This window comes from Halomonas sp. BLK-85 (assembly GCF_044792155.1).
Classification (GTDB): domain Bacteria; phylum Pseudomonadota; class Gammaproteobacteria; order Pseudomonadales; family Halomonadaceae; genus Vreelandella.
Map to the genome: position 1 here is coordinate 1,555,716 of NZ_CP087731.1, position 115,343 is coordinate 1,671,058.

110 protein-coding genes and 1 tRNA gene (2 of these 111 cut by a window edge) are annotated in these 115,343 nt (G+C 54.6%); 61 read left to right on the plus strand and 50 right to left on the minus strand.

Annotation, left to right across the window (positions count from 1 at the left end; translation table 11 throughout):
- The 9 genes from LL947_RS06980 to LL947_RS07020 form a co-directional block, all read left to right on the plus strand.
- Positions 1-485, plus strand: partial view of a hypothetical protein gene (locus LL947_RS06980; RefSeq protein ID WP_499834343.1) — the 3' portion only. Its footprint begins 340 nt before the window's first position; the window shows 485 of its 825 coding nt (coding positions 341-825); its start codon lies off the left edge, out of view; the stop codon is at positions 483-485.
- An 89-nt stretch (positions 486-574) separates the two neighbouring features.
- Positions 575-2,404: an autotransporter assembly complex protein TamA gene (gene tamA / locus LL947_RS06985; RefSeq protein WP_499834344.1), complete on the plus strand. Its 1,830-nt coding sequence runs from the start codon at positions 575-577 to the stop codon at positions 2,402-2,404.
- 9 nt (positions 2,405-2,413) lie between these two features.
- Positions 2,414-6,418, plus strand: coding sequence for an autotransporter assembly complex protein TamB (tamB, locus tag LL947_RS06990; protein ID WP_499834345.1), 4,005 nt, complete (start codon positions 2,414-2,416; stop codon positions 6,416-6,418).
- A 6-nt stretch (positions 6,419-6,424) separates the two neighbouring features.
- Entirely contained in the window at positions 6,425-7,036 is a 612-nt protein-coding gene (gene msrA, locus LL947_RS06995; protein ID WP_499834346.1) for a peptide-methionine (S)-S-oxide reductase MsrA, read from the plus strand.
- Between the two features lie 33 nt (positions 7,037-7,069).
- Positions 7,070-7,597 carry a c-type cytochrome gene (locus LL947_RS07000; protein WP_499834347.1) on the plus strand — a complete coding sequence of 176 codons (528 nt, stop codon included), beginning with the start codon at positions 7,070-7,072 and terminating at the stop codon, positions 7,595-7,597.
- A 7-nt stretch (positions 7,598-7,604) separates the two neighbouring features.
- Entirely contained in the window at positions 7,605-7,781 is a 177-nt protein-coding gene (locus tag LL947_RS07005) for a hypothetical protein (protein WP_499834348.1), read from the plus strand.
- A 78-nt stretch (positions 7,782-7,859) separates the two neighbouring features.
- A complete protein-coding gene (gorA, locus tag LL947_RS07010) occupies positions 7,860-9,254 on the plus strand; it encodes a glutathione-disulfide reductase (RefSeq protein WP_404413244.1) in 1,395 nt (464 codons plus the stop codon).
- 211 nt (positions 9,255-9,465) lie between these two features.
- Positions 9,466-10,062 (plus strand): diaminobutyrate acetyltransferase, encoded by a 597-nt coding sequence (gene ectA, locus LL947_RS07015; RefSeq protein WP_290822848.1) that lies wholly within the window; start codon positions 9,466-9,468, stop codon positions 10,060-10,062.
- Positions 10,063-10,112: 50 nt separating this feature from the next.
- Positions 10,113-10,508: an ectoine synthase gene (locus LL947_RS07020; protein WP_290822849.1), complete on the plus strand. Its 396-nt coding sequence runs from the start codon at positions 10,113-10,115 to the stop codon at positions 10,506-10,508.
- 57 nt (positions 10,509-10,565) lie between these two features.
- On the opposite strand, the gene LL947_RS07025 is transcribed toward LL947_RS07020, so the two are convergent.
- On the minus strand, positions 10,566-11,108 hold the full coding sequence (locus tag LL947_RS07025) for a DUF3833 domain-containing protein (protein ID WP_290822850.1): 543 nt from the start codon (positions 11,106-11,108) through the stop codon (positions 10,566-10,568).
- 268 nt (positions 11,109-11,376) lie between these two features.
- Between LL947_RS07025 and LL947_RS07030 the strand changes: the two genes are divergently transcribed.
- Genes LL947_RS07030 through yidD form a run of 6 tightly spaced genes read left to right on the plus strand, consistent with a single transcriptional unit; the run spans position 11,377 to position 16,175 of the window.
- Positions 11,377-12,270, plus strand: coding sequence for an ATP-dependent zinc protease family protein (locus tag LL947_RS07030; protein ID WP_499834349.1), 894 nt, complete (start codon positions 11,377-11,379; stop codon positions 12,268-12,270).
- A gap of 41 nt (positions 12,271-12,311) precedes the next feature.
- A complete protein-coding gene (locus LL947_RS07035; RefSeq protein WP_499834350.1) occupies positions 12,312-13,832 on the plus strand; it encodes an inactive transglutaminase family protein in 1,521 nt (506 codons plus the stop codon).
- Positions 13,829-14,842 (plus strand): alpha-L-glutamate ligase-like protein, encoded by a 1,014-nt coding sequence (locus LL947_RS07040; protein WP_404413247.1) that lies wholly within the window; start codon positions 13,829-13,831, stop codon positions 14,840-14,842. The genes LL947_RS07035 and LL947_RS07040 overlap by 4 nt, the downstream gene beginning before the upstream one ends.
- A 43-nt stretch (positions 14,843-14,885) precedes the next feature.
- Positions 14,886-15,332 (plus strand): Fur family transcriptional regulator, encoded by a 447-nt coding sequence (locus LL947_RS07045; protein ID WP_499834351.1) that lies wholly within the window; start codon positions 14,886-14,888, stop codon positions 15,330-15,332.
- A 59-nt stretch (positions 15,333-15,391) separates the two neighbouring features.
- Positions 15,392-15,835, plus strand: coding sequence for a phosphoribosyl-AMP cyclohydrolase (gene hisI, locus LL947_RS07050; RefSeq protein ID WP_499834352.1), 444 nt, complete (start codon positions 15,392-15,394; stop codon positions 15,833-15,835).
- Positions 15,822-16,175, plus strand: coding sequence for a membrane protein insertion efficiency factor YidD (gene yidD, locus LL947_RS07055; RefSeq protein ID WP_404413248.1), 354 nt, complete (start codon positions 15,822-15,824; stop codon positions 16,173-16,175). The genes hisI and yidD overlap by 14 nt, the downstream gene beginning before the upstream one ends.
- Here yidD and LL947_RS07060 read toward each other — a convergent pair.
- Positions 16,172-16,582, minus strand: coding sequence for a SufE family protein (locus LL947_RS07060; RefSeq protein ID WP_290822858.1), 411 nt, complete (start codon positions 16,580-16,582; stop codon positions 16,172-16,174). The two genes, yidD and LL947_RS07060, sit on opposite strands and share 4 nt — an antisense overlap.
- Before the next feature lie 66 nt (positions 16,583-16,648).
- On the minus strand, positions 16,649-17,743 hold the full coding sequence (locus LL947_RS07065; protein ID WP_499834383.1) for a tyrosine-type recombinase/integrase: 1,095 nt from the start codon (positions 17,741-17,743) through the stop codon (positions 16,649-16,651).
- A 304-nt stretch (positions 17,744-18,047) separates the two neighbouring features.
- Between LL947_RS07065 and LL947_RS07070 the strand changes: the two genes are divergently transcribed.
- Positions 18,048-19,133, plus strand: a complete 1,086-nt coding sequence (locus LL947_RS07070; protein ID WP_499832780.1) for a DNA-binding protein — start codon at positions 18,048-18,050, stop codon at positions 19,131-19,133.
- Between the two features lie 87 nt (positions 19,134-19,220).
- Here the strand turns inward: LL947_RS07070 and nfuA are convergent, their stop codons facing one another.
- Complete coding sequence (gene nfuA / locus LL947_RS07075; protein ID WP_290822860.1) at positions 19,221-19,829, minus strand: Fe-S biogenesis protein NfuA; 609 nt, start codon at positions 19,827-19,829, stop codon at positions 19,221-19,223.
- Between the two features lie 227 nt (positions 19,830-20,056).
- Here nfuA and metH point away from each other — a divergent pair, with 227 nt between their 5' ends.
- From metH to LL947_RS07090, 3 genes are all read left to right on the plus strand, one after another.
- Positions 20,057-23,773: a methionine synthase gene (metH, locus tag LL947_RS07080; protein WP_499832781.1), complete on the plus strand. Its 3,717-nt coding sequence runs from the start codon at positions 20,057-20,059 to the stop codon at positions 23,771-23,773.
- 190 nt (positions 23,774-23,963) lie between these two features.
- Positions 23,964-25,619 (plus strand): nitrite/sulfite reductase, encoded by a 1,656-nt coding sequence (locus LL947_RS07085; protein ID WP_290822863.1) that lies wholly within the window; start codon positions 23,964-23,966, stop codon positions 25,617-25,619.
- Positions 25,609-26,190 carry a DUF934 domain-containing protein gene (locus LL947_RS07090; protein WP_499832782.1) on the plus strand — a complete coding sequence of 194 codons (582 nt, stop codon included), beginning with the start codon at positions 25,609-25,611 and terminating at the stop codon, positions 26,188-26,190. Before LL947_RS07085 ends, LL947_RS07090 begins: the two co-directional genes overlap by 11 nt.
- A 115-nt stretch (positions 26,191-26,305) precedes the next feature.
- Here the strand turns inward: LL947_RS07090 and smrA are convergent, their stop codons facing one another.
- Positions 26,306-26,896 carry a DNA endonuclease SmrA gene (gene smrA / locus LL947_RS07095; RefSeq protein WP_290821050.1) on the minus strand — a complete coding sequence of 197 codons (591 nt, stop codon included), beginning with the start codon at positions 26,894-26,896 and terminating at the stop codon, positions 26,306-26,308.
- Positions 26,897-27,028: 132 nt separating this feature from the next.
- On the opposite strand from smrA, the gene LL947_RS07100 reads away from it, so the two are divergent.
- From LL947_RS07100 to LL947_RS07110, 3 genes are read left to right on the plus strand one after another with little or no spacing between them, the layout of a single operon-like run.
- On the plus strand, positions 27,029-27,568 hold the full coding sequence (locus LL947_RS07100) for a gamma-glutamylcyclotransferase family protein (RefSeq protein WP_290821049.1): 540 nt from the start codon (positions 27,029-27,031) through the stop codon (positions 27,566-27,568).
- Entirely contained in the window at positions 27,522-28,142 is a 621-nt protein-coding gene (gene wrbA / locus LL947_RS07105; RefSeq protein ID WP_499832783.1) for an NAD(P)H:quinone oxidoreductase, read from the plus strand. Before LL947_RS07100 ends, wrbA begins: the two co-directional genes overlap by 47 nt.
- Positions 28,142-28,537, plus strand: a complete 396-nt coding sequence (locus tag LL947_RS07110) for a DUF2069 domain-containing protein (protein WP_290821046.1) — start codon at positions 28,142-28,144, stop codon at positions 28,535-28,537. Before wrbA ends, LL947_RS07110 begins: the two co-directional genes overlap by 1 nt.
- An 82-nt stretch (positions 28,538-28,619) precedes the next feature.
- On the opposite strand, the gene LL947_RS07115 is transcribed toward LL947_RS07110, so the two are convergent.
- Entirely contained in the window at positions 28,620-29,294 is a 675-nt protein-coding gene (locus tag LL947_RS07115; RefSeq protein WP_499832784.1) for a cytochrome b/b6 domain-containing protein, read from the minus strand.
- Between the two features lie 115 nt (positions 29,295-29,409).
- On the opposite strand from LL947_RS07115, the gene LL947_RS07120 reads away from it, so the two are divergent.
- The 3 genes from LL947_RS07120 (at position 29,410) to pdxH (ending at position 31,165) form a co-directional block, all read left to right on the plus strand.
- Complete coding sequence (locus LL947_RS07120) at positions 29,410-30,105, plus strand: AzlC family ABC transporter permease (protein ID WP_499832785.1); 696 nt, start codon at positions 29,410-29,412, stop codon at positions 30,103-30,105.
- A complete protein-coding gene (locus LL947_RS07125) occupies positions 30,099-30,452 on the plus strand; it encodes a branched-chain amino acid transporter permease (protein WP_499832786.1) in 354 nt (117 codons plus the stop codon). Before LL947_RS07120 ends, LL947_RS07125 begins: the two co-directional genes overlap by 7 nt.
- Positions 30,453-30,520: 68 nt before the next feature.
- On the plus strand, positions 30,521-31,165 hold the full coding sequence (gene pdxH, locus LL947_RS07130) for a pyridoxamine 5'-phosphate oxidase (protein ID WP_290821039.1): 645 nt from the start codon (positions 30,521-30,523) through the stop codon (positions 31,163-31,165).
- Positions 31,166-31,238: 73 nt separating this feature from the next.
- Here the strand turns inward: pdxH and LL947_RS07135 are convergent, their stop codons facing one another.
- Positions 31,239-33,986 (minus strand): bifunctional acetate--CoA ligase family protein/GNAT family N-acetyltransferase, encoded by a 2,748-nt coding sequence (locus tag LL947_RS07135; RefSeq protein WP_499832787.1) that lies wholly within the window; start codon positions 33,984-33,986, stop codon positions 31,239-31,241.
- A 216-nt stretch (positions 33,987-34,202) separates the two neighbouring features.
- Between LL947_RS07135 and LL947_RS07140 the strand changes: the two genes are divergently transcribed.
- Positions 34,203-35,150: a histone deacetylase family protein gene (locus LL947_RS07140; RefSeq protein ID WP_290821036.1), complete on the plus strand. Its 948-nt coding sequence runs from the start codon at positions 34,203-34,205 to the stop codon at positions 35,148-35,150.
- Between the two features lie 80 nt (positions 35,151-35,230).
- Here the strand turns inward: LL947_RS07140 and tusB are convergent, their stop codons facing one another.
- The 4 genes from tusB to LL947_RS07160 all read right to left on the minus strand — a co-directional run bounded on the left by tusB (position 35,231) and on the right by LL947_RS07160 (position 37,217).
- The gene (gene tusB / locus LL947_RS07145) at positions 35,231-35,533 is read right to left on the minus strand and encodes a sulfurtransferase complex subunit TusB (protein WP_404413259.1); all 303 of its coding nucleotides are present in this window, start codon (positions 35,531-35,533) and stop codon (positions 35,231-35,233) included.
- Between the two features lie 13 nt (positions 35,534-35,546).
- Complete coding sequence (locus LL947_RS07150) at positions 35,547-35,924, minus strand: DsrE family protein (RefSeq protein WP_404413260.1); 378 nt, start codon at positions 35,922-35,924, stop codon at positions 35,547-35,549.
- Between the two features lie 134 nt (positions 35,925-36,058).
- Entirely contained in the window at positions 36,059-36,451 is a 393-nt protein-coding gene (tusD, locus tag LL947_RS07155; RefSeq protein WP_404413261.1) for a sulfurtransferase complex subunit TusD, read from the minus strand.
- An 85-nt stretch (positions 36,452-36,536) separates the two neighbouring features.
- Positions 36,537-37,217, minus strand: coding sequence for a Bax inhibitor-1/YccA family protein (locus LL947_RS07160; RefSeq protein ID WP_404417919.1), 681 nt, complete (start codon positions 37,215-37,217; stop codon positions 36,537-36,539).
- A 214-nt stretch (positions 37,218-37,431) separates the two neighbouring features.
- Between LL947_RS07160 and LL947_RS07165 the strand changes: the two genes are divergently transcribed.
- The 13 genes from LL947_RS07165 to LL947_RS07225 all read left to right on the plus strand — a co-directional run bounded on the left by LL947_RS07165 (position 37,432) and on the right by LL947_RS07225 (position 46,515).
- On the plus strand, positions 37,432-38,211 hold the full coding sequence (locus LL947_RS07165; protein WP_499832788.1) for a dienelactone hydrolase family protein: 780 nt from the start codon (positions 37,432-37,434) through the stop codon (positions 38,209-38,211).
- An 84-nt stretch (positions 38,212-38,295) separates the two neighbouring features.
- Positions 38,296-38,386, plus strand: a tRNA-Ser gene (locus tag LL947_RS07170).
- Positions 38,387-38,548: 162 nt separating this feature from the next.
- A complete protein-coding gene (locus tag LL947_RS07175) occupies positions 38,549-39,832 on the plus strand; it encodes a tyrosine-type recombinase/integrase (RefSeq protein ID WP_499832789.1) in 1,284 nt (427 codons plus the stop codon).
- Entirely contained in the window at positions 39,825-40,625 is an 801-nt protein-coding gene (locus LL947_RS07180; protein ID WP_499832790.1) for a hypothetical protein, read from the plus strand. Before LL947_RS07175 ends, LL947_RS07180 begins: the two co-directional genes overlap by 8 nt.
- A gap of 83 nt (positions 40,626-40,708) precedes the next feature.
- Complete coding sequence (locus tag LL947_RS07185) at positions 40,709-40,927, plus strand: helix-turn-helix transcriptional regulator (protein WP_499832791.1); 219 nt, start codon at positions 40,709-40,711, stop codon at positions 40,925-40,927.
- Between the two features lie 278 nt (positions 40,928-41,205).
- Positions 41,206-41,412 (plus strand): hypothetical protein, encoded by a 207-nt coding sequence (locus LL947_RS07190; protein WP_499832792.1) that lies wholly within the window; start codon positions 41,206-41,208, stop codon positions 41,410-41,412.
- Positions 41,409-41,657, plus strand: a complete 249-nt coding sequence (locus tag LL947_RS07195) for a hypothetical protein (RefSeq protein ID WP_499832793.1) — start codon at positions 41,409-41,411, stop codon at positions 41,655-41,657. Before LL947_RS07190 ends, LL947_RS07195 begins: the two co-directional genes overlap by 4 nt.
- A complete protein-coding gene (locus tag LL947_RS07200; RefSeq protein WP_499832794.1) occupies positions 41,654-42,073 on the plus strand; it encodes a hypothetical protein in 420 nt (139 codons plus the stop codon). The genes LL947_RS07195 and LL947_RS07200 overlap by 4 nt, the downstream gene beginning before the upstream one ends.
- Positions 42,060-43,007 carry a toprim domain-containing protein gene (locus LL947_RS07205; protein WP_499832795.1) on the plus strand — a complete coding sequence of 316 codons (948 nt, stop codon included), beginning with the start codon at positions 42,060-42,062 and terminating at the stop codon, positions 43,005-43,007. Before LL947_RS07200 ends, LL947_RS07205 begins: the two co-directional genes overlap by 14 nt.
- Positions 43,004-44,977: a DUF927 domain-containing protein gene (locus tag LL947_RS07210; protein WP_499832796.1), complete on the plus strand. Its 1,974-nt coding sequence runs from the start codon at positions 43,004-43,006 to the stop codon at positions 44,975-44,977. The genes LL947_RS07205 and LL947_RS07210 overlap by 4 nt, the downstream gene beginning before the upstream one ends.
- A complete protein-coding gene (locus tag LL947_RS07215; protein WP_499832797.1) occupies positions 44,974-45,465 on the plus strand; it encodes a hypothetical protein in 492 nt (163 codons plus the stop codon). The genes LL947_RS07210 and LL947_RS07215 overlap by 4 nt, the downstream gene beginning before the upstream one ends.
- A complete protein-coding gene (locus LL947_RS07220; RefSeq protein ID WP_499832798.1) occupies positions 45,452-46,024 on the plus strand; it encodes an ERF family protein in 573 nt (190 codons plus the stop codon). Before LL947_RS07215 ends, LL947_RS07220 begins: the two co-directional genes overlap by 14 nt.
- A gap of 14 nt (positions 46,025-46,038) precedes the next feature.
- Positions 46,039-46,515, plus strand: a complete 477-nt coding sequence (locus LL947_RS07225) for a hypothetical protein (RefSeq protein ID WP_499832799.1) — start codon at positions 46,039-46,041, stop codon at positions 46,513-46,515.
- A gap of 147 nt (positions 46,516-46,662) precedes the next feature.
- Here the strand turns inward: LL947_RS07225 and LL947_RS07230 are convergent, their stop codons facing one another.
- The 3 genes from LL947_RS07230 to LL947_RS07240 form a co-directional block, all read right to left on the minus strand.
- A complete protein-coding gene (locus LL947_RS07230; RefSeq protein ID WP_499832800.1) occupies positions 46,663-46,800 on the minus strand; it encodes a hypothetical protein in 138 nt (45 codons plus the stop codon).
- Between the two features lie 1,173 nt (positions 46,801-47,973).
- Positions 47,974-48,843, minus strand: coding sequence for an ectoine/hydroxyectoine ABC transporter substrate-binding protein EhuB (gene ehuB / locus LL947_RS07235; protein WP_499832801.1), 870 nt, complete (start codon positions 48,841-48,843; stop codon positions 47,974-47,976).
- A gap of 327 nt (positions 48,844-49,170) precedes the next feature.
- Positions 49,171-50,064: an alpha/beta hydrolase gene (locus LL947_RS07240; protein ID WP_499832802.1), complete on the minus strand. Its 894-nt coding sequence runs from the start codon at positions 50,062-50,064 to the stop codon at positions 49,171-49,173.
- Positions 50,065-50,254: 190 nt separating this feature from the next.
- Here LL947_RS07240 and LL947_RS07245 point away from each other — a divergent pair, with 190 nt between their 5' ends.
- Positions 50,255-51,274, plus strand: a complete 1,020-nt coding sequence (locus LL947_RS07245; RefSeq protein ID WP_404413265.1) for an acyltransferase family protein — start codon at positions 50,255-50,257, stop codon at positions 51,272-51,274.
- A 79-nt stretch (positions 51,275-51,353) separates the two neighbouring features.
- Here the strand turns inward: LL947_RS07245 and LL947_RS07250 are convergent, their stop codons facing one another.
- Positions 51,354-53,060, minus strand: coding sequence for a potassium/proton antiporter (locus LL947_RS07250; protein ID WP_499832803.1), 1,707 nt, complete (start codon positions 53,058-53,060; stop codon positions 51,354-51,356).
- 416 nt (positions 53,061-53,476) lie between these two features.
- Between LL947_RS07250 and LL947_RS07255 the strand changes: the two genes are divergently transcribed.
- Complete coding sequence (locus LL947_RS07255; RefSeq protein WP_499832804.1) at positions 53,477-54,424, plus strand: ABC transporter substrate-binding protein; 948 nt, start codon at positions 53,477-53,479, stop codon at positions 54,422-54,424.
- A gap of 28 nt (positions 54,425-54,452) precedes the next feature.
- Complete coding sequence (locus tag LL947_RS07260; protein WP_499832805.1) at positions 54,453-55,838, plus strand: 3'-5' exonuclease family protein; 1,386 nt, start codon at positions 54,453-54,455, stop codon at positions 55,836-55,838.
- Positions 55,839-55,873: 35 nt separating this feature from the next.
- Here LL947_RS07260 and LL947_RS07265 read toward each other — a convergent pair whose 3' ends face one another.
- The 3 genes from LL947_RS07265 to LL947_RS07275 form a co-directional block, all read right to left on the minus strand.
- Positions 55,874-56,707 (minus strand): alpha/beta fold hydrolase, encoded by an 834-nt coding sequence (locus LL947_RS07265; RefSeq protein WP_499832806.1) that lies wholly within the window; start codon positions 56,705-56,707, stop codon positions 55,874-55,876.
- 73 nt (positions 56,708-56,780) lie between these two features.
- The gene (locus LL947_RS07270; RefSeq protein WP_290821014.1) at positions 56,781-57,452 is read right to left on the minus strand and encodes a 7-cyano-7-deazaguanine/7-aminomethyl-7-deazaguanine transporter; all 672 of its coding nucleotides are present in this window, start codon (positions 57,450-57,452) and stop codon (positions 56,781-56,783) included.
- A 170-nt stretch (positions 57,453-57,622) separates the two neighbouring features.
- Positions 57,623-59,548: a propionyl-CoA synthetase gene (locus LL947_RS07275; RefSeq protein ID WP_499832807.1), complete on the minus strand. Its 1,926-nt coding sequence runs from the start codon at positions 59,546-59,548 to the stop codon at positions 57,623-57,625.
- Between the two features lie 473 nt (positions 59,549-60,021).
- Between LL947_RS07275 and LL947_RS07280 the strand changes: the two genes are divergently transcribed.
- A complete protein-coding gene (locus LL947_RS07280) occupies positions 60,022-60,342 on the plus strand; it encodes an ArsR/SmtB family transcription factor (RefSeq protein WP_404413272.1) in 321 nt (106 codons plus the stop codon).
- A gap of 117 nt (positions 60,343-60,459) precedes the next feature.
- On the opposite strand, the gene sohB is transcribed toward LL947_RS07280, so the two are convergent.
- Positions 60,460-61,503 (minus strand): protease SohB, encoded by a 1,044-nt coding sequence (gene sohB / locus LL947_RS07285; RefSeq protein ID WP_499832808.1) that lies wholly within the window; start codon positions 61,501-61,503, stop codon positions 60,460-60,462.
- 117 nt (positions 61,504-61,620) lie between these two features.
- On the opposite strand from sohB, the gene LL947_RS07290 reads away from it, so the two are divergent.
- Positions 61,621-61,932, plus strand: a complete 312-nt coding sequence (locus tag LL947_RS07290; protein ID WP_290821010.1) for an SCP2 sterol-binding domain-containing protein — start codon at positions 61,621-61,623, stop codon at positions 61,930-61,932.
- Between the two features lie 29 nt (positions 61,933-61,961).
- Here LL947_RS07290 and nudC read toward each other — a convergent pair whose 3' ends face one another.
- From nudC to LL947_RS07310, 4 genes are read right to left on the minus strand one after another with little or no spacing between them, the layout of a single operon-like run.
- Positions 61,962-62,741 carry an NAD(+) diphosphatase gene (gene nudC, locus LL947_RS07295; RefSeq protein WP_290821008.1) on the minus strand — a complete coding sequence of 260 codons (780 nt, stop codon included), beginning with the start codon at positions 62,739-62,741 and terminating at the stop codon, positions 61,962-61,964.
- Positions 62,742-62,744: 3 nt separating this feature from the next.
- Positions 62,745-63,467, minus strand: coding sequence for a DNA polymerase III subunit epsilon (gene dnaQ / locus LL947_RS07300; protein WP_499834384.1), 723 nt, complete (start codon positions 63,465-63,467; stop codon positions 62,745-62,747).
- Positions 63,468-63,512: 45 nt separating this feature from the next.
- Positions 63,513-63,983: a ribonuclease HI gene (rnhA, locus tag LL947_RS07305; RefSeq protein WP_290821006.1), complete on the minus strand. Its 471-nt coding sequence runs from the start codon at positions 63,981-63,983 to the stop codon at positions 63,513-63,515.
- Complete coding sequence (locus tag LL947_RS07310; RefSeq protein WP_499832809.1) at positions 63,980-64,879, minus strand: methyltransferase domain-containing protein; 900 nt, start codon at positions 64,877-64,879, stop codon at positions 63,980-63,982. Before LL947_RS07310 ends, rnhA begins: the two co-directional genes overlap by 4 nt.
- 63 nt (positions 64,880-64,942) lie before the next feature.
- Between LL947_RS07310 and gloB the strand changes: the two genes are divergently transcribed.
- From gloB to LL947_RS07340, 6 genes are all read left to right on the plus strand, one after another.
- The gene (gloB, locus tag LL947_RS07315) at positions 64,943-65,710 is read left to right on the plus strand and encodes a hydroxyacylglutathione hydrolase (protein WP_499832810.1); all 768 of its coding nucleotides are present in this window, start codon (positions 64,943-64,945) and stop codon (positions 65,708-65,710) included.
- A 76-nt stretch (positions 65,711-65,786) separates the two neighbouring features.
- The gene (locus tag LL947_RS07320; protein ID WP_499832811.1) at positions 65,787-66,995 is read left to right on the plus strand and encodes a transglycosylase SLT domain-containing protein; all 1,209 of its coding nucleotides are present in this window, start codon (positions 65,787-65,789) and stop codon (positions 66,993-66,995) included.
- 105 nt (positions 66,996-67,100) lie between these two features.
- Entirely contained in the window at positions 67,101-68,999 is a 1,899-nt protein-coding gene (locus tag LL947_RS07325) for an extracellular solute-binding protein (RefSeq protein WP_499832812.1), read from the plus strand.
- Between the two features lie 101 nt (positions 69,000-69,100).
- A complete protein-coding gene (locus tag LL947_RS07330; RefSeq protein ID WP_290820997.1) occupies positions 69,101-70,174 on the plus strand; it encodes a microcin C ABC transporter permease YejB in 1,074 nt (357 codons plus the stop codon).
- A 2-nt stretch (positions 70,175-70,176) separates the two neighbouring features.
- Entirely contained in the window at positions 70,177-71,220 is a 1,044-nt protein-coding gene (locus LL947_RS07335) for an ABC transporter permease (protein ID WP_499832813.1), read from the plus strand.
- Positions 71,213-72,829: an ABC transporter ATP-binding protein gene (locus LL947_RS07340; protein ID WP_499832814.1), complete on the plus strand. Its 1,617-nt coding sequence runs from the start codon at positions 71,213-71,215 to the stop codon at positions 72,827-72,829. The genes LL947_RS07335 and LL947_RS07340 overlap by 8 nt, the downstream gene beginning before the upstream one ends.
- A gap of 46 nt (positions 72,830-72,875) precedes the next feature.
- Here the strand turns inward: LL947_RS07340 and LL947_RS07345 are convergent, their stop codons facing one another.
- The gene (locus tag LL947_RS07345; RefSeq protein ID WP_290820991.1) at positions 72,876-73,580 is read right to left on the minus strand and encodes a pseudouridine synthase; all 705 of its coding nucleotides are present in this window, start codon (positions 73,578-73,580) and stop codon (positions 72,876-72,878) included.
- Between the two features lie 49 nt (positions 73,581-73,629).
- Positions 73,630-74,433 carry an amidohydrolase gene (locus LL947_RS07350; protein WP_290820989.1) on the minus strand — a complete coding sequence of 268 codons (804 nt, stop codon included), beginning with the start codon at positions 74,431-74,433 and terminating at the stop codon, positions 73,630-73,632.
- 92 nt (positions 74,434-74,525) lie between these two features.
- Here LL947_RS07350 and rarD point away from each other — a divergent pair, with 92 nt between their 5' ends.
- Entirely contained in the window at positions 74,526-75,446 is a 921-nt protein-coding gene (gene rarD, locus LL947_RS07355) for an EamA family transporter RarD (RefSeq protein WP_499832815.1), read from the plus strand.
- A 58-nt stretch (positions 75,447-75,504) separates the two neighbouring features.
- On the opposite strand, the gene LL947_RS07360 is transcribed toward rarD, so the two are convergent.
- The gene (locus LL947_RS07360; protein ID WP_290820985.1) at positions 75,505-76,776 is read right to left on the minus strand and encodes an O-acetylhomoserine aminocarboxypropyltransferase/cysteine synthase family protein; all 1,272 of its coding nucleotides are present in this window, start codon (positions 76,774-76,776) and stop codon (positions 75,505-75,507) included.
- 128 nt (positions 76,777-76,904) lie between these two features.
- Here LL947_RS07360 and LL947_RS07365 point away from each other — a divergent pair, with 128 nt between their 5' ends.
- The 5 genes from LL947_RS07365 to LL947_RS07385 are packed head-to-tail and all read left to right on the plus strand — an operon-like array spanning position 76,905 to position 82,134.
- Complete coding sequence (locus LL947_RS07365; RefSeq protein WP_499832816.1) at positions 76,905-78,611, plus strand: SulP family inorganic anion transporter; 1,707 nt, start codon at positions 76,905-76,907, stop codon at positions 78,609-78,611.
- 32 nt (positions 78,612-78,643) lie between these two features.
- Complete coding sequence (locus LL947_RS07370; RefSeq protein WP_290820981.1) at positions 78,644-79,786, plus strand: MlaE family ABC transporter permease; 1,143 nt, start codon at positions 78,644-78,646, stop codon at positions 79,784-79,786.
- 25 nt (positions 79,787-79,811) lie between these two features.
- Complete coding sequence (locus LL947_RS07375; RefSeq protein ID WP_499832817.1) at positions 79,812-80,588, plus strand: ABC transporter ATP-binding protein; 777 nt, start codon at positions 79,812-79,814, stop codon at positions 80,586-80,588.
- The gene (locus tag LL947_RS07380; protein WP_290820977.1) at positions 80,588-81,550 is read left to right on the plus strand and encodes an MlaD family protein; all 963 of its coding nucleotides are present in this window, start codon (positions 80,588-80,590) and stop codon (positions 81,548-81,550) included. The genes LL947_RS07375 and LL947_RS07380 overlap by 1 nt, the downstream gene beginning before the upstream one ends.
- Entirely contained in the window at positions 81,547-82,134 is a 588-nt protein-coding gene (locus LL947_RS07385; RefSeq protein ID WP_290820975.1) for an ABC-type transport auxiliary lipoprotein family protein, read from the plus strand. Before LL947_RS07380 ends, LL947_RS07385 begins: the two co-directional genes overlap by 4 nt.
- Before the next feature lie 5 nt (positions 82,135-82,139).
- Here LL947_RS07385 and LL947_RS07390 read toward each other — a convergent pair whose 3' ends face one another.
- The 12 genes from LL947_RS07390 to LL947_RS07445 all read right to left on the minus strand — a co-directional run bounded on the left by LL947_RS07390 (position 82,140) and on the right by LL947_RS07445 (position 96,764).
- Entirely contained in the window at positions 82,140-82,709 is a 570-nt protein-coding gene (locus tag LL947_RS07390; RefSeq protein ID WP_499832818.1) for a DUF4864 domain-containing protein, read from the minus strand.
- 91 nt (positions 82,710-82,800) lie between these two features.
- Entirely contained in the window at positions 82,801-84,660 is a 1,860-nt protein-coding gene (locus LL947_RS07395) for a protein kinase domain-containing protein (protein ID WP_404413289.1), read from the minus strand.
- Between the two features lie 12 nt (positions 84,661-84,672).
- Positions 84,673-85,926 (minus strand): 2-oxo acid dehydrogenase subunit E2, encoded by a 1,254-nt coding sequence (locus tag LL947_RS07400; protein ID WP_499832819.1) that lies wholly within the window; start codon positions 85,924-85,926, stop codon positions 84,673-84,675.
- Between the two features lie 30 nt (positions 85,927-85,956).
- Positions 85,957-86,934 carry an alpha-ketoacid dehydrogenase subunit beta gene (locus tag LL947_RS07405; RefSeq protein ID WP_290820968.1) on the minus strand — a complete coding sequence of 326 codons (978 nt, stop codon included), beginning with the start codon at positions 86,932-86,934 and terminating at the stop codon, positions 85,957-85,959.
- A gap of 1 nt (position 86,935) precedes the next feature.
- Positions 86,936-88,135 carry a thiamine pyrophosphate-dependent dehydrogenase E1 component subunit alpha gene (locus LL947_RS07410; protein WP_499832820.1) on the minus strand — a complete coding sequence of 400 codons (1,200 nt, stop codon included), beginning with the start codon at positions 88,133-88,135 and terminating at the stop codon, positions 86,936-86,938.
- Between the two features lie 248 nt (positions 88,136-88,383).
- Positions 88,384-89,508, minus strand: a complete 1,125-nt coding sequence (locus tag LL947_RS07415; protein ID WP_499832821.1) for an RNA-guided endonuclease InsQ/TnpB family protein — start codon at positions 89,506-89,508, stop codon at positions 88,384-88,386.
- A gap of 88 nt (positions 89,509-89,596) precedes the next feature.
- Positions 89,597-90,358, minus strand: a complete 762-nt coding sequence (locus LL947_RS07420) for an ABC transporter permease (protein ID WP_499832822.1) — start codon at positions 90,356-90,358, stop codon at positions 89,597-89,599.
- On the minus strand, positions 90,351-91,313 hold the full coding sequence (locus LL947_RS07425) for an ABC transporter ATP-binding protein (RefSeq protein WP_404413292.1): 963 nt from the start codon (positions 91,311-91,313) through the stop codon (positions 90,351-90,353). Before LL947_RS07425 ends, LL947_RS07420 begins: the two co-directional genes overlap by 8 nt.
- Positions 91,306-92,514, minus strand: coding sequence for an ABC transporter permease (locus LL947_RS07430; protein ID WP_499832823.1), 1,209 nt, complete (start codon positions 92,512-92,514; stop codon positions 91,306-91,308). The genes LL947_RS07425 and LL947_RS07430 overlap by 8 nt, the downstream gene beginning before the upstream one ends.
- A gap of 44 nt (positions 92,515-92,558) precedes the next feature.
- Entirely contained in the window at positions 92,559-93,416 is an 858-nt protein-coding gene (gene osmF, locus LL947_RS07435; protein ID WP_499834385.1) for a glycine betaine ABC transporter substrate-binding protein OsmF, read from the minus strand.
- Between the two features lie 244 nt (positions 93,417-93,660).
- Entirely contained in the window at positions 93,661-95,061 is a 1,401-nt protein-coding gene (gene cysS / locus LL947_RS07440) for a cysteine--tRNA ligase (protein WP_499832824.1), read from the minus strand.
- A 23-nt stretch (positions 95,062-95,084) separates the two neighbouring features.
- Positions 95,085-96,764, minus strand: coding sequence for a glutamine--tRNA ligase/YqeY domain fusion protein (locus LL947_RS07445; protein ID WP_290821052.1), 1,680 nt, complete (start codon positions 96,762-96,764; stop codon positions 95,085-95,087).
- A gap of 127 nt (positions 96,765-96,891) precedes the next feature.
- On the opposite strand from LL947_RS07445, the gene LL947_RS07450 reads away from it, so the two are divergent.
- Together LL947_RS07450 and LL947_RS07455 are read left to right on the plus strand one after the other, a co-directional pair.
- Positions 96,892-97,389 (plus strand): peptidylprolyl isomerase, encoded by a 498-nt coding sequence (locus LL947_RS07450; protein WP_290820958.1) that lies wholly within the window; start codon positions 96,892-96,894, stop codon positions 97,387-97,389.
- A gap of 53 nt (positions 97,390-97,442) precedes the next feature.
- A complete protein-coding gene (locus LL947_RS07455) occupies positions 97,443-98,210 on the plus strand; it encodes a UDP-2,3-diacylglucosamine diphosphatase (RefSeq protein ID WP_290820956.1) in 768 nt (255 codons plus the stop codon).
- Positions 98,211-98,285: 75 nt separating this feature from the next.
- On the opposite strand, the gene LL947_RS07460 is transcribed toward LL947_RS07455, so the two are convergent.
- The 8 genes from LL947_RS07460 to LL947_RS07495 form a co-directional block, all read right to left on the minus strand.
- Positions 98,286-100,100, minus strand: coding sequence for a SurA N-terminal domain-containing protein (locus LL947_RS07460; RefSeq protein ID WP_499832825.1), 1,815 nt, complete (start codon positions 100,098-100,100; stop codon positions 98,286-98,288).
- Positions 100,101-100,264: 164 nt separating this feature from the next.
- Positions 100,265-100,537 (minus strand): nucleoid-associated protein HU-beta, encoded by a 273-nt coding sequence (gene hupB / locus LL947_RS07465; protein WP_171701524.1) that lies wholly within the window; start codon positions 100,535-100,537, stop codon positions 100,265-100,267.
- A gap of 271 nt (positions 100,538-100,808) precedes the next feature.
- Complete coding sequence (lon, locus tag LL947_RS07470; protein ID WP_290820951.1) at positions 100,809-103,214, minus strand: endopeptidase La; 2,406 nt, start codon at positions 103,212-103,214, stop codon at positions 100,809-100,811.
- Positions 103,215-103,470: 256 nt separating this feature from the next.
- On the minus strand, positions 103,471-104,751 hold the full coding sequence (gene clpX / locus LL947_RS07475) for an ATP-dependent Clp protease ATP-binding subunit ClpX (protein ID WP_290820949.1): 1,281 nt from the start codon (positions 104,749-104,751) through the stop codon (positions 103,471-103,473).
- 92 nt (positions 104,752-104,843) lie between these two features.
- Entirely contained in the window at positions 104,844-105,461 is a 618-nt protein-coding gene (clpP, locus tag LL947_RS07480; protein WP_290820947.1) for an ATP-dependent Clp endopeptidase proteolytic subunit ClpP, read from the minus strand.
- A gap of 134 nt (positions 105,462-105,595) precedes the next feature.
- Positions 105,596-106,942, minus strand: a complete 1,347-nt coding sequence (tig, locus tag LL947_RS07485) for a trigger factor (RefSeq protein WP_290820945.1) — start codon at positions 106,940-106,942, stop codon at positions 105,596-105,598.
- Positions 106,943-107,318: 376 nt separating this feature from the next.
- A complete protein-coding gene (locus LL947_RS07490) occupies positions 107,319-107,687 on the minus strand; it encodes a hypothetical protein (RefSeq protein ID WP_404413298.1) in 369 nt (122 codons plus the stop codon).
- Positions 107,687-108,154: a flavodoxin gene (locus LL947_RS07495; RefSeq protein WP_290820942.1), complete on the minus strand. Its 468-nt coding sequence runs from the start codon at positions 108,152-108,154 to the stop codon at positions 107,687-107,689. Before LL947_RS07495 ends, LL947_RS07490 begins: the two co-directional genes overlap by 1 nt.
- A 231-nt stretch (positions 108,155-108,385) precedes the next feature.
- On the opposite strand from LL947_RS07495, the gene LL947_RS07500 reads away from it, so the two are divergent.
- The 3 genes from LL947_RS07500 (at position 108,386) to LL947_RS07510 (ending at position 111,154) form a co-directional block, all read left to right on the plus strand.
- On the plus strand, positions 108,386-108,595 hold the full coding sequence (locus LL947_RS07500) for a DUF2788 domain-containing protein (protein ID WP_290820940.1): 210 nt from the start codon (positions 108,386-108,388) through the stop codon (positions 108,593-108,595).
- A gap of 179 nt (positions 108,596-108,774) precedes the next feature.
- Positions 108,775-109,773, plus strand: a complete 999-nt coding sequence (locus LL947_RS07505) for an aldo/keto reductase (RefSeq protein WP_404413299.1) — start codon at positions 108,775-108,777, stop codon at positions 109,771-109,773.
- 148 nt (positions 109,774-109,921) lie between these two features.
- Entirely contained in the window at positions 109,922-111,154 is a 1,233-nt protein-coding gene (locus tag LL947_RS07510; protein WP_290820936.1) for a DUF3422 domain-containing protein, read from the plus strand.
- Between the two features lie 130 nt (positions 111,155-111,284).
- On the opposite strand, the gene LL947_RS07515 is transcribed toward LL947_RS07510, so the two are convergent.
- From LL947_RS07515 to LL947_RS07530, 4 genes are all read right to left on the minus strand, one after another.
- The gene (locus LL947_RS07515) at positions 111,285-112,718 is read right to left on the minus strand and encodes an O-antigen ligase family protein (RefSeq protein ID WP_499832826.1); all 1,434 of its coding nucleotides are present in this window, start codon (positions 112,716-112,718) and stop codon (positions 111,285-111,287) included.
- Between the two features lie 94 nt (positions 112,719-112,812).
- Positions 112,813-113,634, minus strand: coding sequence for an inositol monophosphatase family protein (locus tag LL947_RS07520; RefSeq protein WP_499832827.1), 822 nt, complete (start codon positions 113,632-113,634; stop codon positions 112,813-112,815).
- 67 nt (positions 113,635-113,701) lie between these two features.
- The gene (locus LL947_RS07525; RefSeq protein ID WP_499832828.1) at positions 113,702-114,853 is read right to left on the minus strand and encodes a pilus assembly PilX family protein; all 1,152 of its coding nucleotides are present in this window, start codon (positions 114,851-114,853) and stop codon (positions 113,702-113,704) included.
- Between the two features lie 81 nt (positions 114,854-114,934).
- Positions 114,935-115,343: the 3' portion of a PilW family protein gene (locus LL947_RS07530; RefSeq protein WP_499832829.1), read on the minus strand. 173 nt of this gene lie beyond the right edge of the window; 409 of the gene's 582 nt are visible here — the last part of the coding sequence; its start codon lies beyond the right edge, outside the window; its stop codon occupies positions 114,935-114,937.

The following is a 115,343-nucleotide window of genomic DNA, read 5'->3' on the forward strand; positions in this document are numbered from 1 at the left end:
GTGAACTGTTTGGCCTGATACCTGCCAGCCAGGATATGGTCTCGACGGATGCGATTGATGAGCTGATCGAACAGATCGATTCACAGCAGGCAGCGGCCGCTGAACGTGACCGCCAACTATCAGCACTTGAGTCTTCCCTGGAAACACTTGAGCAGACCAGCAGCCGCGCCCGGAGTGATTTGGCCGATGGCCTTACCAGCCTGAACAGGCAGCTTGAACGCCAGGAAACTGTGTTGCTGGAAGACATGGAAACGCTGAGAGCAGAACAACAGGCACTACAAGGTCGTGCACAGGATCTGGATGATGCCATTGACGAAGCGCTGGTTGACAATAGTGCCGATATCGTCAGTCGTGCTGAAATGACGACGCAGATTGCCGTTGCACAACAGACCTGGCAGGAGGAAATGAATGCCCTGGAAAGCGATCTACGCCAGATCAGACAAGCGCAACTGGCCTTCAGCGCTCAGTTGGAAATGCTCAGATGAGCGCCGCCCGGGCCATGTAGCTAGGAAACCAATCCATGGATAACTGTTGCCGAGGAAAGGCGATCAAGCAATTCCGGATAGTCAGTGGGATGTCGCTGCTATTTATATCTTCCTCATTGCTGGCATTTGACGTTCAGATCGACGGAGTTGAGGGAGAGGTCAGCGACAATATCAGTGCCTACACCAGGGCAATCAAGGCGAGTGAGTTTACCGAGGCGCGCCTGGAGGGTGAAATTCGCCGACGTGTGGCCGAGGCCATGCGGCCCTTTGGGTATTACGAGCCTGATATCGACTTGACACTGGAAAGTGGCAATGACGGCGTTTCCATATCGGTTGATCCAGGCCAGCCGGTCACTATAGACGTCTTGTCATTACAGCTTGATGGCGACGCCAGTGAAGATCCGCCCTTTATCAGCGCTGTTGACAACTTTCCTCTTGAACAGGGGGATGTATTGCGTCATAGCCCTTGGGACAGCCTGGTCAGCCGACTGTCAACTCTGGCTCTGGAGCGGGGTTACTTCAACTGGCGGTTTGCCGATAGACGTATGGAAGTTCGGCCTTACCTGAACAGCGCGCGCCTGTATATGCACTTTGATAGTGGGCAGCGTTACCGCTTTGGTGATATCCATATAAAGGGAAGCCACATAGAGCCGGAGCGCCTTGAAAACATGCGTCCCTTTGAGTTGGATGCGCCGTATCTGGCCGAATCAATCGCTGAGTACAATCAACGCCTGTCAGAAACCGGCTGGTTCAACGCGGTTTCAGTGCGACCGAGGTTAACCGATCCGGCAGAACTGATGGCGATGACGCCTGATGAACACTCTGCATCCCTGTGGTGGCAGGAAGCCACCGGGCGGCAAATGCCCGACACCGACAGCACGACGATAAATGCCAATATCAGTGTGGACGCCGTGCGCAGCGCTTTGAGGCTCAGTCCCTCGGACAGGGTCTCGATGCCGATTGATATCAGCGTACAACCCGCTGATCGTCACAATTTCGAGATCGGGGTAGGGTTTGCCAGTGACGTGGGGCCGCGGATGAGCTTTTCCTGGCAGCAACCCTGGGTTAATCGCTTTGGTCACGGGCTTGATAATGATCTGTATGTCTCGGCACCTGAACAGCGGCTCTCCGGTGAGTACACCATTCCACTGGATGACCCGCTCAAAGACAGCTATGAATTGCAATACGGTATCAAGCATGAGGACGATAATGATACGCGCTCATTGGAAGGCTCCCTGCAGATCGCCAGACGCTGGAAGTTTGATAATGACTGGGAACAGACCATCTATCTACGCACGACTTACGAGGATTTTACTCAGGGGGGTGAATCCGACAAGGTCTGGCTGCTTTACCCCGGCGTTCAATGGACACGCACGCGTACCCGAGAACAGCGCTTTCCCGTCTGGGGTGATCGCCAGAGACTGTCGATTGACTACTCGGATACATTCTACGGATCAGATGCCCGCTTCCTGAGGGTGGACGGTGAGACCCAATGGATCCGTATGATCGGTAACGACAACCGTTTTATCGGCGGTGTGGGGCTTGGCGCTATTGAAACAGACGATTTTGACCGCATTCCTCCTTCGCTTCGCTTTTTTGCCGGGGGTGACCGTAGCGTCCGCGGGTACTCCTATGAAAGCCTTTCCCCTCTCAATGAGGAAGGGCGCCTGCGCGGAGGCCAGCAGCGGCTGACCGCCAGCCTCGAATACCAGCGTAGGGTCAAAAACAGTTGGTGGAGTGCGGCGTTTGTCGATACCGGCGACGCTTTTGACGATTGGGGCCCTGATAACCTCAAGACAGGCGCCGGGCTCGGCGTTCGCTGGATATCGCCGGTCGGCCCCATTCGTCTTGATGTCGCCCATCCGTTTGATCACGAAGACGACTGGAGACTGCATTTCTCTATCGGGCCTGAGTTCTAGGAGTTACCTGTGTCCCAAGATAAACAAACCGTGGTCAAACGGCATTATTTCTCAGTCCGAAAACGCCTGTGGCTACTGGCCTGGAGCTTGATACGTCTGATCATCGTATTGCCTATCTGGACGATATCCCTGTTATGTGTCGTTCTCGGTTGGGCATTGTCTCCGTGGGGAACCAACGTGCTGCTGGACCAGGCGGAACAGCGACACTGGATTCAGCTGGACGATCATCAGGGTAGCCTGCTTGAGCGCCTCAAGCTTGAAGGCCTTAGCCTTGACCTGGCAGGCGTTTCCCTCTCATTCGATGAGTTTGAACTGGCCTGGGCAGAGGATTGCGTACTTTCCGGCCGTTTGTGCATTGATACGCTGAGATTGATCAATGCTGATATTCGCCTGCCGGCTGGCGGTGACACACCTGAAAAGGAACAGCAGGACTCGGCGCCGATGCAAGAAATACGCTTGCCTTTCCCGGTTGAACTGCGTGAGCTGGTGGTGGAAAACATGGATGTGCGCCTCGGCGATGGCACTCGAATCCGCTGGGAGAGTTTTACTTCTGCTATCAGTGCAGAAGAAAACCTGATCCGTATTGCGCCCACCCACCTTGAGCGTCCTCAGGTCTATTTGCCCCCAGGTCCGGGCGTCTTGTTGGCAGCTTCAGAGGATGCGCCGCTTTCCAGTGAGGCGATTGATGCCGCCATTGAGTTGCAGGGCCCGCTTGAACCTGTCAATCAGGCTTCAGCTGCAGAAGTCATCGCCAATCGCGAGCCGATTGAGTTACCCGTTATCAGCCTGCCCATCAATCTTGAACTGCCTGAATTCAGCCTGAATGAATTGACACTTTCCGGCGTTACAGAGTACACCGTCAACAGCCTGCAACTGGACCTTACCGCCAGAGGGCGTCAGATCAACCTGAACCAGCTTGACGTCAGAACCCCGGATGCTTCCATGCAGTTGACGGCTGATGTGGCACTGGAAGGAAACTACCCGCTGAATGCTCAGCTTGATGGGCAACTTTTTCTACCGGAGATCATGCCGGAACTGGCCGGTGAAGAAATTTCCCTGCGTCTGGATGGCAATCTGAATGACTTGAACGCAACGCTAGACGCCCGGGGGCCAGTGTCAGCGAACCTGACCGCCAACCTGGATGCTCTGGCGCCGACCCTGCCTTTCCGGATAACGCTGGACAGCGACGAATTGCGCTGGCCGTTAACATCCGCGTCCATCGCTGAGGACAGTGAATCAGCGGATGAACCTTATGTGATTGACGGATTGGCGTTAACAGCCGAAGGTGATCTCGAAGACTACCGGCTGGATCTTCAGCTTGATGCCCAGGGCCCACAGGTGCCGCCCAGCCGGTTGTCATTGAACGGCCAGGGGAATCTGGGCATGTTTAACTGGGCTCCCTTGTCACTGACCGTTGATGACAGCCAGATATCCAGTAGAGGAAATGTCACCTGGCAAGACGGACTAGGCGTTGAAGCGATTGTTGAGCTGTCCAATCTTAACCCCAATGATCTTGCACCCTCGGTGGAAGGACGCCTGGATGGGCGCATGGATGTCTCCGTACGCCAGCAGGGTGAGCTTTGGACGGTTTCACTGCCGCAGCTTGAAGTCAACGGCGAGCTACAGGACTATCCACTTACTCTTGAGGCTGCGCTGACCGCAGACAGTTCGCTTGACGTCAATCTTCAGCAGCTGGAATTTGCTCAGGGTGACAACCGGCTCAATGCCAGCGGTCAGATACGTCCGGATAACATGGAGCTGGACGCCAGCATTGATATGCGTGGCCTGCAAACCCTGGCCCCCGGATTACAGGGCGGCCTGACGGGGCAGGTTCAGGCGCGGGGCAGCCTGGAGCAGCCGCAACTTACCGCCAATCTTGAAGGCCAGGGGCTGCGGTTTGGCGAAAATCGTCTGGATACTTTGCAGCTGGATGCGGATATCACTGGCATGGAAGACCCGCAGTTAGATGTCCGCCTGGCAGTAGATGATGCTGTTGCAGGTGGTCAAACATTTGAAAGTATCCTGCTTTCACTGGATGGCAGGCTTTCTGAGCATAACCTGACGCTGGATGTGCTCGGTGGCGCAGATAATGCACTGCTTGACAGTGTCACCCTGGCGCTTGATGGTCAGTTGGATCAGCCAGGCGAGCGCTACCAGGCCAAGCTGTCACCTTTTGAGGTTGTATCAGCATTCGGCACCATAGGCCTTGAAGCCCCTTTGGATCTGGGTTACCGCCTGGATAGTGGAGAAGCCCGTCTGTCCACATTCTGCTTGCGTCGCGAAGAAGGGGGCATAATCTGCTCCGACGAGTCCATCAACGCCTCTGCTGAGGCCGGTCAGGCTGTTCTGTCTGTCAGCGAAGTGCCCATGCAGGTGCTTGCTCCCTTTTTACCTGATGGCTGGTCGCTACAGGGTGATACCACGGCCGATATGACGGCTTCCTGGCAGCAGGGCGGTGCTCGCTGGCAGGCGGATCTGGGGCTCGACAGCAGTCTGGAAATTACCGCACTGAATGATTTTGGCCAGCCAGTGACTCTGCCGCGCCTGCGCCTTGAAACCGGCATAGAAGCTAACCCACAACAGGTGGATGCCAATGCCACGCTTGCGCTGGGTGATGCCGGGGATATCAATCTTGACCTGGCGATAACAGACCCAATGGGCGCCGCCGGTCTCGGCGGTGAGCTGAGTGTCGCCGGCGTTCGTCTGAACCCCTACCGCGACATGGTTGTTGGGCTTGATACCCTGGAAGGGCAGCTCGATGGCACTGTCAGTATCAGCGGTACCTTGGTACAGCCTGATCTTCAGGGGCAGTTAAGTCTCGAGCAGCTTCAGGTCGCCGGCCCCGATCTGCCAATAGTGGTTCCCGATGGTGAAGTTACCGTGGCGTTCGACGGGGCCTCTGGCCAAATTGATGGTTTTGTGGATGCCGAACGCGGACGCCTGAATATTCAGGGCGATGCCGTTTGGCCAGGAGATGATGACTGGGGGATCAGCATTGACCTGGAGGCAACCGAGAATCCACTATTGGTGGCATTACCACAGTTTGGCCGCCTGGAAGCCGCACCTGATATACGCATCCGCGTCGTTCCTGAGCGCTTGCAGGTACGTGGCGATGTCAATATTCCCTGGGCGCGTCTTGAAGCAGGTGAATTGCCCTCTTCGGTGACGGGGCCTAGCAGCGATGAGATCATCATCACCGAGCGCGATGATCAGGAAGCGGAACAGCGGGCGGGTGGGCCGAGTGCTGCAGAAAGTCTCGAGGAGGGGGGAATGGCCATGGATGTCCAGGTCAGCATCAACCTTGGTGAAGACATGCAGCTGTCTGCGTATGGGCTGAACTCGAACCTTCAGGGCACGCTTGAAGTGGACCAGAATAGTGGAGGGCTGCAGCTGTTTGGCGATGTTAACCTGGCCGATGGCCGTTTCAAATCCTTTGGACAGGATCTGCTTATCCGGCGTGGCGCCATTATTTTCAGCGGGCCGCCGGGGGCACCATCGCTTGATTTTGAAGCAATCCGTAATCCTGAGGTTACCCAGGATGATGTGGTGGTGGGTGTCAGGGTGACCGGACTGGCTGATTCCCCCAACCTGACCATTTTTTCCAACCCGGCCATGAATGAAACCCGTGCGCTTTCCTATCTGTTGCGCGGCAGGGCGCCCGATGAATCCGGAAGCGGATTTAACAGTGCCATGACCACGGCACTGATCAGCATGTCGCTAGGCCGTACTGGTGGCGCAGTAGGATCTATCGGTGAGACATTTGGTATTGATGACCTGCGTCTGGATACCGCAGGCGCCGGCGAGGATAGTCAGGTAGCGTTGAGTGGTCAGCTGACCGACGACATCAGCGTCAGCTATGGCGTCGGTATCTTTACCCCGATAGCAGAACTTACCCTGCGCTATACCTTATGGCGTGACCTGTATCTGCAGGCTGTTTCAGGTGCCAATCAGGCGGTTGACCTGATTTACCAATTCAGCCGCAGTGGTAACCCTTCAACGTTTCAAGCGAGGTAAGACATCATGCGTTTTTTTGATCGTGTTCCAACCGGGCGAGACACGCCGATACCCACCAGTGAGTATCATGCCATCAGCGGAGAAGCGCTGAAGCCGGCGCACCGCGAAGGCTACGCCACGCTGGTGGTTGGCATGGGGTGTTTCTGGGGCGTCGAACGCCTCTTCTGGTCAGTTCCCGGGGTTCTGGTCACGGCGGCAGGCTACGCAGGCGGCAAGACGCCCAATCCCAGCTATGAAGAAGTCTGTACGGGTCAGACCGAACACGCGGAAGTGGTCCTGATCATTTATGATACCGCTGAAGTCAGTCTGGAATCGCTGTTAACCATTTTCTGGGAAAACCATGACCCCACGCAGCTGAACCGCCAAGGGAACGACAGGGGTACCCAATACCGTTCAGCTATCTACACCACCAATCAACAACAGCTTGAAACAGCCCGGCACAGCGCCGAAATTTTTCAGCAACAGCTGGATCAGGCCGGACGAGGAACGATCACTACGGAGATAAAGCCGCTGGATACGTTTTATTATGCCGAAGCCTATCACCAGCAGTACCTACACAAGAATCCGGGTGGTTACTGTGGTCTGAAAGGCACCGGTGTCAGCTGCCAACTGGTGTGAGGACATTATTTCTGACGAGGACATACGATCATAATGAGAAGCTTATGCATATTACCCGGGCATATCAGTCTTTTTGCCTGTACAGCGGTCGCAGCGGCTCTCTTACTGGGTACAGTATCATCCCAGGCCAGCGAGAATGATCCCTGGGCGTCTCCGCCGAGCAGCGCTGAAAGTACTTCCTTTGCAGATCAACGTGAGGCCGTCATCTGGCGTCAGGATACATTCGACGAATCCAAGAGCCTGTTGCGCCAACTACGATTTGATATCGTTAATCAGCGCGATCTGTCTGCCGCTGAGCCGCGTATTGATTCCCTCAGGCAAATGCTCAGTGCGGATAACATGCTCCCGGCGTTCATTGAAGGCAGTCATGGTTCAGGGTCTGATGCCAGACCGGAAATCTGGGAGGAGTGGGATCGCTACCGATCGGGCTTTGATCAACTGGATACCGACATAGCCACTCTCCAAGAGGCAGTCAGCAATGAGGATTTGAAGGCTGCCGCCAAGGGTCTCTCAGTTGTCGGAGAAAGTTGTAAAAGCTGCCACCGTGGTTATCGTTACTGATCAATTCATGGCGGCTATCAAGGCCGCCACCTTGATCAATCGCCAGCGTCGAGGCCGTCAACTCGATGAAGGGTCGCCACCTGGCAGAGATCATCTATTCACCCTGATACCTGTATTTCCGGCCATGCATGACGATTTGTGGACCTCGCTGCCAGAGGTTCGAGATCAACCGCGCGCCTCATAGAACCTGCCGTGTCACGGGCATATTTAATGATCAGGAAATACCCTTTAACCTATTGATATTGAATGAAAGGAGCACGGAATGACGGATAAAACCGCTTATGAATACGACCTCTTTGTCATTGGCGCCGGATCAGGCGGCGTGCGCGCAGCCAGAATGGCGGCGGCTGAAGGTGCCAAGGTCGGGATAGCGGAAAACCGTTATCTGGGAGGAACCTGCGTCAATGTGGGATGCGTACCCAAAAAACTCTATTCCTATGCTGCGCACTTTCACGACAGCTTCGACGATGCGGCTGGCTTTGGCTGGCAATTACCTGGCCCGGCTACGTTTGATTGGGCAACCCTGCGAGAGAACAAGAAAGGTGAAATCAAGCGCCTGAACGGTATCTATCACCGCTTGCTCGAAGGTGCCGACGTATCGCTTTACAATGCGCATGCCAGCGTCATGGATGCGCATACCGTCGTCCTGCATAACGACGAAGGTGAGCATCAGGTCACCGCACAGCGGATTCTGGTGGCCACCGGCGGCTGGCCCTGGCTGCCGGATTTCCCGGGTAGCGAACATATGCTCAGCTCCAACCAGATTTTTGATCTGGAACATTTCCCCAAACGCTTTCTGACCCTTGGCGGTGGTTATATTTCGGTCGAATTTGCCAGCATTTTCAATGGCCTTGGTAGTGATACCCACCTTATCTATCGCGGCGATCTTTTCCTGCGTGGCTTTGATCAGGAAGTACGTGAATTTACCCGCGATGAGATGGCGCGTAAGGGAGTAAACCTGCACTTTAACGTCAATATTGCCCAGATCGATAAAGTAACAGGTGATAACAACCGCGATGAATACCGGGTGACATTGACTGACGGCCAGGTAATGCACGTGGATGCGGTTCTGGCGGCCACCGGCCGGCATGCCAATATTGAAGGGTTAGGGCTGGATACATTGGGCATACGCTTGGACGAGCAGGGCAAGGTGCCTGTCAATGAGCGTTTTGAGACCAGTATCCCTTCCATCCTGGCCCTTGGCGATCTGATTGCAGGGCCAGAACTGACCCCTATCGCACTGGCTGAAGCCATGCACCTGGTGGATGTTCATTTTCGTGATGTTGATGCGAGCCCGATGGATTACGCCAACATTCCCACCGCCGTGTTCTGTCACCCCAATATAGGAACTGTCGGGCTGTCTGAAGAAGAGGCCAGAGAAAAAGGCAATATTCGTGTTTACCAGGCCGATTTTCGCGCGATGAAACATACTTTGTCAGGCAGCCAGGAACGTACCCTGATGAAGCTGATTGTGGATGATGCTACCGACGTGGTGCTTGGCGCGCATATGGTAGGGGACGAGGCGGGAGAAGTTATTCAGGGCATAGCCATCGCCGTCCGGGCAGGGCTCACCAAGGCTGACTTCGACCGTACAGTGGGCATTCATCCAACCGGCGCTGAAGAATTTGTCACCATGCGCAACGTCACCCGCTACTAACCGGTGAAAAGCCGAGAGTATAATTTTTTATTATAGTACGGCCGGTCATGATCGCCCCAGATTTGCTGTTATCATAATTTAAAGTTATAGTAACGATAAATTGTTTTTAAACAATCTATTCATAAGATACTCGTTTCTTAAAGTACTTTTCGAACAATGTACGTATTGAACAGCGTACCACTTGATTAAATCGCAAAAGCGAAGCTTAACCATGACAACGCCAACACCACCCTTTACGCCCTCTGCCGACCTGGTTCGTCCTACCGTTGCGGATGCCGTGGTAGGGCATGCAGAGACCCCTTTATTCATACGCAAACCGAATGCTGAAGACGGCTGGGGGGTATACGAACTCATCAAGTCCTGTCCACCGCTGGATGTCAACTCAGCCTATGCCTATCTGCTGTTGGCAACACAGTTTCGTGATACCTGTGCTGTGGCTATCAATGAAGAACATGAGGTCGTCGGCTTTGTATCCGGGTATGTCAAGGATAATGCGCCGGATACGTATTTCCTGTGGCAAGTAGCCGTGGGGGAGAAGGCGCGTGGAACGGGCTTGGCCCGTCGTCTGGTTGAAGCCATTATGACACGCCCCGAACTTCAGGAAGTCCATCATCTTGAAACGACCATCACCCCGGATAACCAGGCCTCATGGGGTTTGTTTCGCCGGCTTGCAGCCCGGTGGCAAGCACCGCTGAACAGTCGAGAATATTTTTCCACCGAACAGCTCGGCGGAGAACATGATCCTGAGAATCTGGTCAGGATTGGTCCTTTCCAGACAGGCACTATCGCTGGTTATCAGGGTGATTGACGTACTATTCTATTGACGCTAGCAGTGGCTAAACGAATAAGGAAACTATTATGATCGTCCGCAATATTGAAGAAGCGCGCCAGACAGACCGCCTAGTCAAGGCAGAAAATGGCAACTGGGACAGCACTCGCCTGGTACTCGCCGCAGATGGTGGTGATTTTTCTTTTCATATCACGCGTATCTACGAAGGTACAGAAACGCATATTCACTACAAGCATCATTTTGAATCGGTATATTGCATTGAAGGGGAAGGGGAAGTTGAAACCCTGGCCGATGGCAAGATCTGGCCAATCAAGCCTGGCGATATCTATGTCCTTGATCAGCATGACGCGCATCTCCTGCGTGCCCATAAGACGATGCATCTGGCTTGTGTATTCACACCCCCCATTACGGGGACTGAAGTCCATCGGGAAGATGGCTCTTATGCGCCTGCTGATGAGGAATAAGGCATAGCCGTATGATAAAACAGCCCGCCAAAGACACCTGTTGGCGGGCTGATTTGTTTAGCGCTGTTCAAATACCAGCGTGATTTCGCCGAGTGTTAAACCAAATTTACGCATTGCCGTACGGTTAATCAGTTTTCCATCGGGTTGCAGGTACATCCAGTCATCCATGGTGAACGTCAAGGTCCGGCCACTGACTTCTATATCCAATGGGTAACGCATGTGAAAAGCATTGCCGTATTGTCTGGCTTCAACGTTGCCTTCCACATCGTTGGCCGAGCCATTCCAGGTGTGCTCGTCAATACGTTCAAATGTCCATACCCGTCGGTCTGTTTCACCGTTGGCAAAGACAAAGGCTTCATCCAGCACCAGGGTGTCACCCTCGTAAGTCCCTTCAATATCCACGGTAAACTGGCGCTGAATTTCGCCACTGTAGTCCTGTACGATTCCCCAGGCCCGGGTTTCACCTTCAAAGTATTCGGCAATATCCAGCGTGGGCGTGGTGTCTGCATACTGTTCGATATCAACGCTGGTACAACCGGTTAAAAGCAGGATTGCCAGCGATAGCACGCTCCAACGCCAAAAACGATCTAACAGGGCCATGGGAGATTCTCCTGAGGACAGCCAAGGGGTAAATATCACAAAACCATACACTGTACAGGAGTTGTCGAGCAACGCCTTGTCAAAATTACAGAACCAATGGACGACCCTAGAGTTCGCATAATATATATTATGTTAAATATGTTGATTGATGATATCACTTGTTCACAATGTCGTCTGCACGGTGTTGGACAAGCTTGCCATCGACTCCTTATCATGCCTCATTCGTTGATCAAGGGATTTATCTGCTATGCGCAACGGTTGTTCATGGATGGCCATCTCGCCCACCCCCCTTAACAAAAACCTCTCCAGGCTACTTATGGTCACCCTGCTAGCGACCCAGTTGACCGGGTGTGCCGCTCTGCGATCAGACCAACCGCAGGATTCCGCTCTCCAGCCGCTAGGCAGAGAGGCGTTCAATCAGCGCATTGATGAACTGGCTTTATCCCTTGAATCGCAGTGTGATACTTCGCCGCTATTAGACAGCCAGCAGCGTCAGGCGCAGCGCATGACGGCCGATGTGCGTGAAATTGGCAGCTTGTTAAGAAAACTCAACGATAATGTAGACAACCTGACGCTGGCCGCCCCTCAAATCGTCCCGACGGGCACTCAACAACCCGTGGCGGCCGAATTATGCAGTCAGGAGAATTCGCCCAGCGGAAACAAGACCCTCGTCGGTCGCAGTGAGTGGATTGGTTTACCTCATCTAGGTACATCTCTCAAGGCGCGTATTGATTCCGGGGCCAATACGGCATCGCTTTCTGCAACGGAAATTACCCCCTTTGAACGTGACGGTGAAGACTGGGTGCGCTTTAAATTGGCACTTAATGACAACGACGAGGTCTTAGAAAGTGCCCAAAAGGAAGCGTTCGAAGCCCCGGTTGAACGCCGGGTCAAGGTGCTACAGGCAACAGGTGAAGATTCACGCCCGGTTATTTCACTATTGGTGATCCTGGGGCCGATTCGTCAGCATGCTGAATTTACCCTGAATGATCGTACCCATCTCAATTTCCCTGTATTGCTGGGTAGGCGTTTTTTGCTGGATATCGCGCTTATCGATGTGGCTGAAAGCTATCTGCATGAGCGGCCAGAGTTTTCTGGCGGCACCCCTTCAGATCAAACGGTCAATGCCCCTTCATCAGACATGGATACGAATGATGACTGACCACTCATCGTACTGAGTGGCTACCTAACCAAGGAAGCACGATGTCACGACTGCCCTTCTATTTTATTGTCGGGATTTTATTGGTGGCTGGTATCGCCATGAGCGTTCAGCGCCACCTGCAGTTTGAAATTCCCTGGTTGCCTGGAAAGCAGCAAGAAGTCTGGGAAGTTGAAGCCATGATCAATTTCAGCGCCCAGGATGCACCGGTGGAAGTCAATTTTGCCCTGCCTTCCCATCAGGAAGGGTTTCGGATACTGACTGAAAATACGGCATCATCGGGGTATGGTCTGGCATACCAGTCAAATGAGCGGGGTCGCCGTGCCCAATGGTCTATTCGTCATGCCAGTGGTTCACAGCAGTTGTATTACTCAGCGCAGATACTGGTGTCACCTGAGGCTCGTGCGCCGGAGCAACGACCACCGGACCTACCCTCGGTAACCGCCTGGGAACGTCCCTATGATACGGCTGCCCAAGAGGTTATCGAACGCGCTTGGACGCGCAGTGCCAATAATGCCTCCTTTACGCGCGCGCTGATTCGCGATGTCAATGGCGAACACCAAGGTGAAAACGCCAGGCTGTTGCTGACCCAGTTTGAACCTGGCGAGCTTATCGTGAGACTGCTCGGACAGGCCGACGTAAAAGCGCGGTCCATCAGTGGCCTTTTGCTTGAAGACGGCCGACGTCGGCAGACATTGACCCAATGGATCCAGGTCTACAGCGAAAACGACAAGCAATGGTGGTTATTTGACCCGGAAACCGGTGAGCAGGGAAAGCCGGACAATCTGTTACTTTGGGAAACTGGCGGGCAGGCTGTACTGGAGGTACTGGGCGGAACAAACTCGCGGGTCACCTTCTCAATGTTGACCCATTCCCAGCCGGCTTCTGCGGCGGTACGCAACCACCTCTCTGACGATACCCTGCTCAACTTTTCAATCCATAGCCTACCGCTTGAGGAACAGGCACTTTTCCAGACAATCCTGTTGATTCCGATTGGTGCGCTGGTCGTCGTTTTCCTGCGTGTGCTGGTAGGCATCAAGACATCCGGTACCTTCATGCCTGTGCTGATTGCCCTGGCGTTTATCCAGACCACCCTTTTAACCGGTTTGATCGGGTTTTTGCTGATCGTTGCAGTGGGTCTTGTCATTCGTAATTATCTGTCCTATCTCAACCTGCTGTTGGTTGCCCGGGTGTCTGCGGTGATAATAACGGTGATTGCGATTATTTCGATCTTCTCGGTCGTTGCCTATCGGATGGGGCTTAATGCGGGGCTTACGATTACCTTTTTTCCGATGATTATCCTTGCCTGGACGATAGAGCGCATGTCGATCCTGTGGGAAGAGGAAGGTCCCAAGCAGGTATTGATTCAGGGTGGCGGCAGCCTGATTACCGCCGTGTTGGCTTTTCTGGCGATGAACAATCCTGTTGTGCGCCATATCACTTTTAATTTCCTGGGCATTCAACTGATCCTGATGGCGCTGATTCTGCTATTGGGAAACTATACCGGTTACCGCCTGCTTGAACTGCGCCGTTTCAAACCCATCACCGATGACGAACCGTCATGAAGGGGTTTCTGAATCAACTGACCCCAGCGTGGACATCGCCGTCGCGCCTGCGTGATAAAGGCATAATCGGTATGAACAGGCGAAATATCCGCTATATCGGCCGCTATAACAATCGTCGTCTCTATCCGCTGGTGGATGACAAACTCAAGACCAAGCTGCTGGCGCAATCGCACGGTGTCACCTCACCGGTATTGATTGGTACGGTGGAGACCCAGTTTGGCATCAAGCAGTTGAGAGCTACCTTACAGGGGCACCGCGGCTTTGTGGTCAAACCGGCCAAGGGTAGCGGAGGCAAAGGCATTCTGGTGATTGAGCAATCTGATGGTCAGGCCTATATCAAACCAAGCGGCGCCCGGCTGTCGCTGGTCGATATAGAGCGTCACGTTTCAAATATTCTTTCTGGCCTCTACTCGCTGGGTGGGTCACCGGATGTTGCCGTTATCGAAACCTTGATCAATTTTGATAAAAGCCTGCTGGCCTACACCTACGAAGGTGTGCCGGATATTCGCGTGATCATTTTCAAAGGCTATCCGGTCATGGCCATGATGCGCCTGTCAACTGCTGCGTCAGATGGCAAGGCCAACCTGCACCAGGGAGCAGTGGGAGTCGGGCTGGATATTGCCAGTGGCCATGCATTGCGCGGTGTTCAGTTCGACCGCCCTTGTCAGCGTCACCCGGATACGGATCATGATCTGGCCGAGCTTAAAGTGCCGCATTGGCAAACCCTGCTCAACCTGGCTGCCAGCTGCTATGAAATGACAGGCCTGGGTTACCTGGGCACCGACATGGTACTTGACCGGGACCACGGCCCCATGCTGCTGGAACTGAATGCGCGTCCGGGGCTGGCGATCCAGATGACCAACGGGGAAGGTTTACGGCCGCGCCTGGACCTGATCGAACGTCAACCGGAGGGCTTGGCGCCCCGGGCCAGAGTCGCCTTTGCCCAGCATCACTTTGCACGGCACAGCGAACTGGTAAGCAGCGCTGACAGTACGGATGTAAACACGTAAACTGAAGGTGTTCCCTATTATCGCTACCCAGTAGAGCCTCTGCATGCCCCAGACCACTGCCTTGATCCAGCAAGCTGCAAACCAGTGTCAGTCACGTGGCGTTCGTTTCACGCCTATTCGTCGTAAAGTGCTGGAATTGATCGCTCACAGCGGTGGCGGTTTGAAAGCCTATGATCTGCTTGATCAGCTCTCGACCGAGCATGCGGCAGCCCGTCCGCCGACGGTCTACCGTGCGCTGGATTTTCTGATAGAACAGGGCCTGGTGCATCGCATAGAATCGCAGAATGCTTACGTGGCCTGCGCCTGCCCTGAACATGCGCATGGTTTTCAGCTTTTGATCTGCCGTATTTGCGGCTATGTGGAAGAGCTGCATCTTGACGATATTGGGGCACAGCTGGCGGCCAAAGCGAACGATAAGGGCTTCAAGGTAGAGCGTCAGACCATTGAATTGCAGGGCCTTTGTGCGCGTTGCCAGTCAACGGCCGTGTAACATAACCCTGTATCGACAACCTCGTACTTCCATTATCATCGTTATTTCTAGAGAGCCTTATGTCGACTCTGTTCAAGCAGCTAGAGCCAGCCGAACCTGCGATTGACCTGCCTGACCTGAATACCCTGCTGGATGCCATCAAGTTCAACGAGCAAGGCCTGATTCCCGCCATTGCCCAGCAGTTTGATAGTGGTGAAGTGTTGATGATGGCCTGGATGAACCGTGAAGCGCTGAATGAAACTCTGCGTACCGGGCGGGTTTGCTATTATTCCAGGTCACGCGGGACGTTATGGCGTAAAGGGGAATATTCCGGTCAGCAGCAGCGCTTGAAGTCAGCGGCGCTGGACTGTGACGGGGATACCCTGCTGGTCAAGGTGGATCAGACCGGACCGGCTTGCCACTCGGGCCGACGCAGCTGTTTCTATATTGAGCTTACTGAAAACAGGATAGATATCAATACTCAGCCGCTTATCGACCCCGCTGAACTGTATGGCAAGGGTTAAGTTCTCACTACCGGGCGTATGCCGCGCAGTCATCAAGGGCCTCAAGCGAGCTCTTGTGCTACTCCTGGTGGGGCTGATCCGCCTTTACCAACTGGTGATCAGCCCGCTGCTTGGGCCGCGCTGTCGGTTCTGGCCGAGCTGCTCGTCCTACAGCATAGAGGCACTACAGGTGCATGGCCCACTCAAGGGCGGATGGATGGCAATCCGGCGTATCCTCAAATGCCACCCGGGTAACCCCGGCGGAATGGACCCTGTGCCCGGTGGGCGCAGCGAACAGCTCTGCCAGGACGATGATTGCACGCCTGACTCTCAAAAGGTGTCAGACAATAAAACGCCTTAGTTCGTCTGTTTGGCCACGCTGTAGATGCGCTCTAGCATGGCATTCAGGCCGTTACTGCGCGTCGGCGAGAGATGCTTGTCGAGTCCGAGGTCTGCCATGAAGTGCGGTGGCGTACTCTGAATGTCCTCCGCTGAGCGCTCATTATAGATGCGCAGCAATACGGCAATCAGCCCGGCAACAATTGCAGCATCAGAAGTTGCCTTGAACGTCAGCTTGTCGCCCTGCTGCTCATGGATCATCCAGACATTGGATTGACAGCCCTGAATCTTGTTTTCCTCTGTCTTTAATGTGTCTGGAAACTCAGGCAACTGTTTACCCATGTCGATAATGTATTGATAACGGTCCATCCAGTTATCAAATATCTCGAACTCTTCAACCAGCTCTTGCTGGGCTTGCTCAGTACTCATGTTATTTCCTTAAGGTGTGTCAGGTCGATGCTTTATAAGCTTGACAGAATTATAACGCGTAACGCCCTACTCAGGCGATGATGACTGCAAACGGTGACGCTGCTGTTCAAGGTGCCACTGCTCATCTTCGCTGTGTAAATAACGGGACGTGGTCTCCAGCCGCGCATGACGGGCACTTTCAGCCAGATAACGCAGACTGACGCCGGCCTGGGCCTGGTGGGTAATCGACGTATGACGAAGCCAATGAGGGGTGGCATGGCGTAAGGCCTCTGTCTGCGCTGCGTCACCACCCTGCTGTTCCAGTGCGTCTGCCGCTTGCTGGAAGGTGGCGCGGATCAGGCGATAAAGCTGATTATCGCTGATACGACGTTGACCATTCAGCGAACGCAACAAGGGGGTGTCTTCCTGGAATAGCGGCTCGGGCGTCAACCCCAGAACCTTTCTCCATTGCGCCAGTTGGCGCATGAAATCATCCGGAACCGGCACCTTGGCAACCTTGTCGCCCTTACCGGTCACCTCCCACCACCAGCGCCCTTCTCTTTGCTGGATATCTCCCATGTGTGCCGCCGCCATTTCGCTGATGCGTGGGGCCAGCATATAAGCAAAGGCGAAGATAATCCGGCGGCGTGCCTGCTCGAATTGAGCACGTGGGTGGCTGTCTGTCTCCCGCTGCAGCCATTCCCATAGCCAATCCCACAGGCTTTTTTCCAGGTATCGCTCGATTCGGGGCGTCTGATTGTTCAGGCGACGGGATTTATCGCGCATCAGTCTGAACGGGTTGTGCGTCACCCAGCCAGCTTCCACCAACCAACTGAACATACCTTGCAGGATTACCAGGCTCTGGCGGCGGCTGGAAGCTGACAAAGGGCCGCGAAAAGGACGCCAATCCGGGTGCTGCCTGGGTTTTGAAGGCCCGACCCATATCCTTCTGGGCTGGGGGTCCGCCAGAAAGGCTTCAAACGCCTGAAGTACTGCACGATCAACCGCGTTAAGGCTCAGCTGTTGCTGGGCAAGCCATAACAGCAAACGTTCCGCTTCGCGCTGATAGGTACGCCAGGTTTGCGGGCTGGCGGTGTATTCGCTTAGCCAGTGAGTAACAGCGTCAGCATCGCTGTGGGCGTTGATACGCAACGACGGGTGACGGTGCGGCTTTCCAGGCAGCCATTCGGTACGTAAAGCATTGTTTTCTAGTCCACTAACAGTACCTAGAGATTCCAGCCCTGTATCCACGCCCTGCCCCTTTGAATGCCTATGTATCCAAGACCTGAAGGTCTTATCACAACACCTTGCTGACAGTGCCATTACTGTTGACTAAATTCAAGATAATAAGAGTAATCTTGAATTTATTCTCGCATCATAAATATTATTACATAATACGTAAAATGTAATTTACATTACTTTAAGCCCATCACTGACAAAAATCCGCTATAATCGCGGCTAAACACAGCTGCCACAGGAGCAAACCATGGCCCGCAATGGCATTCAGTACAGCGATGTACAACAGGCAATTGATGAACTTCTGACCCGCGGCGACACGCCCAGTGTGCAGCGTATTCGCGATGTATTGGGTACCGGCAGCTTTACGACCATCAGCGAGCATTTCCGCCATTGGCGCCTGGAACGTGAGCAGAACAAGGATGTTCCCCCACCCAAAGGGGTGCCGGAAGTTGTCGTGACCGCCGCTTCTGAGCTTTGGCGTCAGGCACAGGAAGCCGCCCACCAGGGACTTCTGCATTACCGGGAAGAAGCTGACAGGAAAGTGGCTGATGCACATCAGGCCGTCGAACTGGAAAAGCAGAAAGCAGCGCATGCAGAACAGCGTGAAAAGGCCTTAACGGCGCATTTACGCCATATCGAGGAACAACTGAACCAGACCACCACGGCGCAGGCGCAAACCCAGGCGCATGCCCAACATTGGGAAGCAGAATCACAGCGGCATGCCAGAGCGCATGATCAGGCGGTGGAACAGCTCAAGAACGTACGCCAGCAACTGCAGCACAGCGCAAATCGTTATCAGGAGGAGATGCACCAACAAAAGCAGCGCCTTGAAGGGCAGCTCAAGCAGGAGCAGCAGCGCAATGAAACTACCGAAGCCAAATTGATGGGGTTGCTGGACAAGACCCGCCAGGAGCGCACCAGTGAGCAGAAAGCGCTGAATAAGAAGTTGCATCAGCAGGAGGAGCAGATTGAAAAGTTGCAGCATTCTCTGAAAGAAGAACAGCACGCACGTCAGGCGCTAGCGTCCAGGCTGGCACTAACAGAAGGGTCGCTGGAAGAAAAGTCTCAAAGAAATGAGCAACTACAACACCAGCAAGCACAACAGCATGCGCAACTGGAATCAACCCGGCAGGAACTGGCGCGTTGTCAGCAGCAATATACTGAGGCGCTCAAACAGCAGGATAACCAGTGGCAGAAGGAAATTATCGACAGCGTACAGGCGCTACAGCGCCAGGTGTCTACACTGCCCACCCGCCTGAATGATGACGGCAAGCCGCAGGGTGCTCAGATATCAGCCGCCCAGAAAAACACTGGTGAACCATCAGGGTCATAAAAAAAAGGCGCCCGGCTTTCAACAGCAGGCGCCTGATTTCGACTGGATTTGAGCTACCCGCTCAACCTATAGCGGCTGGCGTGACACCTATCGATAATAGGCGTTGGTAGTATCTGTATGGTCGGTCACATCGCGTATACCTGCCAATTCAGGTATGCGTTCCATCAGCGTTTTTTCCACGCCATCTTTCAGGGTCAGATCAACTGCGGCGCAACCTTGGCAACCGCCGCCAAAAGCCAGAACAGCGACCTTATCGTCAGTCAGTTCAATCAGCTTGATTTCACCACCGTGGGCAGCAAGTCCCGGATTGATTTCGCTGTAGAGGGTATAGTTGATGCGATCCTCCATCGGGCTATCAGCGTTGACCTTCGGCATTTTGGCATTGGGGGCCTTGATGGTCAGTTGGCCGCCCATGCGGTCTGCGTTAAAATCAACAACGGCTTCTTCAAGGAATGCCAGGCTGTTCTTGTCCAGAAAAACATTAATTTTCTCGAGTTCAAGCATTTCGTCGGTGGGCTCTTCTTCCCCCGGACGACAGTAGGCCAGGCAGGTTTCTGCATAGGGTGTGCCTGGCTGAGTAATAAAGATGCGCACGGCAATGCCGTCAACGTTCTGTTTTTCCAGCAGTTCAGCAAGATATTCCTGTGCGCTGTCGGTGATTTCAATACCTTGGAGTTCTGTTTCAGTCGTGCTCATGGGAATATATTCCTCTCGTGGCGGTGGCGAAAACCACTTTCACATCCTGTTTTCATCTATGGTAAGCAAAACTCACCGCCGACACAATCCCGACCGTTTTAGTAGGCTTTATATTTTGTATACTGTGTCAGGCACTTTGCTCTGGTAATATCATCTTTATTCTTTTACAGACTATTAAAATTTCACCATCCTTTTGATGAGGGTGATGATGGAGACTTTTTCCTGCCATGTCTGCTAGTGACTTGACTGCGACTTTAAATGAACGTCTTTCCCAACGTATTCTGATCCTGGATGGCGGCATGGGCACCATGCTGCAGAATGCTGAACTGAGTGAAGCGGAGTTCCGAGGTGAACGTTTCAAGGATTGGCCTTCTGATCTGAAAGGCAACAATGATCTGCTGGCGCTTACCTGCCCGGATGTGGTGTCACGCATTCATCGTGCCTATCTGGAGGCCGGTGCAGACATTATCGAGACCAATACCTTCAACAGTACGCGCTTGTCTCAATCGGATTATGGCATGGAAGATCTGGTGGTTGAGATCAATCGTGAATCTGCCCGCCTTGCCCGGGATGTCTGTGATGCCGTGGCTCAGGAAACCGGTCAGCCACGCTACGTGGCCGGCGTTCTGGGGCCAACGTCGCGCACTGCCTCACTGTCACCGGATGTTAACGACCCGGCAAAGCGCAATGTGACTTTTAATGAGCTGCGTGCAAATTATCATGAAGCCGCCACAGCTCTGATTGAAGGTGGGGCTGATCTGATTCTGATTGAAACCATTTTCGATACCCTGAACGCCAAGGCGGCCATCTACGCTCTTGAAGAGCTGTTTGATCAACGTGGTGAGCGCCTGCCGGTAATGATCTCCGGCACGATTACCGATGCGTCGGGCCGTACGCTTTCCGGGCAGACCACAGAGGCCTTCTGGAATTCAGTCAGGCATGCCCGACCGCTGTCTATCGGTCTCAACTGCGCGCTCGGGGCCGAAGAGTTGCGTCCTTATCTGGAAGAGCTGGCAACCAAGGCTGATACCTTCGTTTCGGCCCACCCCAATGCCGGTTTGCCTAACGAATTCGGTGAGTATGACCAGACGCCGGAAGAAATGGCCAGCATTGTCGGCGAATTTGCCGGCAGTGGCCTGGTGAATATTATCGGCGGCTGCTGTGGTTCCACGCCGGAACATATCCAGGCGGTGGCTGAAGCGGTATCCGGCACCAAACCACGCCTGGTGCCCGAGCGCCCCGCGGCGTGCCGCTTGTCGGGCCTGGAGCCTTTCAGTATCGCGGCAGATTCCCTGTTTGTTAACGTGGGCGAGCGCACCAATGTGACCGGTTCAGCGCGCTTCAAGCGGCTGATCGTTGAAGAAGATTACACCACCGCTCTGGAAGTGGCGCTGGAACAGGTTGAAAACGGCGCCCAGGTAATTGATATCAACATGGACGAAGGGATGCTCGAATCCCAGGATGCCATGGTGCGTTTTCTGAACCTGATTGCCGGTGAGCCGGATATTGCCCGAGTGCCCATCATGATCGACTCTTCCAAGTGGGAGATTATCGAAGCGGGTCTGCAATGTGTTCAGGGCAAGGCAGTAGTCAATTCGATTTCCCTCAAGGAAGGTGAGGCTGCGTTTCGCGAACAGGCCAGCAAATGCCGCCGCTATGGCGCCGCTATCGTGGTGATGGCTTTTGATGAACAGGGCCAGGCAGATACGTTCGCACGCAAGACTGAAATCTGTGAACGTGCCTATCGCGTGCTGGTCGATGATATCGGCTTCCCGCCGGAAGACATCATTTTTGACCCCAATATCTTTGCCATTGCCACCGGTATTGAAGAGCATAACAACTACGCTGTTGATTTCATCGAAGCAACTCGGTGGATTCGTGAGCATCTGCCCCACGCCATGGTGTCTGGCGGCGTCTCCAATGTGTCTTTCTCGTTCCGGGGCAATAATGCCGTTCGCGAGGCGATACACTCGGTTTTTCTCTATCACGCCATTCGTGCCGGATTGTCGATGGGGATCGTCAACGCCGGCCAGTTGGCGGTCTATGATGATCTTCCCGGTGAATTGCGCGACGCCGTTGAAGATGTGGTGCTTAACCGCCGCGACGACGGTACCGAGCGCCTGCTGGAGATTGCTGACCAGTTCAAGGGTGATGGAAGCGGTAGCGCCCGCAAGGAAGACCTGGAGTGGCGAGAGTGGCCCGTCAACAAGCGCATTGAACACGCCCTGGTCAAAGGCGTCACCGCCTATATCGAAGAGGATACCGAGGAGGCCAGAGCCCAGGCTGAACGCCCGATCGAGGTGATTGAAGGCCCGCTGATGGACGGCATGAATGTGGTCGGAGACCTGTTTGGTGACGGCAAGATGTTTTTGCCCCAGGTGGTCAAGTCCGCACGGGTCATGAAACAGGCGGTTGCCTACCTGATCCCTTATATCGAAGCGGAAAAGACCGAAGCCACCAAGGCCAAAGGCAAGATCGTCATGGCGACGGTCAAGGGCGACGTTCACGATATCGGCAAGAATATTGTCGGCGTTGTGTTGCAATGTAATAACTACGAGGTTATTGACCTGGGCGTTATGGTGCCTACCGAGAAAATCCTTCAGGCAGCCGAAGAGCATAACGCGGATATTATCGGCCTTTCCGGTCTGATTACTCCTTCCCTGGATGAAATGGTGCATGTTGCCAAGGAAATGCAGCGACGCAAGATGCGCTTACCGCTGCTGATTGGTGGTGCCACCACTTCCAAGGCGCACACTGCCGTCAAGATCGAACCGCAGTATGAGCATCCAGTGATCTATGTCACCGACGCCTCCCGCGCCGTTGGGGTTGCCGGGCGGTTGCTGACAGACTCTCTCAAACACAGCTATGTAGCCGAAATCCGCAGTGACTATGAAAAAGTGCGTGAACGCAATGCCAAGCGTCGCCCGAAAGCCGCAGATTTGAGTTACGAACAGGCCCGCAAGCGGCGTTTCCGCACAGACTGGACGGCCTACAGCCCACCGGTCCCGAGTTTTACCGGGATCAAGGTTTTTGATGAATACGACCTTGCAGAGTTGGTCGAACGGATTGACTGGACGCCGTTTTTCATGAGCTGGCAGTTGGCTGGGAAATATCCGAAGATTCTCGATGATAACGTTGTAGGGGAAGCTGCGCGAAGCCTGTTCAGTGATGCCCAGGCCATGCTCAAGAAGCTGATCGATGAAAACCTTATCAAGGTTCAGGGTGTAGTAGGCTTCTGGCCAGCCAACAGCGTTGACGATGACGTGATTGAAGTTTATTGCGACGAGAGCCGCCATGACGTCATCAAGCGCTTGCATCATATTCGTCAGCAGACCACCAAGGGCCGTGATGGCCTGTGCTACAGCCTGGCTGACTTTATTGCGCCAAAAGAGACTGGCACCGCGGACTGGATCGGTGGCTTTGCCGTCACAACCGGGCACGGCGTCCAGGCGCTAAGCAAGGCTTATGAAGCGGCCGGTGATGACTATAATGCCATCATGGTGCAGGCATTAACCGATCGCCTGGCGGAAGCCTTTGCCGAACGTCTGCATGAACGGGTTCGCAAGGAATTCTGGGGCTATGTGCCTGAAGAATCACTGGATAATGAAGCACTGATCGCCGAGAAATATCAGGGCATCCGCCCTGCTCCAGGCTACCCTGCCTGCCCGGATCATACCGAAAAGACGGCGCTTTTCGAGCTCCTTGATGCGCCCCGCCACACCGGCCTTGAGTTAACGGAAAACTTCGCCATGTGGCCAGCAGCGGCGGTATCCGGCTGGTATTTCTCCCACCCGCAATCGAAATATTTTTCAACCGGTAAGATAACCCGTGACCAGGTAGAGGTGCTGGCGCAACGCAAGGGTATGCCGCTTTCGGATCTGGAACGCTGGCTGGCGCCCGTGCTGTCCTATGAGCCTGCCGAAGAAACTGCCCCAGTGGTGTGATAGATCGTGACGCGTTCGGCATCACTCTGATAATCAATTAAGTAATAAAAAAATAATTATATATTACTTTGAAGCATATTTGACCCTTGTTAGAGTGTCATCAGACATGTTCGGCGTTGAGCGCTTTCTCAACGCCGAGTCAATGACACCTGCACAGCCTTAATGTGCATTCAGCAGGGTTCAGCCATTTATGTACCGTTACGATATTCACGACCAGACCCTGGTTGATGAACGCGTTGACCAATTCCGCGATCAGATGCAGCGCTACCGCTCCGGGCGTTTGGGAGAAGAAGAATTTCGCCCACTGCGCCTGCAAAACGGCCTGTATATCCAAAAACATGCCCCTATGCTGCGGATCGCTATCCCTTATGGCATGTTGGCGGGTTACCAACTGCGTGCCCTGGCGGCAATCACTCGGCGCTATGACCGTGGCTACGGTCATTTTACCACCCGCCAGAACCTGCAACTGAATTGGCCTGCACTGGAAGACATTCCCGATATCCTGGCGGATCTGGCCAAGGTACAGATGCATGCCATTCAGACCAGCGGCAACTGTATCCGCAATACCACCAGCGACCAGTTTGCAGGAATTGCCGGCGATGAAGTGGAAGACCCACGCCCCTGGTGTGAACTGATTCGTCAGTGGTCAACACTGCATCCGGAATTTGCCTATCTGCCGCGCAAGTTCAAGATTGCGGTCAGTGGCGCGGCCGAAGACCGCGCCGCCATTCAGATACACGATATCGGCCTGCGTTTCTGGCGCAATGCCGAAGGCGAACTGCGCATCAAGGTACTGGCTGGCGGCGGCATGGGGCGTACCCCCATGATTGGCGATGTGGTACGGGAAGACTTGCCCTGGCAGCATCTGTTGACCTACCTGGAGGCCTGTGTACGCGTTTACAACCAGTTTGGCCGGCGTGATAACAAGTTCAAGGCGCGCATCAAGATTCTGGTCAAGGCGCTCGGCATTGAGGAATTTCGACGCAGGGCCGACGAAGAGTGGATGCATCTCAAAGATGGGCCCCAGACCCTCAATCAGCCAACCGTTGACGCAGCCAAGGCACATTTTCCTGAGCCGGAAAGGCGCACCGTTGCTGAAAGCGCTGTGCAGGAATATGAAAAGCTGCGCAGCGAAAACCGCGCGTTTGCCCGCTTTGTGACCAATAACGTCACCGAGCACAAGGTGCCCGGCTACAAAGCGGTGACCCTCTCACTCAAGCGTCGTGAGCATGCTCCGGGAGACGTGACGGCAGACCAGATGGACGCCGTGGCGACTTTGGCCGACCGTTACAGTTTTGGTGAAGTGCGAGTGACCCACGAACAGAACCTGGTACTGTCTGATGTTCCGGTGGATGAGCTAGAAGCTCTCTGGCAGGAGCTTGACGCCCTGGGTATGGCCAACCCCACGGTAGGCACCCTCAACGATATCATCTGCTGCCCCGGCGGTGACTATTGTGGCCTGGCGAATGCTGTCTCCATCCCTATCGCTCAGGCACTGCAGGAGCGTTTCGAGAACCTCGACTATCTCTATGATCTCGGCCCGCTGGATCTGAATATTTCAGGCTGTATGAACGCCTGTGGTCATCATCATGTCGGCCATATCGGCATTCTCGGGGTGGATAAAAAAGGCGAGGAGTATTACCAGATTTCAATTGGCGGTAATTCAACTGACGACGCCTCGCTGGGCAAGATTCTCGGCCCGTCCTTCTTTCGCGAAGACGTGCCAGATGTGGTGGAGAAGGTACTGGATGTCTATGTTGCCGAGCGCCATGACGACGAGCGCTTTCTTGATACCTACCGCCGCATTGGCCTGAAACCTTTCAAGGAGCATGTTTATGCCCGGTAACCCTTCAGCCGCCTTGGCATCGCCAACAGATGAGACAGACATCGTTCCGATATGTGCCGATCACCTGATCGTTAACGGTGAGCTTGCCAAAGCCAATGCCTGGTGTGTTTCCTATGATGAAGCCACGTTGCCTGCGCAACGCCCTGCTTTCGTTCCCTTGGCCTTATGGCAAGGTCACAGAGCAGACGAACAGGTGGCACCCTTATTGGTCAGTGACACCCTTCTCAGCCCGGAAACGGCTGCCGAGCTTGGCCGCGCCAGCGCTATTGCAATTGATTTCCCCACTTTTACTGATGGGCGTGGCTATACGCTGGCGCGCCTGCTGCGTGAGCGGTTCGGCTACCAGGGCGAAATTCGCGCCGTTGGCGATGTTCTGGTCGATCAGCTGGACTATATGCGCCGCTGCGGATTCAGCGCTATGGCGCTCCGCCACGATCAAGATCCTGAAGACGCATTACGCGCTATTAATGCCATCAGCGTGCGCTACCAACCAGACGTTGAGCTGCGTCAGGCCCTGTTTGAAAGGCGCCAGACGCAGCCTGACGAGCGGGAAATCCTGGCGTGCAGCTAAGAAGGTACAAATAGCTATTTCAGGAAGCAGGGGCAAATACCGGTGTCAGGCGACAGGGCAGTTGAGACTGCCCTGTTGTTCTTGACGGTACTTCTCAATAGCTGACACCCCGCTTTCATCCTCGCCGTTTCTGCTGGCGTTCACGGTTATTGGCCTTGGCACGTTCGCTTTTGCGCAGCATCACCCAGGTGGCGCCCAACCCGCCGTCCGAGGATTGCGCGGAGGTATAGGCCTGCACCTCCTCAAATTGCTGGAGCCATTTCGCCAGGTAAGAGCGAAGCACATTGGCCGGGCTATCCATTTCCCGCCCACGTCCATGCACAATCATCACTGAGCGTAGATCATGGCTGTAGGCATCCTGAATAAAGGGGAAGAGTAAACGGCGACTCTCTGCCAAAGGGCGGCGAATCAGGTGCAACTGAGCCTGGACGGGATACCCCCCCTGCCTGAGCTTGTCGACCACAGCTTGTTGAACACCTTCGCGCAGAAACTCCACGGGATCATGAGGAGGCAGGAGGTCGACAAAGTCATCGGAAAGGAAGTTGCGTTCATCCAGCACAGCCTGTGCCGCTTCACGCCGGGCTCGCTGGGCTTCTGTTGCCTGCGAACGCTTTTTACCAGTATCGGCCAGGTTGGTGCGGCCAAGTGGCTGCACGTCCCCAATTAAAGCCTTGAAATCCATGTCATCACGCATAGGCTGATTCATATTGAATTCCTCCGGCGGGTGGAGACCTCATGCTAACAAAAACTTTCCTGGATAAGTAAGGAAAGTATTGGCACTTGCCGTTAGCCCTGAGAATTTGCCCGTTTCATGGACCCTACGGGAGCAGCCTGGATAATGTTGAATAACGCAAAGCGTAGAAAGCGATGGTTTGTGATCCCCCTGCTGGGGCTTGTAGGCGTATTGGGCTGGTTGTGGCTGACCATGTTAAGCCCATGGTTTTATGAACGCCCTGATGATGTGGCTGATATTGAGCAGCGAACGCACCATGTATTTGTTTACGGTACTCTGACCCATGCCCCTGTCCGTTGGCTGGTCATGAGAGCTAATGGCCAACCCAGGTCGGCACGCTTGGAAAACTACCGTAAAAACGGCCTGGATCTATCCTTTGATGAAGATGCCCATGTTGACGGGTTGCGTCTTACAGTGACACCTGAACAACTGAGACGGTTGGATCGTTACGAGCGACTGGGCGTGCGCTATACCCGCCAGGAAATTACCCTGAAAGATGGGTCTCGCGCCTGGGTTTACCGACGCCTGGCTGATTCTGCTACCATACCGATTGAGTTGGATGATCCAGCGCCCCTAATCGTCGGAGACTATTGCCCGTATGAGTGCCCCCCTTCCCTATGTTCTAGTACTCTATTACTCACGTAGCGGCGCGACGGCCAGTATGGCGCGCTATATTGCCGAAGGTATTGAAAGCACCGGTGGTATCCAGGCACGTCTACGCTGTGTACCCTCGGTTTCGACGACCTGCGAAGCCGTTGAACCGGATATTCCCGAAGAAGGTGCCATCTATGCAGAGCTGGATGACCTGCGTCACTGTGCCGGACTGGCATTGGGTAGCCCAACCCGTTTTGGCAATATGGCGGCACCCCTGAAGTATTTTCTGGATACCACCACTAACCTTTGGATAAACGGCACCCTGATCAACAAGCCGGCATGCGCATTTACCTCTACGTCAAGTTTACATGGCGGCCAGGAAAGTACACTGCTTACCATGCTGGTTCCGCTGCTTCATCACGGCATGGTATATGCAGGCTTACCCTACAGCGAAGTTGAGTTGCTCAGCACCACTACAGGCGGGACACCTTATGGGGCGACGCATGTGGCCGGCGCCCGCAGCGACCGTCAGATAGATGAACATGAACGCCGGCTCTGCCATGCCCAAGGAAAACGCATTGCCAAGCTGGCACTGGCTTTGAACACCCTGCAGGAGACAAACTGATGCGCGAATGGCTGGATGAACTGGAAGAGCAGTATGGTCTTGACCGTTTGACCTATTGGTCGCGTCAACTGGTGCTGGCCAGCTTTGTAACACTGTTGCTGTTGACCGTTTATCGAGGCTTTCTGCTTCAGGGAGATACCTTCAACTGGCGCCCTATCGTAGCCTTTGTGCTCCCGCTGATCTTGTTTCTGCCCACCATTATCGGCCGCCGTCCGCGTGGGCATGCCTGGCTGTCCTTCGTCAGCCTGCTCTATTTCACTCAGGGCGTGATGGTCGCGACCTTGCCCAGCCAGGCCTTTCGTGGGGTCGCAGAAGCACTGGTATCGCTGGCGCTGTTTGTTGGCTGTATGGGTTATGCCCGCTTTCGCAGTCATCAGCTACAACAGACTCATTAGGGCCTGTTGATGTTTCATCGCGAACCGCGTTGCTGCGCCAAAGAGCGTCAGGCGGCCGGCTGATGAAAAATCCAACAGACTCTCATTGCAGCCAAAAGAAAACGCCCATTCCTATGCCGGCCAAAATGGCCACAAGAGCGCTTATAATGGGTAATCTGATTGAAACATTGATGGCATCAGCGGGCGTTTGGGTAAAGGTCTTGACGCCCGTAAACATCGCCTTTACCAGTCTTTCGCCTAAAGCCGCATGAACAGCGATAGCAACCAGATGCAATCCAATCAGAACCATCAGAAATTGGGCATTTAATGCGTGCCAACTTACCAATGCATTACTGAAGGCGTTACCCAGGCTGCCATAGAGCGGCCCCGAGAAAAAAATATCATCACTTAAAAATAGCCCGCTGACCGCCTGAAAGGTAAGTGACAGCATCAGAATCAACACCGCCCATCCACCAAGAGGGTTATGACCGGCATAAGGTGTTGGCTGGCGCCTGATAAGACTTTGCGCATAACTTGCAGAAGCTTTGGGTGAAGTCAGAAATGCACGAAAGCGAGCATAATGAGTGCCAAAAAATGCCCAAATCCAACGAAACGTCAGCAAACCCAGTACCACATAACCTGCCTGGGCATGAATTTCAATCGGAAAAAGAAACGGTGCGCCATCGGTTTTCAGGGTATAGAAGGAAAGCAGGACGGCGACGACTAACGCCCAGTGAAAAATACGCACCAGCACATCCCACACATGAACAGCTTGCATTTTCCAGACCCTTTGAATAGCAACATAAGTGACTCTATCTTCGCATTTCTAAAGCTTTTCTCATAGAATGCAGTTCCTTTTATTGTTGTCAAAGCTATCCGTTCAGGAGCCAGATGTGATCAGTGCTGCATGGCGTCATGCCGGCCATCAAACCTTGCCCGTCATGTTTGGTTATCTGCCGCTAGGAGCTGCCTTTGGCATCCTGGCCATTGAGGTTGGCATCAGCGGATATGCAGCCCTGGCAATGTCCGTATTCATTTATGCTGGAGCGGGGCAATTTCTGGCTCTGGCGCTGTTAGCTGCAGGGGCAGGCCTGACAGAAGTTGCAGTGGCGACCCTGATGCTGAACTCACGTCATGTTTTCTATGGCCTGTCTCTGCTCAAGCGTTTTCAGGGCGCCGGTCTGAAAAAGCCTTATCTTATATTTGCGCTGACCGATGAAACCTATTCTTTATTGACCAGCCAACCTGCCGAAAACGAGCCGTCACATGCGCTGGATTTTCGCATCAGCCTGCTTAACCAGTCCTGGTGGGTACTTGGCTCCTTGATGGGGGTCGGCCTGGGCAGCGCGGCATTATTTGATAGCCAGGGAATTGAGTTTGCCCTGACGGCCCTGTTCATTGTGTTGACCCTGGAACAGGCGTGTCGTTTGCGTCAGTCACGACCCTTTGTCATTGCCTTGTTTACGGGGATCGGTGCCCTTTTGCTACTGCCAGACCGCCACTTGCTTTTAGGTGCAATTGCCTGCGCCTGTCTGCTGCTTCTGGCTGACTATTTCCGGTTTGCCAGCCATAGGAGAACTCAATGCTGAATGATCCTGTGTGGCAACTTATTGTTGTTTGCGCATTAGCGACGTTTGCCACGCGTGTCCTGCCTTTTGTGGCGCTTTACAGACAGGCAGACCATCCGTTGATAATCCATCTGGGCCGCTACCTTCCCCCAGCCGTAATGCTGATTCTGGTTATCTATGCCTTGCGTGATCTGCGTCCATTGACGCCGGATCAGACGCTCAGTTTTGATGCCAATGGGCTACCTCTTTTAATTGCAAGCCTGACCGTGGCAGCCTTGCATCTCTGGCGACGCAACGCCTTGCTTTCCATTGGGTTAGGTACCGCCAGTTACATGCTGATGGTTCAGCTGAGTGGTACCAACTTATAACTCAAAGAGCGCTTGAGGTTTTTCTTTTGAGCGGCGAACATAAGTAAAACACTCCAAGGAGTTACCTGATGAAACGTGAAATCGCCGATATTAGGCGCGACTATGAAGGTGGACAGTTCGACGAAGCGCATACTCCGGATGAGCCTATTTCGCTGTTTGATGAGTGGTTCACCCTCGCGATCGAGAATGATGCACAAGACGGTAATGCCATGACCCTGTCAACGGTCGACAATCAGGGACGCCCGCATGCCCGCGTTGTGCTGCTAAAAGATTTTGATGAAAGCGGCATGGTGTTCTTCACCAACTACCACAGCCATAAAGGCAATGAGCTTAATGCCGTGCCTTTTGCCGCCTTGACGTTCTGGTGGCCCTCTCTTTCTCGCCAGGTGCGCATTGAAGGACGCGTTGAACAGGTTTCCGCCGATGAATCAGATGAGTATTTTGATAGTCGCCCGCGTGGTAGCCAACTGGGTGCCTGGGTTGCTACCCAGAGTGTTGTGATTCCGGGCAGAAACTGGATCGAAGAACGCCAGCATCGTTTTGAACAGGCCTATGAAGGTCAGGAAATCCCTCGCCCAATTCATTGGGGAGGCTATCGGGTAATTCCGGATATGCTGGAATTCTGGCAAGGCCAGCCCAGCCGATTGCATGACCGGATTCGCTACGAGCGTCGCGATGGTGGCAGGTGGCACCGTTTCAGGCTTGCCCCCTGATTTCGATAACGCATGAATAGAAACTTTCAGGGCGGCCTTTACATTGGCCGCCTCTTGATTTCGCAGGGTAGTATCAATCGGGCTGGCTTTCCAGACGGTGGCGCTGCCATTCACTCTCCGGCTCATTAAGCAGCATGGTTGCGTCAATGACTTGCTCATCCATGTTGTAACGAACCTTGAACCCCAGATGCTTCATCAGGGCTCGCATCGGATGGTTATCGGCCATTATCTTGCCGATCATTTCCAGGGTGCCAATATTACGGCAGTAATCAATCATCTTGTTCATCAAGAGGCTGCCAATCCCCAACCCCTGCAGGTCATCGCGAATAATCACCGAGAACTCGGTGCGAATGTTATCCGGATCATTCCACACCCTCACTACGCCAAGCATCTCCTTGCTACCATCCTCAAGCTGATGTTCCGCAATAAACGCCATCTGACGGTCGTAGTTGATATGTGACAGCATGGAAAGGTCACGATTGGTAAGAGCAGATTTATTATGAAAATACCGAAAACGTATGCTTTCCTCGGACAACTGACGATGGAAAGTGGTAATCAGCGGCGCATCTTCTGCGCGAATTGGGCGCACCTCCACTTGCCAGCCATTTTTAAGCGTTACCCACTCACGCAACTCTTCTGGGTAAGGCATGATAGCAAAGCGCGCTGGCGTACCCAGGTCGATGGCAAAATCCACGGCAATCATCCCATCACGATTTAGCAGCAAGGGATTGATCTCCAAACCGCAGAGCTCAGTGAGGTCTGACGCCATTTGTGACAGCTTGACCAGCAGCTGACAAAGGCGATGAATATCACGCTGCGGATCAGCAGAGTGCTCTCGTAGCAATGAGGCTGCATGGGTCCGCCCGACGACATCTGCGGCCAGGCTCATGTTCAACGGCGGTAAAGCCACCTGACGGTCTGCCAGAATATTGACCTTGTAACCACCAATACCAAAAACGATCAAGGGGCCAAACACCGGATCGCGGGTAATGCCGGCACAGACCTGCATGGAATGCTTACCCCGCTGCATCGGCTGAAGGCAATATTCGCGAATCTGATACTGGGGAAACTTTTCGTTGACCTTTTCGCCTAGTCGTTCGACCCCGTCGGCTACCTCTTGAGGTTTTTCCAGATCCTGAAGCAGACCGGCTGACACTTTGTGCGGATGTTTGCGGTAGCGATAAGGACGACAGTTTCCTTCATGAACTACCTTGAGTGCCTTGGGACCCTCCAGTTTGCTGGCTGCGTCGAGCGCTTCCTCTCGGTTATGAACATAGATACTGGGGGCAGCAGGAATACCGTAAGCCTCGAGCACTTTGGCAGCTTCTGAATGAAAGAGGGTCTGGCGCCCTTCTTCCTTGGCTTTCTTGATCAGGGTACGGCAGTCAGCGCGGATTTCCGCGCTGGTCGAAAATGGCAGGCTCGGCGGAATCTCCTGCAACAGCAACTGCACACGCTGGTAATCCACCATATGCATGAAAGCCTTGACGGCTTTCTCAGGTGAAGTATACGTGGGAATACCTGCAATATTGCATTCGTGGCGGGCGTTCAATGCTTCCTTTAACCCCATCCAGCTAGTCAGCAGGTTGCGTCGGAACTTCTTTCGGTTCGCTGCAAGTGCCTGGGCTGTTTCGAGAGAGGGGGCCAGACGTGTTGGCGCATGAACGACCAGCACCGCATCTACGTTAGCGTCTGCTGCCACAACTTCCAGGGCATCCACAAAACGCTGGGGGGTGGCATTTCCCCCCAGATCAACGGGATTTTCCCCCGGCTTGGTGATATCCACGTGCCTTTCGTGTAACAGGTGCTGAGTATCTACGCTGAATTTCGCCAATTTACCGCCAGCACTGATCAATTTATCAATCGCCAGCATGGCCGGGCCCAAGCCATTGGAGACAACGGCCAGGCGGTCGCCTTTTAGTGGTTTCATGCGTGACAGGGTTTCCAACGCATCAATGAGTTCGTCGGAATCATTGACGCGTACGACACCGGCGCGGGCAAAAGCGGCATCAAACACCCTGTCGCGATTGGTAATGCCAGGGGTAGGCGGCATGCCGGAAATATCTGATTCTATCGTTCTTCCACTCTTGATAGCCACGACCAGGCGATTGCGGGAGGCATCCCTTAATGCGGTCATGAAGTGCTGAGCATCGTTGACGCGCTCAAGATGTAAAAGAATAGCCTGGGCAGGCGAAAACTGATTCACGTAGTCAATCAGATCTGGAAGCAGAACATCCACACTATCCCCGACGGTAATCAAGTGTGAAAATCCAACATCACGACCGGCTGCCCAGTCAATCATGCCGTTGGCCAACATGCCTGACTGGCCGATATAAGCAACCTTGCCCGCTTTCACCGGGTGGCTGGCATAGGACGCATTGAGTTTCTTACCCGGCACGATGACGCCCATGCACTCTGGCCCTAACAGGCGTATGCCTGATATTCGCGCGGCCTTGAGCATGCGCTCGCGGATGGAACCTTTACTCCCCTTTTCCTGATCAAGATAAGCCCCACCAGAGAGAACAACCGCTGCCTTGACACCAAATTCACCCAGTTGGCGAATCAGTTTCGGAACGCCTTCAATAGGGGAACATACGACGGCTAGATCTGGAATTTCCGGTAAATCATCGACGTGGCGAACACAGTCTTCTCCATGTACCTGAACATAACCGCGCAGATTTACTGCCCATATCTTGCCTTTGAAACCACCCTCCTGAATGTTGCGGAGAACTAAACCACCCAGCGATTCAGATTTTTCAGAAGCTCCAAAGACAGCGAGTGTGCGCGGCTCGAAGAAGTGATGTAAAAAGCGTGTACTCACGTGTGACTCTCCCGCTGCAATACGTGCTGTTAGCGTAGGGTCTGTTAGCGTTGCCTCACGGCCGCAACAGAGGCCCTTTTGGTTAGAGCAAGGCGTACATTAACGTTAATATACTTTACCAGTCTGCAGGATTAATTGACCAATTACGACTTATTGACACTGTCCTATCACACTCGGTGGCGATTAAGGTGAAGCTTGCCATCCTGGAGCATTTGAATGATCACTGCCTATCTGACCCACCCCCACTGCTCACTTCACCACATGGGGCCTGAGCACCCGGAAAATCCTCAACGCCTTGAGGCTATCAGTGCGCGTCTTGCCCTCTCTGGCCTGCTGCAACAGACCATGCAAGGTGATGCCAAGGAAGCCACCGATGAAGACCTCGCGCGTGTCCACCCGATGCGTCATCTCAAGGCATTGGAAAAATGTGTTCCAGAGCAAGGTATAGTGACCCTGGATAGTGACACCATGATGAACCCTGACAGTCTGAAAGCTGCAAGAATGTCGGCAGGATCCGTCGTCAGGGGAGTCGATCAGGTGTTCAGGCGTCAGGCAGATAATGTGTTCTGCGCTGTCAGGCCGCCAGGCCACCATGCCGAAGCCTCTGACGCCATGGGCTTCTGCTTTTATAACAACGTCGCGGTGGGGGCCGCTTATGCCAGGGAAAAATATGGCGCCCGCAGAATTGCGATCCTGGATTTCGATGTACATCAGTGCAACGGTACCATTGATATTTTCAAGGATGATCCGGATGTATTAGTCTGTAGCAGCTTTCAATACCCCTTTTACCCCTGGCGCTATTTGCGTAGCGAATGGCAAAATATTGTTAACACACCCTTGGAAGTGGGCACTGACAGTAAAGAGTTCAGACGGATCATTGAAAGCCACTGGTTACCTGCCCTACATGCTTTTAAACCGGAGTTGGTGATGCTTTCATCTGGGTTTGATGCTCATCGTGAAGACCCAATGGCTGACGTATGCCTGGAAGATGAAGACTTTTACTGGATTACTCACATGGCGATGGAGATAGCAACTCTTTATGCCAATAACAGGGTTGTTTCTGTGCTAGAGGGTGGCTATAACCCCGATACCCTGGCGCGTGGTGTTGAAGCGCATATGAAAGCGCTATTAGGCATGCCATTCAGTGACACCCCTTCGGTTTAGGAATTATTCACTCAAAAATCCTGTCAATTCCTTTTAACCAGTTTAAGCATCTTTGCAAAAGATAGATAACGGTATAAATTTCATGGCCATGTAACCACTCGATTATGCTTTGCTGTCAATACTACAAAGTCACGCATACCTATAACCTGAAATCCGTTCAAACAACCGTTGTCGATCTTGTCTGCCAGGCCTCTTGATAGCAGGTCTTCATACAGGACAGATGTCTGACACATCAATGATTGCCACTTTTCGTCAGCAGTTGTGGTCAATGCGGCCGTCACCGCTTCCTCAATCAGTAATAAATGATCCTCTGGCGTCATCGCTGAAAGCTCTTGAAACCCGGCGTGATGGAAAGCGTGCTGGTTTAAAATGTACAGCGTCATCTATAAATCACCGTTAAAATGTCAGAACATGACCGGCGTTGGCAAGATATGCCCTCACCTTTGCATCATCAATCACGGAAACGTCCACCATCAGATCGTTCTGGTCTATGCCGAGGCTTATCAAATCACTCTTCGGCACCAGCAATTCGTTAATACCGTACATTCCCACTGTATCCAATACAGCTGAGGTGCTCAGCGGTTGACCCACTGCATCATGTTGATTCGGGATTAACCCGAATATGCCCTGCCCCATGAACAGAAGTTTAACTTCCTGACCAAAAACCGCGCTTACCAGGGCAAGGTCAAGGCCTTCCGCTAGCCAGCGTCCACAGTGTGGCGAATGGCGTAGCACTATTAATGTAGTGGGCAACAAAGAAGCGTGAGTTTCCACAGCCACTCCCGGTGTTGTTGAGGTTTTATTGAGAACTGCGTTGCTTGTGTATCACTAATTGTGAACCACCCCACCAATCCCATCACGCCTTGTTATGAACCCAAGAGGCTTCAGTCGCAGCGGTAAGGAAAGCCCTAAGGCGCAAAGCTGATAAAACGCTCACAGCGGTTTTGCAAGTCAACCAGTTGGCCAATGCCGGTTAATTCAAACGGCGGAGCCACATTGTGCCAGTCAAGTTGCTGACGTCTTGCTTCCTTTATGTTGATAAGACCACGCTGCATGGCAGCTGACACACAGACATCGAGGCTGACACCATGATTTACGCTCAGTTCGCACCACTGTTTATAAAGCGCCTCATGCGGCGGCATTTCGCCGAGATGAGTGGACGCATTAAAGACACCATCGTGATGAAAGAAAATGCCTTCCAGTTGATGCCCTTCCTTGAAAAGTGCGTCGACAAAACGAAGCGCTGAATGTGGCGCCTGACTACTAAAAGGTGCACCAAGCACCAGCAATCCATATCGCATGCACATCTACCTATTAACAAACAGGCCCCATCGAAAGATGGAGCCTGAGGATGTCTGACTGTATTGATAATGCACTAATGCATGTTTAATCGCTGTTCATAACACCCAGCAAGGATAGCAGGCTTATAAACAGGTTGTAGATTGATACGTAAAGCGTGATCGTTGCCAGGATGTAATTGGTTTCGCCGGCACGGTGAACAATTTCACTGGTCTGGTAGAGAATCACAGCGGATGAGAACAAGACAAAGCCTGCAGAAACCATCAAGGAGAGTGCGGCAATGTTAAACACCAGCCCAACAACCATCGCCAATATCAGTACGATGGCACCGGCCAGCAGGAAGTTGCCAAGGAAGCTGAAATCCTTTTTGGAAATCAGAGCGACTGCAGACAGACCAATAAAAGTGGCGCCCGTCATCGCAAAGGCGGTCATTATAAGGGAAGCCCCATTGGGTAGCGCTAGATAGGCGGACAGGATTGGCCCAAGGGTAAACCCCATAAAACCGGTAAACGCAAATGTAGATAAAAGGCCTATGGCCGAATTTGCCGTTTTATGGACCAGGAACATCAGTCCGTAGGCGCCGATGAAGAACACAAAAATATTCATGCGTTCCACACCCATTGCCATCGCTGCGCCAGCGGTGACCGCGGAAAACAACAAGGTCATCGCCAATAATGCGTAGGTATTACGCAACACTTTGTTGGTGCTAACGCCGGTCGTCTGGCCTGTTACAGCAGACGGTGAAGTACGCGCATCATTGTAAGCCATGTAACTTGCTCCATAAGGTTTCAATTACTCACAATAGACAAGGATGCCGCCGTCTGGTTCCCAACGCAAGCATTGTCTTTCATCCGGTTTCCACGCAGAGTGCCATCAGAAAACATGCAGTATGGTGAACTATCTCCTACATTACGGGTGATTTTGGCTATTTTTGTTCTACATGGACAACGGAGCCCCCACGACCAACCCGGAGGATTATACAATGACAGTGCCTTATTCTCGCTTCAGGCTTTCTCATATCACCCTTGGCTGCGTAATGGCATTGGCGGCACTCCCTGCGCTTGCCTTTTCACCCGCTGGTCAAGACATAGACTATCAGACAGGTGACGAAGAGTTTGAAGGCTACTATGTGGCGGCAAATGGTGATAGCAAAGGGTCTGTGCTGATTGTGCATGATTGGGATGGCCTTGATGACTACGAACGCCAGCGTGCTGATATGCTTGCCAAGCAAGGCTTCGATGCCTTTGCGGTTGATCTTTATGGAACAGGCAACCGGCCTCAGTCACTGGAGAATAAGCAGGCTGCTACCCAACGCCTTTACGAAGACCGAGAACGTATGCGCAGTTTGACTCAGGCCGGCATGGAGGCAGCCCTGTCAGAAGGAATGAACAGCAGCAGCGTGATTCTAGGCTATTGCTTTGGTGGTACAGTTGCTCTGGAGATGGCGCGCGCCAACAGCCTTGATAACATAGCAGGCTATGCCAGCTTTCATGGCGGGCTGGATACACCAGAAGGCCAATCCTATGATGCTGACATAGCGCCGATATTTATTGCCCACGGCGGAGGCGACCAGATTGTGAGCCTTGAGGACGTTGCAACAGTATCTGCCACACTTGAAGAAGCCAACGTCAACTACGAAGTAGGCATCTACTCGGGCGCCCCTCACGCCTTCAGCGTTTTTGGCAGTGACCGCTATGAAGAGCAGGCTGACCAACGATCTTGGGCCACTTTCAGCGCCTGGCTGGAGTTACGCACGGACTGATTATCTATCCGTGTAAAAATGAAGAGGTTATTGATCAACAGCATTGACTTCAAAGGAAAAGCTGGTAATATACGCAGCCAAGTCGGAGGGATGGCAGAGCGGTTGAATGCACCGGTCTTGAAAACCGGCAAGGGTTAATAGCCCTTCCAGGGTTCGAATCCCTGTCCCTCCGCCAAAACACCCCGAGAAAGCCCGCCACGAGCGGGCTTTTTTGTGCCCATACTCCTGAAAATCAATAACTTACGTTCGCACGGCGTTTTATCGGGTTGCACGGCATCGCACACAAGCGCAAAATCTATGTTGGGTGGGATGTTGGGTAAGGAGTAAGGAACCCGTTATGCCAAGACAAACAAAGCCGTTAACCGCACTGGAAGTAAAGCGCCTCACACAACGCGGGCTTCATGCCGCTGGTGAAGTGCCTGGGCTTTACCTTCAGGTTGCCAAGAATGGTACCCGGTCATGGGTGCTACGTTACACCACCGGGGAAACCCGCTTATCTGCTACCGGCAAGCCGTTCAAGGTTCGCCGTGATATGGGCCTGGGGAGTTACCCCGCTGTTACCCTGGCACAGGCCCGCGATAAGGCCCGCACTATCCGTGACAAGCTGGATGCAGGCATTGACCCCATTACAGAACGAAAAGCCGCTGGGCAGTCTCGCCGGGCTGCTGAGTTGGCGCGTATGACCTTCACGGATGCCGCCGCCGCTGTTATCAAGCTGAAGCAGGCAGAAAGCGGCAACCTCAAACACGGCAAACAGTGGCAAGCCACCCTTGAAACCTACGCCTTCCCTACCCTGGGCAAGATGGCGGTCTCTGATATTGACCTGGTACACGTCAAGCAAGTGCTGGTGCCGATCTGGGAAACCAAGACGGAAACAGCAACCCGCGTTCGCCAGCGTATTGAAGCCGTACTGAACTGGGCAACGGTTCACGGGCACCGATCTGGCGATAACCCGGCACGATGGAAAGGCAACCTAGACACCGTGCTGCCTTCCCCCAGCAAGGTGGCCAAGGTCGAACATCATAGAGCGCTGCCAATAGATGCCTTGCCGGGCTTCTGGCTGGCGCTGGAGAAGCGCACAGGCGACGCGGCCAAGTGCCTGGCCTTCACGATCCTGACCGGCTGCCGCTCTGGCGAGGCCCGTGGCGCTCGCTGGGATGAAATCGACCTGGCCAACGGTACCTGGACAATCCCCGCTGACCGCATGAAGGCAGGCAAAGAACACCGGGTTCCGTTATCCGCGCCAGCACTGGCCTTGCTCAAGGCCCAACCCCAGACGAGAGAGCACGTCTTCCAAAGCCCACAAGGCAAGCTGCTATCTGATGCAGCCATGACGGCACTACTACGCCGGATGAAGGAAGACCACCGAACAACGGTTCATGGGTTCCGGTCAACATTCCGGGACTGGATGGCAGAGCGCACCGGCACCCCCCATGAAGTCGCTGAAGCCGCCCTGGCGCATACCATCAAGAACAGCGTAGAAGCCGCCTATCGTCGTGGCGATCTATACGCCAAGCGATCCCGCGTAATGGATCAATGGGCAACCTTCATCACCACCCCGAAACAGGGTGGCGCTGGTAACGTCGCACCGATCCGGGGAGAGGTGGCCAACAATGGATGATGAACTGAAGGCGATTCAAGACGACCTAGATGCAGTGCTGGAGCGGCTGGAGAAGTATTTGGGTGGAGATGATGAAAAGGAAATGAGGGAGTTTGCAGCAAGTGTTGTTTATAACCGTGCTCTATACCGTGGCCAAAAGGTTCAAAGGCTAACAGAAGAATATGAGCATTCTTTACTTAATGCATTTCTAAATACTGGATCATTTTTAGATACTGATAGTGCTGGCTGGGCAAGGCATAGACGTGTTTATTTTCCTGAAATTTTATGGAGTGACAAGAAGTGTGAGAAGCCATACACAATTGAAAAATGGCAAGAAAGAAAAGCAGAGTTTATGTATGCCATACAGGTTGTTATAGATGCTCATAATCAATATTTACCAGTGCCTAGGAGTGCAATCGAAACGCTTAAGCCTAGCATTACAAGGTACTTGGACTATGTGGATAGATACTTAGGCGAATGGGCCTTAGACTACAAAGACAAGATGCATGAAGAAAAGCAGGGGTATGTAAAAGATCCCTTTATGCATCCGAAAGGTGGTAAGACAAGCGTTAACCGTAAGCTACATAAGCAAATGGTTTTAGCTAGAGATGTATGGGTAATGCACGTTTCAGATACTCAAAAATACCCAATAGACGACACACTTTTCAGCATTGTTGGCGAGAAATACGGCTGTTCACCATCTACGGTTAACAAAGCTTACTATTCAGAACATGCAAAGAGAGCACGCTGGTGGTGGCATAAAAACCTCAAGGAAATCGAAAGAGCAAACAACCCCAGCGGGGAAGACGACTAGTAAGAAATATCCAAAAACTTACCATTACCCACCCTTAGCACCTCGCCATGCTTTACCCCGTCACCCACAAGACGAGGCAAATCATGGCAGCGAAAACGAAACCCCAGACCACCCCCAAGCCCGGCAATGAATTTCTAAGCGCTGAGCAGGTATCCCACCGTTATGGCGTACACCGCGCCAGCATTTACCGCTGGTCAAAAGACAGCACCTTTCCGGCACCTATCAAACTAGGCCCGAACGTTACCCGCTGGGCACTGGCAGACCTTGAAGCCTGGGAGCAATCCCAGAAGGAAGCGAGCTAATGTCTATGCTTGCCAATGCGACGCCCTGCGTTTACCCTTCAAGTGCTGGCGCAAAATCGCCAGACGACCTTGGCCGGTCGAACATCTTCAGGCGCATAAGCGCCCCTTCCATAGCTGGCGCTTTTTTTATGCCCGCTATGCGTTATGGCGGTTGTGCGTGGGACGCTTTCGAGCGTGCCGGTCTCCTGAAGTGCCGGTCGGCCAACCCGCGTACAGCCGCCCCCATCCGATGCTTGGCCGCATCCGGGGACGGCTCCTTAACTTCAGGAGTCCTACCCATGGCACAACTACGCCTCAATACCATCATTACACGCAGCCTCGAAAGCCGCGCCAGCGCCCACCGGGCAATGGCCAAGGCAGCACTGTTTGCTGACTCGAGCGCTCGCACCCGCCTAAAGCGTTACAACCACCACATCGAAAAAGCTGAAGCCCTCGAAACCCGCGCCCTCGAATCTGCCAAGCGCAGCGCTGGGGGTGTGGCATGAACTTAATGGCCCTTACCCACCAAGCCAACGCTGCCAAAGAAGCAACCACCGCAATCACTGGCCTGGCTAAGGTTCTTAGCGAGGACAAAGCCCGCCAAGATTGCGACGACTGCCCGCCGGTTCTCAATAACTACGAACACGGTTGCCTGCTGTTGGCGGTTGAACATCTTGCGCACTACGCCACCGGCCTCACAGAGTCGCTTGAAGATACCCTGACCGAATCCAGCAAAGGGGGTGCCAAGTGAAAACTATTGATCTGACACTTCACGCTGAAACCACCACCGAACTGGCTGAACAGTTATCGGCCATTTCCAACGACATCAGCACCCATGGCGGTAACGCGATCCCCGAGCCTGGCGAGGAAGCCACGGTGTTGGTGGCCAGTAAAGTCGTGGGTGCTATATCACGCCCTGGCATTGTCACGGATGCAGACCGCGCCAACCTCGCACGGGCTGCCCTGGCTGGGGACTGCCGGACACTGGATAGAGTCGCCACCGCTCAAATGGCCTTGATTAAGACGTTGCAATATCAGCGGCTGGACGACTTCACCCGCGATGGCCTGCTGATAGCCCTGGATGAACTGGCCGGTTCACTGGCTGAACGCGCTAACTTTCTGGAGGAAGAATACTTCACGCCGGGGGTAAGCCATGGCGATGAATAGCACCCAAGAAAAAGCCCGGCCAAGGAGCCGGGCAAGTATCGTTACATCATCTGGTGCTGGCGCTGATTATAGCAGTATTGAAGCCGCGCTGAATAATAGCCTGGCCAAGCATGGCGTCACCGGCCTGGCGATCCGTGCCGATGGTGACATTCACCGCTTTGACCACCCCGATAAGAGCAAAGGCAATCTATCGGGCTGGTACGTTTGCCCCTCGCTGGACGTGGCTGTTTTCGGCTTCTGGCATACCGGGGAGCAGCACACCGTGACCACTGGCGAGGAAGCCGACCCCGCCGCCGCCGCTGAAGCCCGCCTGGCAGCCATGCGAGCCAAGGAGCAACGCGAGGCAGAGCGCAAGGCCCAACACGCCAAGACAGCCGAACAGGCCCGCCGCTGGTGGGCCATGGCTGGCGCTGCCGACCCATCACACCGCTACCTGCAACGTAAGCGCCTGGCACCCCATGGGCTACGCCAGCGAGATAGGATGCTGCTGGTTCCCCTCTACTTTGATGGCGAACTGGTCAACCTGGAGCGCATTTACCCGGACGGTGCCAAGAAAGCGCTGTTTGGTGGACGTGCTAAAGGCGTGGCCAGCTTGGTGGGAAGTCTCGCTGGCGCTGACCGTGTACTAGTGGCTGAAGGCTGGGCAACCGCCGCTGCCCTTCATGAAGCCATGGGCGTTCCGGTTATCGTCGCTCGCAATGCTGACAACCTGGAGCCGGTATCCCGCCGCTTGCGCCAGCGCCTACCCGAGAACGTGACCATCACCATCGCCGCCGATGATGACCGCTTTACAGAAGGCAACCCCGGTATCACCAAGGCCCGGCTGGCTGCCCTCACTATCGGGGCCAAGCTGCTGATGCCAACCTTCTGCCCTGGCTGCAACGGCTGCACTGATTTTGCTGATATAGCGCTATGCCGCAAGGGGGCCGCATGAACTGGCAACCCGACGATAATGGCGACCTGTTTGGCGATCTGGCCACCGAACAGCCACCCGACCACCTACCAAAACCCATGGCCACCATGGCCACCATGGCCAAAGCCGACAATCACGGGCCTTCCAGCCTGGCCATGGCCACCAATGCCCCATTGCCACCATGGCCAGACGGGCATGAAAAAGCGCCTGATGCTGGCGCTGAACCTGCCCTGGGCAAGGAGCAAGACCCAGCAACCGTAAAGGCAGCGCCCACCGATCCGGGCCAACTGAAGCGCCCGTGTTATGGCACCTACGCAGATAAGACCGTGTTTGGCCCGCCTGGCCTTTACTACCATGGCCAGCGCCAGCGGGGGGACGACGACCCCGAGCCGTTTGATACCTGGCTATGTTCGCCGCTGGAATGCAGCGCAGCTACCCATGATGAACGCGGCGACAATCATGGCCTGTTGTTACGCTTCAAGCCGCCCTATGGCCAATGGCGGGAATGGGCTATGCCCTTGCACATGCTCAAGGGAAGCGGCGAGGAAATGCGCGGGGAACTGCTGAACATGGGCCTGCGTATCAATCCCGACGTCCACAAGCTGCTGACCAAGTACCTGGCGCAATGCCTGCCTGATGACCGCGTGATAGCGGCGACCCGAGTAGGCTGGCACCAACTGGAGGAAGGCCGGGTTTTCGTCATGCCGCGCCGTACCCTGGCCACCGGCAAGCTGGCCAGCCGGATGACCTTTCAATCTGAGTTTGCTGGTCAAGACGACTTCATCACCGCCGGGACGCTCGAGAGCTGGCGCGATAACGTGGGCAAGCTGTGCTGTGATAACCCGCTGCTGGTGCTGGCCGTATCCACGGCACTCGCTGGGCCGCTGCTACACCTATGTCACCGGCAATCGGCTGGTATTCACCTGGTAGGTGATTCCAGCAACGGCAAGACCACCGCGCTCGAGGTAGCGGCAAGCGCCTGGGGTGGGCCTGACTTCAAGCGCACCTGGCGCGCCACCGGCAACGGGCTTGAAGGTATCGCCGCCGCGTTAAGCGATACCTGCCTGATCCTGGATGAAATAGGCGAGGCTGATGGGCGTGAAATCGGTAGCACCATCTATGCCCTGGGCAACGGTACCGGCAAGGCCCGCGCCAACCGCAACGGTAACGCCCGACGCCCGCACCGCTGGCGCATTGCCTTGTTGTCCAGCGGTGAACGCAGCCTATCCGCCCACATGAGCGAAGCCGGGCAACGCCCCAAAGCAGGCCAAGCCGTTCGCCTGCTGGACGTTCCGGCCAAGCGCACCCATGGGGCATTCGACCACCTGCACCACCTGGAGGATGGCCGCGCCTTTGCTGACCACCTGAAAAGCGAAGTCACCCGGCACCATGGTTATGCCGGGCCTGCCTTCATCGAACGCCTGATAAGAGAACAACGCGACCTGCCTGGGGAGGTGGACAGGTTCAGCAAGCTACCCTGCTTCAACACCGATCACCCCTTACATGGCCGCGCTGCTAAAGCGCTGGTGCTGATAGCCCTTGCCGGGGAACTGGCAACTGAATACGGGATCACCGGCTGGCGCGAAGGGGAAGCGATAGAGGCCGCTGCTAGTGCCTTACAAGGCTGGAAGGAACTACAAGGCGGGGTGCAAACAGAACATGAGCAAATACTGGCCAACGTGCGGGCCTTCATCGAACGCCATGGGGATAGCCGTTTCAGCGACGTGGAAGGCGATCCCAAGCACTCGCCAACGGTTCACAACCGGGCCGGATACTGGCGCGATCACCTTGAAGGCCGCATCCACTATCTGACCCAAGACGCGATCAAGGAGGCCATGAGCGGGTTTGACCTACGCCGGGGACTGGATGCCCTGGACACAGCGGGATGGATTGCTGAACGCAGACCTGAAGCCCGTTCCGTGCGTATACAGATCAATGGCAGCCGCAAGATGCTGTATGCCATTCGACCGGATGAAGGGGGGCAGTCATGAGCCTGGAACGCCTTTACCAGAAGTATGCTGGCCAGCCTGAAACCCCAGCGCCAGCCACAAAATGGCCATATGGCCACCCATCATGGCCAGACCATGGCCAGCCTGAAACCCGCATGGTTACGGGGCTTGGCCATAATGGCCATGGTGGCCATGGGAAAACACAGGGGCAGGAAGATGGCCACGGAATCACCCCGATGGCCACCGCTCAAGAAGTGGAAACCATGCTGGCCAATCTGCGAGCCGTTGGCCGCGATCTGAGAGAGGTTGAAGGCTATGCCCGCTTCACCCTGCGTAAGCTGACCCGCGCCGCCGCCGCTGAAGTGGTTGCGGTTATGGATGACTTGTTCAGCACAGCACCCACCCCAGACATGGCCCGGACACAATGCCGCCGGGTTCTGAGCGACCCCCAAGCCCTGGCAGCCGCCAAAGCTGTTTGGCCTGACCTAGCCACCCTCGCCATTCAAGGAGACCACAATGCACACATCTGAACAGATCAATGAATTGGCTGGCGCATTGGCCAAGGCACAGGCGGAAATGCTGGACGCCCACAAGGATGGCTTCAATCAGCACCTTGGACAGGGATACGCCACCCTTCACGCGGTTATGGCCGCGATCCGGCAACCGCTCGCCAAGCATGGGCTGGCGCTGGTGCAAGGCGTCGAAAACCATGGGGGTGAAGTTACTGTGACCACCCGGCTATTACACGCCACCGGCCAATGGCTGGAGACCCGGCTGGCTATGCCGGTACCCAAGCAGTCACCCCATGGAGTGGGCACCGCTGCCACCTACTGCCGACGCTATGCCGCCGCTGCCATCGTTGGTCTGGCACAGTCTGATGATGATGCAGGCGAGGCAGGCGAACAACCGGGACGGCTGGCAGAGCAGGACGGCATCGACCTGGAGAGAGCGCTGGCTGGTGTGGCTGGCGCTGAAGACACTAACCGCCTGAATGAGATTGCCAACTGGTGCCGACCTCGAGCGACGCCAGCGCAGTGGCAACAAATCAACGACGCGGCGATTGCCCGCGCCCGAGCACTGGAAGCCTGAAGGAGATCACCCACATGAAGACCACCATCACAAGCGCCAGCCTGGCCAATGCAGCGAACCAAGGGGAAGGTATCGCCCACCTATCACCGGGGCAGGCATGGGCTGCCAATAAGCTGAAGATGCCACCCAATGCCCTGGCTGATCCACTACCCGGCCATACCGCCGCGATCCTGGAGAACATCGACCGTCGAGAGCGCCAGCGCTTTGCCGCTGCCTGCCCTAACCCGGATGCTATGATTCAGGCAGTCTATGACGAACGGCACCCGGCCTATTTGCGCCAGCCGGTATTGGAATCACTATCTGAAGGGATGCGCCATTGCTTCCCCGACCTGAAGCCCGCCGGTATCGACACCCGCACAGGCAAGCCCGTGTACCACCTTAGCGACCTGGCTAAGGCACTGGATACCACAGAAGATGAACTGGACTCGCTGGCAGCACAGCACGGGATGCAAAACACCATCGACGATAGCGACGTGACCCGGATTCATTAAAAGGTTCACATCTGCACCTTTTACCCACCAAGCCCGGCACCTGCTGGGCTTTATTGTGTCTGGCGCTGAAAAGTCTAGGTTCCTCTGAGCCTCAAAAGGTGCAACCACGGTGCCAAGGAGGCGTGGAATCAGGCACTTTTTCAGCAATTACTGAGCCGTCAGCACCACCCGGCACAATCCCGCATGGTTGAGCGCTTCAAGGGTGCTGAAGGTGGCGAAATAGCCCGGCGATAAATCGGCACCACCCACCCACTGGCTGGCGACTGCCCAAGCTGCCGACAGCACCAAGCGCCAGCGTTAAACGCTTGGTTCCTCCTAAAGCCGTGCTCCTGCTGTACGGGGCCAAAGAGGCGCAAACGCGGGCTATATGCGGGGATTTTCTGAGCAGTGGTTGTTGTTTAATTGTCGTGTCTTTGGTGCTGGCTAGCCTGCGTCATTACTGGCCTGGAGGCGATAACCGGCAACCTCGAAACACCAACTAGAGCAACCGGATTCACACCGCGCCAGTGTAAAAGGTACTCCGAGACACCCCCACCCGCACGGCTGCACTGAGGCCCGAGCTTGCGCTATACACGGGCACAACACCAACGCCCGGTTCCGGTTCCGGGATACCGTCAAGACCCGCTACGCTGGCGCTGATGGCCAACTGACAACCGGAAACGTCTGCCCTACCCTGGGGGGGTACCTCAATACCTGGAGCACCAAAGGCCGGACACCGCACCTTCAATCGTTTTTTTATACGCGAGAAATAACGAACTTTTTTTCCGGCTGGTGCTGGCCAGTCAATTCGACCGGGAACGGCTGCACCTGAGTAGGGGGATAGGGGGTATTCAATCCATAGAGCCTACAAGGGAACGGACACCGCACCTTCAGTAAGATTTTTATACCCGCGAAATTTAAAAATCAGGCTTGGCTGGCGCATGGCAGAGCAGGCAACATCACCGCGTAGAAAATCACCGGCAACCGGGGCAGGCATACCGCCAACAAAACGCGGTTTTATTGGTAACTGCTGAAAAAATGCCGGGCACCCCACCTTGGGGATACAGGCCCGCTTATCGGTGCGAATGACTTAGAGGGATTCACAACCGCAAAAACAGGCGTATAGCGTCGCAAGAAAGCGCATTCAAGCACCTGTTTTTATGTTGGGTGGGATGTTGGGTAAAACAAAAAGTACACCATAAGTAACTGATTTTATTAACCCATTAGCGGACTGTCCCTCCGCCATACGGATCTAAGGCCCTGAGGAATCAGCGATATGCTGTTCTCAGGGCTTTTATTATTATATGGCTGCACCCGTTGGTTTGTTGCCGGATATATGCTGCGCAGCATAGACATCGATTCAGGTTATCACTCAAGTTGTCAATCGAGACCAGAAGCAGACAACTGACAGCATCGAACGAAAAACGTCTGCCATGTCAAACAATAACGATTTCCGGTCAATAAGTGGCATCTCGTCATCTAGCCTGGTTTCTGACATAACTGCTCACTGTCAAAGCGGTAAGAATAGATAATATCTTTTGTCAGAAATCCGTAGCGGGACAGAACTTGTTTCCAGTCACCCTCCTTTTTTTGCTCCGCGAGAGCCTTGTTGAACGCTTCACGCAAATCTTCAGCGTCGAGAGGAAAAGCAAATCCCCCCCAGTAACGTACTTCTTCACCATCAATGATGGGATCAACAAAGTTGAATTCCGCCTGAACGGCAGGATCTACATTTTCCATTTGCGCTACTGTCATCCCAGTACCGGCAAAGGCGTCAACCTCTCCCTGGATAATGGCATTAATCGCCTCATTAGAATTCTGTATCATCATGATGCGATCCCGCGTAATCCCCATGTCATTGAACATTTGTTCAGTGGTGGTGCCCTCTTGAACCGCTACCTTGATAGTATCTGGTCTATCGATGAAATCTTCGTAGGCAGTTATATCAAGTGGGTTTCCAGCCAACACCAGCAAGCCTTCACCATAGGAAGTATTCGGGTTGGAAAAAAGCACACGGTGACATCGGTGAGGTAAAATTGCCATTTCCGCGGCAACTATATCGAAGCGTCCGACCTCCAGCCCGGGAATCAGGTTTTTGAAATCTGTCTGCACCCACTCGATACGATCAATATTGAGTTCCTCGAGTATACGTGAAGCAACTTCCGGTCCTACTCCAAGCGCCTTACCTTCCTTATTCAGATAGCCATAGGGTGGTTCATCGGCAACAGCGATACGTACAACCCCTTGCTCTTGGATATCTTCAAGCGTCACTGCATGCGATAGATTAATAAAAACAAAAATATACAATAGAAAAATAAACAAGCTAATAGACAGGGCTCGAAAAATCATTGCTATATATATCATTGTTAGTTCTCTCAGGTGTCAGGGGCCCAGCCAAAGGTAATTTTTATAATCAAAAACTATATCAATAGTTCATGGAATTTTAGATGGACACCTTAATGTAGGTTTGAAAACGCAGTTAAGCAAAGCCTGCTAAAGACTTTTTACATGCTGATTATTTTGTTACTAAATGAAAATTGTAGAAGAGAGATAAGTGAATGCCAATTAAAAATCTTCCATTTCAACGCATGCATTCCTGCGCACATTCAAAACAAACACAAACGTGTTTTGCCTTGCCTTCTGCCAGAGCGACCCATTCATATGTCGGCGAGCTGCCTACTCAAGGCGCGACGCATCCGTCGGTACCGGCGCTTTCAGGTGTTGGAACATGAACTTGAGTGCGGGTGCAAGACTTGCCCTCCAGACACGCCAGGTGTGGCCGCCGGAAAAAACTTCCATGGGCACCTGCCCTGGCTGATGGGGCAACAATGCCGCCTGTAGACGCCGAGAGTGCCCTACCGCATCAAAGACATCGCTGCTACCAGCGCTCAGATACAGCGGCACAACGCGTTCCTGTTGCAGATAGCTATCCAGATAGGCAGTGTAATTCAGCGACGTCCAGCGTTCTTCATCAAAGCGGTTGTCTTCATCAAGAAACGCAGGATGCTCTCGAGCCGTTGAATTTACAGGTGGAAGGGGGTGGTAGCTGGCAGGGCTCAGTGCTGCTGCTGCCCCGAATAGCTGCGGATGCTCCAGCATCAGGTTGACGCTGCCATACCCTCCAGCAGAAAGACCGCCAATACCCCGCCATTCGCGTCCCGGGGCAATACGCCAGAGTTCTTCAACGTGAGGCATAAGATCCTGCAAAAAAGCGCTACGGGCCGGTTCATTATAGCCATCAACCCACCAGCTCCGGCTTTCTGGCATGACAAAGATACTGGGAGGTATGTCGCCACGCCGGATGAGGCGGTCAGCAACACGCTTGAGTGCTCCTTTACTCGTCCAGTCACGCCCGGTCCCGAAAGACCCATGGAGAAGATACACCACAGGATAGTCGAGCCCTGAGTTGTAGTAGCCATCTGGCAGATAAAGCGTGTACGGGTAGTCTCGTCCCAAGGCTTCAGAATGGAAGCGATGGTGGGTTACCTGGCTGGCCAGGGCCTGGTTGCTTATCAATAACACCGAGAACAATGCTAGCGCCCATAAAAGAACAAGTCGCAAAAGTGACATTGTCGTCCACCCAATGGGCCGGAAAACGTGCTTCATAGCCAAATCTCATTATGTCAGGTGATGGTTATCATCGACTGAAAAAACCACCTCAAAATGAATTTATCTTTGACACCTTTGTCAGACAGCCCGAGCAGGAATGACGTTCCCCCACTCACGGTCTTCAGCGTTGAAGACAAAAGGACATCAGGCCATGCAACGTATAGAAGAAATCTATTGGCTACGCGCCTACGGCTGTCTTGCGGTGTTTTTCTTTCACCTGCTTGATCATCTCGAACGCCATGTTGATACCTGGGCGCTGAATCTGGCCAGGATTCCTACCGTGCTCGGCACACCGATTTTTATCTTTATTTCAATCTTTCTGTTTTCTGCCCGTTACGGCTGCAATATCCCCAAGGGGTTTCTGGGCAACCGAATCAAGTATGTCATGGTGCCCTATCTGGTTTATGGGCTGGCCTATTCGATAGCGGAATTCCTGCGCCTTTATTCTTTGGACGAAGATAATGGTCTCTGGGCAACCATGAAAGAATATATGGTGTTTGCTGGATGGCACGGCTACTTTCTGATCATTGCTGCCCAGTTTTACCTGATCTACTGGTTATATTGCCGCTTCGACATGGCCCGCTATTTAGCCGCAACGCCATGCCTTGTGGTCGGAAGCCTGATCAGTATGGGATGGTGGGGCTACTGGCAATGGAACAGCCACCTGCCGCCAGGATATTTACACTGGGTTGCCCCACTGGGGTGGCTTTACCTGTTTTTCCTGGCGCTGGTACTGGTTCAATATTATAACGATACCGCCTCACCACGCCCCCAATGGGTGGACTATCTTGCCAAATCCTACTGGCTGATCGCCACGACAGGACTTATCATCCTGCTATCGCTGCCAGGCTGGCTTGAATACTCCTCCAAGGAGATCTGGGTGGTGCCTCTTTTCCTGATCTTTACCGTCTGGATGATGAAGCATCTCAAGGGCCGCCAAGCCCCTCCCTTGATTAAACGCCTGAATGAAGTCTCATTTGGTATCTATCTGACCCATCCAATGTTTTTCAATCTGGTGGATATATTCAATGCGGGTGAGCGATTATCAACGACCCTGTATATTCTTACCCTGACGGGTATTGGTCTGGCAGGTTCAATCGGCTGGAACATCCTGGTCAATCGCTGGCGCTGGGGTGGGCTTCTGTTTGGCAAGCGTATGCAGATTAAATGAGAACAGAAACGCATTGACAACAGGGCCTGTTGATTGCCCATAAAAGGCTGCAGATGATGACAACAAACATCAACCGCCGCTAATACAGACGTAACCCTACCCGGGTTATTGTGCCACCTTTCATATCACTGACCACCCAGTGGATACCATGCCAGTCTACATCATCGCCAATCACCGGATGCCCGCCGACCCGCAGCGCCACAAACTCAGCCAGGGTCATGTGCTGTTCGCCAGGGCTAAGCGTCAGGCCATAGGCTTGGGCAATATCCTGCATCTGGGCGCTGCCATCCAATGTGAACGTGCCGAAAAAGGCACGTGCCTGCTTGAGCTTTGCATCACCGTTGAATAATCGGTTAAGTGCTGGCAAATCATCGGTACGGCCAATCACACAGATAACATCACCAAGCTTCAGCCGCGTACTTCCCTTGGGATGCAGCATGGCATGTTGACGAAATAGTGCAGAGATGAGTGCCCCTGATGGAAAACGCAACAACCGGATGGGCACATCTTCAAGATCCTGATTTTCAACCGTATAGACAAACATCTCAAAATCATTTTCAGGCAGGATGCCCAAAGGGCCACGTTGGTTGGGAGTGGTGCCGACCGGCACTTCCACTCGCATCCAGCGCGCCATCAAGGTCAATGATCCGCCTTGAATCAAAAGAGACAGCAGGACAACGGCAAAGGCGATATTAAAATACAGCGACGCATTCTCAACGCCACCAATTACCGGGAATATGGCCAACACAATCGGCACAGCACCGCGTAGGCCCACCCAGGCAATAAACAGGGTTTCTCGCCAGCGAAACTTGAAAAAAGGTTTAATAGTGATCAATACGGCCAATGGGCGGGCCAGGAAAATCAGGGCCAGTGCCACAATTGAGGCGGGCAGCGCCACATCCCAGAGTTCACTGGGCGTGACCAACAACCCCAGCACCAGGAAAAGCCCAATCTGGCTAAGCCAGGCCAGGCCATCGTGAACAGGCAGGATAAAATTCAGGTGACGCCCTGGCTGGTTACCAATCATCAAACCGGTCAGATAAATAGCCAGGAAACCGCTTCCACCCAGCACACTGGTGATCCCGAACACACTGAACCCCAACGCCAGCGCCAACATGGAGTACAGCCCAGGCGCCAGATCCAGCCACCTCAGCAACTTGGCACTCAGCCAGCCACCGCCCATACCCACCGCCAGGCCGATACCAAATTGAGACACCAGAAAGATCAGCGTCTCTAGCCAGCCGCCCAACTCACCGGTCACCAATTCCACCAGCATGAGGGTCAGAAAGATCGCCATGGGGTCATTGGTCCCGGATTCTATCTCCAGGGTTGCGCCGACACGCTCATTAAGATTGACGCCCCGACCGCTCAGCATTGAAAAAACGGCGGCGGCATCGGTTGAACCAACAATGGCTCCCACCAGAAGCCCCTGCACCAGGGTAAGATCAAAAATCCACATGGCAATAATACCCACGACCCCACTGGTGAGAAACACACCAAACGTTGCCAGCGAAAGTGCGGGTTTGAAACCAACGCGAAAGGTCTTGAGACGCGTTCTTAGGCCGCCGTCAAGCAGAATCATGGCCAACGCCAGGTGGCCAATCACAAAAGCCATGCCGTAATCGTTGAAGACGATGCCCAAAACACCCTCTTCACCTGCCAGCATTCCCAAGCCGAGAAATATAAGTAACAGGGGAACACCAAACAGCGATGAAAGCCGGCTGGCCAGGATGCTCAACGTCATAAGAGAACCGCCGAGCAGGAAAAAAGTGTAGATTGCGTCCATGTTTCTCCATCGCCTTCTGAGCCACATCATTATGGCATGCAATAGCGCTATTGGCTGCGGCTTTTGCCTTTCGCGTCTAGCCATCGGCGGGTAACTGAAGATAAGATAATCAAATTCGCCTTTGGAGTTGAACCATGTTGCGATGCTTTTTACGCACCGTAATAGCGATGCGCTCAAACCATCATACTTTTGCATCCGCTAATGACTTACCCCGGGTAAATACCAGATGCACTCCGTTACGTCGCAGGTCATGGATTACTAATATATGTGCAAGCGCCATTGTTGTCGGGCTGACCATCAGTTTTCCTGCCTACACGTCTGCCGATGATGCGCTTGAAACCGCGACACAAGATTCTCCGCTACAACTGGAGTCAGACGTTTATATACCTGAAGGGCTCTGGCCAGACCCGCCGCTCATGCAGGCACCCCGAGTGGCGGACAGCCCACCAGAGCCGTTGACGCCGCCTCCCCTGGAAACGGTCAGTATCATGTTGGACTGGTTTTTAAGTCCACAGCATGCGGTCATTCTCATTGCCCATGAAAAAGGCTTCTTTCAGCAGCAAAGGCTGGACGTTGACTGGCAGATTCCCGGAGATCCTTCGCTGCCAACCAAGCTACTGGCTGCCGGAGAAGTTGACCTTGCCCTGAGCCGCCAGACCCAGCTGCACCTCGCAGCTCATGAGGGAGCACCGCTCACCCGCATCGCCAGTTTGGTAAAAACGCCTCTTAACGCCATCGTGGCTATTAATAGTGAAGATGATGCTGAGCTGGAAACCTTGGGTTCAAGGCCATTGGGATTTGCTACCCAGGAGGGGCAACAACTGGTTGTGCCATTGTTGATTTCAGAAACGGTTCGCCAGTCTGAACAATACGCCAAGCCCCGCGCCATTCATTTTGAAGCTGTCGAGTCATTGACCGAAGGGGGCATTGAAATCATAGCCGATGCATTTTTCCATACGCTTCCCTCACGGCTGGCGACTCAAGGTCTATCAGCCACAGTGATTCGATATGATGACCTGTCCATTCCCCGATACGATGGATTGATCGTGATGGCTAACCGCAATACCCTGGGTCGCCGAATGGATACCTGGTTACGATTCGTGGGGGCTCTGGAAGACGCGGCGAACTGGATCATTGAAAACCCGCAATTGGCCCTGGATAGGGTGACAGAAGCATATCCCCGTTTGAAAGACAGCCTGACAGACGATCACTGGCAAGACCTGCTCAGGCGTTTGTCATTAACGCCGGCTGCGCTGGATGTTCACCGTTATCAAGCAATGGAAACCTTTTTGCAGCAACGTGGGATTACCAGTGAAATGTTGCCCGTCGAACAGCTGGCAATAGACCCGCACCTCGGCCAGTAACTGCATTATTGATGATGAGTGCTGACGGATGATGGTGTTAATAGATATTGAGACAACAGGCACACGCGCCAGCCGTGACCGGATAATCGAGATCGCCGCACTCAAGGTGATTGATGGCCAGGTCATTGATCAATGGACCAGCCTGATCAATCCTGGATGCTACCTACGTTCAACAATCACTCAACTGACCGGTATTGATGATGCCATGCTCCAGAAGGCGCCCGGTTTTTCAGATATCGCCAACAGCCTGTTTGCCTGGCTTGAGGGTGGCGAACTGATTGCTCATAACGCACGGTTTGACTATAGCTTTCTACGTAACGAGTTCAAACGTGCGGGGCTGGATTACCGCGCCAGAATGCTGTGTACACTGCGTCTGTCACGCCAGCTCGAACCCGAGCAGGGCCGCCATAATCTGGCTGCCCTGCTCGAGCGTCACCAGATTTCTTCCCCGGGGCTTCATCGTGCAGCGCACGACGTTAAGTCCCTGTGGGCGTTATGGCAGCGCTGGCAGTCCAGACTGTCTTCTGAACAATGGCAGGGGTTATTGGATGAGCAACGCCGACAACGTAGCCTGCCTGCTCAGCTTGACCCCACCGTGGTCAAACAGATACCAAATTGTCCTGGGGTCTACCTGTTTTACGGCCATAACCGCTTGCCATTGTACGTTGGCAAGAGCGTGAATCTGCGTGACAGGGTGATGAGCCACTTCCAGGGCGACCATCAGGATGATCGGGAAATGCGCCTGTCACAGCAGGTGCAATACATTGAGTGGGAGGAAGCTGCCGGTGATCTCGGCGCTCAACTGCATGAAGCCCGGTTGATCAAAACCCTCATGCCCATAATGAACCGACGGCTAAGAAAACAACGACGCCTATACGCCTGGTATTGGCCGAACGGCGAGCTACACCCTCGGCTAATCAATGGCGAAGCCATCAGCGTTGCTGATGGGGCGAGCATTTTTGGCCTTTTCCGCAGCACACGGGACGCCAAGAATACCCTACGCAAGATCGCGGATGAATCTCATTTGTGTAGGCAGGTGCTGGGCCTGGAGAAAGGGCGTGGACGCTGTTTCGCTCATCAGTTGGGGAGGTGCCGCGGTGCCTGTTGCCAGCAGGAACCGCTCAAGACGCATGAAAAGCGTGCAAAACAGGCCCTGGCTGGGCAGCAGCTTGACCATTGGCCCTGGCCGGGGCGAATCGCCATTCATGAATCTCATCCGAAAAGTCGCCGCCCTGCCTACCATCTGGTCTCCCAATGGCGGTATCTGGGCTCAGTCAGTAACCTGAACGAAGCGGATAGCCTCAATACACAAAATCCTCCCTTTGATATGGATATCTATCAGCTGCTCAACCGCTTTCTGCGGGACCCCAAACGTCATCGACTGGAGATCAGTGAACTGCCGGATCAACGCTAGAACCTGTTGACGTTTCTTCACGGCCGCGACAGGCCCTAGCAGCTTGCCGATTGAGCATCGACAAAGGATTCAACGGCTTGTTGGAATGCCTGTGGTTGATCTGCGTGCAGCCAGTGCCCCGCTTCCTTCAAGGTCACTACCCGCGCATTCGGTAACACCTGTTTGAGCGCCGGTAGCATTGAATCGCTGACATAGTCCGAATTCGCCCCGCGCAATACCAGGCAAGGTCCATCGTACGGTAAATCACCCGCTGGAACGGTCACAATATCAGGGTAACCCTTGATAATCTGTTCAAGCCCCACACGCAGACCCATGACGGGCTGACCGTGAACGGTCGTGCGTTCAAGGTTAGTGGCCAGAAACAGACGTATTGGCCGCGCATCCACGTGCTTGGCCAGCAAAGCATCGGCATCACGCCGATTGGCTGGGCGATGGACTGCCACTTCATTCAGGGCTGCAAAGACATCATCGTGGCCGTGGGAGTAAGTCACTGGTGCGATATCTGCCACGATCAGAGAGGCAACACGCCGGGGTGCCAGACGCGCCATTGTCATGGCCACTTTGCCACCCATGGAATGCCCCAGCACGTGGGCATGGGCGATGCCGAGCTTATCCATTAATGCCATTACGTCATCACTCATCATCCGGTAGGTCATTCCTTCCACATGAGGCGAGCGACCGTGGTTGCGTAAATCAACAGCAATAACCCGACGTTTTTCCTGCCACGCCTTCACATGACTGCGCCAGTTGTCGGCACTGCCCAACAAACCATGTATAACGATGAGTGGTGCTGAATCGTTTCCTTCTTTATTTTTAGTATCAGTGTAATGCAAGTTAACGGTATAAATATTGGGTTCGGCGTCGGGCATGTGCACTCCTATCGGGTCACTGGAAAGCCATTGATGCCTGCCACTGAGCTGACACTGCGGGACATATCGCGAATCAGACAACCGGCCTGGGCTCGGCATCCCGCTGTCCTGTCCACACCATCAGTCGCCGCGTCAACCAGGCCAGCAGAACACCATACAAAGGCAGGAAAAAAATCAGGCTCACCATCAGTTTAATCACATAATCCACGCTGGCAATTTCAATCCAGTTGGCGGCCATGAAAGGGTCCGGGCTGTGATAGAAAGCAGCGCTGAAAAATACCGCCGTATCCGCCAGATTACCTAGCACAGTAGAACAGACAGGTGCCACCCACCAGGCCATTTTGCGCAATCGATCAAATACCTGTACATCCAGCAGTTGACCCACAATGTAGGCAAGGAAACTCGCCAGGGCGATGCGCGCCACAAACACGTTCCACTCACCCAGGGCACTCAGACCGGCAAACTCACCGCGCGGAAAGATGACTGACACCAGGTAGGAAATAAACAGTGCCGGCAACATGACCCGCATGACGATAGCCCGCGCGGGCTCTTTCCCAAACAGCCTGACGGTCAGGTCAGTGGCCAGAAATATGAACGGAAAGCTGAAGGCGCCCCAGGTGGTGTGCCAGCCAAACAACACAAAAGGCAGTTGAACCAGATAGTTACTGGCCGCAATAATGAAAATATGGAAGGCAACCATGATCAACAGACAACGCTGGTATTGCGCATTCGTCAGGGCAAACATTGGCAGAAATCCTTTTTGGGTAAATGAAACGAGGGGTTAGGGAACCCTCTATCCCTCTGCGGGAATGGCGGGGGGCATTATACGCATCTACGCACCTGATGCCATCTCAAAAAAAACCGCCGAACGCGTCGGCGGTCATCAAGATGTGTGTTCGGCTACCCCCTGTCACATCAGACCTGGGTTGCTCTGTCAGCGGCGCCAACGTCACGATCTTTCATCGCCAGATGAACATCCTCGAGGCTGGTGGGATCATCAATAGTTGATGGAATTCCAAACTCCTTACCATCCGCGATACTACGTAAAAGCTTGCGCAATATCTTGCCTGAACGGGTTTTCGGCAGACGGTTAACCACCAGCACCTGTTTGAAACAGGCGATGGGGCCTATCTGATCTCTCACCCGGGCAACCAACTCCGCTTCCAGGGTAGCTTCATCGCCGTCAAAGCCATCCTTGGGAATCACCAGGCCCACCGGTAGCTGGCCTTTCAATTCATCATGAATACCGATAACGGCACATTCCGCCACCGCCGGATGAGCACCCACAACTTCTTCCATCTCGCCGGTAGACAGACGGTGACCTGCCACGTTGATCACATCATCGGTGCGTCCCATGATGAACAGGTAACCATCTTCATCATAATAACCACCGTCACCGGTCAGGTAATAGCCGGGGAAAGCCGCCATGTAAGCACTATGAAAGCGCTGCGGATCACCCCAGACGCCTGTCAGGCAACCCGGTGGCATGGGCTGCTTGATCACCACACTGCCCTGCTCCATGGCGCTGGCCTGCTCACCGTCGCGATCAAGAATCTGCACATTGAAGCCAGGTACGGGAACGGTCGCGGACCCCGCCTTGGTCGGCATGGGTTCAATACCTGGCAGGTTGGCAGCAATGGCCCACCCGGTTTCTGTCTGCCACCAGTGGTCAATAACCGGCACATCGAGTAGATCATCCAGCCAGTGGAAGGTGGGCGGATCAAGGCGCTCTCCGGCCAGGTACAGGTGCTTCAGACTGCTGATATCATATTTTTCAAGCAGCTTGGCATCCGGATCCTCTTTCTTGATAGCCCGAAAAGCCGTTGGCGCAGTAAAGAAGCTCTTGATCTTGTACTCCTCGATCAATCGCCAAAAAGCGCCCGCATCTGGTGTCTTGACCGGCTTGCCTTCATAGACAATGGTAGAGCAACCTCTCAACAGAGGGGCATAAACAATATAGGAGTGACCCACGACCCAGCCCACGTCCGAGGCTGAGAAAAACACCTCGCCAGGCGCGACGTCATAAATGGCTTCCATTGAGTAAGCCAGCGCCACGGCATAGCCCGCGGTATCACGCACAACGCCCTTGGGCTTGCCCGTTGTTCCCGAAGTATAAAGCACATAAAGCGGATCGGTTCCCTTGACCGGGACACAGTCGGCGAATGGCGCGTCCTCCACAAGCGCACTCCAGTCATGATCGCGATCATTCAGCTCAGCGTGGTGCTGTTCACGCTGGTAGATGACACAGGCATCGGGCTTGTGGGCACTGAGTTCAATTCCCTGATCAATAATAGGCTTATAAGGCAACACTTTATTGACCTCCACCCCACAGGAAGCCGCAATTACCACCTTGGGTTGGGCGTCTTCGATGCGAACCGCCAGTTCATGGGGGGCGAAACCACCAAATACCACAGAATGAATGGCACCCAGGCGCGCGCAGGCAAGCATGGCCACCAGAGCCTCTGGAATCATCGGCATGTAGATGACCACACGGTCGCCTTTTTCAACGCCGAGCTTTTGTAGCCCGCCAGCAAAGTAGGCCACGCGTTCACGCAGCTCAGCGTAGGTGATGGTTGCCTTGCGATCGGTTACCGGTGAATCCCAGTAGATGGCTGCTTGTTCACCACGACCATTTTCGACGTGGTAATCAATCGCTGCATGACAGATATTCATCTCACCATCACCAAACCAGCGCGCATGCTGCTGATCGTCATAACTGAGAATCTGGGTCGGCTGTTTGAACCAGGGAATACGTTTGGCCTGCTGTGACCAGAACTCTTCAGGTTGCTGGATGGCGTGCTGGAAGGCTTGTTGATATCGACTCATAGCGACGGTGTCCACGGTCTGGATTGAAAGGATCGTATAATTGTCGACACTGTATAAAGGAAACAGACAAATAACCGTCATACTATTGGCTAAAAAACGACTAAAGATGTAGAATCAGACGGATAATTGTCAACAAAACCGATGTATTTCTCCCCTAATCAGTCAGGTCGACACTTTTTCTTCCCCCCCTCTTATCATCGTCTACTGCATTAGCCGGTGGCAGAATCCACCACATATTCGCCTCTGACGAGCGTCAAACCGTAATTAATCGATAGAAAGCTAAACAAACACTTGGAAAATGGCTGCCGAATTAATAAAATTTAAAGATAAGCAAAACATCATACGCAGCACATGAAACGCCCGAGGCAATGACGTTGTCTATGCACCCACTCCCCGTTTACTGCCATGGGCCGTCTTCGGATGAAGTGACACCAACCCAAGAGTAATCGATTGCCATGTACGTACCTTGCGTCGATCAGGAGTTTGAAATGCCCCCTTCCGTTAGCGCAGCAAGCGATTTGTTACAAGATAAAGGTCTTGCAATTGATATGGCCGCCTCTCTGCTTAAGGCAATGGCCAACGAAAAGCGACTACAAATCATATGTCTGCTGGCTGATCAGGAACTTTCTGTGACGCAAATCAATCATTATCTGGCGTTGAGCCAGTCGGCGCTCTCACAGCATCTGGCTATTCTGCGCCGCGAGAACCTGGTTCAGACCCGACGTGAATCGCAAACCATCTACTACTCCCTGAACAGTGAGAGTGCCAAGGCAATCATCAGCACGCTGGCAAGTTATTTCAGCCGTTAACCAAAAGAAATCCCGCGCGCTGATCATCAACGGCGGGATTTGAAATATCGGCTATCGTTTCAGAAAACAGTCTCTGTTAGGGCCTCCATCGCGGCCGTGAAGATACGCCAACAGACCCTAGCGTTTTTGCCAACGAGCGGCTTCCAGGCCTTCAACCGCTTTAAGTACGGCGCGCTCCACGCCTGCTTCCACAGCAAGCCCCAGCTTTCGCGTCATCGTTTGGGGAGCCTCCAACGTTACCTTAAGCACCCGTGAGGTATTCATAAGCTGGGTAAGATACGCTTCGCTGGTCTGCACACTATCCACCAACTGTTTCTGCATGGCTTCTTTGCCATACCAGATTTCACCTGTTGCCAGCGTTTCAATATCCATGGTTGGACGCCGCTCACCCACGTATTCCTTGAACAGCCGATGCGTATTTTCCAGGTCGTCGATAAATTTTTCGCGTCCTTCCTGGGTATTTTCTCCCAGCATGGTCAGTGTGCGCTTGTATTTACCCGCGGTTAGCAGTTCTACATCAATGTCATGGCGCTTTAACAGGCGGTGTATGTTGGGTATCTGGGCAACAACACCAATCGAGCCAATAACTGCAAAAGGTGCCGACTTGACATGGTCAGCGGTGCAAGCCATCAAATAACCGCCGCTGGCAGCAACTTTGTCGATACACACCGTCGTCTTCAATCCCGCTTCGCGCAATCGGTCTAGCTGTGCGGCCGCCAGGCCGTAGGCATGCACCAGGCCACCGGCAGATTCCAGTCGAACCACCACTTCGTCATGCTGGTCAGCCACGTCGATCAGCGCCGAAATTTCCTCGCTGAAATGCTCAGTCGCAGAAGCCTTGATATCGCCATGAAAATCCAATACCCAGACGCGCTGTGGACCTTCACAGGAACGGCTGTCATTGGCGCCTTTCTTGTGAGATTTATCATCCCGCCGAAACGCCTTGATCATCTTCTTCCGCGCTGAAGGCGCTGCTGCCGCCAGTTCCAGGCGTCGCCGACGATAGCGGCGTTGGTCGTTCAGCTCCGTGATCTTCAGCGTCAATGTCTGCTCACCTGGCTCTTTGGCACGCTTCACCAGAATGATGGCAACGCCGACCAGCGCTACCACAATAAGGGTCTGAAGCAAAAATGTACCCTGTTCCACAATCCACTCAGTCACTATGCTCTCCTGCCGGTCAGTTCGTTTATCGCTTGATGTAAACAGATGGTTAAAATAGTCTTGTGTCCAAAATAAGCGGTGCTTGAACCGCCCATTGATCTGTAAGGAAGCGCCCAGATGTCATCTACCACTCTCGAAAAGCTCCAGGCCCGCTTCAATCCTGAAGCCGCTCAGGATATGAACGAGGTTTTCCAGTTCCATTTTTCCGATGCCGGGAATTATTACCTGAATATTCATGCAGGCACACTCGAAATCATCGAGGGCGAGCATGATGACCCTTCCATCAGCCTGAGCATGGAATCAGGCACACTGAAAGGCATCATGAATGGGGAAATCAACGGAATGACTGCGTTCATGACCGGCAGGCTCAAAGCGACCGGTAATGTCATGCTGGCCACCCGACTGACCGACCTGTTTCCACACAAATAAGCCGTTGCCAGGCGCTATCAGGTCTTTCATCAGCGCCATTTCGCCAGATGTGTCTCGATCAGGGCACGCGAAATGGAATAAGGCGGCGGCAATGAAGGCAGCTGACGCGGTGAGAACCAGGCAGCGTCAGCAATTTCAACCCCATCAATATGGATACGCCGGGATCTTGCTTCAGCAAAAAACCCCAACATCAGAGAATGAGGGAAAGGCCACGCCTGGCTCTGGTAATAACGCAGCTGCTCAATATGCACGCCGACTTCTTCAAATACCTCTCGATGAACGGCTTCATCAGCAGACTCTCCGGGTTCAATGAAGCCCGCCAGAGTGGAATAGCGACCCGGCGCAAAACGCGGACTGCGGGCCAGCAACATCGCTTCGCCGCTGCTGACCAAGGTAATGATGCAGGGCGAAATGCGCGGGTAGTTACGATGACCACAGGCATGGCAATGCATGGCAAACTCAGCTTCCAGCTTGGTGGCAGCGGCGCCACAACGACCACAGAAGCGGTGGTTTTCCAGCCAGGCGCCCACCTGGAGCGCCGTTGACAGCAGACTGTACCAATGGCCAGGCAGCATTGACATCCATTGACGGCCATCAATCCAGGTATCGCCGGGTTCTTCTGCAAGCTGGAGTGCGACCGGCTCGTCATCCCAGTAGCACAGGGGTTGCATGTGATCCGTCCAGGGCTGCCAAGGATGCAGGGGCGTGACGTCTCCTTCCGTCTGCACAGGTGATGGCAACAGCTTGCTTCTGGAAATCGCCATCACTCGCCCCTGCGTATGCCCCACCGGTATATCACGTCTTAGCATTGCTTACCCCTGCTGCCAGCTCAGTTTATGAGCCTGACATTTCGCTTCGTGGGCTGCCTGTTCAGCCGCATCAGGCGCAATAACCTTTAACTGGCCGGGAGAAAGCATCAGGCGCTGAACTGTCAGCCCCTGATCGCTACCTACCTGCTGGTTATCAGCAGACGGGTTGCCGGCATCAAGCGTCAGGGCTGTCTGCCCACCGGTCATTGCCAGATAGACGTCCGCCAGAATTTCGGCATCCAGCAGGGCGCCATGAAGAACGCGACGGCCGTTATCAATCTCGTAGCGCTTGCACAACGCATCCAGGTTATTACGCTGGCCAGGATGCTTCTGCCGGGCCAGACCCAAGGTATCCAGTATGCCGCAATGTTCAGCCACCGGCCCCAGCACTGGCTCGCAGCGCTTCTTGTTGAGCATTGCCAGTTCGTGGTCAATAAACCCGACATCAAAGGCAGCGTTATGGATAACCAGTTCTGCACCCGCAATAAATGCCCAGAAGTCGTCGGCAATGTCGGCAAAGACCGGCTCATTGGCCACCTTGTCATCATCAATCCCGTGAACGGCAACCACCTCGGCATCAATATGGCGCTCGGGATTAATGTATTGATGATAAGTGTTTCCGGTCAGACGACGGTTCACCATCTCGACCGCCCCTATCTCGACGAGGCGGTGCCCTTCTTTGGGGTCAATGCCCGTGGTCTCAGTATCCAGTATTATCTGGCGCATCATGCTCTCCGGACAAACGTCATAAAGTCGTTACCTTGACAAAAATCAGGCTTTCTGCTCAACGTGCTCATCAATGGCGATATTGGCCAGCTGGTCCGCTTTCTCATTGCCAGGATGGCCGCTGTGTCCTTTGACCCAATGCCATTCAATATCGTGGCGCTGGGTTTCTTCATACAGGGTTTTCCACAGAGAGGCGTTCTTGACCGGTTGGCGTGCAGATGTTTTCCAGTCACGCTTTAGCCAATTATGAATCCACTGGGTTATCCCTTGACGGACGTACTGTGAATCCGTCCACAACGCAACCTTGCAGGGCTGATTCAGGGTGCGCAGCGACATGATGGCAGCCATCAGCTCCATCCGGTTATTGGTAGTGTTGGCCTCGTAGCCGTACAAGGTTTTTTCGTGTTCACCGCTTTGTAATACCACTCCCCAGCCTCCCGGGCCTGGATTACCCCGGCAGGCTCCATCGGTATAGACCGTGACACTGGGTAGCGGCTGTTTGGCTTCATCGCTCAACGCTTGGATTCCTTGGGTATGTCGGAAGTGGTTTTCCTGACCGATATGATGTTCAGATCTGTTTCGGCCAAAGGCAGCTGACCCTTGGCGGATCGATTCGAGGGTACAAAAATCAACGGCATTCTGGGGTAGTGTTCACGCGAAAACGCCTGAACAGAACGCCCTGAAGGCGCCATCGGCATGGCAAACTTCACCCGCTTGGTGCTGGCAGGCTGTTGGCGACGACTGGCCCGAATCATGTAGCTATCTCCAAGAGGCATGTTATGTCGTCGCCCGAGAGTTTCCAATGAACCGTTACAGGCCATTTTTCTGGAACGCTCGAACGGCAGTCTGAAGCCGCAGTAGTCTACTCGCTCGATCTCGAAATCAACAAATGCCAGACCGTCACGCAGTGCGCGCGGCGAACGCCATTGAACGCGCTGATGCCCCTTGACGGGAAACGCTTGATGCCCGGGCAAGGCGCGTCGGGACAGATTACTCGGGCTGAAGGGATTGAAACCGAAAATCAACAGAATGCCATTATCTGCGGTAACGCGAGCCGCTTCCTGCAGCAAGTGATGCGCATTGTCAGCGTGCTCCATCCAATGGTGGATGAGCGTAATATCCAGACACCCATCCGGCAATGCTAGATCGTCCAGCGGGCAAACGAGTGTTTCTGGCCGCTGGGCCGCTTTAAGGGTGGGCGCCCACTGTATGACATGCGCATGGGCAGCTGCCTGAAGCATGGAGGATCCCATCACTATTTCGAGCGCATGGCCTTGATGGCGTGAATCAATCACCGGTCCCAGGCAAGCGCGCTGAGCATCGAGCAAGGCAGCACCTTTTGTCGACATCCAGAACTGCTGACATTTTTCCAGCTGCTGGTTAAGCTTGAGCCCTGTGTCCGAATTTGACATAAAACGCGCTTGCCTCCAAAGTAACGCCTTTTTGACGCCTTTAACATTTAAAGGATTTCCTCCATGCTGAGCGTAACGCCCATACCTGCCTTAAGTGATAACTATATTTGGTTGCTCAGACAAGATTCCAGTCCGGCTGTCTGTGTGGTAGACCCAGGCGAATCCGGCCCGGTTATTGATCACATGGAGCGTGAATCGTTAACCCTTGAGAGCATATTGATTACCCATCACCACCCCGATCATACCGGTGGCCTGGAGGCTCTGATCAAACGCTATTCCCCAAAAGTGATCGGACCGGACAATCCCGATATTGAAGGGATAACGGATACTGTCGGAGAAGGTGATCAAGTACGTGTCATGGGCCGTCTTTTCGATGTCTTCGCGACCCCGGGCCACACTCTGGATCATATTAGTTTTTTTGCGCCAGGCATACCGCCATTACTTTTTTGTGGCGACACCCTATTCTGTGCAGGCTGCGGGCGCCTGTTTGAAGGCTCTCCGGAGCAAATGCATAACGCCCTCGACCGTCTGGCCCAATTACCCGAAGAGACGCTGGTATTTGCCGGCCATGAGTACACGCTGGCCAATCTTACGTTTGCCAGTCACGCCGATCCGGATAACCCTGATGTTGCTCAGGCACTCGCCGAATGCCAGAAGGCACATGAACTGGAACGCCCGACGCTACCCAGCACGATAGGACGCGAGCTGAAAATCAATCCCTACTTCCGCCTGGAATCAGACAGCGTGCGTCAGGCTGCTGGTAATAAAGGGGACAACTCGCATCCACTCGCAACGTTCACGACACTGCGCGAGTGGAAAGATCGTTTTTAACTGATTCGTTTTGCATAGTGAGTATTTGCCTTTTGAATACGCTTTGAAACGATAATTAGTCCACCTTCAGATGCCTATGACCTACCATGTCTTGAGAGACCGGATGCTGCTGACCCTAGGTAGCACCATGATAAGCGGAATACTGCTGGCTGCGGCTGCACAAGCCTCCAATGGCGTTACCAACAGCCAGGCAATCACCGAGGGTTCAAGTACGGCAGCGCCATCAGGCGCAGCCGGACGACATTTCTGGGATGTGCTGCAGCTTGAAAACCGCGATGCCTGGAGTGAGCTGCGCAGTCAGCTTGCCTGGCACGAGCAACCTCTTTCTGCCAGGGCGCAGGAAAGAGTTGATAACTGGATAGATTATTACCAGTCCAGCCCGGAAAACATACTGACCATTGGCCGGCGTGCTTCATCCTGGCTGGCCTGGATCAACCAGCAGGTATCAGAACGCGGGTTGCCGGGAGAAATTGCCCTGGTCCCCTTTATTGAAAGCTCCTTTGACCCTCGGGCAAAAAGCCACCGAGGGGCTGCCGGGCTTTGGCAGTTCATGCCGGGTACCGGGGATGCACTTGGCCTTGTGCGCAACGCGCACTACGATGGACGACTTGACGTAGTGGCCTCCACCCAGGCGGCTCTCGACTATATCGAGATGCAGGCAGATCAATGGTATGAAGGCGATCTTAAGCGTTCGCTGGCCGCTTACAACGCTGGCGCCGGCACGGTAAACAGAGCCGTCAGGCGGTCTCAGGCACAAGGACAGCCAGGTGACTACTGGGATCTGCAGTTGCCCCGCGAAACCATGAACTATGTACCCAAGCTGCTGGCAATTGCCAGGATTATTGCCAACCCTTCCGCTTATGATGTCACTTTACCAGAGATTGCCGCCACCCCTGCCTTCGCCATGGTCGATCTGGAACAGGGTGTCAGCCTGGAGGAATTGGCGCGCCGCTCGGGCGTGGATGCTGACACTCTCAGCGAACTCAACCCCGGCCTGCTGAACGGGAGCCTGAATCCACGTTATACCCGAACCCTGCTGATGCCTGGCGACAGCAGTGCGCAAATGCTTGCCGAATTGGGCACGTCGTTGAATGCCGATAATGACAAGGAAACGACGCTAGCAAGCACCTCAACACCGCAGACACACAGAGTGGAGCCTGGTGATAACCTGAGCACCATAGCTCAGCGTTATAACATCAGCTTGCGTGACATCATGCGCTGGAATGCCATTGATCGTCCGGAGGCCTTACAGCCTGGCCAACTCCTGACACTTTCCAGTTCCTAACCTGAATATGTTTGGGGATTTTAAGGCTGTGCTTGATGTCATAACAGTCATTTACGCCAGCAACAATCTTCAGGCAGGTTGCATTCAATACAGGAGGAAGAGGCAATGACGACGAGCAGATCCAAGGAGAACGGATCATCGCACATGCGCCCTGGGTGCCTGATAATCTCCGTGCTGGCCGGCATTTTCATTTCGCTTGCCGCTCATGCTCAAACCGTCAACGCCGACCCGGATAATGTGCCTACCGTCCATGCCCTGGCACTGTACGGCACGCCCGCCCTGCCGAAAGATTTTGCTCACTTTCCTCACGTTAACCCTCAAGCCCCCAAGGGCGGCAGCATGGTGCGCAGTGCACCGGGGGGCAGCTTTGATTCCACTAATCCTTTCATCGTCCGCGGCACACCGGCCAACGGCATTAACCAGATCTATGACACCCTGATGGCCAGCAATCCCAATGAGCCTTTCAGCCTCTACGGGCTGCTGGCCAAAGGGGTTCGTCTGGACCCTGAACGGGAGTGGATTGAATTCGACCTGCATCCTGATGCGGTCTTCCAGGACGGTGAGCCGGTCACCGCTGAAGACGTGGTCTTCAGCCTGGATATCCTGCGCGAAGAGGGCAACCCCTTTTATCGCAACTATTATATTGGCGTTGAAAAGGCAGTAGCCCTGGACACTCACCGGGTACGTTTTGAATTCAACACGACGGATTCCCGGGAATTACCGTTGATTGTGGCCCAGATGCCAATCCTGCCCAGACATTACTGGGAAGCGCGAGACTTCACTGCGCCCACCCTGGCCGCTCATCCGGGATCCGGCCCCTATCAAATTGACGAAGTCGACCCGGGGCGGCGGATTGTCTATGCCCGCGATGAGGACTACTGGGGTAAAGACCTGGCCGTTAATGTAGGTCGTTACAACATTGACCGCCTGATCATTGACTATTACCGCGACAGGGATATCGCCTGGGAAGCCTTCAAGGCCGGCCTGATCGATTACCGGATTGACGCCCGCGCGGCCACCTGGGCCATCGGTTACGATTTTCCTGCCTATCAGCAAGGACTGGTCGAGCGTATCACTGTCCCCGATGTTAATCCTTCTCCCATGCAGGCTTTTGTATTCAACCTGCGCACCGACAAGTTCGAAGATCCCAGAGTGCGCGAGGCACTCAGCCTGACCTTTGACTTCCCCTGGTTGAACACTAATATCTTTTACGACGCCTATTCCCGCACCCAAAGCTTTTTCCAGAACTCAGACATGCAGGCCACGGGTCTTCCCAACCAGGAAGAGCTCGCCCTGCTGACGCCTTTCAAGGATGAACTGCTGGCATCCCACCAATCTGATCAGCTGTTTACCGCGCCTTTGCCGATTGACCACCCGCAAACACTGCGTGAGCGGCTGCGCCTGGCGTTGGGTCTGTTACGTGAAGCGGGCTATGAGGTGCAGGAAGGCCAGTTGGTCAATGCTGAAGACGGTGAGCCCCTGGCACTTGAGGTACTGCTTTACGACTCCGGCCTGGAGCGGGTTGTCCAACCCATGCTGCGTAACATGGCGCGTCTGGGCGTCGACACCTCGATCCGTATTGTCGACATCAACCAATACCTCAACCGCCTGCGCAGTTTTGATTTTGACATGGTGATCAGCCAGTTCCCGCAATCCAACAACCCTGGCAACGAGCAACGCGACTACTGGACCAGCGCCTCCGCTGAACAGCCACAAAGCCGCAACCTGATGGGGCTTGCCCACCCGGCGGTTGACAGCCTGGTTGACCAGCTGATTGGCGCTGACAGTCGAGAAGAGCTCAATACCATTGCCCATGCGCTGGACAGGGTGCTGCGCTGGGGGTTCTATGTGATTCCCCACTATCACTCCGGTGAGACCCGGATAGCCGTGTGGGACAAATTCGAGTACCCGGAGCCTTTCCCCCGTTATGCCATGGACCTGGACGCCTGGTGGGTGGATACTCAACGGGAAGCTGAACTTCAACGCCGCCGTAGCGGTCGATAAAACGACTGACGGTCAGCGTAACGGGAAAAGCCACTGATCTCGTTCCGCTCGCTGCCAGTTCACACGTCAGCGAAATCAGTGTTTGCAAAAGGAGCCTTGCCTTGGCGCGCTATACCCTACGTCGACTGCTGTTGATGATCCCGACGCTGATCGGCATCATGCTGCTCAATTTTGTCATTGTCCAGGCAGCGCCAGGCGGTCCTATTGACCAGATGCTGGCACGCTTTGAAGGCGCCGATGCCATGGCCAGTACGCGCCTGGACATGGGCGGTGGAGACGTTCAGGTCAGCGATGACTCCCGTGGCGCCCGGGGCATAGACCCACGCTTTATCGAACAGCTTGAACAGCAGTTCGGCTTTGATCAGCCCGCACATCAGCGCTTTCTGAGCATGATGGGGGATTACCTGACCTTTGATTTCGGTACCAGCTTCTTTCGAGACAGACCGGTCATTGACCTGATGATCGAACGCCTGCCGGTATCGATATCACTGGGTTTATGGACAACCCTCCTGGTCTACCTGATCTCGATTCCACTGGGGGTCCGTAAGGCACTGCGCCATGGGTCGCGTTTTGATGTGTGGACCTCGGGGCTGGTGATTGTCGGTTATGCCATTCCCGGTTTCCTGTTTGCCATCCTGCTGATTGTGCTGTTTGCCGGTGGTACCTACCTGGACTGGTTTCCACTCCGCGGGCTGACGTCACCCGATTTCGACAGCCTCTCCACCTGGGGCAAGGTCAAGGATTACGCCTGGCATATCACTCTGCCGGTCATCGCTGCCTCTATCGGCAGTTTTGCAACCCTGACCATGCTGACCAAGAACAGCTTTCTGGATGAAATCCACAAGCAGTATGTCCTGACCGCCAAGGCCAAGGGCGCCGATGAACGGCGAATTCTCTACGGCCATGTGTTTCGCAATGCCATGCTGATCATCATTGCGGGCCTCCCTGCCGCGCTGGTGGGTATCTTCTTTACCGGTGCCCTGCTGATCGAGGTCATCTTTTCGCTCGATGGTCTCGGCCTGCTAGGGTTTGAAGCCGTCATGCAGCGCGATTACCCGGTCATCTTCGGTACACTTTACCTCTATACCCTGATCGGTCTCTTACTCAAGCTGCTATCAGACCTGACCTATGTATGGGTTGATCCACGCATCGATTTTGCCACCCGGGAGTCGTAACCGTGTCGCCGATTACCCGCCGTCGTATTGCTGCCTTTCGTGCCAACCGCCGCGCCCGCGTATCGCTATGGCTGTTCAGCGCCCTGTTTGTGTTCAGCCTGTTTGCCGAGCTGGTGGCCAATGATAAGCCGCTGCTTCTCAAATTCGAGGGGGAGTGGTACCTGCCGCTGGTGGTGGATTACCCGGAAACCGAATTTGGCGGTTTCCTGCCAACCCGTACCGATTACCTCGATCCCTTTATCCAGCAACAGATCGAGGAAAACGGCTGGGCACTCTGGCCGTTGATTCCGTTTTCCTACCAGACACTGGATATGCATATGACCCGCCCTTCCCCGGCCGCGCCGGATAGCCGTCATTGGCTGGGTACCGACGATCAGGGGCGCGATGTACTGTCCCGGGTGATCTATGGCTTCCGGCTTTCCGTTGCCTTTGCCCTGGTGCTGACGGCAGGATCGCTGGTAATGGGCGTATTCATCGGCGGCGTTCAGGGCTACTTCGGCGGCAAGGTGGACCTTGTCGGCCAGCGCTTTACAGAAATATGGTCAGGACTGCCGGTACTCTTCCTGCTGATTATCCTCGCCAGTTTCGTCCAGCCAGGCTTCTGGTGGCTGTTAGGCATCATGATGCTGTTTTCGTGGCTTGGGCTGGTGGATATTGTCCGTGCCGAATTTCTGCGCGCGCGCAACCTGGAATATATTCGCGCGGCCAAGGCCATGGGGCTGCCCTCGCACCTGATCATGTGGCGCCATGTGCTGCCCAATGCCATGGTGGCCACTCTGACGTTTGTGCCCTTTCTGTTCACCGGGGCCATTGGCACCCTGACCGCCCTGGACTTCCTCGGTTTTGGCCTGCCACCGGGCTCGCCCTCTCTGGGAGAACTGGCCGCTCAGGGCAAGAACAACCTCCACGCCCCCTGGTTGGGTATCACGGCATTCATGACCCTCGCCATCATGCTCTCCTTGCTGGTGTTTATCGGCGAAGGGCTGCGCGATGCGTACGATCCTCGCCATGTGCAGTCACGCCACAAGGAGGTTTCCCATGGCTGAACACTCGGCGCAGCAAGCATTTGTCCCTGAATCGTCAACGCTTCTGGATGTCAGGCGCCTGAGCATCGGCTTTGATGGCACTCAGGTCGTCAATAACCTGAGTTTTAGCGTCAAGGCAGGGGAAACCCTGGCTCTGGTCGGAGAATCCGGCTCGGGGAAGTCCGTCTCGGCCCTGGGCGTCATGAACCTCCTGCCGGATAATGCGCAGGTCAGCGGCGACCGCACCCTGGCAGGCACTGACCTGGCCAGCCTGAAACGCGCGCAATGGAACACCATTCTGGGCAATCAGGTCGGGTTTGTGTTCCAGGAGCCCATGACATCACTGAACCCCTTGCACCGGGTTGGTAAGCAGATCGGTGAGACGCTGCGCCTGCATCAGGGCCTGACCGGCAAGGCGGCCCGCAAACGCGCCCGTGAATTGCTCGAACAAGTGCGTCTGCCGCGCCCGGATGAATTGTTGGATGCCTGGCCTCATCAGCTTTCCGGCGGTCAGCGCCAGCGGGTGATGATTGCCATGGCGATCGCCAACCAGCCTAAACTACTGATTGCCGACGAACCCACCACGGCGCTGGATGTCACCGTTCAGCAGGAAATTCTGGCCTTGCTGCGTGAACTGCGTGATCGCCACGCCATGGGCATGCTGTTTATCACCCATGACCTGAATCTGGTGCGCGCTCATGCAGACAGGGTCTGCGTCATGTATCAGGGCGTGGAACAGGAAAGTGGCCCGGTCAGTCAGGTGTTCAATAACCCACAAAGTGATTATACCACTGCGCTGCTGGCCGCCGAGCCACAGGGCCGACCGGGGCCAGTTGGGCGTGTGCAGCCGCGGCTTGAAGCCACACGCCTGAGTGTCGCTTTTGCCCGACCCAAGGCAGGCCTTTTTCGACGCCAGCCGGCACCTTTCGTAGCCGTAGAGCCCACCGATCTCTATGTGGCTCCCGGGGAAACCCTGGGTATTGTGGGTGAGTCCGGCTCGGGCAAGACCACGCTGGCCTCTGCTGTGATGCGCCTGGTGCAAAGCCAGGGCGAGATTTACCTCGGAGAAGACGCCCTGCACCAGCTGTCAGGTAAGCACCTCAGGCGCCAGCGCCATCGTTTCCAGATGGTGTTTCAGGACCCTTACGGTGCCCTGTCACCGCGGATGTCAGTCTTTGATATCGTCAGCGAAGGGTTAGGCTTTCATTTTCCAGAACTATCCATCAGTGAGGTGGAAAAACGCGTTTACCAGACCTTGCAGGAAGTCGGTCTGCAGGAAAGCATTGCTTCCCGCTATCCGCATGAATTTTCAGGCGGGCAACGCCAGCGGATCGCCATTGCCCGGGCCATTATTCTGGAACCTGAACTCTTGGTACTGGATGAACCCACCTCCGCTCTCGACCGTACGGTGCAAAAGCAGATTGTCGAACTGCTGCGCGATTTACAGGCCAGGCGCCAGCTGAGCTATCTGTTTATCAGCCACGACCTTGCTGTTGTACGCGCCATGGCACACCGTATCATGGTGCTCAAGGAAGGCAAGGTGGTGGAGTCAGGCCCCAGCCAGAGCCTCCTGAGCGCTCCTCAACATGAGTACACAAGGCGACTGGTCAAAGCCGCCCAGCTGGTTTGAAACGTACCCATGATCAAGCTTTCGTGCTGTATGAGGACAGACCCGGTTAAAACAGCGCCACTTCCTCGGCGCTGAGTTCTCGCCATTCCCCGGGCGGCAGGTCATCATCCAGCACGATGGCACCGATCGAATGGCGATGCAGCTGCTCGACATGATTGCCCAGCGCGGCAAACATCCGCTTGACCTGGTGATAGCGCCCTTCCGTCAGGGTCAGCTTTGCCTGTGTGGGGCTGAGCATCTCCAGGGTCGCAGGCTTGGTCACCTCTTCGTCACCGTCAAGCATGACGCCTTCGGCGATCTGCTTCAGGGCATTGTCAGCATGCTCACCTTCCCACGGCTCCGCCAGGGTAGCCAGATAGACCTTGGCACAAAGGTGCTTGGGCGACATGATACGGTGCGCCCAATGGCCGTCATCACTCATCAAGAGCAGGCCGGTGGTATCCACATCCAGACGCCCGACGGGCTGCAGCCGTTCTGCATTGGGGAGGTCGACCAGGTCGATGGCCCGGGGATACAGCCCGCGCCGCGCCGTACACTCAACGCCCGTCGGCTTGTGTAGCATCAGGTAACGCAATCCCACCAGTGTCAGGACCTCGCCCTGCCAGCTTATCCTGTCACTGCCCGGGTCGATATGCCGGGCGGGCTGCTTGGCAGGCAAGCCGTTGATTTCCACTTCACCATTTTTCAATGCCCGCTTGGCCAGGCTGCGGGTCAGATCGGTGGTTTCACTTAAAAAACGGTCAAGGCGCATCAGTGGCCAACTCCGGGTAGTCGTTCAAGATAGACATTCAAATAGTCGTTCAGGATAGAAGTTCAAATCGGTCGCTATCCTGCCAGGCAGGAAATTTTTCACGGAATGCATTCAGCGCCTCCAGGTCCAGTGTGGCCGTTTCCACAAAGGCATTATAGGCCGGGTGATCCACCACGGGCTCGCCTTTGAAGTCCACCAGCAGGGAATCACCGCTGTAGGCCAGGCCCTTGATATCCTCGCCGACGCGGTTGACGCCTATCACATAGCAGAGGTTCTCGATCGCACGGGACTGTAGCAAGATCCGCCAGGGGTGACGACGCGGCGCTGGCCAGTTGGCGACGCACAGGATGGCATCATACTCAAACGTTTCATTGTCAGCGGCTTGCTGCCGCATCCAGACGGGAAAGCGCAAGTCATAGCAGACGCTTAACAAGATCCGACAGCCCTTGTAGGTAATCACCTTGCGGCCTTCGCCCATGGCATAGCGTTCATGCTCACCGGCCATTCTGAACAGATGACGTTTGTCATACACAATCAGTTCGCCGTCAGGCGCTGCCCAGATCAGGCGATTATAGTAATGACCGTCTTCCTCAATGGCGACACTCCCTGTCATCACACAGCCGCGCTTGAGTGCCTGCGCTTTCAGCCAGGCCACACTTTCGCTGTGTTCCATGGGTTGGGCCTGCTCACGGGAGTTCATGGTGAAGCCGGTGGCGAACATTTCCGGCAGAATGATCACGTCAGTCGTGTCTCCATCGAGATCGCCCAGCAGGGTATCAAGATGGCGATGGTTGGCAGCCGGATCTTCCCAGCGCAGGTCACATTGCACCAGCGTCGTGGTTAGCGTGCTCATAAAGTGCTCCCTGAGTGAACGCGGATGGGATTAACAATAATCTCGTCTTTACAGGTGTGCTAGATTAACATTTTTTTGTGACTGAGACCTTTATGCCTGCCCAACCCCTGCGTGATCCAGAAGCCGCCAAAGGCGTAATGTTCGGGCTTGCCGCCTATATGATGTGGGGCTGCTTTCCGCTGTTCTTCGCCCTGTTTGACGGTGTCCCCGCCTTTGAGATTCTGATACACCGTATTCTGTGGTCCTGCCTGTTTCTGGTCGGCCTGATCAGCGTGCTCAAGCGCTGGTCGCCTGTGGTTGCCGCCCTCAGCGAACCCAAGCGCCTGAGCCGGGTATTGGCCTGTGCCTTGCTGATCGCCCTGAACTGGGGGGTTTACATCTATGCGGTGGAAAGCCAGCAGGTATTACAGGCCAGCCTGGGCTATTTCCTGACACCTCTGGTCAATGTCGGGCTGGGAATACTGGTGCTCAGGGAGGTCATGGCAAAACTCCAGCTGGTAGCGCTGGGCCTGGCCACCCTGGCCATCGGTATCCAGTTTGTGTTGCTCGGTGAGATGCCGTGGCTGAGCCTGATACTGGCGTTTTCATTTGGCACCTACGGGCTGTTTCGTAAACAGGTGCCGCTGGATGGCCTGTCTGGTCTCTTCGTGGAAACCCTGCTGCTCATGCCGTTGGCGCTGATCGCCTTCAGTTGGCTGACCCTTGACGGCAGCTCACATTTTGCTGGCGACACCACCACCACCCTGCTATTGATTGCCAGCGGTATCCTTACCGCGCTTCCGCTCATGGCCTTCGCCGGCGCGACCCGTCGCTTACGCCTGGCCACCATCGGGTTTCTGATGTACATCAACCCCAGCATGCAGTTCTTTATTGCCTTGCTGTTTTTCAGGGAAGCCCTGTCACTCATCCAGCTACTCACCTTTGTGTTGATCTGGACAGGACTGGCACTTTATTCGTATTCGGCCTGGCAGCAGTCGAGACCCGCTCAGGAAAGCAAGAGAAATGCGGCCTGAACGGGCCGCATTATCGTTGGGTTTACCTGGGGTCTGAACCACGGCTTAAGGTGGCTTATCAGCGCGACGCTTCCAGCGCCTGGTCAATGTCCGCCAGCAGATCATCAATGTGCTCGATACCAATTGACAGGCGCACCATGTCAGCGGTGACACCGGCAGCCTTGAGTTCCTGCTCGTTCAACTGACGGTGTGTGGTGGAAGCGGGAATCGAGGAGCAGCTTTTGGCATCGCCGATATTGACCAGGCGCAGGATCAGGGCCAAGGCATCATAGAAACGCTCTGCGGCTTCCTGACCACCTTTTACCCCAAAGCTCAGTATGCCTGAGGCATGCCCCTGCATGTAGCGTTTGGCCAGGGCGTGATCCGGGTGGTTTTCAAGCCCGGCATAATGCACCCAGTCAACCAGCGGATGGGCCTCCAGATGCTTGGCCACCGTCAGGGTGTTGGCACACACGCGCTCCATCCTCAGCGCCAGGGTTTCCAGGCCCTGCAACAGGTTCCAGGCGGCCTGGGCTGATAGCGCTGCCCCCATGTTGCGAAGCGGCACCACGCGTGCGCGCGCAATAAAGGCCGCCTCACCCACGTCTCGGGTGTAGCTGACGCCATGATAGGACACATCAGGCTCGGTCAGCAGTGGAAAGCGATTGGCATTTTCCGCCCAGGGGAATTTACCTGAATCAACAATCACACCGCCAACGGTCGTGCCATGGCCGCCCATGTACTTGGTCGCCGAATTGACCACGATGTCGGCACCATGGTCGATCGGGCGGCACAGAAAGGGGGTGGCCGTTGTATTATCCACCATGACCGGCACACCATGCCGATGGGCCACTTCCGCCAGCTTGGCAATATCCACCACACCCCCGGAGGGGTTACCGATACTTTCGCAGTAAACCGCCTTGGTACGGCCGTCAATCAGGGCTTCGAGACCTGCAAAATCGTCCTTGTCGGCAAAGCGTACTTCAATGCCCTGGCGAGGAAGCGTATGGGCAAACAGGTTATAGGTACCGCCGTAGAGTTCGCTGATCGAGACGATGTTATCGCCTGCCTCGGCAATCGTCTGGATGGCGTAGGTGATCGCTGACATCCCCGAGGCCACCGCCAGACCGGCAATACCGCCTTCCAAGGCCGCCACACGCTGTTCCAGAACGGCACAGGTCGGGTTCATGATACGTGAATAGATATTGCCTTCGACCTTGAGGTCAAACAGATCGGCCGCGTGCTGGGCGCTGTCAAAAGAGAATGATGTGGTCTGGTGAATCGGCACAGCCACCGCATTCTGATTGTCAGGCGAGTAACCGTGGTGCAGGGCAATTGTTTCTGGCTTCATGGATACGTCTCTTCAAAAGTAGATAAACGACATGCTGATCCTAAACAAGCCTCTACCTTAAGGCCAATATCGTTTAGTCTGGTGTTCATGATCAATTTTCACAGTCGCATCACTTTACACCCTAGACCATGATCAAACGCTACTTTCCAATACTCAGCTGGCTGCCCCATTACCATCGGCGTTTACTGGGGGCGGATGTGCTGGCAGGCCTTATTGTGACCATGATGGTGATTCCCCAGTCGCTGGCGTACGCCTTGCTGGCGGGGCTTCCTGCTGTCGTGGGGCTTTACGCCAGCATTCTTCCGCAGCTTGTGTATACCCTGTTTGGCACCAGCCGGACGCTGGCGATTGGTCCGGTGGCGATTATTGCCCTGATGACGGCGGGCGCGCTGTCGAGCGTGGCACCCGCGGGGTCAGCCGCCTATCTGGAAGCGGCCCTGGTGCTGGCGGTGCTGTCCGGCGTCATGCTGATCGTCATGGGTCTGCTGAAAATGGGGTTTTTCAGCAACTTCCTCAGTCATCCGGTGATTTCCGGCTTTTTGACCGCCTCCGGCATCCTGATTGCCGCCAGCCAGTTCAGCGCCCTTCTTGGCGTTGAAAGCCAGGGATTTACCCTGGTGGAACGGCTGGTCTCTGTCATCCCTGAACTTCCCAAGGTGCATATTCCCACCTTGATCATCGGCGCGGGCACGCTGGCATTCCTGATTGCCATGCGCCGCTATGCCAAGGGAATACTGCAACACTGGGGCCTTAGCGCCATGCTGGCCGACCTGATTGCCAAGGCGGGACCGGTATTCGCCGTGCTGACAACCACCTGGATCACCTGGTTCTGGCAATGGGATACAAACGGCGTGGCGGTTGTTGGCAACATCCCTATGGGCTTGCCTCCCCTTGGCATCCCCATGCCGGATGCAGGGCTATGGAAAGCCCTACTGATGCCGGCGCTACTGATCAGCCTGGTCGGTTTTGTGGAATCGGTCTCAATGGGCCAGATGCTGGCCGCCAAGCGCCGCCAACGCATTTCTCCTAACCAGGAACTGATCGGCCTGGGAGCGGCCAACCTGGCCGGCGGTGTCTCTGGCGCCATGCCGGTTGCCGGCGGGCTTTCGCGCACCGTGATCAATTTCGATGCCGGTGCCCAGACGCCAGCGGCGGGGGCTTTTGCTGCCCTGGGAATTGCTCTGGTGACCTTTACGTTTACCGGCTGGCTGCACTATCTGCCGATTGCCACCCTGGCCGCGACCATCACCGTCTCGACGCTCACGCTCGTGGATGTAGCCACCCTGCGCCAGACCTGGCGCTACTCGCGCAGCGATTTTACTGCCATGGCCATGACCATCGCACTGACCCTGGTTGAAGGGGTCGAAGCAGGCATACTCACCGGCCTGGTGCTATCCATTGGCCTTTTTCTGTATCGCACCAGCCGCCCCAACAGCGCCCTGCTGGGGAGAGTCGCCGATAGCGAGCAGTTTCGAAGCATCGCCCGGCATGATGTCGAGACCCACTCCCACGTTGCCTTTTTGCGCATTGATGAAAGTCTCTATTTTGCCAATGCACGCTATCTTGAGGATACGCTGTATAACCTTGTCGCTACCCGTCCAGAGCTGGAAGATGTGGTCATCGTGTGTTCTGCTGTCAACCTGATTGATGCCTCGGCACTGGAGAGCCTGGAAGCCATCAACGCCCGACTCAAGGATGCCAAGGTCACCCTGCATCTTGCCGAAGTAAAAGGTCCGGTCATGGACAAGCTCAAGCTCAGCGATCTGCCAGAACAGCTGACCGGTCGCATTTTTCTAAGCACCTATGCCGCCTGGCGTGAGCTTGATAATGACTGATCCCGTTTCCCTTCTCGATACAGCCGACGCGCATGGATGAACTAGTCAACGCCTCTGGCTCAGCACCACTGGCCAGCCTCTCAGAAGATCAGCAGCTTACGCTGTCCGGCACCTGGACGCTGGCTTATTTTCACGCCATCCGCCAACAGCTCAACGCTCATGATGCCAAGAATATTGAAAGCCTGTCTCTTGAAACGGTCGATCAGCTGGATACGGCCGCTGCCCAACTGCTGATCGAATGGTTTGGTAGCGAGCGTATGCAGCAACAGGCTGATCGACTGCCCTCCCAACGCCGCCAGCTGATCCTCAGCGTTATTGACGCTCTGGCGGTGGTGGCCAGCGCCCCGGAAATAGCGCCCAGACGCTGGCTTCAGAGACGCGCAGACAGCCTGGCAAGGCTTGGCCAGCTGATGACCGCTCTGGTTCACCAGCAGCTTTACCTGCTGGGCTTTCTTGGGGTGGTCCTGACAGCGCTAGGGAGAAGCATCTGGCGCCCGGGGCGCTGGCGCCTCACTGCCACCGTCGCGCACATCCATCAGACCGGGCTGAACGCCGTACCGATTGTTGCCCTGCTGACCTTCATGGTAGGCGCCGTGGTCGCCTTCCTGGGCGCCACCGTGCTGACAACTTTCGGGGCCACTATCTACACCGTCAATCTGGTGGTTTTTTCGTTTCTGCGTGAATTTGGCGTCCTGTTGGCTGCCATCATGCTGGCAGGCCGGACTGCCAGTGCCTTTACCGCTCAACTCGGGGCCATGAAGTCCAATGAAGAAATCGATGCACTGCGCACCCAGGGGCTGGACCCTATCGAGCTTCTGGTACTGCCCAGGGTAATCGCGCTATGGATCAGCCTGCCACTGCTTGCCTTTATCGGAACGCTAAGCGGCATGCTCGGCGGTGCGGTTGTCGGCGCTGTATCCCTGGATATTCCCTTCACCCAGTTCTGGCAGATAGTCGAACGGGATATCAGCGTCCGCCATCTTTGGGTCGGGCTTTCCAAGGCGCCCCTCTTTGCCCTGGTGATTGCGATCATCGGCTGCGCAGAAGGCTTCAAGGTCAGCGGCAGCGCTCAGTCGGTCGGCGAACGCACCACGTCCAGCGTCGTCCAGTCGATTTTTATGGTTATCCTGCTAGATGCCCTGGCGGCGTTATACTTCATGCAGATGGGATGGTAACCAGGACCATGATCAGGACAATTACGTGAACAATACGGTGATCCGCGTCGACAATCTGGAAAATCGCTTTGGCACGACGGTCGTCCACCAAGGGCTTGACCTCACGCTTTTACGCGGTGAGATTCTCGGCGTAGTGGGCGGGTCAGGGACTGGCAAGTCGGTATTACTGCGCAGTATTGTCGGCCTCAAACCGATTGATGACGGCGACATCCACGTTTTCGGACAGCGCCTGACCGCCCTTGATCGTCGCCAGCGCGCTGCGCTGGAAAGACGCTTTGGTGTTCTGTTCCAGCAGGGTGCCCTGTACAGCTCGCTCAATCTTTTGGAAAACGTGGCCTTGCCGCTGGTTGAACATACGCCCCTGAGCCGCCATGAGGCTGAAGGGATAGCGCGCATGAAGCTGGCGCTGGTTGGCTTGCCTGCCCGTGCCGCTTCGCAGATGCCTGCCGCACTATCCGGTGGCATGATCAAGCGCGCCGCCCTGGCCCGTGCGTTGGCACTTGATCCGGACGTGCTCTTTCTTGACGAGCCCACTGCCGGGCTTGACCCTATCAGTGCTGCCAGGTTTGACCAGCTATTGCTGACCCTGCGCGACGCACTGGGGTTCAGTGTTTTTCTGGTGACTCATGATCTGGATACGCTTTACAGCGTCTGCAACCGGGTTGCTGTGTTGGCACGCAAACAGGTGTTGATAGCTGATACCCTGGAAAACGTGGCTGCGACCCAGGATGACTGGATACAGGATTATTTTCACGGCCCCAGAGGCCGGGCCGCTTATGCAAACATGAAGGAAAACCGCTGATGGAAACGCGCGCACACCACATTCTGATTGGCCTGTTTACCCTGTTCACCCTGCTAGCCGCCGTGGCTTTTTCGTTGTGGATGGCCCAGGCAGCCACGCAGCGCGAATATGCTTTTTACGAGGTGGTATTCAATCGGGCAGTCAGCGGCCTGAGCACAGGTAGCCGGGTTGAATTCAGTGGCCTGGAAGTGGGCAATGTGGTCGAAATGCGGCTCGATCCTGATGACCCCCGTAAAGTGTTGGCACTGATCCGGGTGGATCAGGAAATCCCGATCAGGGAAGACACCCAGGCCAGGCTGGGGCTTGCCAATATCACTGGCAGCATGACGTTGCAGCTATATGGCGGATCACCGGACAGTGCCCGCCTGGACACCTCGGTTCAAGAGCCGGCTCAGATTATCGCCGCACCGTCACCCATTGATTCATTACTGTCAGATGGTGAAGCCGTGGTATCCAATGTCAGCCGGTTGCTCAATAACCTGAACATGCTGTTTGAAGAAGACAGTGCCGAACGCCTCAATCGTATTATTGCCAATACCGACGCCATTACCGCTGGGCTGGCAGAAGCCCAACCTCAGCTTACCGATGCGCTCAATGATTCGATCAGCCGGCTGAATGACCTGACGCTCCAGGCGACCACTACGCTGGACACCATTGATTCACTGGGTCAATCGACAACCCGACTGATCGAGGAAGACAGCCGTGCGGCGATGCAGTCAGCCCAGCAGGCCGCAGAAGCGGTGACCACCAGTGCCGAACAGTGGCAACTGCTGATGGATCGCAATGCGTCTGGAGTCGCCACCACAGTCGATAACATGGCGGGCGCGAGCACTGAGCTACCGGCCATTGTACAGGAACTGCAAGCGACCCTGATAAATATCAACCGGATTTCACGTCGCCTGGAAGAAAACCCCGGCGACTTCATTTTCGGTGGTGAACAGATCAAGGAGTTTCGTCCGTGAAATATCTGCCTGGCCTGATCATGCTGGCATTGCTGGGGGGCTGCTCCGTGCTGCCAGAGAACACGCCTTCACAGCTCTATCGTCTTCCCTCCCCCGAGCTTGCGGTCATTCACCGGGATGATGTTCAAGGTACCTTGGACATTCGCGCCCCCAGCGCAGATCGCCTGCTGGCCAGTGACCATATTGTGGTCTGGCCGGACGCACAGCAGGTCAGCGTTTATGCCGATGCACGCTGGCATGATAACCTGCCGGCCATGCTGAAACGCCAATGGCAGAATGCCCTGTATGCAACACGGATTGCATTGCCAGCTGAAACGGGTGAACAGGGTATTGATGCTCGCCTGGTCGCAGAGCTGGGCGATTTCCATATTGATTATCAGAACGGTGTTCCAACCGCTGTCATGCGCGCCCAATTTACCCTGCTGGATGGAGCAGACGGTCAACGTCTGGCAAGCCAGCAATTCTATGCCCGCCAGACGGCCCAGAGTGAAGACGTCCCCGAGGCCGTCGCCGCACTGGGTAAGGTGTCAGAGCAACTCACCTTTCAACTGATGCAATGGCTAGATGATCAGCTGAACCCATAAGGGAATTACCGCGAGGTCATCTGCTCTCCAGTACTGCGCGCCGGTGTGACCCGGGTGGTCATCCAGACCTCTTGCCCATCAATGTCAGCGATGCCCAGGCGCCATGAAAAGGCGTAGAGATTACCATCACGGGCCACTACCCTCACCTCGAAACCAGCAACCTGATCGGTCTCGCCTGCCGCTTCAAGGGTATAGGAACGGTGATCGATCAGGGTATCGTAGCCCGCCCCGCGAATCATCCGGGTGAAACGCTCCAGAGGTCCTGTCACTGCGCGATTATTTGGGTGAGCAAAAGCCCATACCTGCTCAATGCCGGCGTTACGGGTCGGTTCATCGTTGGCTGCCAGGGCGTCAAGCTGGATCCTGACGACGTCTTCAGGAGAGAAAGAAGGCTTTGGTTCAACCATCGATTGCGCAGCCAGTGATGGCGCCACCATCAGGCTGATCAGCAAGCCAAGCGCTGCAATGATCGAGGCACCAGGCGAGCGCCGCCAACCTGGCAATGTCCTGAATATGACGTCTTTGATGGTGCTGCTCTGGGTAAACGCGAGACGTGCTTGTGCAAATGTCAACATGCTGAGTACCTGTTAGGAAAGCCTGACAGATAGCCTCACCCGTCGGGCGGCAAAGTTCAAGCGCTGCGCATTGACGCTTGGGCGCTATGGTTCAACGCTGGGCAAATCGCTGCTCGCGCAGATACTGGCGTGGGTCTCGGGGATAATAGTGCTCTGGCTGGTGGGCCATATGCGTATAGGCCCGGGTGTCCTTGTAGGGCATCTTCATGAACCCGGAAATCCCCAGCCCTTCAATATCAGGCACGGCGGCCAGAATAGCGGCGAGGTGTTGTCTGAACGCGCCTTCCTGGCGCGCATCCAGCAGGCGGTAATAACTATGAATCTTCAGGTGCCTGGGAAGCGCCTCAAAAATGATCATGCCGGTATGGTGGATCGTGTTCAGGTGTTCCAGGGTCGCCATGATAGGTCCGGGTAACACCAGCAACTCTTCCGGGTCCGGCCCGTCTTCAAAATAACTGTGCTGACGGGAGTCATCTTCCATGTCAGGTACATCGCTGACTTCATAGGGAATACGCATCTCAGGCGGTGGTTGAAAGGCCTGTTCACTGCTGTCACGGTCCAGATGCAGGGTTTTTCGCGCATCAAACAGACAGCTTTTGAAGACTCCCTGACGATGGATGGCGCGGGCGAGAAATACCATGTTATTTACCGCCTGCACAAAGGCGGGCTTGAGTGTCGGGTCATGCAGGTTCAGCGACGAATCGATAAACACACCGTCAGGTTCCCAGCGCACGGCCAGCCCACCCACCACCGGATATTTGCCCAGACGGCTGACCGACGCCAGAAAGGCTTTTTCTGTCTCGCCCATGCCCTGCATGAACTGCTTGTAATAGCGATCCAGCTGGACGTCGTTCACCGTGTTAAGAGTATCTTCGACATGGGCTTCACGCAGAAAGGTCTTGCGCGAGCTATACACCACGGTATCTATCTCACGGCCGCTGGCTCGGGCCCATACCGGAATCAGCGCCTTGGGCACTGGTTCCGGCAGGTCAATCATCACCAGCCTGGCCATGCGGGGCATGGCCTTGAGAAAGTGATCCCCGGCACGCCGACGCGTGTCAGGGTCGGCATCCAGCATGCCATCCAGGGTACGCGCAAACTCCACGGGCAACCCCAGGGATCTTGCCGGAATCGCCCGATAGCCAAAACGGCAGGATTGGCCAGAGGCCAGGGCATAGAGGGTACCTGCAGCGCCCTGTTCATCAAATCGCGGCGAGGACAGCGCGCCGTTGAGCTGTTCTTCACCAATAAAATACACATCGCCCAAGCGGGCATTGGTTTGCTGAAGATCAGAGGACATCAGCTCCATGACATTGGCTGCCACAAACTGCAGACGCGCATCCAGCTGTGCAAACACCGACGACCCCCAGTCTATAAGGGCAATCGATTCATCTTCCGGATTGAACACCAGATTGGAGGGTTTGATATCGCCATGCACCACTGGGCGACCACGTGGGCCGCTTTCCCGGCGCAGGGCAATGAGCACCTCGGCCAGCTGACGAGCAATCCTGACCACCCGCCTGGGCGACAGCCGCCCATCGCGCAGGGAGACTTCCTCAAGATTCAGGCCAGGCGCGCGCTCCATGACCAGGATTGATTGACCGCGCACCCGCTGGAATCCCACCAGCCTGGGAATACGCGGGTGTTCCACCTGTTCCAGCATGAACGCCTCTTCTTCAAGACGCTCCTGCAGGTGCAAAGGCAGGGTGATGCGTGAGAACTTGAACACCCGCTGGCGCTCTTCATAACACCCGGGCCCTGGGGCGACGCCTGCAAAGACAAATCCATAGGCCCCCTTGCCAATCAGCTCGATCTTCTCATAGCCCAGCTGCGCCAGCTGGGCCTGACACAGCGCCACCCACTCTTTCAGCTTGCGTGCATCCTGATGGCTGAGCAGATAGATCGACTGGTCTTCGGGAATATAGAACTGCTGTAGGGGCGCTTCGGCCATGCTCTCGGCTCCTTAGCGCAGGTTCAGAAGCATGCTTTCCGGGTCTTCAAGACTGGCTTTCCAGTGATTGCAGAATCGCGCTATGGTGCCGCCATCAATAAAGCGATGATCCCCGGCCCAGGTGACTGTCATGATGGCTCGACCGGTGACATCACCGTTCTCGTCAAAGCGCGGCAGCCACTGGGTTTTGCCAATCGCGACAATTGCCGCTTCCGGGGCATTGATGATCGGCGCCGCATAGGTGCCACCCAGCGCCCCAATATTGGAGATGGTAATGGTACCGCCCTTGAGGTCGGCCTGTTCGACGCGCCCTTCCCGGGCAGCCTGGGTCAGGCGAGTGACCTCGGCCGCCACTTCCAGCAGTGACCTGGCCCCCACATCCTTGACGTTAGGCACCATCAGACCCACCTTGCTGTCCACCGCCATACCGATGTTACAGTCAGGGTAGTAGTGCAGCTCATCAGCGCTGTCATTCAGCTGGGCATTGAGCATCGGGTACTCGGCCACCGCCAATGCCATTGCCTTCATGAAAAACGGCATCAGCGTCAAACGCTCACCCTGGGCTTCCGCCTGCACTTTCAAGCGCCCACGCAACGCCAGCAGGTCAGTCACATCGATTTCCTCACCGTATTGAAAATGCGGAATCGAGCTTGCTGATGCCACCATCTGGCGGGCCATGGCAGCACGTACGCCGCGTAGCGGCTCGATTCTGGGGCCAGCCGATGCCGACTTGTCTGGCGGTTCTTGGCCAGCATCCAGATAACGCTGCACATCTTCTTTCAGCACCCGCCCTTCCTTGCCACTGCCGGTAATCTCATCCAGCGCCAGGCCATGCTCACGCACCAGACGGCGAACCGCAGGGCTGGCCGGCGTTTTACCCTTCACCCTTCCCGTTTCAGCGGCTGGTGCCGATGTTGGCGAAGGCTTTCCGGGCGGGCTGCCCGGCGTCTGTGTCGACGGTGTTTCACCCGGGGCGTGTGACGGCTCAGCGTTCTGCTCAGGACGGGAGGTTTCTTCGCCTGGTGGCTCACTCTCTGCCCGGTAGGCATACAAAGGCGCATGTACCTTGGCAATCTGCCCCTGGGCCACATACAGCTGGGTAATCGTCCCGGCTTCCGAGGCGGTGATTTCAACCAGCGCCTTGTCGGTCATTACCTCAACTACTGGCTGGTCTTCTTCAACAAGGTCGCCTTCCTGAACGCGCCACTCAACCACTTCGCATTCAACAATGCCTTCACCGATATCCGGTAAGATAAAATCACTCATGTCGGTCTCCTTTAAACCCTTCAGGCAACGTCAGAAATGAACGCTGTGCTGGATAGCGGCGAATATTTTCAGATGATCGGGGAAATACGCTTTCTCCAGCGCCAGCGGGAAAGGCGTATCCATACCGGTCACACGCGCAATCGGCGATTCAAGGTAAAGGAAACAGCGCTCCTGAATGGTGGCAGCAATTTCACCGCCAAAACCACCGGTCAAGGGCGCTTCATGCGTCACTACCAGGCGGCCTGTCCTGAATACAGAGTCTGCGACGGTCTCCACATCCCAGGGCAAGAGGCTGCGTAGATCAATCACTTCACAGGCAATTCCTGCTTCTTCGGCAAGCTCAACGGCCTTGCCAATCACTTCCATCTGGGCGCCCCAGCCAACCACCGTAATATCACTGCCCTGCTTGATGATCTCGGCTTCGCCAATCGGCAGCTGATAGTCTTCTTCAGGCACCTCGCCCACTGATGCGCGATACAGGCGCTTGGGTTCAAAGAAGATGACCGGGTCAGGATCACGAATGGCCGCCAGCAGCAACCCCTTGGCCTGATAAGGGTCTCGCGGTACCACCACTTTCAAACCGGGAGTATGGGTAAAATAGGCTTCAGGCGACTGGGAATGGTAAAGCCCGCCGTGGATACCGCCACCATAGGGTGTGCGGATGGTCAATCCACCGACGTTGAACAGGTCGCCGGAGCGATAGCGGTATTTGGCGGTTTCATTAACGATCTGATCAAAAGCGGGAAAAATGTAGTCCGCAAACTGGATTTCAGCCACGGGGACAGCACCCTGCGCTGCCAGGCCGTTGGCAAAGCCGATAATACCCTGTTCCACCAGTGGGGTATTGAAACAGCGGTCTTTACCATAGGTTTCCTGCAGATGGCTGGTAGCGCGAAAAACCCCGCCGAAAATACCCACGTCCTCACCAAAGCACAGCACCTTTTCATCCTCTGCCATGGCGATATCCAGGGCATTATTGATGGCCTGAAGCATGTTCATGGTTGGCATGTCACTGTGCTCCCTTTTTGTCTTGCTGATTACCGTCCAGCCCTGGCGACTGAGCGTCTTCGGGATAGGCCTCCGGGTAACAGCGGAGATGCATCGTGAGGGCATCAAGCTGACGCTGCAGCGCCGGCGTGACCTCGGCGTAGACATCGGTAATCAGGGTATCCAGTTGGGGAGGGGGGCGCTTTTCAGCGCGCTTCATGGTATCGAGCACCTCACGGCGCAGGCTTTCCTGGACGCTGCTTTCCTCTTCTTCGCTCCACCAACCCTGCTGTTCAAGCCATTTGCGCATGCGCAGGATCGGGTCCTTAAGGCGCCAGATTTCTTCTTCATCCTTTGAGCGATAGCCTGACGGGTCGTCTGATGAGGAATGTGCCGCCAGGCGATACGTCATGGCTTCAATCAGTACCGGCTTATTGTCCCTCACGGCCATTTCACGGGCTTTGCGGGTCGCTTCATAGACCGCCAGGACATCGTTGCCATCCACACGTATGACGTGCATGCGATAGCCGAACGCTCGGGGGGCAATACCGTCGGCAGCAAACTGCTCCACCGCGGGTGTTGAAATGGCATAACCGTTATTACGGCAGAAAAAAATCACCGGCACCTGATGCACCGACGCCATGTTCAGTGCGGCGTGAAAATCACCCTCGGAAGCGGCACCCTCGCCAAAAAAGGTCAGGGTACAGTGGCCCTTACCGGCCAGTTTCTGACCATAGGCATAACCGGCCGCCTGAGGAATCTGGGTTGCCAGAGGGGAGGAAATGGTCATGTAGTGGAGCGTGCGTGAGCCGTAGTGAACCGGCATCTGGCGCCCCTTGCCATAATCCAGCTGATTGCCGAACAGCTGGTTCATGAACTCGTCAAAACTGAAGCCGCGATACATCAAAGCGCCCTGTTCGCGGTACTGAGCCATGATCATGTCTGCATCATCGAGCGCTGCCGTTGCACCAATCACGGAAGCTTCCTCACCGGTACACTGCATGTAGAAGCTCAGACGCCCCTGGCGCTGGGCGGCCATCATGCGTTCGTCCAGGATCCGGGTCGCCAGCATGGCATGGTATATATGGCGGGCTTTATCTTGGGGCAAATCAGGAGACCGGGCCTCTGGATAGAGGGCACCGTCATGATTCAACACGCTGAAGGTGGGAATCGAACATTCATCACCGGTCATGAAGGCCGGCTGATACGTGGCTTGTGTCATCTTTGTTATCCTTATCAGGCCCCTTTTGAGGGCAGTGTTGTCGGTTATCTCCCTTTATGCCAGGGGATTTCCCCAGCATCGGTCAACGCAACACTATCGACACTAACGCAGCCAACCCTTTTAAGGCATTCAACTTAAGGTGTACGTGAACCTGACACTCCCCGCCCGCCGCGCTTCGCGCTTTGGGCGAGGGTTCCAAGGTCACCCTCAGAACCTTCCTGCTTCCACACGCCTTCACTAGGCAGCGGCTAAGCCACTGCCCCCGCTCCAGTCGCTCCACAGGCTAACCCCGCCAGCCCGGCGGTTTGTATATTCCTGGCCGCGTTGATGTCGCGGTCAATGGGGTGGCCGCAACTTTCGCAGTGCCAGTGACGCTGCGATAGCGGCAGCTTGGCCACTTTGTGGCCACAGCCATGACACAGCTTGCTGCTGGGGAACCACTGGCTCACTTTCACCAGTTGGCGTCCCGCCCAGGCGGCCTTGTATTCCAGTTGCCGGACGAACTCACCCCATCCAGCATCACTAATGGCTTTAGAGAGCCGTTTATTCTTGACCATACCCGTGATATTGAGTGACTCGATGCACAAAACTTGGTTTTCGTCAATGAGTGCGCGGGTCGCTTTATGGGTAGCGTCACGGCGGCAGTCGGCGATCTTGGCATGACACCGTGCCACTTTCTGACGGTGCTTGTTGCGGTTGCGGGAACCTTTCTGCTTCTTCGCCAACCGGCGCTGCAAATAGGCCAGCTTCGCTTCGTAGCGTTTCAGGTGGCGCGGATTCCCAGACTTTGCACCGTCGCTGGTGATGAACAGGTCGGTCAACCCGAGATCAATGCCCACTGTCTTGGGCGTGATCGAGTGTGCTACTGGCGCAAAATCACACAGGCAGCTGATGAAGTAGCGTCCAGCACGATCGCGTGAAATCGTGATGCTGGAAGGTTCGCTGGGCAGCGGACGACTCCACCGGATGGGTAGCGGCGTCTTGGCCTTGGCAATGGTAATCTCACCATCACGATAGCGAAACGCGGCCTTGGTCAGCCGGATCGACTGGCGACGATCCTTTTTCTTGAAACGTGGGTACCGCGCCTTGAGCTTGGGGTTGAAAAAGTTGTCGAAGGCGGCTTTCTGATCCCGCAGCGCCTGTTGCAGGATCACACTCGACACGGCCTTGAGCCACGGAAACTCTGCCTTCAAGCCTACCAGACGCTTTTCAGCGTCGGCGTGAGACACCGACTCCCCGCGTTGCTGATACGCTTCAGTGCGATGGGCCAGGGTATTATTCCAAATAAAGCGGGCACACCCAAACGACTGCGCCAGTAGCTCAGCTTGTTCGGGAGTAGGATAGAACCGTTCTTTGTAGGCACGCTTTGTCATACTGGAAAAATATCAGGGGGTGGTGGCAAAATCAACTGGGCACCGCGTTGCGGTGCGCGCTTTTATCACCGCCCGATTGGGCGATGCTTTACGCGCTGTTTGCTAAACGTCGCTGAAAGACTTCAAACATACTGTCGGCGCTGACCGCCAACAGTGCAATCACCATGGCCCCCTGAACGATGTAGGCATTATTGGCATTGACGATGCCGGCAATAATCGGATCGCCCAGGTTGCTGGCACCCACGGTAGCGCCTAGCGCGGCAGTGGCAATATTGATGGTCACCGACGTACGAATACCGGCCAGAATCACGGGCGCCGCCAGTGGCAGCTCCACCTGACGCAGGATTTGTCCTGGCGTCATCCCCATCCCGTAAGCCGCCGAGACGACGGCGGGGTCAACGCCTTTAAGACCGGCGATAGTGTTACGTACAATCGGCAAGAGACCATACAGCACCAGGGCAACAATGATAGGCACGGTACCAAAACCCAGGGCAGGTACGGCCAGGGCCAGCACGGCGACCGGTGGGAAGGTTTGCCCCAGGGAAGCGACCTGGGCCACCAGGGGCAGAAAGTCTCGCCCCCACTGACGCGTCACCACCACCCCTGCCAGCACCCCTAATGTAATCGTCATCAAGGCTGCTGCGCCGACCACCAGCAGATGGCGCCCCAGCAACTGGGTAAAAGCCGCTCGCTGATAGATCACTTCCCGCGCCTCAGGCGCCAGCCATTGGAACAGCCCCTGCGCGCGTGGGATCACAAGCACCACAACAACAAGAAGCACCAGCCACATCATGGGCCACAGCAGCTGGGTCGGTTGGTAGGCCGAACCTGGGTGAACAGGTCTAGTCATCACGCGGCCTCTCCTTGGGGTGAAATGCCTCCTTGACCAGCCTGTCCAGCGACAACTCCCCTACCGGTTTATCCTGCGGGTCCACTACCGTCAACCGTTCGCACTGATCGCGTAGCATCAGGGAAAGTGCCTGACGCAGCGTCTGCTCGGTTGTCACCCGCGGGGCAGCCAAGTGCGCGCCTGGCGGAACCATATGATCCTTTACCCGGGTCAGGGAGGCCTGTTTCAGCCCGCGCTCCAGCCCGCCCAGCAATGAGTCTACAAAGGCATCAGACGGTTTTTGTAGCAGCGACAGCGGCGTGCCCTGTTGCACAATACGGCCATCGCGCATCACCACCAGTTTATCCGCCAGACGTAAAGCCTCGTCCATATCATGGGTGACAAACACAATGGTCTTATGCAGCCTGGCTTGCAGCTGCATCAGCATTTCCTGAAGCTTTTCCCGGGTAATCGGGTCCAGGGCGCCAAAGGGTTCATCCATCAACAGAATATCCGGGTCGGCCGCCAGGGCGCGGGCAACGCCCACACGCTGGGCCTGACCGCCGGATAGCTGATGAGGATATTTATGCGCAAATTCATTGACCGGTAACCCCAACAATGCCATCAGCTCTTCAACCCGCTGGTTGACCTGAGCCGTGGGCCATTTCAGCAAACGAGGTACCAGACCAATGTTGCGTGCCACATTCCAGTGAGGAAACAGGCCGGTATTCTGGATGACATAGCCAATCCGCCGTCGCAGCAGCACAGGATCGTAGGCGTCGATGGATTGGCCATCCAGCTCAATCTGACCGCGGGTGTGGGTCAGCAGACGGTTGATCATGCGTAATGTGGTCGATTTGCCACAGCCAGAAGTGCCCACCAGCGCGCAGAATTTGCCCTTGGGGATGCTCAGGGTCAGCGCTTCCACGGCGGGTGTCTGATCAAAAAACTTGCTGACATCACGTAATTCAATCATCACTTGCCCCCTGGCGTAACGCCTCACCCAGCGCCCCAAGACCCGAATCAACTATCAGCGCAATCAGCAAAATGGGCAGCGCACCCAATAACACCATATCCATCGCAGCCTGCCCTAAACCTTGAAAAATGAATGCACCCAGTCCACCCGCGCCTATCAATGCTGCCACCGCTGTCAAACCAATGGCCTGAACAGCGGTAATCCTGATGCCTTCAAGCAGAATCGGCAGTGCCAGGGGGACCCTTACCTGCCAGAAGCGCTGTGAGGGATACATGCCCATCCCGGTGGCCGCATCCAGCACATCGGGGCTGACAGCCTCCAACGCTACAAAGGTGTTTCGCACCATGGGCAACAGGCTATAGATCACCAGTGCCAGCAAGGCGGGCGTATATCCAATGCCCTGGATGCCCAGATTGGCAGCGAAAGGCACATTGGCGGATATCCAGGCAAGCGGTGCTAGCAAGAGGCCGAACAGGGCCAGGCTGGGGATGGTCTGGAAAAAGTTGAGTAACGCAAAGGCAGCACGCTGACTACCCCGAAAGCGCCGAATCAGCAGCGCCAGGATGATGCCAAGTACAATACTGACCCCGACGGCGATCGATACCATCGCCAGGTGCTCTCTCAAGGCATCCCAGAAAGCCGCTTCGCGCGCCTGGAACTCCTGCACCAGCGCCAGCCGATCCAGCCACAAGGATGCACATAGCCACCAAAGCAGCGCTACTCCCAGCATGACCAGGGCGATCCACAACCGCGGCAATGCCAACCGCAAGCGCAGCTCCACCAGCGCCAACATGGCGCAGAAAAGCACCACCCAGAACGCAGCCCCCGCGCTCAGGCGCGCCTGGGGCAACTTTGGATCAATCAGGGTGTGACTGGCGACTACCAGGCCAACGGGCATCAGTATCAGCAGTAGGATGATTGCACCCAACTGTAACAGCAGGTTCAGACGTGAAGAGGTCGGTGCCCAGGCCAGCAGGAGTACCAAGAGTAAAGGGAGTGACGCCAGCGCCACCCCCACCCAACCAAAGGCCTCCCAGCTGGCATGGCCACTACCGGCCACAATCCTGTTGGCAGCAACACTGACGCTGTCCAAGCCCCATAGAGCGGCCAACATGACGATGGCCAGAACCATCATCACCCCATTCGGGCGCCCTTTTATCCATGCTTGAACCCCTGTCGGTGGCGCATCTGTAAACGGCATATCAGGCGTTTTTCCCTATTGCTTGGGTATTCAAGGCAGATAATCTAGGGGTCGATTTCTTCAAGGTAATCCGCGGCAACCTCTTCAGCCGACAAACCATTCACGGCCACATCAGCATTCAGACGCTGCAGCGTTTCCAGATCCAGGGTGGCAAAGACGTCATTCAGCGCCGGTTCGATTTGCGGATAAGTATCCAGAGTTTCGGCACGGATCACAGGCGCTGGCTGGTAAACCGGCTGAACGCCCAGCGAATCTTCCAGTACTACCAGCCCCAGCGCACTCAGCCCACCGTCAGTACCATAGGTCATGGCCGCGTTGACATCGCTGGTCTGCTGGGCAGCGGCTCGCATGGTGGCAGCGGTATTGCCTCCGGAGAGCACCAGCAGCTGGTCTTCATCAAGTTCAAAACCATAGGCAGACTGGAAGGCAGGCAGCGCCTGTTCAGATTCAACAAACTCCGCACTTGCCGCGAACTTGAACTCACCGCCCTCGGCCAGATAGTCGGCGAGGTCTTCCAGCGTTTCCAGATCATGCGCTTCAGCCACATCGCCCCGCACACTCATGGCCCAGGTATTGTTGGCACTTGCAGGTGAAAGCCAGACCAGATCATTGTCAGCATCGCGCTGCTTGACGGTCTCGAAGGCCTCGTCTGCATCATTCCATACAGGGCTGTCCGTCATATCGAAAAAGAAGGCCCCGTTACCGGTGTATTCCGGATAAAGGTCAATCTCATCGGCCAATAGCGCCCCGCGTACGACGCTGGTGCCTCCCAGCTGAAGGCGCTTTTCCACGGGGATATCCTGGCGCTCAAGGGTCTGGGCGATCAGCTGCCCGAGCACGGCACCTTCAGTATCGATTTTCGACGCCACCACGACCGCATCATCGGCCTGGGCGGTCAGCATCGCCTGAGAAGTAAGGATAGCCAACGAAAGTACGCCAGCCGCCAGGCATTTGGGTGTCTGGTACATGATAATGATCCTTTTGAAGATTGATCGAAACCGCAAGGCGGATTTTATGGCTCGCTGCTTATGACCCATTGGTGATGAATCATTGCCATGAGTATAAGACCCATCCGCGTTGAAGTCAGACCGACAGTGTCAAACTGACCGTGTCAGACTGACCGTGTCATATTGATTGATGGCAGGATTAGCGGGATTCCAGTACCCAGGTAGTGCCTTCCCGGGAATCCTTGAGAATGATGCCCTGTTCCGCCAGGGCATCGCGGATACTGTCCGCCAGGGCAAAGTCCCTGTTGGCCTTGGCGTCGGCACGCTGAGCAATTTTCGCTTCAATTTCGGCTTCATCCATGGGTGCCGATTGCCCCTGCCCGCCTTTCAGGAAGGCATCAGGCACCTGCTGCAAAAGCCCCAGAATATTGCCCAATGACTGAAGCACTGCCGCCAGACGGCTGGCCCGGGGGTCACCTGCTGTCTTGACGCGATTGAGCTCACGGACCAGATCGAACATGACAGACAGGGCTTCAGGCGTATTGAAATCATCATCCATGGCGGCCAGAAAACGCTGATGGTACTCAGTGTCATCATCATTTTCTGTGTCAATCGTGATTGGCTCAACTCCTTCCAGCGCGGTATAAAAACGCGTCAGGGACTTTCGCGCTTCATTCAGCGCATCCGGCGCATAGTTGATCGGGCTGCGATAATGACTGGCCACCAGCAGGTAGCGCACCACTTCCGCATCGTGTTCGGTCAGCACATCGCGGATAGTAAAGAAGTTGCCCAGCGATTTGGACATTTTCTCCTGATTGACCCGCACCGCTCCGGCGTGCATCCAGGTCATCACAAAAGGCTTGTCATTGGCCGCTTCCGACTGGGCAATCTCGTTCTCGTGGTGAGGAAAGGTCAGATCCGGCCCGCCACCGTGGATGTCGAAGGTATCCCCCAGGCAGCATTTGGACATTGCAGAACATTCGATATGCCAGCCCGGGCGCCCCTTGCCCCAGGGCGAAGACCAATGGGCTTCGCCAGGCTTGGCGGCTTTCCAGAGCACAAAGTCCAACGGATCCTCTTTGCTCTCATCCACCTCGATACGCGCCCCGGAGCGCATATCATCAAGATGGCGGTTATTGAGCTTGCCGTAGCCCTCAAAGCGCCGCACCCGGTAATAGACATCACCATTATCCGCGGCGTAGGCAAAGCCTTTCTCGATCAGGGTCTCGATCATGGCAATAATATCGTCGATATGCCGAGTGGCCCGGGGCTCATGATCCGGGCGCTGGACATACAGCCGCGCTTCGTCTTCGTGCATGGCGGCAATCATGCGCTCGGTCAGCGCCTCAATGCTTTCGCCGTTTTCATCGGCACGTTTGAGGATCTTGTCGTCAATGTCCGTGATGTTACGAACATAATTGACCTCATACCCTCGTGCACGCAGATAACGGGTAATCACATCAAAGGCCACCATGACCCGGGCATGACCAAGGTGGCAGTAGTCATAGACGGTCATCCCGCACACGTACAGGCTGACCTTGCCCGGTTCCAGAGTGATAAAGGCTTCCTTGCGACGTGTCAGGGTATTGTAAATCTGCATAGCACTTCCTTAGCCCGTGTGGATTAGCCCTTCTGCTTGATTTTGGCCCAGGTGTCCTTCAGGCCGACCGTACGATTGAAGACCAGCGCTTCAGGTGTGCACGCGTGGCGATCCGCGCAGAAATAACCCACCCGCTCAAACTGGAAGCGTGATTCCGGCGCTGCCTGGGCAAGGCTTGGCTCCGCAAAGGCTTGAGTGACCGTCAGGGACTCCGGGTTCAGGTGATCGAGGAAGTCAACGTCCTTGTCCTTATCCGGTTGTTCTTCCAGAAACAGGTTCTCATACAGGCGCACTTCTACCGGAATGCCGTGGCGAGCACTGACCCAATGAATAACGCCTTTCACCTTACGGCCTTCAGGGTTCTTGCCCAGTGTGTCGAAATCAACGCTGCAGTGCAGTTCGGTCACTTCGCCATCGGCATCCTTGATCACCTCATCACAGCGGATCACATAGCTGTTGCGCAGACGGACTTCCTTGCCCGGGGCCAGGCGAAAAAACTTCTTGGGCGCATCTTCCATGAAGTCATCCTGATCGATATACAGCTCGCGGGTAAAGGGCACCTGGCGCACCGGCATATCTTCACGGGCCGGGTGACCCGCCACCTCGTACACTTCCTGGTGATCTTCAGGGACGTTGGTCAGCACAATCTTCAGCGGCTTGAGAACGCACATGGCCCTGGGCGCGTTATCTTCAAGGTCCGAGCGGATGGCGTGGGTCAGCATGGCAATATCCACCAGGCCGCCATCGGCACGGGTCACGCCTATCATGTCGCAGAACTTACGAATCGACGCCGCCGTATAGCCCCGCCGCCGCATGCCCGAGATAGTCGGCATGCGAGGGTCGTCCCAGCCATCCACAATGCCTTCGTCCACCAGCAACTTGAGTTTGCGCTTGGAGGTCAGGGTGTAGTTGAGGTTCAGGCGGGCAAACTCGATCTGGCGCGGTGTGGCAGGCACCGGCAGATTATCCAGAAACCACTCATACAGCGGGCGATGGTCTTCAAACTCCAGGGTACAGATGGAATGAGTGATGCCCTCAATAGCATCCGACTGACCGTGGGTGAAGTCATAGGAAGGATAGATCTTCCACTTGTCACCGGTCTGGTGATGCTCGGCATGGCGAATACGATACAGGATCGGGTCACGCAGATTGATATTGGGTGAGGCCATATCAATTTTGGCGCGCAGGACTTTTTCACCTTCGGCAAACTCGCCGGTGCGCATCCTTTCAAGCAGATCAAGATTTTCGTCGACGCTTCGCTCACGGTAAGGGCTGGACCGGCCCGGCTCCGTGAGAGTGCCACGGTATTCACGGATCTCATCGGGCGACAGGTCATCCACATAGGCCTTGCCATCGCGGACAAGGTGCTGCGCCCAGGCATACAGCTGGTCAAAATAGTCCGAGGCGAAACGCACCGGCCCTGCCCACTCAAAGCCCAACCAGTTGACGTCTTCCTTGATGGCGTCAATGTAAGCCTGTTCTTCCTTGGCAGGGTTGGTATCATCAAAACGCAAATGGCAATCCCCCCCCATCTGCTCCGCCAGGCCGAAATTGAGGCAGATTGATTTGGCATGGCCGATATGCAGAAAGCCGTTGGGCTCTGGCGGAAAGCGCGTCACAATTTTCGTGACCTTGCCGCCCTCAATCTCTTCGCGTACCTGGTTACGAATAAAATTCGGCGCTGGGGTGGTCTCGTTGGTCATGATGGGGTTGATAACCTCTGGGTGGATGACGTGCCGGGCTTCGCGCTGCCGGTCAAAAAGGCTATTATAACGTGACACTTGCGCATAGCGCCAAGGCGGACGTCCCTTAAAACACAGGAATTTACTGATGATCGTATTACAGACTAACCACGGTGATATCACTATCGCGCTGAATCATGAAAAAGCGCCTGTGACGGCTGCCAACTTTGAACAGTATGTGCGTGACGGCTTTTACGACGGCACCCTCTTTCACCGGGTGATTGATGGTTTCATGGTGCAGGGTGGCGGTTTTGATCTGGATTTCAACCAGAAGCCTACGCGTGATCCCATCGAAAACGAGGCAGACAATGGCCTCAAGAATACCAAGGGTACCCTGGCCATGGCGCGCACCCAGGATCCGCACTCTGCCTCATCGCAGTTTTTCATCAACGTCAATGACAACACCTTTCTTGACCACACCGGCAAGAACCTTCAGGGCTGGGGCTATGCGGTCTTTGCCGAAGTCGTTGACGGTATGGACGTAGTGGATGCCATCCGCAAGGTCACCACCACTCGCCGAGGCATGCATGCGGATGTTCCCGCTGAGGATGTGATTATCGAAAAAGCCTACATCAAGGAAGATTGATCCCGGCAGGTTACCCCTCTTCGCTGATCACATTCACCCCTTTGGAGCCCTTGATGCGCACCCTATTCATTGCTGATCTTCACCTGAGTGAGCATACCCCCGAGATCACTCAGGGATTTGTTGACTATGTAGCCGGCACCGCATCAGGTGCGGATTCACTGTATATACTTGGTGACCTGTTCGATGCCTGGATTGGTGATGATCTGCTTGATATGCCACACCCCATGACAGAGGTGGCCTCAAGGGTGGCCGGGGCACTGGCAACCCTGGCAGACAGCGGCACCGCCGTCTATCTGATGCATGGTAATCGTGACTTCCTGATTGGCGAACGCTTTGCCAATGCCTGCAAGGCCCGCCTGCTGCCTGATGTGCAGGTCTTTGAACTGCATGACATTCCTGTAATTCTGATGCACGGTGACAGCCTGTGTACCCGAGATGAGGCTTATATGGCCTTTCGCCAGCAATCTCGCGACCCGCAATGGCAGGCACAGATGCTTGCCCTGCCCCTGGATCAGCGCCTTGAGCTGGCAAAGAGCCTGCGCCAGCAGTCCGACAGCGCCAATGCGGACAAAGCCGATGAGATCATGGATGTTACTGCAGGCGAAGTGATCAGGGTCATGGCCGAGTACGGGGTAACAACATTGATTCATGGCCATACCCATCGGCCCAGGGTACATGACATGGTGGTCGAGGATATGCCCGCCAGACGCTACGTGCTGGGCGACTGGGATACCCGGCACGGCTGGGATATCGTCATTGAGGAAGGTGCCTGGACACCGCAATTGCGTCAGTTTGATATCACGCGCCCACCTCAGGCATAACGCTCTACCCACTGAAACCGCCCTGCTGATGATCTTCAACAGGGCGGTTTTTTTCTGCCAGACTTTTTGACAGATTTAACGCCGCACAATCTCAGCTTCACTGTTGAGATAATCAATCAACCCCTGAATCACCGACTGCGCGCGCAACTGCTCTGCCATCTGAGCGACAAACTGCTCGGTCTGCTCATCCACGTCGCCAGGCGTTACTTCATCGAGCGCTACCAGGGCAACGCTTTGAGGCAATTCAACAATGTCGAACACAGCATCACCGTCCTCTGGATGCGGCATGCGGAAAACAGATTGCACCAGACTGTTCGGCACGGTTGTTTGCTGCTCGCGAGAAATACCGTCAACGTCGAGCCAATCGATGGCGGTATCGTCCTCGGCGTTTTCCAGCATGCGCTCAGCTTTTGCAACCAATGCCTGCTGCTCAGCCTTTGCCGTCACTGCGGCGACTACCTGGTCGCGCACGTCTTCAAGCGGCAACTGGGTCGCATCGCGGTGTTCTGCCACGCGTAACACCATCCGGCGATCATCATCGAGTTCGATCACATCACTGTTATAGCCCTCTTCCAGCACGTCATCACTGAAAGCCGCGTCCATCACCCCCGGTTCTGACAGAATACCGCTACCTTCGTTACGGGCCAGCCAGTCACTTTGTTCAACGCTCAGGCCGATATCGTCGGCAACACTCTGCAGATCATCCGCGGCAAAGCTATCGTCGATCAGCTGCTGAACACGCTGATTAAACTCATCATTAACGGCTTCCAGAGCCAGTTGTTCACGCAGCACGTCGCGCTGCTGCTCAAAGGGCGGACGGTCAACGTCGGTGACCGTGATGATATGCAGGGCATCGTCCATCTCGACGATAGAAGACACTTCATCTTCCTGGAGTGAAAAAGCAGCGTCGTCAAAGGCATCGCCAAAGAACCCACGGCTGATTTCACCCAGATCCCCCCCATTCTCGGCGCTCACCGTGTCATCTGAGTAACGCGCAGCCGTGTCGGCAAAGCTTTCGCCTTCCTCAAGCGCTGCCAACGCCTCCTCAGCAACTTCCTGGGCTTCCTCCCGGCTCCGTTCATCGCCAATGTTGATCATGATATGGGCAACGCGCCGGTCGGCATCATCATTATCGGCACGCCAGGCATCACGCAACTGCTCTTCGTCGATGTCGACGCTGTCGGCCATCTCCCGACGATCAACCACGACATATTCCACACGCACCTGCTCAGGACGTTCAAAACGTTCGCTGTTGTCCGCATAGTAGTCGTCTATCTGCGCTTCCGTCACGGTGACATCTTCATCAAGATCATCAGCGGTTAGCATGCTGTAGCGGAAACTGCGTTGCTGGCGCTGGAGAGCGGCCAGGCGCTGCTGTTCGGATTCAAGGCTAAAATCACTGAAGGCCATGCCCTGCTGCAACTGGCGGCGTTTGATATCAACGCGCAATTCATCGCGGAAGGAAAGCGGTGTGTAGCCGGCGCTGGCAAGTCGATTGCGAAACAGCTCACTGGAAAACTGCCCATCCTGATCCTGAAACTCGGATAGATTGACAATCAGCTGATCCAGCTGCTGTTCCGAAACGTAAAAACCGCCTTCTTCAGCATAGTGAGTCAGCAGCTGTTGGGTAATCAATTGATCAAGCACATCGTTACGCAGCGCTCGCTCCTGCTCAGCCGGCACCTGCCCTGAGCGCATGGCGCGCTGGACTTCCATTTCCACCTGCTGGCGCTTGATGGAATCACCGTTGACTTCCACCACTTCATCGGGATCAGCACCAAAAAGGGTAAACAGTGACTCCACACCAAACAGCGCCATGGCGGCAACCACAACGCCAATGATGATCTTGGCTCCCCAACTTTTCGAGCCATCTCGGATACTTTGCAGCATGTTAGCCTCGGTTCAAACAAATAAACGGTTTACTACAAAACAGTTCAGTCACATCAGGGTCCAGGGCGTCACCCACAACCGTTGTGACTTAAAACACAAGGCATGAAATAACATGGGCGCATCGTTTGCACGACGCGCCCATCAGATGCCTCAGTACAACCGGATCAGTTGACGGCGTCTTTAAGTGCTTTGCCTGCTTTAAAGCTCGGCACCTTGGCAGCACTGATTTCAATCGGCTGACCAGTTTGCGGATTGCGGCCGGTACGTGCAGCGCGCTCTTTGATCGTAAAAGTACCGAATCCTACCAGTGAAACGCTCTCGCCCTGCTTGAGGCTTTCAGTGACAGACTCCACCATGGCATCCAACGCGCGGGTTGCCGCTGCCTTGGAAATATCAGCAGATGCGGCAATGGCTTCAATCAGCTCAGACTTATTCACACTTCACCCCTTGACTTTTTCAAAAATGGCTCTGAACGGTATGGTCACCGGTTGGATCGACGAACAAAGCATGGCTTGGTTTTATAGCAATGCAGAGATTCAACTGTCAAGCGACCATACGATAAAGCGCCCGCCATACAAGGCGTTGGGCGCACTCTTTATGAGTTCTTGATGCTTTTACAATCCTTGGTACCTGTCGCCAGAATCGATACATCAGCTTACGACATCCATCAGTACTGTGTCAGCAAATGCTGATTCAGCTGATGTTAAATCAGTGAGTGCTGGCGACGGCACTACCATTATAGGTGTTCTCGCCATTAACCATGGCGCTACCCTCGTCAGGATCCGTCAATGCCACCTTCAGTACGTCATCAATCCAACGCACAGGCCGGATATCGAGTGCATCCTTGATGTTGTCAGGCACTTCCTTCAGATCGCGACGATTTTCCTCAGGTATCAGAACAGTCTTTATACCACCCCGGCGCGCAGCCAGCAATTTCTCCTTTAGACCACCAATTGGCAGTACCTCACCGCGCAGGTTCACTTCTCCGGTCATGGCGACATCACAGCGCACACATCGCCTGGAGTAAGCCGACACCATGGCCGTTACCATGGCAATTCCAGCGCTGGGTCCATCCTTGGGTGTCGCACCTTCAGGCACATGAATATGCAGATCGTCTTTTTCGAAGCGCTCCGGGTCTATACCGTGTTCTTCTGCCCGTGCACGCACCACCGTGTGAGCGGCACTGACAGACTCTTTCATGACATCGCCAAGGGACCCTGTCTTGTTGACTCGCCCCTTACCAGGGGTCACCACTGATTCAATGTTCAGCAACTCGCCACCTACCGATGTCCACGCCAATCCGGTGACCCGACCTACCTGGTCTTCAAGGTCGGCAAGGCCGTAACTATAGCGCCGGACGCCTGCGTAGGTCTCGATCTGCTGTTCGGTCAGCAGCGGAGTTGCCACTGCCTTGCCCTCGCGCTCCTGCTCAAGCCGCTCTCTTAGCACCTTGCGTGCGACCTTGGCAATCTGACGCTCCAATTCACGCACACCCGCTTCACGAGTGTAATAGCGTATCAGCTCCAACACAGCGGAATCGTCAAGCTCGATTTCATCAGCCTTGAGCCCGTTGGCCTCACGCTGCTTGGGCAGCAGATAACGTTTGGCAATGGCCAGCTTTTCATCTTCGGTGTAGCCGGGGATACGAATTATTTCCATACGATCCAGCAAGGGACCCGGAATATTCATCGAGTTGGCAGTACAGATGAACAGCGTTTCGGAAAGATCGTAATCCAATTCCAGATAGTGATCACTGAAACTGTTGTTCTGCTCAGGATCCAGCACTTCGAGCAGTGCAGACGCAGGGTCGCCGCGGTGATCCATGCCCAGCTTATCGACTTCATCGAGTAGAAACAGCGGATTCTTTACGCCGGCACGACTCATACGCTGCATCAGCTTGCCGGGCAGGGAGCCGATATAGGTACGCCGGTGGCCGCGAATCTCTGATTCATCGCGCACACCGCCCAGCGCCAGCCGTACATACTTACGATTGGTCGCCCGGGCAATCGACTGCCCCAGAGATGTCTTGCCCACGCCAGGCGGCCCAACCAGGCAAAGCACCGGGCCTTTCATCTTGCGCACACGCTTCTGCACCGCCAGGTATTCAAGAATACGGGACTTGACCTCGTCCAGACCATAATGGTCTTCGTCAAGCACCTTCTGCGCCTTGATAAGATCATGCTTAACCCGGGTACGCTTTTTCCATGGGACATCCACCAGCCAATCCAGGTAGGTGCGGACCACCGTCGCTTCAGCGGAATTGGCTGACATCATCTTGAGCTTTTTCAGCTCCTGAAGCGCCTTGTCCAATGCCTCCTTGGGCATGCCCGCCGCATGAATATCCTGTTCATATTTCTCGACTTCGTTGGGTACGTCGTCAAGTTCGCCAATTTCTTTCTGAATGGCTTTCATCTGCTCATTGAGATAGTACTCGCGCTGGGTCTTCTCCATCTGCTCCTTGACCCGCGAGCGGATACGCTTCTCAACCTGCAGGAGGTCAATTTCTGTCTCGATCAACGCCATCAGATGCTCGATGCGATCACGCACCCGATCCATTTCCAGCAGCTCCTGCTTGTCACCGATCTTCAGTGACAGGTGAGCGCAAATGGTATCTACAAGGCGGCTGGGATCTTCGATACCCGAGAGAGAATTGAGCACCTCATTGGGTACCTTCTTGGACAGTTTAACGTATTGCTCAAACTGATTAAGCAGCACGCGAACCAGGGATTCCTGCTCACGCTCGGTTAATGGTTCACTGTCTCGCGGCGTAATATGGGCTTGGGTAAAGCCTTCCTCATGCTCTTCAATGCGGCCAACATCAGCTCGATAGTTGCCTTCAATCAACACCTTGACGGTTCCATCCGGGAGCTTCAACAGCTGCATGATGTCAGCAACCGTCCCCATCGCATAAAGGTCGGCGTTGTCAGGTTCTTCCTGAGACGCTTCGCGCTGGGCCACCAGAAGAACGCGCTTGTCCATGTTCATTGCGGCTTCAAGCGCTTGAATCGACTTTTCTCTCCCGACAAACAGTGGAATCACCATCTGCGGATAAACCACAACATCCCGCAGCGGTAGTAATGGGAAACATTGTGTCATTTCAGCGTTCTGCTGCATCGCAGACGACCCTCAGAAATCGGTAAATAGGTGGATAAGACCCGCCAATGCTCCAGGCAGTGTCAGCGTCTCATACAAAGAAATGAGCGATAGCGCAAAGACAGGTGTCATGCGTCGTCAGAATGGCACGGCAGCCATCAAGGGCTTGGAGCGAAAGACAAGGGGTCGCTCAGGCGACCCCCCTTGGCCTTCACATCAGTCAGGGTTAATGCTAAGAACCAACCCGGTGACCGATGTTTCAGCCATTGGACAACGGTTAACCGTCAGTGCCATCTACACGGGTGTCTTCCTGCTGGGAATAAATCAACAGCGGCTCACTTTCCCCAGCAATCACAGAGGCTTCAATCACCACCTGAGTGACCCCTTCAAGCGAAGGAATCTCATACATGGTATCAAGCAATACAGATTCAAGGATCGAGCGCAGACCGCGTGCGCCCGTCTTGCGCTCCATTGCTTTTACAGCAACCGCACGCAAGGCATCTTCACGGAAGTCCAGCGTTACCCCTTCCATCTCGAAGAGCTTGGCATACTGTTTGATCAGCGAGTTCTTGGGTTCGGTGAGAATCTGCACCAAGGCATCTTCCGATAGCTCGGTAAGGGTCGCAATCACTGGCAAACGGCCAACAAATTCCGGAATCAACCCGAATTTGACCAGATCATCAGGTTCAACATCCGCCAGAAGCTCACCTACGCCCCGGGTAGAGTCCTTGCTTTTCACACTGGCGTTAAAGCCAATACCGCCTTTTTCGGCACGGTCACGAATGACTTTATCCAGACCCGCAAAGGCACCGCCTACAATAAACAGGATATTGGCAGTATTTACCTGAACAAATTCCTGTTGAGGATGCTTGCGCCCCCCTTGGGGAGGCACCGAGGCCGTAGTGCCCTCAATCAGCTTCAGCAGCGCCTGCTGCACCCCTTCACCTGATACATCGCGGGTAATGGAGGGGTTATCCGATTTGCGTGAAATCTTGTCGATCTCATCAATGTAGACAATACCGCGCTCGGCCTTGTCGACATCGTAATCACACTTCTGAAGCAGTTTCTGAATGATGTTTTCAACATCTTCGCCGACGTAGCCGGCTTCCGTCAGCGTGGTCGCATCAGCAATCGTGAACGGCACATTCAATAACCGTGCCATGGTTTCAGCCAGCAGGGTCTTGCCACTGCCGGTTGGGCCAATCAACAGAATATTGGACTTGCTGAGCTCGACGTTGCCTTCGCGGACTTCAGATTTCAACCGCTTGTAGTGGTTATATACCGCCACTGAAAGCACCATCTTGGCGCGGTCTTGCCCAATGACGTAATCGTCCAGAGTGTGACGAATTTCACGAGGCGTTGGAAGGCGCTCATCGTCGCTTCCGGCGTCGGCTTCGAGCACCTCCTCGCGAATAATGTCGTTACAAAGATCGACACACTCATCGCAGATATATACGGACGGACCGGCAATCAGTTTACGAACTTCATTCTGGTTCTTGCCACAGAATGAGCAGTAAAGCAGCTTGTCGCCCTCGTCCTTGCCTTTGCCGTCGGCCATTCGCGTACCTCTGTCACGTTGGCGGCTTGCAGCCGCCGAAAAACTTGTCTGAAAACGCTATCATTTTGTGCAAGCACTAAAGGATCACGCTATCAGGATGTAGGCCGCTTATCCAGAACCGCATCAATCAGGCCATATTTCTGTGCCTGATCAGCATTCATAAAGTTATCGCGGTCGGTATCGCGTGAGACTGTCTCAATATCCTGGCCAGTGTGGTGGGCAAGAATCTGGTTGAGCCTGTCACGGATACCCAGGATTTCGCGTGTGTGGATTTCAATATCGGATGCCTGACCCTGATAACCGCCCAGTGGCTGGTGGATCATCATGCGGGAATTCGGGAGGCAGAAGCGTTTTTCTGCAGCACCGCCCGCCAGCAAGAGTGCGCCCATACTGGCCGCCTGGCCGATACACACTGTGGAGACATCTGGCCGAACAAATTGCATGGTGTCGTAAATCGACATACCGGCCGTTACCGAGCCACCTGGCGAGTTGATGTACAGGTGGATATCCTTGTCCGGGTTCTCCGACTCAAGAAAGAGCAACTGTGCCACCACAAGATTGGCCGTGTAGTCTTCTACTGGGCCAACCAGAAAGATTACCCGTTCTTTCAGCAAGCGCGAGTAGATATCGTAGGCACGTTCCCCTTTGGCGCTTTGTTCAACCACCATGGGCACTAAGCCACCGGCATTCTGAATATCAAATTCACTCATTCGGGTGATCCTTGCGTCCGATCAGGGAAAGGTGCGCCGCTCGCGACGCACCTGCGCGTAAAGTCGCTTTCAAGATAAACGTATGCGGCCAGGTAAAACAACATTAAACCGCATAGAATATATCTATCAGCTTATCAGGCGCTTGCGTTTTCGTCTTGCTCTTCATCCGCCTCATCTTGCTGCTGAGCTGCTGCCAATACCGCCTGGTAGGACATTTCAACGTCTTTGACGCTTGCCTGTTCGAGCAGCTGGCCAACCGCTTTCTCTTCGAGAATCGCTGATTTGACCTGGGTCTTGAGCTGATCATTGGACATGTAGTATTCAACAACCTGCTCAGGCTCCTGATACTGCTCAGCAAGTTCTGCCACTTTGGCCTTGATTTCATCATCGCTGGCCTCAAGCGCATTCGCCTTGATCACCTCAGCCAGCAGCAAACCGACCTGCACACGCCCCTTGGCCTGCTCGGCAAACAGCTCATTTGGAAGCTGGCTGACATCAAAGTCTTCCCCCAGACCAAACTGCTGCGCTGCCTGACGCTTCATGCCGTCAGTTTCTTGCTGAACCAGTGCGGCAGGTACCGGGATTTCATTGGCTTTCTGCAAAGCATCCAGCACTTGCTGCTTCACGCGGTTATCAACTGCCTGAGAGGCTTCACGCGTCATATTCTTCTTGATTTCAGCGCGGAACTGGGCTTCATCGCCTCCTTCCACACCGAAGCGTTCAATAAAGGCTGCATCAACTTCCGGCAGCTCCTGGGCACTGACAGAATGGACTTTCACCTTGAAGGTGGCCTCTTTACCGGCCAGATTCTCGGCCTGGTAATCGTCCGGGAAAGTGACGTTCAAGGTTTTTTCCTCTCCCGCCGTTGCACCGATCAACTGTTCTTCAAAGCCGGGAATGAAACTGTTCGAACCCAGCACCAGCTCATGGCCTTCAGCACTCCCGCCTTCAAAGGGTTCATCATCAATAAAACCCTGAAAATCGATCTTGAGCTGGTCACCGTCGGCAGCCGCGCGGTCAACCTCTACCCAGTCAGCGTTCTGCTTACGCAGGGTCTCGATCATTTCATCAACATCGGCTTCCGTTACCTCGACCACCGGGCGCTCAACCTCGGTGCCCTCGATAGACGCAAGCTCGACCTCAGGATAGATTTCCATGGTCGCAATGAACTCAAGGTCTTTACCGGCTTCGTTAACGGTCGCTTCAATCTGCGGGTAGCCAGCAGGATTAAGCGCCTGCTCAGTAATCGCCCGCACGTAGCGTTCGCGCATCACCTCGCCCACAACTTCGTTGCGAACATCGTGACCGTAACGCTGGTGAACCACAGCCATAGGCACCCGGCCCTTGCGGAAACCGTTCAGGCGAACGTTTTTCGCGGTTTCTTTCAAGCGAGCGTTGACGGCCTCATCGATGTCTGCTGCCGGCACCTGAATGGTGATGCGGCGTTCAATCTGGGAGGGCGTCTCGACGGAAACTTGCATGAATTGTCCTCTAGCGGCTGTGCGTTTTGTGAGTTAGAAAAATGTTATTCAAGGGGGCAATTTTAAGAACCCTGGCGCATGGTGGCAAGCACCTTACGCCCTAGATGAGGGCTGGACGCAGAAAAACAAGCCCTTTTTGTCGCCAAGCCATGGTTTTATCTCAACTAACTTATTTTTTGGGCATTCTGACAGCCAATCCTTTCATGCGGGACTGAAGGCTGTGAGAGGCGAATGCTGGCTGCAAAACAATGAGTATTGGCGTTCAAGGGGGTATGCATGAAACAGCCCCTGGACGCCAGGACATTCAGCGGTGAGGGGCTGGGGAGGAAGACTGCCCGGACTGAGGGCAAGCGGCAGCATCAGTCATGGGAGCACATTACTCAGAGCTCAAAGGTTTACGCCACAGGTTCAGGGCATGCAGAAGAAGCCCAAGAGTGGTGCCATTGGAAATCAACTCCTGCCAGCTGAACCAATCGCTGGTAAGACTGTGCCACAAGGCCATGACGGCAAGCCCAGCGGCCATTGCCAACAGCAAGGACTTGAGCAGCGATGGTAAACGCTGTCGGGCAGCAGTGCTCAACATCTTGATATTGATTGCCATTACAACAGCCACAATGACGATCGCCAGACCGATCAGGGTCTGACGAGTCTCAAGGTCATTGACAATAAAACGTGGCAATGCTGCCAGCATGACGACACAAAGGCCTATCCCCACACTGACTCGCTCGGGTGTTGCCGGCGCCATTATGAGGCAACCTTCAGGTTTTCTGCCTCAATCCAGCTTTCTACCCAGGGAATTGCAGCATCATCCGCCATAAAGGTTTCCATGGCGTCGATTTCCAGGCGATCGCCCAGACGCTGTGCACCATGATCCTGCAAAAGCGCATCAAGCGCCCGGCCGGCACCACAGTAAGTCTCACCGTAAGAGCTGTCGCCCAGGGCGATAAGCCCGTAGCGCAAATGAGTCAATGCCGGACTCTGCTCCTTGATGGCGCGCGCAAAATTGACAAAATTACCCGGAAAATCGCCACTGCCCGTCGTGGACACACAAAAAAGTGACAGGCTATCGGGAGACTCTGACAGATCACTCAACATGGGCTGCTCGGATATGCTGACGGTATAGCCTGCCTCTTCAAACAGGGGCTTGACCTGCTCCGCAACATCAAGTGCACCGCCATACATGGTACCCACCAGAATATTGACGTTAGGCATCATCACTCCTCATGTAAATGCATGTCATACAGGTCGATGGACGTGCGCAGTGCGTTAGAATAGCACCTTGCATGAAGATGTCCTCACCAGCTGTAAAGCTCATCGGATGCCTGCCGCGTAATGTCAGTCGACAAATACCCGATGAATTTGGTCAAATATTATCATACCTATATGAAATGACGCACGTTTCATTGACGCACTTCTTTTTACCGATTAACCCAAGGAATCATCATGCAGCAAACCTTTGAAGCCTGGATCACGCCGCTCATGATTGGCGGCTTGATCATCTTCATGTGCTTTATTATCTGGGATCTCGCCAAACAGTCCAATGCTGGCAGGTTTGGCACCCTGATGCTGTTTATCGTGCTCGGCGCCGGCATGCTCGGCTATGTCATCAAGGTCATTATTACCTGGTTGATTGAAAGCAATGGGGGTGCCTGACCCACCTGATAACACAGACCCTGGCACTCCACCTTCAGCACTTATTTTTTATCATGTATTAACAATTATCCACACGTTTTCAGATTTTCGCCAACGATCGACCTCGAAGCAATAGTCAGAGTAGATCACGAACTGCTAAGATAATTATCCAGTATTGGATATGCCTAAAAGGAATAGAGATGTCTCTACTGGTGTCGCTATTGAAAAGCGTCAATGCCCCGCAGATGGGGCTTGGCTGTATGAACCTCTCCCATGGCTATGGCCAGCCAGTCGCTGACGCGGATGGCATTCGTGTACTGGATGCCGCTTTTGACATGGGATATCGGCATTTCGACACCGCCACACTCTACGGCGCCACCGCCAACGAGCGGCTGGTTGGTCGTGCCCTGGCAGACAAGCGTCACTCACTCGTATTGGCCAGCAAATGTGGCATGGCCATTGATCCGGCCACAGGCAAAAAAATTATTGACGGCCACCCTGCTACCCTCAGACGCCAGTGTGAAGATAGCCTTCGCCGCCTGAAAACCTATCACCTGGATCTCTATTATCTGCACCGCTGGGATAAAAGCGTACCCATCGAAGAAAGTGTCGGTGAACTGGGCAGGCTGGTAGATGAAGGGAAGATTCGCACCATTGGTCTTTCAGAAGTATCCGCCGGCACCCTGAAGCGCGCTCATGCAGAGCACCCGATTTCAGCCGTGCAATCCGAATATTCACTTTGGACGCGCAATCCCGAGATCGCCATTCTCCAGGCCTGCCGTGAACGGGAAGTGGCCTTCGTGGCTTTCAGCCCTCTGGGTCGTGGTTTTCTGAGCGGTGCCATCAAGCATGAAGATGCGCTGGAAGAAGGCGATATGCGCCGCCATCTGCCGCGCTTTAATGGCACTAATCTGACGCACAACCTGCAGCGCCTTGATGCTTTCAAGGCGCTTGCCTCACAGTGGAAGCTTCCGATCAGCCAGTTGGCGCTGGCCTGGTTGCAGGCTCAGGGCGATGATATCTTTCCAATTCCAGGCAGCCGCTCTATTGCCCACATCCGCGAAAACCTCGGCGCCTGCATGCTCACGCTTGAGCCCGCCATTCTCGACAAACTGGGCACACTGTTCAGTCCTGAAACAGTCGCTGGCGATCGTTACACGTCCGAACAGCTGGCTGAAGTTGATACCGAGCAATTCTGAGAAACGATCAGCGTCGACACAGGCCCTTCGCCAACCAGCGTAACCGCCATATTCGCAGGCACGCGTCAACTTGCCACAGTGTCCTTGTCTGGGGTTTGCTGCTGAATAGGCTATGGTGGCTGGCATAACGATAACGTCAGGGTTTTTTATGCATCCCCAACATGCGTCATTGCACAATGAGCTACACGCCAGGCCCTCGATTTATTTTGATGGCCCCGCCAATCTTCATCATTTTGCGTTTCTGCAAGAAAACGGCGACCGTTCGGCACTGCTCAACCAGCTTTCAGATGTCATTGGACAGCCCATGGCGTCATCAGCCGCTCAACAGATTCTACAATGTGGCGATATCACCCTGAAGTGGGAACAGCATACCGAGTTTTTTACCCTGACCGTCAAACACCCGGCCAGGACTGATGGCCCTTTATGGCCTTCCCCGCCCGCATTGCTGGAAAACTTCCTTGAGGAAAATGCCAACACTATTGTCAGCGCCACCGTTTTACGGGTAGAGGACTCTCACCAATGGGCCGGCAGCATCGAACACTACGGCTTTAACTATCCGTCAGGTTCACGGGTAGGCAGCGGTGATGCCACCGTCTGGAGCGATTTCCAACTCACCAATGACAGCACCAACCGGCTGTTGCTGATCAATCACGGTCTGGACCGCTTTCGCCTGGGCCGCATGGCGCGCCGGCTGTTTGATATTGAAACCTACCGCATCATGGCCATGCTGGCCCTGCCCGTCGCCAAAAACCTTAGCCGCGAACTGGAAGAATATGAAGCCTCGCTGAACCGTCTTTCAACACAACATGCTGAAAATCAACAGGCCAATCCGGAACCGCTTCTCAAGGAACTGACCGGGCTTTCCGCCCAGCTCGAACGCTGCGGAGCCCAGACACGCAAACGCTTCAGCGCCACTGACGCCTATTCCCGCATTGTGCTGGCTCGCGTGGATGAGCTTCGTGAGGAGCGGGTGGGAAATTATCCGCGCCTGGGGATGTTCATTTTACGCCGATTTCAACCCGCCGTGCGCTACTGTACCGCCATGAACCAGCGCCTCGACAACCTGGCCGCCAGTGCGGCACGCCTGAACGATCTGTTAAGAACGCGGACACAGGTAGAAATCGAAGCGCAGAACTCGGCTATTCTCTCCAGCATGAGTGAACGCGCTGAAAGCCAGCTGAAGATACAGAAAGCCGTCGAAGGGCTGTCAATTATCGTCATCAGCTATTATCTGTTCAGCCTGTTCAAGCTTGGCCTGCAGAGCCTGACTGCGCTTGGCTATGACATCCCCCCCACCACTGCTGCCATGGTGCTGGTGCCACTGGCGACCTTTATACTCGGCGGCCTCACCTGGCATATCTGGCGGGTCAAACAGCATTAATCTTTATCAATCAAGCTGGAAAAGGCTATAAGTTGATTGGCCAAATATGACTCAATCATTTTTCAATATCATCCGCGTTCATCAGTACCCCTGGCCAAGCCATCATGAACGGCGGGTGTGATCTTTCCACTTACAGCCGCTGAAAGAGCCAGTGGTCGGGTTCAATATCCTTCATACAATCGACTCTACCTTGAACCCAGAAACGCGGGTAATAGCTGAGTCTTGTTCCATCAGTGACACACTGGGAGACAGGAGCATCTGACAAACGGTGAAGTGCGGCACCTGCAAACACCTGATAGCAAAACACTAACATCAGGATGGCCCAGACCAGGGTTGCTCTTACAGGCCGTATGTCAAGGGTACTCGGTTGTGGTAATGCTCCACCTGGCCTGAAGCCCACCGCTAAACCGATGACCAGTACCAGTACAAGAGCACTTACCGGCATGATCTGGGCACCGGCGAACTGAACGTTCACCATCACACTGATAAAAGCGAGTACCAAGCAGGTATAGAGTGGTTTTTCCTTCTCGGATAAGTGCTGCACACGCTTGCGAATAACCCAGCTGATACGTACCAGGATACCCAGCAGGGTCAGCGCTAGAGGCAAACCCCATTCGGCGGCAATGTTCAGCAACAGATTATGTGCACTGGCACTACGGTACTCTCCATCGGCCGCAAACCCCATGGGACCGAGCCCCAAGGGAAATTGTTGCCAGGCATAGCGCAAGGCATCGGACCATAACGCCATACGCCCACTGCTGGAGGCGATATCGCGCAGAAAAGGTGACTCTGCCCCTTCTACAACCAGAGGGTTAAGCAACCACCACCCCAAGAGCCCGCAAAAACCCGCCAGCGCCAGCGTAAATACAGGCAACCGGGCAGCACGACCAAAAAGCACAAGAACTACCACGCTCCCGAACACTAGCCCTAACAGGGCAGCACGACTTTCAGACACCCACAGCAACCACCACCAGACACTTAACGGAAGGGCTAAAAGCATCGCAGCTAACCAGGATGTACGCGGTCTCACTACGATATACAGGAGCGACAATGGCATCATGCCTGCGGCAACATCAGCAAAAAAGCGTACATTATCGAAGCCTAGGCTAAAATCATGAAGATCACCGAAATCCCATATAAGGCTTACGTAAACGATTGAATGCGCACTATAAAACAAGATAAATACAGCACACACAGCGGCCAGAAAACGCCAACCGCGGTTATCAAGAAAAGGCACTGCAGCCGCTATAACCAGAATCAATCCCAAAAGCATCGCCAGGTAGCTGAACTCAAGCAGTGCCACCCCGGGCATCGGCGAAAAGACTAGCGCGGCAATGATCAACGCGGCAACAGCAATAGTCACTATGCGCCGATAACCCTGCCACCAAACAAGTAACTGGGCGTAGACACCACGCCGAAGGAGTAACCCTGTCACCAGTAAAAACGCACCGCTTAGCTGCCATTGCGCGACTCTTTGCGGGTCATAAAATAAATAATGCAGCTGCCATGGCACCATCACCGCCATCGCAAGACCCACAACAAACAGCGCAATTGAGGCGGTCACAAGGTTTTTTCTGGAACGATAGGTTAAGGACACAGACTTATTCTCAGCGGTGAAAACAGGCGACTGGATTGCGGAACATAACCGTATTATTAGGCTAGTAATCCTTGTTGTCAGCGCTCCACAGCACTCTGGCCACGCCATTATGAACGGCAGGTGTGGTGACCAGCAGATGCTCTCCGCAGAGGTCAGGGGGTATGCTGTCTGGCACCGGGTACAGATGATCCACAGTTGCACCGGCTTCCCGGGCGATTACCCAGCCGGCGACGAAATCCCAGGGCGAGACGCTTTCGTAATAGGCATCCAGCCTTCCGCAGGCTACATCGCACAGGTCGAGCGCGGCAGAGCCGTTACGGCGGATATCCTGGCAGTGGGTCAAGACCGCGCCAAAGCGTTTGAGTAGCGCCACGCGGGCGTTTTTCTGATAGGGAAACCCCGTGCCCACCAGGGTACGCTCAAGCGCGGTTTCACCGCTGGGTTGAATCGGCTTGCCGTTGCAGCTTGCCCCCAGCCCTTCGGCGGCGGCAAAGGTTTCACCCAGAAAGGGCGCGTGAACCACCCCCACTTTGCCAATACCCTCTTCCAGCCAGCCAATCGACACCGCCACATGGTGCTGGCCCTGAGCAAAATTCACCGTGCCATCAATCGGGTCAATTACCCATAGCGCCGGCGCCTTGACCGCCTGAGCCTGCTGGGGAGAAAGCTCTTCGGATAAACGCGCCTCACCGGGAAACGCCTCTTCCAGCCGCTGGCCAATCAGCTTATCGACGGCTACATCCACATCCGTGACCAGCTCATCACCGCCTTTCATGCTTCTACTGAAGGTCTGATCCTCACGGGCTTTGAGAATCAACCGCCCGGCTTCCTCGGCGATGGCAATGGTGGTGGTGAGGCGTTGATGAAGCGAGAACAATTTCATAAAACAAACTCATTTCAATAATTTAAAAGATATAAAAACTTGCGCGCTTTGAATTGGATAACTAGACTTACTCCTCGAAACCAATCTCCCACCTGGTTGTTTCAAACTCTTCATCACTGCCATCTCCAGCTGCCACTAAAAATATATCGTCAAAGTCACTGGAAACTGGTCTCTTAAACTTAAACTCTTTGCTTCCTTTCGTTTCTATATCCACCTCACCTTGGGCAATTATACTACCAATAAATAGTCCAGCGCTACCTCTAAGCTCTATCTCAACTTCATCCTGTGAATAAAACCATCCTGAAGAATTGTCATTGCCTCTAAACTCTAACTCTATCTCTTCCTTAGCTATAATAAAAGAATCAACAATATCAACAGTATCTCCGCTTTCAACTTCACCTTTAGAAATAAGAGTCATATTCCTAAATATTGTATTTTTATCAAAATAAATATCTCCCTCCGCTACCACTGTGGCATTTTTATACTCCCCCTTTGAAAAAGTGAGATCATCGTCGCAATAGTAAACACCACCTTCTGACACATCGCCTTCCTCCAACTCACAATCATCATCACCCAAATCAACAAATTCATCCTTTTCTTTATAACCATCAAAGTAAGCGTCAAAATCAAAGGATGGGAGGTCAACATCTCTACCGTCGCTCTCATCCGTGCAAATACCATTACAGCTGAATTTTTTTTCTTTTTCCAGCTCAAACTCTCCATTAGCGTGTAGGGCACCTGTAAAATCAAAGTTTGAGTTGTTGTCTATTTCTATATCATCACCTGACAAAACACCAAATCCACTTGACTTTCTTTCAACTCCTGCAAAAACATAATCACTGACAGCAAGTGATGTTTCTGCACCGCCTAAAAAAGACCCAAGGCCAGCAACAAAGTCTTCGCCAGTATAAAAAAAGCAATTTACCCTATCACTGCATTGATCATCAGAAGCTATTTCTTTAAATTCATCGAGAGTCATTTTACTGATCTGTTTACGAGAATAATTTGTATCCGGTGAAAAATCAATCAAACCTGATGACACTGCATTCTCTGCGCCTGTAAACGCTTTAGACGTAGCTCGATAATTTCCAGCCAAGCGCTCATCAATATAGGAAGCATTCATCCCTGAAACACCGACTATCATGCCACCTGCCAGTAATGACATAACCAAGACAAGAGCAACTCCTTTTTGCCTCTCCTTAGGTTGTACCTTTTCCATAATTTGATACCTCATGTGCTGGCCTTAAACCAGTGAGCTAGCAAGTTGGACGATAACAAGTTTGACACCTCGTACTTATTTTCATGGTGCATTGCATTTTGCTCTATCAGGCTTAAACTTACCGCTTCCGTTGTAGCATCTGTCGTTATAGATTTTCGTACCGTCTATATAAAAACCTTCATCATCAGGGTCAGGGGTCTTTTCACTACCTGTATCATCACCTGTATTATCACCTGTATCACTTTCAGGAAACACAGCATTTCTGTTCATAACTTTAAAACTAATTTCATCCTGACTGTCTTTAACAGCAGGAAATATCAATATCACTTCATAGAAGCCATCTTCTTCTTTAGGAGGAAAATAGTCGCAAGCGTCATCTTTTGGCAACAGGCCATCAATTATAACTTTTTTATCATCATTTATTATTTCACAGAACTCACCTGCTTCTCTCATATCATAAATATCTCGACCCTGCCGATAGCTATTGGCA

What these genes read in the sequence shown, in the direction of transcription:
- LL947_RS07260 (WP_499832805.1), top strand. Translation starts at nt 54,453, where the DNA reads ATGATGGTGTTAATAGATATTGAGACAACAGGCACACGCGCCAGCCGT.
- LL947_RS07085 (WP_290822863.1), top strand. Translation starts at nt 23,964, where the DNA reads ATGTACCGTTACGATATTCACGACCAGACCCTGGTTGATGAACGCGTT.
- LL947_RS07450 (WP_290820958.1), top strand. Translation starts at nt 96,892, where the DNA reads ATGATCGTATTACAGACTAACCACGGTGATATCACTATCGCGCTGAAT.
- msrA (WP_499834346.1), top strand. Translation starts at nt 6,425, where the DNA reads ATGCGTTTTTTTGATCGTGTTCCAACCGGGCGAGACACGCCGATACCC.
- tusD (WP_404413261.1), bottom strand. Translation starts at nt 36,451, where the DNA reads ATGCGATATGGATTGCTGGTGCTTGGTGCACCTTTTAGTAGTCAGGCG.
- LL947_RS07340 (WP_499832814.1), top strand. Translation starts at nt 71,213, where the DNA reads ATGGCTGAACACTCGGCGCAGCAAGCATTTGTCCCTGAATCGTCAACG.
- LL947_RS07025 (WP_290822850.1), bottom strand. Translation starts at nt 11,108, where the DNA reads ATGGCCCTGTTAGATCGTTTTTGGCGTTGGAGCGTGCTATCGCTGGCA.
- LL947_RS07445 (WP_290821052.1), bottom strand. Translation starts at nt 96,764, where the DNA reads ATGACCAACGAGACCACCCCAGCGCCGAATTTTATTCGTAACCAGGTA.
- metH (WP_499832781.1), top strand. Translation starts at nt 20,057, where the DNA reads ATGTCTGCTAGTGACTTGACTGCGACTTTAAATGAACGTCTTTCCCAA.
- LL947_RS07005 (WP_499834348.1), top strand. Translation starts at nt 7,605, where the DNA reads ATGGCGGCTATCAAGGCCGCCACCTTGATCAATCGCCAGCGTCGAGGC.
- LL947_RS07240 (WP_499832802.1), bottom strand. Translation starts at nt 50,064, where the DNA reads ATGTCACTTTTGCGACTTGTTCTTTTATGGGCGCTAGCATTGTTCTCG.
- LL947_RS07060 (WP_290822858.1), bottom strand. Translation starts at nt 16,582, where the DNA reads ATGAGTACTGAGCAAGCCCAGCAAGAGCTGGTTGAAGAGTTCGAGATA.
- nudC (WP_290821008.1), bottom strand. Translation starts at nt 62,741, where the DNA reads ATGCTAAGACGTGATATACCGGTGGGGCATACGCAGGGGCGAGTGATG.
- gorA (WP_404413244.1), top strand. Translation starts at nt 7,860, where the DNA reads ATGACGGATAAAACCGCTTATGAATACGACCTCTTTGTCATTGGCGCC.
- LL947_RS07160 (WP_404417919.1), bottom strand. Translation starts at nt 37,217, where the DNA reads ATGGCTTACAATGATGCGCGTACTTCACCGTCTGCTGTAACAGGCCAG.
- LL947_RS07505 (WP_404413299.1), top strand. Translation starts at nt 108,775, where the DNA reads ATGTCTCTACTGGTGTCGCTATTGAAAAGCGTCAATGCCCCGCAGATG.
- LL947_RS07415 (WP_499832821.1), bottom strand. Translation starts at nt 89,508, where the DNA reads ATGACAAAGCGTGCCTACAAAGAACGGTTCTATCCTACTCCCGAACAA.
- LL947_RS07020 (WP_290822849.1), top strand. Translation starts at nt 10,113, where the DNA reads ATGATCGTCCGCAATATTGAAGAAGCGCGCCAGACAGACCGCCTAGTC.
- LL947_RS07110 (WP_290821046.1), top strand. Translation starts at nt 28,142, where the DNA reads ATGCGCGAATGGCTGGATGAACTGGAAGAGCAGTATGGTCTTGACCGT.
- nfuA (WP_290822860.1), bottom strand. Translation starts at nt 19,829, where the DNA reads ATGAGCACGACTGAAACAGAACTCCAAGGTATTGAAATCACCGACAGC.
- LL947_RS07350 (WP_290820989.1), bottom strand. Translation starts at nt 74,433, where the DNA reads ATGAGCACGCTAACCACGACGCTGGTGCAATGTGACCTGCGCTGGGAA.
- LL947_RS07070 (WP_499832780.1), top strand. Translation starts at nt 18,048, where the DNA reads ATGGCCCGCAATGGCATTCAGTACAGCGATGTACAACAGGCAATTGAT.
- LL947_RS07520 (WP_499832827.1), bottom strand. Translation starts at nt 113,634, where the DNA reads ATGAAATTGTTCTCGCTTCATCAACGCCTCACCACCACCATTGCCATC.
- LL947_RS07390 (WP_499832818.1), bottom strand. Translation starts at nt 82,709, where the DNA reads ATGTTGACATTTGCACAAGCACGTCTCGCGTTTACCCAGAGCAGCACC.
- LL947_RS07525 (WP_499832828.1), bottom strand. Translation starts at nt 114,853, where the DNA reads ATGGAAAAGGTACAACCTAAGGAGAGGCAAAAAGGAGTTGCTCTTGTC.
- LL947_RS07100 (WP_290821049.1), top strand. Translation starts at nt 27,029, where the DNA reads ATGTTGAATAACGCAAAGCGTAGAAAGCGATGGTTTGTGATCCCCCTG.
- LL947_RS07250 (WP_499832803.1), bottom strand. Translation starts at nt 53,060, where the DNA reads ATGGACGCAATCTACACTTTTTTCCTGCTCGGCGGTTCTCTTATGACG.
- lon (WP_290820951.1), bottom strand. Translation starts at nt 103,214, where the DNA reads ATGCAGCAGAACGCTGAAATGACACAATGTTTCCCATTACTACCGCTG.
- LL947_RS07345 (WP_290820991.1), bottom strand. Translation starts at nt 73,580, where the DNA reads ATGCGCCTTGACCGTTTTTTAAGTGAAACCACCGATCTGACCCGCAGC.
- tig (WP_290820945.1), bottom strand. Translation starts at nt 106,942, where the DNA reads ATGCAAGTTTCCGTCGAGACGCCCTCCCAGATTGAACGCCGCATCACC.
- LL947_RS07030 (WP_499834349.1), top strand. Translation starts at nt 11,377, where the DNA reads ATGGCCATCTCGCCCACCCCCCTTAACAAAAACCTCTCCAGGCTACTT.
- hisI (WP_499834352.1), top strand. Translation starts at nt 15,392, where the DNA reads ATGTCGACTCTGTTCAAGCAGCTAGAGCCAGCCGAACCTGCGATTGAC.
- LL947_RS07040 (WP_404413247.1), top strand. Translation starts at nt 13,829, where the DNA reads ATGAAGGGGTTTCTGAATCAACTGACCCCAGCGTGGACATCGCCGTCG.
- smrA (WP_290821050.1), bottom strand. Translation starts at nt 26,896, where the DNA reads ATGAATCAGCCTATGCGTGATGACATGGATTTCAAGGCTTTAATTGGG.
- LL947_RS07090 (WP_499832782.1), top strand. Translation starts at nt 25,609, where the DNA reads ATGCCCGGTAACCCTTCAGCCGCCTTGGCATCGCCAACAGATGAGACA.
- pdxH (WP_290821039.1), top strand. Translation starts at nt 30,521, where the DNA reads ATGAAACGTGAAATCGCCGATATTAGGCGCGACTATGAAGGTGGACAG.
- LL947_RS07185 (WP_499832791.1), top strand. Translation starts at nt 40,709, where the DNA reads ATGGCAGCGAAAACGAAACCCCAGACCACCCCCAAGCCCGGCAATGAA.
- ehuB (WP_499832801.1), bottom strand. Translation starts at nt 48,843, where the DNA reads ATGATTTTTCGAGCCCTGTCTATTAGCTTGTTTATTTTTCTATTGTAT.
- LL947_RS07265 (WP_499832806.1), bottom strand. Translation starts at nt 56,707, where the DNA reads ATGCCCGACGCCGAACCCAATATTTATACCGTTAACTTGCATTACACT.
- LL947_RS07165 (WP_499832788.1), top strand. Translation starts at nt 37,432, where the DNA reads ATGACAGTGCCTTATTCTCGCTTCAGGCTTTCTCATATCACCCTTGGC.
- LL947_RS07290 (WP_290821010.1), top strand. Translation starts at nt 61,621, where the DNA reads ATGTCATCTACCACTCTCGAAAAGCTCCAGGCCCGCTTCAATCCTGAA.
- LL947_RS07325 (WP_499832812.1), top strand. Translation starts at nt 67,101, where the DNA reads ATGACGACGAGCAGATCCAAGGAGAACGGATCATCGCACATGCGCCCT.
- LL947_RS07175 (WP_499832789.1), top strand. Translation starts at nt 38,549, where the DNA reads ATGCCAAGACAAACAAAGCCGTTAACCGCACTGGAAGTAAAGCGCCTC.
- wrbA (WP_499832783.1), top strand. Translation starts at nt 27,522, where the DNA reads ATGAGTGCCCCCCTTCCCTATGTTCTAGTACTCTATTACTCACGTAGC.
- LL947_RS07365 (WP_499832816.1), top strand. Translation starts at nt 76,905, where the DNA reads ATGATCAAACGCTACTTTCCAATACTCAGCTGGCTGCCCCATTACCAT.
- osmF (WP_499834385.1), bottom strand. Translation starts at nt 93,416, where the DNA reads ATGCTGACCGCCCAGGCCGATGATGCGGTCGTGGTGGCGTCGAAAATC.
- LL947_RS07205 (WP_499832795.1), top strand. Translation starts at nt 42,060, where the DNA reads ATGGCGATGAATAGCACCCAAGAAAAAGCCCGGCCAAGGAGCCGGGCA.
- LL947_RS07425 (WP_404413292.1), bottom strand. Translation starts at nt 91,313, where the DNA reads ATGATTGAATTACGTGATGTCAGCAAGTTTTTTGATCAGACACCCGCC.
- LL947_RS07500 (WP_290820940.1), top strand. Translation starts at nt 108,386, where the DNA reads ATGCAGCAAACCTTTGAAGCCTGGATCACGCCGCTCATGATTGGCGGC.
- LL947_RS07270 (WP_290821014.1), bottom strand. Translation starts at nt 57,452, where the DNA reads ATGTTTGCCCTGACGAATGCGCAATACCAGCGTTGTCTGTTGATCATG.
- LL947_RS07510 (WP_290820936.1), top strand. Translation starts at nt 109,922, where the DNA reads ATGCATCCCCAACATGCGTCATTGCACAATGAGCTACACGCCAGGCCC.
- LL947_RS07220 (WP_499832798.1), top strand. Translation starts at nt 45,452, where the DNA reads ATGCACACATCTGAACAGATCAATGAATTGGCTGGCGCATTGGCCAAG.
- LL947_RS07320 (WP_499832811.1), top strand. Translation starts at nt 65,787, where the DNA reads ATGACCTACCATGTCTTGAGAGACCGGATGCTGCTGACCCTAGGTAGC.
- LL947_RS07225 (WP_499832799.1), top strand. Translation starts at nt 46,039, where the DNA reads ATGAAGACCACCATCACAAGCGCCAGCCTGGCCAATGCAGCGAACCAA.
- LL947_RS07455 (WP_290820956.1), top strand. Translation starts at nt 97,443, where the DNA reads ATGCGCACCCTATTCATTGCTGATCTTCACCTGAGTGAGCATACCCCC.
- LL947_RS07190 (WP_499832792.1), top strand. Translation starts at nt 41,206, where the DNA reads ATGGCACAACTACGCCTCAATACCATCATTACACGCAGCCTCGAAAGC.
- tamA (WP_499834344.1), top strand. Translation starts at nt 575, where the DNA reads ATGTCGCTGCTATTTATATCTTCCTCATTGCTGGCATTTGACGTTCAG.
- LL947_RS07195 (WP_499832793.1), top strand. Translation starts at nt 41,409, where the DNA reads ATGAACTTAATGGCCCTTACCCACCAAGCCAACGCTGCCAAAGAAGCA.
- LL947_RS07245 (WP_404413265.1), top strand. Translation starts at nt 50,255, where the DNA reads ATGCAACGTATAGAAGAAATCTATTGGCTACGCGCCTACGGCTGTCTT.
- ectA (WP_290822848.1), top strand. Translation starts at nt 9,466, where the DNA reads ATGACAACGCCAACACCACCCTTTACGCCCTCTGCCGACCTGGTTCGT.
- LL947_RS07360 (WP_290820985.1), bottom strand. Translation starts at nt 76,776, where the DNA reads ATGAAGCCAGAAACAATTGCCCTGCACCACGGTTACTCGCCTGACAAT.
- LL947_RS07410 (WP_499832820.1), bottom strand. Translation starts at nt 88,135, where the DNA reads ATGACACAAGCCACGTATCAGCCGGCCTTCATGACCGGTGATGAATGT.
- LL947_RS07125 (WP_499832786.1), top strand. Translation starts at nt 30,099, where the DNA reads ATGCTGAATGATCCTGTGTGGCAACTTATTGTTGTTTGCGCATTAGCG.
- rarD (WP_499832815.1), top strand. Translation starts at nt 74,526, where the DNA reads ATGCCTGCCCAACCCCTGCGTGATCCAGAAGCCGCCAAAGGCGTAATG.
- LL947_RS07000 (WP_499834347.1), top strand. Translation starts at nt 7,070, where the DNA reads ATGAGAAGCTTATGCATATTACCCGGGCATATCAGTCTTTTTGCCTGT.
- LL947_RS07215 (WP_499832797.1), top strand. Translation starts at nt 44,974, where the DNA reads ATGAGCCTGGAACGCCTTTACCAGAAGTATGCTGGCCAGCCTGAAACC.
- cysS (WP_499832824.1), bottom strand. Translation starts at nt 95,061, where the DNA reads ATGCAGATTTACAATACCCTGACACGTCGCAAGGAAGCCTTTATCACT.
- LL947_RS07430 (WP_499832823.1), bottom strand. Translation starts at nt 92,514, where the DNA reads ATGCCGTTTACAGATGCGCCACCGACAGGGGTTCAAGCATGGATAAAA.
- yidD (WP_404413248.1), top strand. Translation starts at nt 15,822, where the DNA reads ATGGCAAGGGTTAAGTTCTCACTACCGGGCGTATGCCGCGCAGTCATC.
- LL947_RS07115 (WP_499832784.1), bottom strand. Translation starts at nt 29,294, where the DNA reads ATGCAAGCTGTTCATGTGTGGGATGTGCTGGTGCGTATTTTTCACTGG.
- dnaQ (WP_499834384.1), bottom strand. Translation starts at nt 63,467, where the DNA reads ATGCGCCAGATAATACTGGATACTGAGACCACGGGCATTGACCCCAAA.
- LL947_RS07395 (WP_404413289.1), bottom strand. Translation starts at nt 84,660, where the DNA reads ATGGCCGAAGCGCCCCTACAGCAGTTCTATATTCCCGAAGACCAGTCG.
- LL947_RS07035 (WP_499834350.1), top strand. Translation starts at nt 12,312, where the DNA reads ATGTCACGACTGCCCTTCTATTTTATTGTCGGGATTTTATTGGTGGCT.
- LL947_RS07045 (WP_499834351.1), top strand. Translation starts at nt 14,886, where the DNA reads ATGCCCCAGACCACTGCCTTGATCCAGCAAGCTGCAAACCAGTGTCAG.
- LL947_RS07495 (WP_290820942.1), bottom strand. Translation starts at nt 108,154, where the DNA reads ATGCCTAACGTCAATATTCTGGTGGGTACCATGTATGGCGGTGCACTT.
- LL947_RS07180 (WP_499832790.1), top strand. Translation starts at nt 39,825, where the DNA reads ATGGATGATGAACTGAAGGCGATTCAAGACGACCTAGATGCAGTGCTG.
- LL947_RS07310 (WP_499832809.1), bottom strand. Translation starts at nt 64,879, where the DNA reads ATGTCAAATTCGGACACAGGGCTCAAGCTTAACCAGCAGCTGGAAAAA.
- clpX (WP_290820949.1), bottom strand. Translation starts at nt 104,751, where the DNA reads ATGGCCGACGGCAAAGGCAAGGACGAGGGCGACAAGCTGCTTTACTGC.
- LL947_RS07420 (WP_499832822.1), bottom strand. Translation starts at nt 90,358, where the DNA reads ATGACTAGACCTGTTCACCCAGGTTCGGCCTACCAACCGACCCAGCTG.
- LL947_RS07380 (WP_290820977.1), top strand. Translation starts at nt 80,588, where the DNA reads ATGGAAACGCGCGCACACCACATTCTGATTGGCCTGTTTACCCTGTTC.
- LL947_RS07280 (WP_404413272.1), top strand. Translation starts at nt 60,022, where the DNA reads ATGCCCCCTTCCGTTAGCGCAGCAAGCGATTTGTTACAAGATAAAGGT.
- gloB (WP_499832810.1), top strand. Translation starts at nt 64,943, where the DNA reads ATGCTGAGCGTAACGCCCATACCTGCCTTAAGTGATAACTATATTTGG.
- LL947_RS07255 (WP_499832804.1), top strand. Translation starts at nt 53,477, where the DNA reads ATGCAGGCACCCCGAGTGGCGGACAGCCCACCAGAGCCGTTGACGCCG.
- tusB (WP_404413259.1), bottom strand. Translation starts at nt 35,533, where the DNA reads ATGACGCTGTACATTTTAAACCAGCACGCTTTCCATCACGCCGGGTTT.
- LL947_RS07210 (WP_499832796.1), top strand. Translation starts at nt 43,004, where the DNA reads ATGAACTGGCAACCCGACGATAATGGCGACCTGTTTGGCGATCTGGCC.
- LL947_RS07400 (WP_499832819.1), bottom strand. Translation starts at nt 85,926, where the DNA reads ATGAGTGATTTTATCTTACCGGATATCGGTGAAGGCATTGTTGAATGC.
- LL947_RS07405 (WP_290820968.1), bottom strand. Translation starts at nt 86,934, where the DNA reads ATGCCAACCATGAACATGCTTCAGGCCATCAATAATGCCCTGGATATC.
- LL947_RS07490 (WP_404413298.1), bottom strand. Translation starts at nt 107,687, where the DNA reads ATGGCGCCGGCAACACCCGAGCGAGTCAGTGTGGGGATAGGCCTTTGT.
- LL947_RS07140 (WP_290821036.1), top strand. Translation starts at nt 34,203, where the DNA reads ATGATCACTGCCTATCTGACCCACCCCCACTGCTCACTTCACCACATG.
- LL947_RS07370 (WP_290820981.1), top strand. Translation starts at nt 78,644, where the DNA reads ATGGATGAACTAGTCAACGCCTCTGGCTCAGCACCACTGGCCAGCCTC.
- clpP (WP_290820947.1), bottom strand. Translation starts at nt 105,461, where the DNA reads ATGAGTGAATTTGATATTCAGAATGCCGGTGGCTTAGTGCCCATGGTG.
- LL947_RS07460 (WP_499832825.1), bottom strand. Translation starts at nt 100,100, where the DNA reads ATGCTGCAAAGTATCCGAGATGGCTCGAAAAGTTGGGGAGCCAAGATC.